This window comes from Streptomyces sp. NPDC026417 (genome assembly GCF_055567695.1).
In genome coordinates this window covers 1-111,758 of the sequence record NZ_JBVHPY010000005.1, presented here as the reverse complement: position 1 = coordinate 111,758, position 111,758 = coordinate 1, and the positions used below count along the sequence as shown (strand labels likewise).

Annotated in this window: 102 protein-coding genes, 2 tRNA genes, 1 pseudogene and 1 riboswitch (1 of these 106 running past the window's edge); of the genes and pseudogenes, 42 read left to right on the top strand and 63 right to left on the bottom strand. The window is 71.6% G+C overall.

What is annotated here, in order from left to right; all coding sequences use genetic code 11:
• Positions 1–57, top strand: the 3' end of a protein-coding gene (locus ACZ4NT_RS10105; protein WP_121405932.1) for a PadR family transcriptional regulator. 1,029 nt of this gene lie to the left of the window's left edge; only the last 57 of its 1,086 coding nucleotides appear in the window; the start codon falls outside the window, past its left edge; the stop codon is at positions 55–57.
• A gap of 222 nt (positions 58–279) precedes the next feature.
• Here ACZ4NT_RS10105 and ACZ4NT_RS10100 read toward each other — a convergent pair whose 3' ends face one another.
• From ACZ4NT_RS10100 to ACZ4NT_RS10085, 4 genes are all read right to left on the bottom strand, one after another.
• Complete coding sequence (locus ACZ4NT_RS10100) at positions 280–843, bottom strand: Clp protease N-terminal domain-containing protein (RefSeq protein ID WP_121405931.1); 564 nt, start codon at positions 841–843, stop codon at positions 280–282.
• Positions 843–1,052 carry a helix-turn-helix domain-containing protein gene (locus ACZ4NT_RS10095; RefSeq protein WP_121405930.1) on the bottom strand — a complete coding sequence of 70 codons (210 nt, stop codon included), beginning with the start codon at positions 1,050–1,052 and terminating at the stop codon, positions 843–845. Before ACZ4NT_RS10095 ends, ACZ4NT_RS10100 begins: the two co-directional genes overlap by 1 nt.
• A 149-nt stretch (positions 1,053–1,201) precedes the next feature.
• A complete protein-coding gene (locus tag ACZ4NT_RS10090) occupies positions 1,202–2,167 on the bottom strand; it encodes a zinc-binding dehydrogenase (protein WP_121406434.1) in 966 nt (321 codons plus the stop codon).
• Between the two features lie 289 nt (positions 2,168–2,456).
• Complete coding sequence (locus tag ACZ4NT_RS10085; protein ID WP_121405929.1) at positions 2,457–3,680, bottom strand: NAD(P)-dependent malic enzyme; 1,224 nt, start codon at positions 3,678–3,680, stop codon at positions 2,457–2,459.
• A gap of 540 nt (positions 3,681–4,220) precedes the next feature.
• On the opposite strand from ACZ4NT_RS10085, the gene ACZ4NT_RS10080 reads away from it, so the two are divergent.
• The 3 genes from ACZ4NT_RS10080 to ACZ4NT_RS10070 are packed head-to-tail and all read left to right on the top strand — an operon-like array spanning position 4,221 to position 6,934.
• On the top strand, positions 4,221–5,174 hold the full coding sequence (locus ACZ4NT_RS10080; protein ID WP_121405928.1) for an ABC transporter substrate-binding protein: 954 nt from the start codon (positions 4,221–4,223) through the stop codon (positions 5,172–5,174).
• 33 nt (positions 5,175–5,207) lie between these two features.
• Positions 5,208–6,146, top strand: a complete 939-nt coding sequence (locus ACZ4NT_RS10075) for an amino acid ABC transporter permease (RefSeq protein ID WP_121405927.1) — start codon at positions 5,208–5,210, stop codon at positions 6,144–6,146.
• Positions 6,143–6,934 (top strand): amino acid ABC transporter ATP-binding protein, encoded by a 792-nt coding sequence (locus ACZ4NT_RS10070; protein ID WP_467724606.1) that lies wholly within the window; start codon positions 6,143–6,145, stop codon positions 6,932–6,934. The genes ACZ4NT_RS10075 and ACZ4NT_RS10070 overlap by 4 nt, the downstream gene beginning before the upstream one ends.
• A 95-nt stretch (positions 6,935–7,029) precedes the next feature.
• Here ACZ4NT_RS10070 and ACZ4NT_RS10065 read toward each other — a convergent pair whose 3' ends face one another.
• Positions 7,030–7,809, bottom strand: coding sequence for a class I SAM-dependent methyltransferase (locus tag ACZ4NT_RS10065; RefSeq protein ID WP_467724604.1), 780 nt, complete (start codon positions 7,807–7,809; stop codon positions 7,030–7,032).
• 100 nt (positions 7,810–7,909) lie between these two features.
• Here ACZ4NT_RS10065 and ACZ4NT_RS10060 point away from each other — a divergent pair, with 100 nt between their 5' ends.
• Positions 7,910–8,539 (top strand): CGNR zinc finger domain-containing protein, encoded by a 630-nt coding sequence (locus ACZ4NT_RS10060; protein ID WP_121405925.1) that lies wholly within the window; start codon positions 7,910–7,912, stop codon positions 8,537–8,539.
• Here the strand turns inward: ACZ4NT_RS10060 and sodX are convergent.
• The gene (sodX, locus tag ACZ4NT_RS10055) at positions 8,443–8,877 is read right to left on the bottom strand and encodes a nickel-type superoxide dismutase maturation protease (protein ID WP_467724834.1); all 435 of its coding nucleotides are present in this window, start codon (positions 8,875–8,877) and stop codon (positions 8,443–8,445) included. The genes ACZ4NT_RS10060 and sodX overlap by 97 nt on opposite strands.
• 145 nt (positions 8,878–9,022) lie before the next feature.
• Here sodX and sodN point away from each other — a divergent pair, with 145 nt between their 5' ends.
• The 4 genes from sodN (at position 9,023) to ACZ4NT_RS10035 (ending at position 11,307) form a co-directional block, all read left to right on the top strand.
• A complete protein-coding gene (gene sodN / locus ACZ4NT_RS10050) occupies positions 9,023–9,418 on the top strand; it encodes a superoxide dismutase, Ni (protein WP_121405924.1) in 396 nt (131 codons plus the stop codon).
• A gap of 194 nt (positions 9,419–9,612) precedes the next feature.
• A complete protein-coding gene (locus tag ACZ4NT_RS10045; protein WP_467724832.1) occupies positions 9,613–10,035 on the top strand; it encodes a helix-turn-helix transcriptional regulator in 423 nt (140 codons plus the stop codon).
• Positions 10,036–10,044: 9 nt separating this feature from the next.
• A complete protein-coding gene (locus ACZ4NT_RS10040; protein ID WP_467724602.1) occupies positions 10,045–10,461 on the top strand; it encodes a VOC family protein in 417 nt (138 codons plus the stop codon).
• Between the two features lie 90 nt (positions 10,462–10,551).
• Positions 10,552–11,307 carry a VOC family protein gene (locus ACZ4NT_RS10035; protein WP_467724601.1) on the top strand — a complete coding sequence of 252 codons (756 nt, stop codon included), beginning with the start codon at positions 10,552–10,554 and terminating at the stop codon, positions 11,305–11,307.
• Here the strand turns inward: ACZ4NT_RS10035 and ACZ4NT_RS10030 are convergent.
• The 6 genes and pseudogenes from ACZ4NT_RS10030 to ACZ4NT_RS10005 all read right to left on the bottom strand — a co-directional run bounded on the left by ACZ4NT_RS10030 (position 11,247) and on the right by ACZ4NT_RS10005 (position 15,187).
• Positions 11,247–11,750 carry a GNAT family N-acetyltransferase gene (locus ACZ4NT_RS10030; RefSeq protein WP_467724599.1) on the bottom strand — a complete coding sequence of 168 codons (504 nt, stop codon included), beginning with the start codon at positions 11,748–11,750 and terminating at the stop codon, positions 11,247–11,249. The genes ACZ4NT_RS10035 and ACZ4NT_RS10030 overlap by 61 nt on opposite strands.
• 524 nt (positions 11,751–12,274) lie before the next feature.
• Positions 12,275–12,595 (bottom strand): annotated as a pseudogene (locus ACZ4NT_RS10025) (DUF952 domain-containing protein); the annotation flags it as partial.
• A 9-nt stretch (positions 12,596–12,604) separates the two neighbouring features.
• On the bottom strand, positions 12,605–13,843 hold the full coding sequence (locus ACZ4NT_RS10020) for an RNA polymerase sigma factor (protein WP_467724597.1): 1,239 nt from the start codon (positions 13,841–13,843) through the stop codon (positions 12,605–12,607).
• Positions 13,840–14,253 (bottom strand): YciI family protein, encoded by a 414-nt coding sequence (locus ACZ4NT_RS10015; RefSeq protein ID WP_121405917.1) that lies wholly within the window; start codon positions 14,251–14,253, stop codon positions 13,840–13,842. The genes ACZ4NT_RS10020 and ACZ4NT_RS10015 overlap by 4 nt, the downstream gene beginning before the upstream one ends.
• Before the next feature lie 110 nt (positions 14,254–14,363).
• Positions 14,364–14,573 (bottom strand): hypothetical protein, encoded by a 210-nt coding sequence (locus ACZ4NT_RS10010; protein ID WP_467724595.1) that lies wholly within the window; start codon positions 14,571–14,573, stop codon positions 14,364–14,366.
• Positions 14,574–14,599: 26 nt separating this feature from the next.
• The gene (locus tag ACZ4NT_RS10005; RefSeq protein ID WP_467724594.1) at positions 14,600–15,187 is read right to left on the bottom strand and encodes a dihydrofolate reductase family protein; all 588 of its coding nucleotides are present in this window, start codon (positions 15,185–15,187) and stop codon (positions 14,600–14,602) included.
• 133 nt (positions 15,188–15,320) lie between these two features.
• Here ACZ4NT_RS10005 and ACZ4NT_RS10000 point away from each other — a divergent pair, with 133 nt between their 5' ends.
• Complete coding sequence (locus tag ACZ4NT_RS10000; RefSeq protein ID WP_467724592.1) at positions 15,321–15,911, top strand: TetR/AcrR family transcriptional regulator; 591 nt, start codon at positions 15,321–15,323, stop codon at positions 15,909–15,911.
• Between the two features lie 162 nt (positions 15,912–16,073).
• Here the strand turns inward: ACZ4NT_RS10000 and ACZ4NT_RS09995 are convergent, their stop codons facing one another.
• The 3 genes from ACZ4NT_RS09995 to ACZ4NT_RS09985 all read right to left on the bottom strand — a co-directional run bounded on the left by ACZ4NT_RS09995 (position 16,074) and on the right by ACZ4NT_RS09985 (position 19,684).
• On the bottom strand, positions 16,074–16,670 hold the full coding sequence (locus tag ACZ4NT_RS09995) for a GNAT family N-acetyltransferase (RefSeq protein ID WP_467724590.1): 597 nt from the start codon (positions 16,668–16,670) through the stop codon (positions 16,074–16,076).
• A gap of 352 nt (positions 16,671–17,022) precedes the next feature.
• A complete protein-coding gene (locus tag ACZ4NT_RS09990) occupies positions 17,023–18,162 on the bottom strand; it encodes a family 2 encapsulin nanocompartment cargo protein polyprenyl transferase (RefSeq protein WP_467724588.1) in 1,140 nt (379 codons plus the stop codon).
• A 115-nt stretch (positions 18,163–18,277) separates the two neighbouring features.
• The gene (locus ACZ4NT_RS09985; protein ID WP_121405911.1) at positions 18,278–19,684 is read right to left on the bottom strand and encodes a family 2B encapsulin nanocompartment shell protein; all 1,407 of its coding nucleotides are present in this window, start codon (positions 19,682–19,684) and stop codon (positions 18,278–18,280) included.
• A gap of 462 nt (positions 19,685–20,146) precedes the next feature.
• Here ACZ4NT_RS09985 and ACZ4NT_RS09980 point away from each other — a divergent pair, with 462 nt between their 5' ends.
• Both ACZ4NT_RS09980 and ACZ4NT_RS09975 read left to right on the top strand, forming a co-directional pair.
• Positions 20,147–20,737: a peptidoglycan recognition protein family protein gene (locus tag ACZ4NT_RS09980; protein ID WP_183117002.1), complete on the top strand. Its 591-nt coding sequence runs from the start codon at positions 20,147–20,149 to the stop codon at positions 20,735–20,737.
• Between the two features lie 54 nt (positions 20,738–20,791).
• Entirely contained in the window at positions 20,792–21,736 is a 945-nt protein-coding gene (locus ACZ4NT_RS09975) for a 1-aminocyclopropane-1-carboxylate deaminase/D-cysteine desulfhydrase (protein ID WP_467724585.1), read from the top strand.
• Between the two features lie 27 nt (positions 21,737–21,763).
• Here ACZ4NT_RS09975 and ACZ4NT_RS09970 read toward each other — a convergent pair whose 3' ends face one another.
• Positions 21,764–23,359 (bottom strand): Na+/H+ antiporter, encoded by a 1,596-nt coding sequence (locus ACZ4NT_RS09970; protein WP_121405908.1) that lies wholly within the window; start codon positions 23,357–23,359, stop codon positions 21,764–21,766.
• A gap of 62 nt (positions 23,360–23,421) precedes the next feature.
• On the opposite strand from ACZ4NT_RS09970, the gene ACZ4NT_RS09965 reads away from it, so the two are divergent.
• From ACZ4NT_RS09965 to ACZ4NT_RS09955, 3 genes are all read left to right on the top strand, one after another.
• Positions 23,422–23,682, top strand: coding sequence for a UBP-type zinc finger domain-containing protein (locus ACZ4NT_RS09965; RefSeq protein WP_121405907.1), 261 nt, complete (start codon positions 23,422–23,424; stop codon positions 23,680–23,682).
• A 258-nt stretch (positions 23,683–23,940) separates the two neighbouring features.
• Positions 23,941–24,354, top strand: coding sequence for an ATP-binding protein (locus ACZ4NT_RS09960; RefSeq protein ID WP_121405906.1), 414 nt, complete (start codon positions 23,941–23,943; stop codon positions 24,352–24,354).
• Positions 24,351–25,448 carry an RNA polymerase sigma factor SigF gene (locus ACZ4NT_RS09955; RefSeq protein WP_121405905.1) on the top strand — a complete coding sequence of 366 codons (1,098 nt, stop codon included), beginning with the start codon at positions 24,351–24,353 and terminating at the stop codon, positions 25,446–25,448. The genes ACZ4NT_RS09960 and ACZ4NT_RS09955 overlap by 4 nt, the downstream gene beginning before the upstream one ends.
• A gap of 38 nt (positions 25,449–25,486) precedes the next feature.
• Here the strand turns inward: ACZ4NT_RS09955 and ACZ4NT_RS09950 are convergent, their stop codons facing one another.
• On the bottom strand, positions 25,487–25,936 hold the full coding sequence (locus ACZ4NT_RS09950; RefSeq protein ID WP_121405904.1) for a hypothetical protein: 450 nt from the start codon (positions 25,934–25,936) through the stop codon (positions 25,487–25,489).
• Positions 25,937–26,107: 171 nt separating this feature from the next.
• Between ACZ4NT_RS09950 and ACZ4NT_RS09945 the strand changes: the two genes are divergently transcribed.
• Positions 26,108–27,076 carry a diacylglycerol kinase family protein gene (locus ACZ4NT_RS09945; protein ID WP_121405903.1) on the top strand — a complete coding sequence of 323 codons (969 nt, stop codon included), beginning with the start codon at positions 26,108–26,110 and terminating at the stop codon, positions 27,074–27,076.
• Positions 27,077–27,395: 319 nt separating this feature from the next.
• Complete coding sequence (locus ACZ4NT_RS09940; RefSeq protein ID WP_003992873.1) at positions 27,396–27,653, top strand: WhiB family transcriptional regulator; 258 nt, start codon at positions 27,396–27,398, stop codon at positions 27,651–27,653.
• Between the two features lie 273 nt (positions 27,654–27,926).
• Here ACZ4NT_RS09940 and ACZ4NT_RS09935 read toward each other — a convergent pair whose 3' ends face one another.
• Complete coding sequence (locus tag ACZ4NT_RS09935; protein WP_121406431.1) at positions 27,927–29,393, bottom strand: PAS domain-containing sensor histidine kinase; 1,467 nt, start codon at positions 29,391–29,393, stop codon at positions 27,927–27,929.
• A gap of 478 nt (positions 29,394–29,871) precedes the next feature.
• On the bottom strand, positions 29,872–30,546 hold the full coding sequence (locus ACZ4NT_RS09930) for a TetR/AcrR family transcriptional regulator (protein WP_467724581.1): 675 nt from the start codon (positions 30,544–30,546) through the stop codon (positions 29,872–29,874).
• Positions 30,547–30,644: 98 nt separating this feature from the next.
• On the opposite strand from ACZ4NT_RS09930, the gene ACZ4NT_RS09925 reads away from it, so the two are divergent.
• Positions 30,645–31,397 carry an SDR family oxidoreductase gene (locus tag ACZ4NT_RS09925; RefSeq protein WP_467724579.1) on the top strand — a complete coding sequence of 251 codons (753 nt, stop codon included), beginning with the start codon at positions 30,645–30,647 and terminating at the stop codon, positions 31,395–31,397.
• A gap of 250 nt (positions 31,398–31,647) precedes the next feature.
• The gene (gene nagB, locus ACZ4NT_RS09920; protein ID WP_121405900.1) at positions 31,648–32,433 is read left to right on the top strand and encodes a glucosamine-6-phosphate deaminase; all 786 of its coding nucleotides are present in this window, start codon (positions 31,648–31,650) and stop codon (positions 32,431–32,433) included.
• Between the two features lie 204 nt (positions 32,434–32,637).
• On the opposite strand, the gene ACZ4NT_RS09915 is transcribed toward nagB, so the two are convergent.
• The 4 genes from ACZ4NT_RS09915 to ACZ4NT_RS09900 form a co-directional block, all read right to left on the bottom strand.
• Positions 32,638–34,182: a glycoside hydrolase family 3 protein gene (locus tag ACZ4NT_RS09915; protein ID WP_467724577.1), complete on the bottom strand. Its 1,545-nt coding sequence runs from the start codon at positions 34,180–34,182 to the stop codon at positions 32,638–32,640.
• 9 nt (positions 34,183–34,191) lie between these two features.
• The gene (locus ACZ4NT_RS09910) at positions 34,192–34,974 is read right to left on the bottom strand and encodes a carbohydrate ABC transporter permease (RefSeq protein ID WP_121406430.1); all 783 of its coding nucleotides are present in this window, start codon (positions 34,972–34,974) and stop codon (positions 34,192–34,194) included.
• Positions 34,975–35,072: 98 nt separating this feature from the next.
• A complete protein-coding gene (locus ACZ4NT_RS09905) occupies positions 35,073–36,059 on the bottom strand; it encodes a carbohydrate ABC transporter permease (RefSeq protein WP_121405898.1) in 987 nt (328 codons plus the stop codon).
• 189 nt (positions 36,060–36,248) lie between these two features.
• Entirely contained in the window at positions 36,249–37,535 is a 1,287-nt protein-coding gene (locus tag ACZ4NT_RS09900; protein ID WP_121405897.1) for an extracellular solute-binding protein, read from the bottom strand.
• A 429-nt stretch (positions 37,536–37,964) separates the two neighbouring features.
• Here ACZ4NT_RS09900 and ACZ4NT_RS09895 point away from each other — a divergent pair, with 429 nt between their 5' ends.
• The 6 genes from ACZ4NT_RS09895 (at position 37,965) to ACZ4NT_RS09870 (ending at position 45,117) form a co-directional block, all read left to right on the top strand.
• Positions 37,965–38,729, top strand: coding sequence for a GntR family transcriptional regulator (locus ACZ4NT_RS09895; protein ID WP_121405896.1), 765 nt, complete (start codon positions 37,965–37,967; stop codon positions 38,727–38,729).
• 209 nt (positions 38,730–38,938) lie between these two features.
• Entirely contained in the window at positions 38,939–39,202 is a 264-nt protein-coding gene (locus ACZ4NT_RS09890) for a DUF3311 domain-containing protein (RefSeq protein ID WP_121405895.1), read from the top strand.
• Positions 39,199–40,809, top strand: a complete 1,611-nt coding sequence (gene mctP, locus ACZ4NT_RS09885; RefSeq protein ID WP_467724573.1) for a monocarboxylate uptake permease MctP — start codon at positions 39,199–39,201, stop codon at positions 40,807–40,809. The genes ACZ4NT_RS09890 and mctP overlap by 4 nt, the downstream gene beginning before the upstream one ends.
• Positions 40,810–40,884: 75 nt before the next feature.
• Positions 40,885–41,397 carry a GNAT family N-acetyltransferase gene (locus tag ACZ4NT_RS09880; RefSeq protein ID WP_121405893.1) on the top strand — a complete coding sequence of 171 codons (513 nt, stop codon included), beginning with the start codon at positions 40,885–40,887 and terminating at the stop codon, positions 41,395–41,397.
• A 53-nt stretch (positions 41,398–41,450) separates the two neighbouring features.
• A riboswitch (cobalamin riboswitch) is annotated at positions 41,451–41,609 on the top strand.
• Between the two features lie 128 nt (positions 41,610–41,737).
• Complete coding sequence (locus tag ACZ4NT_RS09875) at positions 41,738–44,107, top strand: ribonucleoside-diphosphate reductase subunit alpha (protein WP_467724571.1); 2,370 nt, start codon at positions 41,738–41,740, stop codon at positions 44,105–44,107.
• Complete coding sequence (locus ACZ4NT_RS09870) at positions 44,107–45,117, top strand: ribonucleotide-diphosphate reductase subunit beta (RefSeq protein ID WP_121405891.1); 1,011 nt, start codon at positions 44,107–44,109, stop codon at positions 45,115–45,117. Before ACZ4NT_RS09875 ends, ACZ4NT_RS09870 begins: the two co-directional genes overlap by 1 nt.
• Here the strand turns inward: ACZ4NT_RS09870 and ACZ4NT_RS09865 are convergent.
• Complete coding sequence (locus tag ACZ4NT_RS09865; protein WP_121406429.1) at positions 45,030–45,251, bottom strand: hypothetical protein; 222 nt, start codon at positions 45,249–45,251, stop codon at positions 45,030–45,032. The genes ACZ4NT_RS09870 and ACZ4NT_RS09865 overlap by 88 nt on opposite strands.
• 93 nt (positions 45,252–45,344) lie before the next feature.
• Here ACZ4NT_RS09865 and ACZ4NT_RS09860 point away from each other — a divergent pair, with 93 nt between their 5' ends.
• On the top strand, positions 45,345–46,307 hold the full coding sequence (locus tag ACZ4NT_RS09860) for a GlxA family transcriptional regulator (protein ID WP_467724569.1): 963 nt from the start codon (positions 45,345–45,347) through the stop codon (positions 46,305–46,307).
• Positions 46,308–46,353: 46 nt separating this feature from the next.
• Here ACZ4NT_RS09860 and ACZ4NT_RS09855 read toward each other — a convergent pair whose 3' ends face one another.
• The 10 genes from ACZ4NT_RS09855 to ACZ4NT_RS09810 all read right to left on the bottom strand — a co-directional run bounded on the left by ACZ4NT_RS09855 (position 46,354) and on the right by ACZ4NT_RS09810 (position 56,607).
• A complete protein-coding gene (locus ACZ4NT_RS09855; RefSeq protein ID WP_121405889.1) occupies positions 46,354–47,724 on the bottom strand; it encodes a bifunctional albaflavenone monooxygenase/terpene synthase in 1,371 nt (456 codons plus the stop codon).
• On the bottom strand, positions 47,721–48,806 hold the full coding sequence (gene cyc1 / locus ACZ4NT_RS09850; RefSeq protein WP_121406428.1) for an epi-isozizaene synthase: 1,086 nt from the start codon (positions 48,804–48,806) through the stop codon (positions 47,721–47,723). The genes ACZ4NT_RS09855 and cyc1 overlap by 4 nt, the downstream gene beginning before the upstream one ends.
• 371 nt (positions 48,807–49,177) lie before the next feature.
• Entirely contained in the window at positions 49,178–49,828 is a 651-nt protein-coding gene (def, locus tag ACZ4NT_RS09845; RefSeq protein ID WP_121405888.1) for a peptide deformylase, read from the bottom strand.
• A 79-nt stretch (positions 49,829–49,907) separates the two neighbouring features.
• Positions 49,908–50,888, bottom strand: coding sequence for a hypothetical protein (locus ACZ4NT_RS09840; protein WP_121405887.1), 981 nt, complete (start codon positions 50,886–50,888; stop codon positions 49,908–49,910).
• Positions 50,889–51,041: 153 nt separating this feature from the next.
• Positions 51,042–52,313, bottom strand: coding sequence for an HD domain-containing protein (locus ACZ4NT_RS09835; protein WP_121405886.1), 1,272 nt, complete (start codon positions 52,311–52,313; stop codon positions 51,042–51,044).
• Positions 52,310–53,689: an HD-GYP domain-containing protein gene (locus ACZ4NT_RS09830; protein ID WP_121405885.1), complete on the bottom strand. Its 1,380-nt coding sequence runs from the start codon at positions 53,687–53,689 to the stop codon at positions 52,310–52,312. Before ACZ4NT_RS09830 ends, ACZ4NT_RS09835 begins: the two co-directional genes overlap by 4 nt.
• Positions 53,690–53,851: 162 nt before the next feature.
• Positions 53,852–54,154 carry a mycothiol system anti-sigma-R factor gene (gene rsrA, locus ACZ4NT_RS09825; RefSeq protein WP_121405884.1) on the bottom strand — a complete coding sequence of 101 codons (303 nt, stop codon included), beginning with the start codon at positions 54,152–54,154 and terminating at the stop codon, positions 53,852–53,854.
• Positions 54,151–54,843: an RNA polymerase sigma factor SigR gene (gene sigR, locus ACZ4NT_RS09820; RefSeq protein ID WP_220784178.1), complete on the bottom strand. Its 693-nt coding sequence runs from the start codon at positions 54,841–54,843 to the stop codon at positions 54,151–54,153. The genes rsrA and sigR overlap by 4 nt, the downstream gene beginning before the upstream one ends.
• A gap of 278 nt (positions 54,844–55,121) precedes the next feature.
• Positions 55,122–55,766: an alpha/beta hydrolase family protein gene (locus ACZ4NT_RS09815; RefSeq protein WP_467724564.1), complete on the bottom strand. Its 645-nt coding sequence runs from the start codon at positions 55,764–55,766 to the stop codon at positions 55,122–55,124.
• Position 55,767: 1 nt separating this feature from the next.
• A complete protein-coding gene (locus ACZ4NT_RS09810) occupies positions 55,768–56,607 on the bottom strand; it encodes an SOS response-associated peptidase (RefSeq protein WP_121405882.1) in 840 nt (279 codons plus the stop codon).
• 50 nt (positions 56,608–56,657) lie between these two features.
• Here ACZ4NT_RS09810 and ACZ4NT_RS09805 point away from each other — a divergent pair, with 50 nt between their 5' ends.
• From ACZ4NT_RS09805 to ACZ4NT_RS09790, 4 genes are all read left to right on the top strand, one after another.
• Positions 56,658–57,380, top strand: coding sequence for a M50 family metallopeptidase (locus tag ACZ4NT_RS09805; protein ID WP_121405881.1), 723 nt, complete (start codon positions 56,658–56,660; stop codon positions 57,378–57,380).
• Between the two features lie 135 nt (positions 57,381–57,515).
• Positions 57,516–58,856, top strand: a complete 1,341-nt coding sequence (aroA, locus tag ACZ4NT_RS09800) for a 3-phosphoshikimate 1-carboxyvinyltransferase (RefSeq protein ID WP_467724562.1) — start codon at positions 57,516–57,518, stop codon at positions 58,854–58,856.
• A gap of 16 nt (positions 58,857–58,872) precedes the next feature.
• Positions 58,873–59,883, top strand: a complete 1,011-nt coding sequence (gene rsgA / locus ACZ4NT_RS09795) for a ribosome small subunit-dependent GTPase A (RefSeq protein ID WP_121405879.1) — start codon at positions 58,873–58,875, stop codon at positions 59,881–59,883.
• Positions 59,884–60,099: 216 nt separating this feature from the next.
• The gene (locus ACZ4NT_RS09790) at positions 60,100–60,423 is read left to right on the top strand and encodes a DMT family transporter (RefSeq protein WP_121405878.1); all 324 of its coding nucleotides are present in this window, start codon (positions 60,100–60,102) and stop codon (positions 60,421–60,423) included.
• A gap of 58 nt (positions 60,424–60,481) precedes the next feature.
• On the opposite strand, the gene ACZ4NT_RS09785 is transcribed toward ACZ4NT_RS09790, so the two are convergent.
• The gene (locus ACZ4NT_RS09785; RefSeq protein ID WP_121405877.1) at positions 60,482–61,105 is read right to left on the bottom strand and encodes a TetR/AcrR family transcriptional regulator; all 624 of its coding nucleotides are present in this window, start codon (positions 61,103–61,105) and stop codon (positions 60,482–60,484) included.
• A gap of 271 nt (positions 61,106–61,376) precedes the next feature.
• Here ACZ4NT_RS09785 and hisN point away from each other — a divergent pair, with 271 nt between their 5' ends.
• Both hisN and ACZ4NT_RS09775 read left to right on the top strand, forming a co-directional pair.
• Positions 61,377–62,177, top strand: a complete 801-nt coding sequence (gene hisN, locus ACZ4NT_RS09780) for a histidinol-phosphatase (RefSeq protein ID WP_467724559.1) — start codon at positions 61,377–61,379, stop codon at positions 62,175–62,177.
• 203 nt (positions 62,178–62,380) lie between these two features.
• The gene (locus tag ACZ4NT_RS09775) at positions 62,381–62,773 is read left to right on the top strand and encodes a CBS domain-containing protein (protein ID WP_121405875.1); all 393 of its coding nucleotides are present in this window, start codon (positions 62,381–62,383) and stop codon (positions 62,771–62,773) included.
• Between the two features lie 82 nt (positions 62,774–62,855).
• Here ACZ4NT_RS09775 and ACZ4NT_RS09770 read toward each other — a convergent pair whose 3' ends face one another.
• Entirely contained in the window at positions 62,856–64,322 is a 1,467-nt protein-coding gene (locus ACZ4NT_RS09770; RefSeq protein ID WP_121405874.1) for a catalase, read from the bottom strand.
• A gap of 127 nt (positions 64,323–64,449) precedes the next feature.
• Here ACZ4NT_RS09770 and ACZ4NT_RS09765 point away from each other — a divergent pair, with 127 nt between their 5' ends.
• Positions 64,450–64,866, top strand: a complete 417-nt coding sequence (locus tag ACZ4NT_RS09765; protein ID WP_467724556.1) for a Fur family transcriptional regulator — start codon at positions 64,450–64,452, stop codon at positions 64,864–64,866.
• A gap of 135 nt (positions 64,867–65,001) precedes the next feature.
• Here ACZ4NT_RS09765 and ACZ4NT_RS09760 read toward each other — a convergent pair.
• The 4 genes from ACZ4NT_RS09760 to ACZ4NT_RS09745 all read right to left on the bottom strand — a co-directional run bounded on the left by ACZ4NT_RS09760 (position 65,002) and on the right by ACZ4NT_RS09745 (position 70,934).
• A tRNA-Met gene (locus ACZ4NT_RS09760) sits at positions 65,002–65,075 on the bottom strand.
• Positions 65,076–65,695: 620 nt separating this feature from the next.
• Positions 65,696–67,510, bottom strand: a complete 1,815-nt coding sequence (locus ACZ4NT_RS09755; RefSeq protein ID WP_467724554.1) for a tetratricopeptide repeat protein — start codon at positions 67,508–67,510, stop codon at positions 65,696–65,698.
• 370 nt (positions 67,511–67,880) lie between these two features.
• Positions 67,881–67,954, bottom strand: a tRNA-Met gene (locus tag ACZ4NT_RS09750).
• 43 nt (positions 67,955–67,997) lie between these two features.
• Entirely contained in the window at positions 67,998–70,934 is a 2,937-nt protein-coding gene (locus tag ACZ4NT_RS09745) for a UPF0182 family membrane protein (RefSeq protein WP_467724829.1), read from the bottom strand.
• Positions 70,935–71,071: 137 nt separating this feature from the next.
• On the opposite strand from ACZ4NT_RS09745, the gene ACZ4NT_RS09740 reads away from it, so the two are divergent.
• Positions 71,072–71,614: a PPA1309 family protein gene (locus tag ACZ4NT_RS09740; protein WP_121405870.1), complete on the top strand. Its 543-nt coding sequence runs from the start codon at positions 71,072–71,074 to the stop codon at positions 71,612–71,614.
• A gap of 129 nt (positions 71,615–71,743) precedes the next feature.
• Here ACZ4NT_RS09740 and ACZ4NT_RS09735 read toward each other — a convergent pair whose 3' ends face one another.
• From ACZ4NT_RS09735 to ACZ4NT_RS09720, 4 genes are all read right to left on the bottom strand, one after another.
• Positions 71,744–72,841 carry a YlbL family protein gene (locus tag ACZ4NT_RS09735; protein WP_467724553.1) on the bottom strand — a complete coding sequence of 366 codons (1,098 nt, stop codon included), beginning with the start codon at positions 72,839–72,841 and terminating at the stop codon, positions 71,744–71,746.
• A 68-nt stretch (positions 72,842–72,909) separates the two neighbouring features.
• Positions 72,910–73,074, bottom strand: a complete 165-nt coding sequence (locus ACZ4NT_RS09730; RefSeq protein WP_183117000.1) for a hypothetical protein — start codon at positions 73,072–73,074, stop codon at positions 72,910–72,912.
• Between the two features lie 194 nt (positions 73,075–73,268).
• The gene (locus ACZ4NT_RS09725) at positions 73,269–73,730 is read right to left on the bottom strand and encodes a molybdenum cofactor biosynthesis protein MoaE (RefSeq protein ID WP_467724551.1); all 462 of its coding nucleotides are present in this window, start codon (positions 73,728–73,730) and stop codon (positions 73,269–73,271) included.
• A 274-nt stretch (positions 73,731–74,004) separates the two neighbouring features.
• Positions 74,005–75,117 carry an SDR family oxidoreductase gene (locus ACZ4NT_RS09720; protein ID WP_467724549.1) on the bottom strand — a complete coding sequence of 371 codons (1,113 nt, stop codon included), beginning with the start codon at positions 75,115–75,117 and terminating at the stop codon, positions 74,005–74,007.
• Positions 75,118–75,308: 191 nt separating this feature from the next.
• On the opposite strand from ACZ4NT_RS09720, the gene ACZ4NT_RS09715 reads away from it, so the two are divergent.
• On the top strand, positions 75,309–76,775 hold the full coding sequence (locus ACZ4NT_RS09715; RefSeq protein ID WP_121405866.1) for a zinc-dependent metalloprotease: 1,467 nt from the start codon (positions 75,309–75,311) through the stop codon (positions 76,773–76,775).
• Positions 76,772–77,293, top strand: coding sequence for an NUDIX hydrolase (locus tag ACZ4NT_RS09710; RefSeq protein ID WP_121405865.1), 522 nt, complete (start codon positions 76,772–76,774; stop codon positions 77,291–77,293). Before ACZ4NT_RS09715 ends, ACZ4NT_RS09710 begins: the two co-directional genes overlap by 4 nt.
• An 84-nt stretch (positions 77,294–77,377) precedes the next feature.
• Here ACZ4NT_RS09710 and ACZ4NT_RS09705 read toward each other — a convergent pair whose 3' ends face one another.
• From ACZ4NT_RS09705 to ACZ4NT_RS09690, 4 genes are all read right to left on the bottom strand, one after another.
• Entirely contained in the window at positions 77,378–78,133 is a 756-nt protein-coding gene (locus ACZ4NT_RS09705; protein ID WP_121405864.1) for an AIM24 family protein, read from the bottom strand.
• A gap of 16 nt (positions 78,134–78,149) precedes the next feature.
• Positions 78,150–78,830 carry an AIM24 family protein gene (locus tag ACZ4NT_RS09700; RefSeq protein WP_121405863.1) on the bottom strand — a complete coding sequence of 227 codons (681 nt, stop codon included), beginning with the start codon at positions 78,828–78,830 and terminating at the stop codon, positions 78,150–78,152.
• Positions 78,831–78,841: 11 nt separating this feature from the next.
• Positions 78,842–80,488, bottom strand: coding sequence for a TerD family protein (locus tag ACZ4NT_RS09695; protein WP_467724547.1), 1,647 nt, complete (start codon positions 80,486–80,488; stop codon positions 78,842–78,844).
• A gap of 144 nt (positions 80,489–80,632) precedes the next feature.
• Positions 80,633–81,232: a M48 metallopeptidase family protein gene (locus ACZ4NT_RS09690; RefSeq protein ID WP_121405861.1), complete on the bottom strand. Its 600-nt coding sequence runs from the start codon at positions 81,230–81,232 to the stop codon at positions 80,633–80,635.
• Between the two features lie 219 nt (positions 81,233–81,451).
• Between ACZ4NT_RS09690 and ACZ4NT_RS09685 the strand changes: the two genes are divergently transcribed.
• The gene (locus ACZ4NT_RS09685) at positions 81,452–82,747 is read left to right on the top strand and encodes a TOMM precursor leader peptide-binding protein (protein WP_467724544.1); all 1,296 of its coding nucleotides are present in this window, start codon (positions 81,452–81,454) and stop codon (positions 82,745–82,747) included.
• On the top strand, positions 82,740–84,107 hold the full coding sequence (locus ACZ4NT_RS09680; RefSeq protein WP_467724542.1) for an ABC1 kinase family protein: 1,368 nt from the start codon (positions 82,740–82,742) through the stop codon (positions 84,105–84,107). The genes ACZ4NT_RS09685 and ACZ4NT_RS09680 overlap by 8 nt, the downstream gene beginning before the upstream one ends.
• A gap of 6 nt (positions 84,108–84,113) precedes the next feature.
• Here the strand turns inward: ACZ4NT_RS09680 and ACZ4NT_RS09675 are convergent, their stop codons facing one another.
• From ACZ4NT_RS09675 to ACZ4NT_RS09655, 5 genes are all read right to left on the bottom strand, one after another.
• A complete protein-coding gene (locus ACZ4NT_RS09675) occupies positions 84,114–84,338 on the bottom strand; it encodes a hypothetical protein (RefSeq protein ID WP_121405858.1) in 225 nt (74 codons plus the stop codon).
• 117 nt (positions 84,339–84,455) lie between these two features.
• Positions 84,456–84,779, bottom strand: a complete 324-nt coding sequence (locus ACZ4NT_RS09670; RefSeq protein ID WP_121405857.1) for a hypothetical protein — start codon at positions 84,777–84,779, stop codon at positions 84,456–84,458.
• Positions 84,776–85,144: a WhiB family transcriptional regulator gene (locus ACZ4NT_RS09665; protein ID WP_019072119.1), complete on the bottom strand. Its 369-nt coding sequence runs from the start codon at positions 85,142–85,144 to the stop codon at positions 84,776–84,778. The genes ACZ4NT_RS09670 and ACZ4NT_RS09665 overlap by 4 nt, the downstream gene beginning before the upstream one ends.
• Positions 85,145–85,317: 173 nt before the next feature.
• Entirely contained in the window at positions 85,318–85,638 is a 321-nt protein-coding gene (locus ACZ4NT_RS09660) for a hypothetical protein (RefSeq protein ID WP_121405856.1), read from the bottom strand.
• A gap of 163 nt (positions 85,639–85,801) precedes the next feature.
• Entirely contained in the window at positions 85,802–88,084 is a 2,283-nt protein-coding gene (locus ACZ4NT_RS09655; protein WP_467724539.1) for an ATP-dependent DNA helicase UvrD2, read from the bottom strand.
• A 171-nt stretch (positions 88,085–88,255) separates the two neighbouring features.
• Between ACZ4NT_RS09655 and ACZ4NT_RS09650 the strand changes: the two genes are divergently transcribed.
• Positions 88,256–88,498: a mycoredoxin gene (locus ACZ4NT_RS09650; RefSeq protein ID WP_045559070.1), complete on the top strand. Its 243-nt coding sequence runs from the start codon at positions 88,256–88,258 to the stop codon at positions 88,496–88,498.
• A 66-nt stretch (positions 88,499–88,564) separates the two neighbouring features.
• Here ACZ4NT_RS09650 and nudC read toward each other — a convergent pair whose 3' ends face one another.
• The 5 genes from nudC to ACZ4NT_RS09625 form a co-directional block, all read right to left on the bottom strand.
• Positions 88,565–89,515 carry an NAD(+) diphosphatase gene (gene nudC, locus ACZ4NT_RS09645; protein WP_183116998.1) on the bottom strand — a complete coding sequence of 317 codons (951 nt, stop codon included), beginning with the start codon at positions 89,513–89,515 and terminating at the stop codon, positions 88,565–88,567.
• Between the two features lie 107 nt (positions 89,516–89,622).
• Positions 89,623–91,035 carry a dipeptidase gene (locus tag ACZ4NT_RS09640; RefSeq protein WP_121405853.1) on the bottom strand — a complete coding sequence of 471 codons (1,413 nt, stop codon included), beginning with the start codon at positions 91,033–91,035 and terminating at the stop codon, positions 89,623–89,625.
• A 10-nt stretch (positions 91,036–91,045) separates the two neighbouring features.
• On the bottom strand, positions 91,046–94,696 hold the full coding sequence (locus ACZ4NT_RS09635) for a UvrD-helicase domain-containing protein (RefSeq protein WP_467724535.1): 3,651 nt from the start codon (positions 94,694–94,696) through the stop codon (positions 91,046–91,048).
• A gap of 151 nt (positions 94,697–94,847) precedes the next feature.
• The gene (locus tag ACZ4NT_RS09630) at positions 94,848–98,219 is read right to left on the bottom strand and encodes an ATP-dependent helicase (protein ID WP_467724533.1); all 3,372 of its coding nucleotides are present in this window, start codon (positions 98,217–98,219) and stop codon (positions 94,848–94,850) included.
• Between the two features lie 329 nt (positions 98,220–98,548).
• The gene (locus ACZ4NT_RS09625) at positions 98,549–98,914 is read right to left on the bottom strand and encodes an MGMT family protein (protein WP_467724531.1); all 366 of its coding nucleotides are present in this window, start codon (positions 98,912–98,914) and stop codon (positions 98,549–98,551) included.
• A gap of 185 nt (positions 98,915–99,099) precedes the next feature.
• On the opposite strand from ACZ4NT_RS09625, the gene ACZ4NT_RS09620 reads away from it, so the two are divergent.
• The 3 genes from ACZ4NT_RS09620 to ACZ4NT_RS09610 all read left to right on the top strand — a co-directional run bounded on the left by ACZ4NT_RS09620 (position 99,100) and on the right by ACZ4NT_RS09610 (position 105,151).
• Positions 99,100–101,844, top strand: a complete 2,745-nt coding sequence (locus ACZ4NT_RS09620; RefSeq protein ID WP_467724530.1) for a lysylphosphatidylglycerol synthase transmembrane domain-containing protein — start codon at positions 99,100–99,102, stop codon at positions 101,842–101,844.
• An 84-nt stretch (positions 101,845–101,928) separates the two neighbouring features.
• Complete coding sequence (locus ACZ4NT_RS09615) at positions 101,929–103,479, top strand: alpha/beta hydrolase (protein WP_121405848.1); 1,551 nt, start codon at positions 101,929–101,931, stop codon at positions 103,477–103,479.
• Positions 103,480–103,594: 115 nt separating this feature from the next.
• Positions 103,595–105,151 (top strand): alpha/beta hydrolase, encoded by a 1,557-nt coding sequence (locus ACZ4NT_RS09610; RefSeq protein ID WP_121406426.1) that lies wholly within the window; start codon positions 103,595–103,597, stop codon positions 105,149–105,151.
• Between the two features lie 101 nt (positions 105,152–105,252).
• Here the strand turns inward: ACZ4NT_RS09610 and moeZ are convergent, their stop codons facing one another.
• The 5 genes from moeZ to ACZ4NT_RS09585 form a co-directional block, all read right to left on the bottom strand.
• Positions 105,253–106,431, bottom strand: a complete 1,179-nt coding sequence (moeZ, locus tag ACZ4NT_RS09605) for an adenylyltransferase/sulfurtransferase MoeZ (RefSeq protein ID WP_121405847.1) — start codon at positions 106,429–106,431, stop codon at positions 105,253–105,255.
• A gap of 99 nt (positions 106,432–106,530) precedes the next feature.
• Positions 106,531–107,280 (bottom strand): spherulation-specific family 4 protein, encoded by a 750-nt coding sequence (locus ACZ4NT_RS09600; protein WP_467724527.1) that lies wholly within the window; start codon positions 107,278–107,280, stop codon positions 106,531–106,533.
• Complete coding sequence (locus ACZ4NT_RS09595) at positions 107,268–108,224, bottom strand: NAD-dependent epimerase/dehydratase (protein WP_121405845.1); 957 nt, start codon at positions 108,222–108,224, stop codon at positions 107,268–107,270. The genes ACZ4NT_RS09600 and ACZ4NT_RS09595 overlap by 13 nt, the downstream gene beginning before the upstream one ends.
• Before the next feature lie 144 nt (positions 108,225–108,368).
• Complete coding sequence (locus ACZ4NT_RS09590; protein ID WP_467724525.1) at positions 108,369–109,784, bottom strand: hypothetical protein; 1,416 nt, start codon at positions 109,782–109,784, stop codon at positions 108,369–108,371.
• Positions 109,781–111,583, bottom strand: a complete 1,803-nt coding sequence (locus ACZ4NT_RS09585; RefSeq protein ID WP_467724523.1) for a DUF3492 domain-containing protein — start codon at positions 111,581–111,583, stop codon at positions 109,781–109,783. Before ACZ4NT_RS09585 ends, ACZ4NT_RS09590 begins: the two co-directional genes overlap by 4 nt.
• Between the last annotated feature and the right edge of the window lie 175 nt (positions 111,584–111,758).

Below are 111,758 nucleotides of genomic sequence, written 5' to 3'. Positions count from 1 at the left end.
CACCTGTCGTCGGCGGCAGCACACATCGGCGCGGCACTCCGCATCCCGAAGCCCTGACCGGGCCTCGGGCCCGAGGTGGGGCGGGGGCCCGACCCACGGGGCCCGGCACGGCGGGGGTTGATGCGGGGCGAGGGCCCGGTGCGGGGCGCGGCCCGGTGCCGGGTTCTGCGCCGGCCGGAGGCGGGGCCGGGCGCTGGACGGCCGCCCCGCGCCGGACGACGCCCCCGCTGCCGGACGGCCGCCCCGGGCGTCCGTACCTCCGCGGTCCGGGCCGGGCGTTCACCCCGCTTCCGCAGCACTGCCTCCCCAGAGCACGCGCCGTACGCCCTCGTAGGTCACTCCGTGGTCGGCGAGCACCTCGGCGGGGACGCCGGGGCGTGCCGTCAGGGCGAGGAGCAGGTGCTCGTCACCGATGTGCCGGTCCCGATGCGCGACCGCGACGCGCAGGGACTCGGTGAGCAGATCCTTGGCGCCGCGGGCGAAGGGGCGCCGCCCGGACCGGCGACCGCTCGTGTCCCCGCCGCCCGCCAGGGCGCCGGTGCCGTGCGTCTCCTCGACCCGGGAGACGATCTCGGTGAGGTCGATGCCGAGCCCGGAGAGGGCGTCGGCGTCGGCGCGGGACAGTCCCCCGCGGCGGCGGGCCTCGGCGAGGTCGCGGGCCACCGAGGCGCGACCCCCGGCCGGCCCGAGCGACGACAGGGCGAACGAACCGCGGCTGCCTTCCCGGTCGAGCAGGGCGAGCAGCATGTGCGCCTCCTCGACCCGTGCGTCCCCCGTCCGTTCGCAGTGCTCGACGGCCCCCGTGACCACGGCGCGGGCGTCCTTGGTGAATCGCTCGAACATCACTGCCTCCCGTACTTCTTGTGCACGGCCTGCCTGCTCACGCCGAGTTCCGCGGCGATCTCCTGCCACGACCAGCCCTGATTGCGCGCACTGCGCACCTGCACGGCCTCCAGTTGCTCCAGCAGCCTCCGCAGCGCGGAGACGGCCCGCAGGCCGACCCGCGGATCGCGGTCGCCCGCGCGCTCGGCGAGATCCGTTGCTTCGGTCATGACGTCAACTTACGTTGACAGGATCGACTCTGTCAACCATGGTTGACGACAGCCGCCGGGGGTGGCCCGGCCCCCTCGGACACGACGACGGCGGGCCCGGAGAGTCCGGACCCGCCGTGCGGCGAAGCGGTGGCAGTGCGAGGCGGCGGTCAGCCGGTGGTCAGGACGACCTTGCCGAACTGGTCGCCCGACGCGATGCGTTCGAAGCCCTCGCGGGCCCGGTCGAGCGGCAGGACGTCGTCGATGACGGGCCGTACACCGGTCGCGGCGCAGAAGGACAGCAGGTCCTCCAGCTCGTCCTTGGTCCCCATGGTGGAACCGACGACCTTGAGTTCGAGGAAGAAGATCCGGGTCAGCTCGGCATGGGAGGGACGGTCCCCGCTGGTGGCGCCGGAGATGACGAGCGTGCCGCCGGGACGCAGGGACTTGACGGAGTGGGACCAGGTGGCCGCCCCCACCGTCTCGATGACGGCGTCGACCCGCTGCGGCAGCCGCGCACCGGACTCCAGGGCCTCGACGGCGCCCAGCTCGACGGCACGCTTGCGCTTGGCCTCATCGCGGCTGGTGGCGAAGACACGCAGGCCGGCGGCCTTGCCCAGCACGATCGCGGCGGTGGCGACACCCCCGCCGGCGCCCTGGACGAGAACCGAGTCGCCGGGCCGTACACCCGCGTTGGTGAAGAGCATGCGGTAGGCCGTCAGCCAGGCCGTCGGCAGGCAGGCGGCCTCCTCGAAGGAGAGCTCCTCGGGCTTGGGCAGCACGTTCCACGTGGGGACGGAGACCTGCTCGGCGAACGTGCCCTGATAGCGCTCGGTGAGGATGGAGCGGGGCTCGTCCGGTCCGACGCCGTGGCCGCTCTGCCCGATGACGGAGTGCAGGACGACCTCGTTGCCGTCCTGGTCGACGCCGGCGGCGTCGCAGCCGAGGATCATCGGCAGCTTGTCCTCGGAGAGGCCGACTCCGCGCAGCGACCACAGGTCGTGATGGTTGAGGGAGGCGGCCCTGACGTTCACGGTCGTCCAGCCGGGCCTCTGCTCGGGGGCCGGGCGCTCCCCCAACTCCAGGCCGGAGAGCGGCTGGTCACGGTCGATTCGGGCGGCGTAGGCAGCGAACATGACCATGACGATAGGCTCCGCCCCTCCCCGACGGAACCAGGTCCCTCTGTGACACGCGTCCCGTCCCCCGGCCACCGGCACGGGTTTCCGGCCCGTCCGGCGCTCGAGACGAGCGCGCAGCGCGACGGGGGTCCGGGGCGGAGTCCCCGGGGACGGGACGGGCAGGGGCGCAGGGGACGGGACACCACCCGCTCGGCCCACTGCCCAGGTAAAAACTTTGACCACAGTGCGGGAAAACAGGCCGGCCCCGCCGGGACGCATCCCGACGGGGCCGTATGAAGCCCGCGACTCAGCGGCGAGCCACACCCTCCGCCCGAGCGGCAGCGGCCACCGCGGCCGTCACCGCCGGCGCCACCCGCTCGTCGAACGGCGAGGGGATCACGTAGTCCGCTGCGAGGTCGTCCCCGACGACCGCGGCCAGCGCCTCGGCCGCCGCGATCTTCATCGTCTCCGTGATCCGGGACGCCCGGACCTGGAGCGCACCGGCGAAGATGCCCGGGAAGGCCAGCACGTTGTTGATCTGGTTCGGGAAGTCGGACCGGCCGGTCGCCACGACGGCCGCGTACTTGTGCGCGACCTCCGGGTGCACCTCGGGATCCGGGTTGGCCATGGCGAAGACGAACGCGCCCTCGGCCATCGACGCCACCGCCGGCTCCGGCACCGTACCGCCGGAGACGCCGATGAAGACGTCCGCGCCCGCGAGCGCGGTCTCCAGCGAACCGGAGATGCCCGCCTTGTTGGTGATCTCGGCGAGCTCCCGCTTGACCGGCGTGAGGTCGTCCCGGTCCCGCGACACGATGCCCTTGCGGTCCGCGACCGCGACGTCGCCGAGCCCCGCCTCCAGCAGGAACTTGGCGATGGCGACCCCGGCCGCACCGGCGCCCGAGATCACCGCGCGCAGCTCGCCGAGCGAGCGCCCGGTCAGCCGGGCGGCGTTGCGCAGCGCGGCGAGCGTGACGACCGCCGTGCCGTGCTGGTCGTCGTGGAAGACCGGGATGTCCAGGCGCTCCTGGAGCTGCCGCTCGATCTCGAAGCACCGCGGTGCCGAGATGTCCTCCAGGTTGATGCCGCCGAACGAGGGCGCGAGCCGGACGACGGTCTCGACGATCTCGTCGACGCCCGTGCAGTCGAGCGCGATCGGCACCGCGTCGACGCCGCCGAACTGCTTGAAGAGGATGGCCTTGCCCTCCATGACGGGGAGCGAGGCCTCCGGACCGATGTCGCCGAGTCCGAGCACGGCCGTGCCGTCGGTCACGACGGCGACGACGGACGACTTCCATGTGTAGTCGTGGACCAGTTCCGGCTGCTCGGCGATGGCGCTGCACACTTTCGCCACGCCGGGCGTGTAAGCCAGGGACAGGTCGTCCTTGTCACGGACGGGCACGGTGGCCTGCACGGCCATCTTGCCGCCACGGTGCAGCGCGAATGCCGGGTCGAAGGAATCGAGGGGCTCCGCCCCTCCTTCCTGATCCGTACTGCTGTCGCTGCGAGGATTGACGATCTCCGCTGCCACTTTGTTTTACCCCTTAAGTCTTCAAGGTTTGAGGGTGACCACTCCTGGTTGAGGCGTGGGCGGGCACCGCGTATGCCCTGCCGCCGTGGTTGCGTACGGGCGGATACGCGACGGGCGCGCCGCACACGCGCCCTGAGCCCCGGATGAGGGGTGTAAGGAACCTTCTTACCCGACGGACCAGGTCGCGGACGAGTCCATAGTGCGAAGGTCACACGCGCGTGACATGACTCATGCCCGCATGTGTGGACAAGTCCTCGATTGGTCCTCAAGCCGCACAAGTGCGCAGAAGCGGTCGCTCGCAGCCTTCGATGCGCCGAAGATCTTCCGGCCGGAACAGGGGATTCCCGCACAAGATCCGGCCCTGAGGGACCGGCAGGGTGAGGTTCGGGTGTGACCCGTTATCCGATTTTGACATAGCGAGTCCCCTGAATGCGCAAGTCCGAATGGCAAGATGCCGTCATCACACGAGGTCGCGACACTCGAAGGTGTGTGTTCTCGTCGACCCATCGGCAACTCCCTCATCCGCCGGAGGAACCCACCATGACCGCAAGCTCCACCCGTCGTACCCCCGCCGCCCGGTCCCGGATAGCAGCGGTCGGTGCGATCGCGGTCGCCGGCGCCCTGCTGCTCACCGGCTGCGGTGACCAGACCAAGGACAAGGGGTCGGAAAGCACGAACACCAGCACCGCCCCGCTGGCTGACAAGCTCCCCAAGGCCATCCGCGACAAGGGCGAGATCAAGGTCGGCTCGGACATCGCGTACGCGCCGGTCGAGTTCAAGGACGACTCCGGCAAGACCGTGGGCATCGACCCCGACCTCGCCGACGCTCTGGGCAAGCAGCTCGGCGTGAAGTTCGTGTTCGAGAACGGCACGTTCGACACCCTGCTCACCGGTCTGCGCTCCAAGCGCTACGACATGGCGATGTCGGCCATGACGGACACCAAGGACCGTCAGGAGGGCATCGACTCCGACACCGGCAAGAAGGTCGGCGAGGGCGTCGACTTCATCGACTACTTCACCGCCGGTGTCTCCATCTACACGCCCAAGGGCAAGACCCAGGGCATCAAGACCTGGTCCGACCTGTGCGGCAAGAAGATCGCCCTGCAGCGCGGCACGGTCTCCGAGGACCTCGCCAAGGCCGAGTCCAAGAAGTGCACCGGTGGCAAGAAGATCACCATCGAGGCCTACGACAACGACCAGCAGGCCCAGACCCGGCTGCGCGCCGGCGGTGCCGACGCCGGTTCCTCCGACTTCCCGGTGGCCGCGTACGCGGTGAAGACCTCGGGCGGCGGCAAGGACTTCGAGATCGTCGGCGACCAGGTCGAGGCCGCTCCGTACGGCATTGCGGTGGCCAAGGGCAACACGCAGCTGCGGGACGCTCTCCAGGCCGCGCTCGACGCGATCATCAAGGACGGCTCGTACGACAAGGTCATCTCCAAGTGGGGCGTCGACGCCGGAGCGGTGAAGTCGGCCGAGATCAACGGCGGCAAGTGACCGCGACTCCAGCGGCGCTGAAAGGCAACATCCGTGACTGTTGACATCGACAAAACGACGGGCCCCGAGGACACTCCCCCGGCCGGACCGGAAGCCATCAAGGCCATCCCGGTCCGGCACTACGGGCGGTACGTCTCGGCCGTCATCGCGATCGCGATCTTCGTCTCGATCATCTACGCGTTCGGTCAAGGCAAGATCAACTGGAACGCCGTACCGGACTACTTCTTCGACGACCGCATCCTCACGGGCGTCGGCAAGACGCTCCTGCTGACGGTGCTGTCCATGGTGATCGGCATCGTCGGCGGCATCATGCTGGCCGTGATGCGGCTGTCGAAGAACCCGGTGACGTCGTCCATCGCGTGGTTCTACATCTGGTTCTTCCGCGGCACCCCGGTCCTGGTCCAGCTCATCATCTGGTTCAACCTGGGCCTGGTCTTCGAGTACATCAACCTCGGTCCGATCTACAAGGACTACTGGTCCAGCTTCATGACGCCGCTGCTGACGGCGCTCCTGGGCCTGGGCCTGAACGAGGCCGCGTACATGGCGGAGATCTGCCGCGCCGGTCTGCTCTCGGTCGACGAGGGCCAGACCGAGGCCTCGCACGCACTCGGCATGAGCCACAACAAGACGCTGCGCCGGATCGTGATCCCGCAGGCGATGCGCGTGATCGTGCCGCCGACGGGCAACGAGGTCATCAACATGCTGAAGACCACCTCGCTGGTGTCGGTGGTCCAGTATCCGGAGCTCTTCCGGTACGCCCAGGACATCGGCCAGACCTCGGGCGCCCCGGTGGAGATGCTCTTCCTGGCCGCCGCCTGGTACCTGATCATGACCTCGGTCCTCAGCATCGGGCAGTACTACGTCGAGCGGTACTACGCACGCGGCTCCAGCCGCAGCCTGCCCGACACACCGTTCCAGAAGATCAAGGCCAACATCTCGTCGCTGGGCCGCCCGAAGGGAGGCGCGGCATGACCGCCAACGTGACCAAGACGGACGCCACCACGCCGATGGTGAAGTCCGAGGGTGTCCACAAGTCCTTCGGCCCGGTGGAAGTCCTCAAGGGCATCGACCTGGAGGTGAAGTCCGGCGAGGTCTTCTGCCTCATCGGTCCCTCCGGCTCCGGCAAGTCGACCTTCCTGCGGTGCATCAACCACCTGGAGAAGGTCAACGCCGGGCGGTTGTACGTCGACGGGGAGCTGGTCGGCTACCGCCAGAAGGGCGACAAGCTGTACGAGCTGAAGGACAGCGAGGTCGCACTGAAGCGCCGGGACATCGGCATGGTCTTCCAGCGCTTCAACCTGTTCCCGCACATGACGGCGCTGGAGAACGTCATGGAGGCGCCGGTCCAGGTCAAGGGCGTCAGCAGGGCCCAGGCGCGGGAACGCGCGGGCCAGCTGCTGGAGCGCGTCGGGCTCGCGGACAAGGCGGGCAACTACCCGTCGCAGCTGTCCGGCGGCCAGCAGCAGCGTGTCGCCATCGCCCGTGCGCTGGCGATGGACCCGAAGCTGATGCTCTTCGACGAGCCGACGTCGGCGCTCGACCCGGAGCTGGTCGGCGACGTCCTCGACGTCATGCGCGACCTGGCCGAGTCCGGCATGACCATGGTCGTCGTCACGCACGAGATGGGCTTCGCCCGGGAGGTCGGCGACTCGCTGGTCTTCATGGACGGCGGTGTGGTGGTCGAGTCCGGCAACCCGCGCGACGTCCTGACGAACCCGCAGCAGGAGCGGACGCAGTCCTTCCTGTCGAAGGTGCTCTGACCGCTCCACGCGGACCGGTCGACCGGTGAAAGGGGCGGTACGGAACTCTCCGTACCGCCCCTTCCGCGCGCCCTGAGGGCGGCCCCGCCGGGGGCCTACTTCAGCGCGAGGACCAGCGCGTCGGACGGCGAACGCCACACCGGTCGCGCCTCCGCGAAGCCCTTCTCCCGCAGCACGCGCGCATGCCAGTCGGCGGACGGTGTCTCCCCGTCGGCGTGCTCGCCGTAGATCTCGAAGCGGCGGGCGGTCGGTCCGGCGAGGACGGGGTCCCCGGCCGCCAGCTCCCACCACTGCGCCCAGTCGAGGGCGCCGTCCCGCCTGGCCCGGTCCATGCGGGCGTGCCGCCGGGCGCGGTCCGCCGCGTTGATCCGCGGCGTCGTCTCGTCGATCATGTGGTCGGCGTTCATGAAGACACCGCCGTCGCGGACGAGTTCCGCGATCTGGCCGTAGAGGACCGCGAGGGGCTCGCAGTGCAGCCAGTGCAGGGCCGTCGCGGTCAGGACGGCGTCGTACGACCCGTCCGGCAGGGCCGCCGTCCAGGCGGGGTCCTTCAGGTCCGCCTCGACGAAGGCGACCCGCTCGTCCCCGCCGAACGTGCCCCGGGCGATGGTGAGCAGGGCGGGGTCCAGGTCGACGCCGGTACTGCGGGCGTCCGGGAACCGGTCCAGCAGCCGGGCGGTGACGGTGCCCGTGCCGCAGGCGAGGTCGAGGACGCGGGGCGCTGTGCCGACGAGGGCCTCCACCATGTCGAGCATCACGCGGAAGCGCTCCTCCCGGTCCGGCATGTACCACTCCTGCTGCCGGTCCCAGCTCCGCTGCCAGGCCTGCCAGTCCGTTCCGGCCGTCGTGCCGTCCGTTCCGGTCGCGCTCGTCATGGCAGCTCCCTCTCCGCTCCACTGCGTAATACCCTGTAACCACCGTCATCTGTTACCCGACCGCAGCCACGACGATAGAGCGCCCCAGTAAGGACTACAAGTGGAACTGGCCTATTACTCGGACTACGCGGTACGCCTCGTCAACAGCGAGGAGCCGGCCCGGGGCAAGGACGCGCTCACCTCGGTCGAGGCCATCCGCGACCTCTTCGCCGGCAACGCGTCGGCCGCCCGGCGCGCCACGGACGCGGACGTCACCCGCTTCCGGTCGGTCCGCGGCCGGCTGCGCGCGGTCTTCGAGGCGGCGGACACCGGTGACGAGACCCTCGCCGTGGACCTGCTGAACTCGCTGCTCCTGGAGTTCCCGGTGAGCCCGCAGATCTCGGGCCACGACTACCGCGACGACAACGGACGCCCGCTGTGGCACATGCACCTCGCGGACCACCCGTCGAACGTGACCGCGGGCTACGCGGCGATCGCCGCGATGGGGCTGGCGTTCCACCTCACCGAGTACGGCGTCGACCGCCTCGGCCTCTGCGAGGCCGCACCCTGCCGCAACGCCTACCTGGACACCTCGACCAACCGCTCCCGGCGCTACTGCTCCGACCGCTGCGCCACCCGGGCCAACGTCGCCGCCTACCGCGCCCGCAAGCGCCTGGAGGCGGACCGGCCGGAGAGCACGGGCCTGGCGGCGGAGAGCGCCCAGCGGACGAGCGCGAACGGCGACCGCTGACCGTCGCGGAGCGGCCGGTAGCGCGCCCGCACCCGCCCCAGCACGAGGTCCTCGGGCACGGTGCCGTAGTCGGTGCTGTCCCCGCCGGCGAAGGCGTTGTCGCCGAGCACCCACCAGCCGCCCTCGCGCCGCTCGACCGCGCGCTTGACGACGAGCAGGTCCTGCTGGAACGGATGGCGCAGCACGACGACGTCTCCGTGCCGCACGCGCGCCCCGTACTGCACGACGAGGCGGTCGCCGTGGTGGAGCGTGGGCACCATCGACGGACCCGTCACCTCGGCCACCCCGAAGGGCAGCAGAGCCCTCCCGTGCTCGCTCTCCTGCGACAGTTCCGGCATCACCGGCACCTCCCCGGTCCGATCCTCCACCAGTCTCAGTCTCACCCCGGACTTTTGTCGTAAGCCCATGGGGGCACTCGCGAAATCCCGTCTCCTACGGAGTAATGTCCCACCTGAGAAGACGATCACGAGGAAGGACAGCTCAATGCTTTCCCGCCTGTTTGCCCCCAAGGTCAAGGTCAGCGCGCACTGCGACCTGCCCTGCGGCGTGTACGACCCGGCCCAGGCCCGCATCGAGGCGGAGTCGGTGAAGGCCGTCCAGGAGAAGATGGCCGGCAACGACGACCCGCACTTCCAGGCTCGCGCCACCGTCATCAAGGAGCAGCGCGCCGAGCTCGCGAAGCACCACGTGTCGGTGCTCTGGAGCGACTACTTCAAGCCCCCGCACTTCGAGAAGTACCCGGAGCTGCACCAGCTGGTCAACGACGCCCTGAAGGCCCTCTCGGCCGCCAAGGCGTCGACCGACCCGGCCACCGGCCAGAAGGCGCTGGACTTCATCGCCCAGATCGACAAGATCTTCTGGGAGACCAAGAAGGCCTGATCCAGGGCCGCGCTCCTCGACCCTGCGACCTCTTCGTCGCCCGGTCTGCTTCGACCGCACCCGGTCCGCACGCCGCCCACCCGGCGGCCAGGCGGGCCGGGTGCGGTCTTTCGACGGCATCGCAGCGAGCCCGTGCAGCGGGCTTGTGCAGCGACGGGCCGCCGCGGCCGGTGCCGTGCCATCCTGAGGGCGTGATGCTGGAGGATCTGGTGCGGCTGCGGCGGGCACGTGACCGCATGGACCGCGAATACACGCAACCGCTGGACGTGGCCGAGCTCGCACGCACGGCGCTGATGTCGCCGGGCCATTTCCAGCGCAGCTTCCGCGCCGCCTTCGGCGAGACTCCGTACACCTACCTCATGACCCGCCGCATCGAGCGGGCCAAGGCGCTGCTGCGGCGCGGCGACCTGAGCGTCACGGAGGTGTGCTTCGCGGTGGGCTGCACCTCGCTCGGCTCCTTCAGCTCCCGCTTCACCGAACTGGTCGGCGAGACCCCGAGCGCGTACCGGGCCAGGCCGCACGACCACGGGGCGCCGATCCCGTCGTGCGTGGCGCAGCGGCTGACCCGCCCGGCGCGGCACCGCAATCCCGAGGCGGAACCGGGCTCCCGGCTCTAGCGTGACGCCATGGACCTGAAACTCTCACAGTGCTTCATCGCCGTCGACGACCACGACAAGGCGCTCGCGTTCTACCGCGACGTCCTGGGTCTGGAGGTGCGCAACGACGTCGGCTTCGAGGGAATGCGCTGGGTGACCGTCGGCTCCCCGCTCCAGCCGGATGTGGAGATCGTCCTGGAGCCGCCGGCCGCGGACCCGAGCACCTCCCCCGCCGACAAGCAGGCGATGGCCGAACTCCTCGCCAAGGGCGTGCTGCGCGGGGTCATCTTCCGCACCGGTGACTGCGACGCGCTGTTCGAGCGCGTCCGTGCCTCCGGCGCCGACGTGATCCAGGAGCCGATGGACCAGCCCTACGGCGTGCGGGACTGCGCCTTCCGCGATCCGGCCGGCAACCTGCTGCGCTTCAACGAGCCCCGCAAGGGCTGAGCCGGGCCGCGGGCGGAAACACCGTTGCGCGGCCGGATTTCCCCGGGAGACGGTACGAGCTTACGAACCGTCCGAGAGGGAGCGCACGCCATGACGGAACCAATCCGGTGGATCTACGCCTTCGTCGACCGGCCCGAGGGGCGGGCCGATGCCGGCCGCGACTTCTGGGCGGCGGTCACCGCCACGCGCCCGTCCGCGCCCCGGGGCGAGTTCCTCACCCTGCTGCCGGACGGGGCCGACGCCTGCGTGAAGGTGCAGGGCGTCGACGCGGGCGACGGCGGCGCGCATCTCGACCTCGCCGTCGAGGACGTACCCGCGCTGGTGGCGACGGCGCGGGAGCTGGGCGCCGAGGTGGTCGCGGACCACGGCGAGTGGACCGTACTGCGCTCGCCGGGCGGGCAGTTGTGGTGCGCGGTGCCCTGGCTCGGGGAGTCGAAGCGGCCGCCGGTCGTCGAGGGCCCGGACGGTGCGGGCAGCCGGCTGGACCAGGTGTGCCTGGACCTCGCACCGTCCGTGTACGCGGCCGAGACCGCCTTCTGGAGTGCCCTCACCGGGTGGACCTCCCGCCCGGGCACGCTTCCGGAGTTCCACGTCGTGGAGCCGCCCGCGGAGCTGCCCGTGCGCATCCTGCTGCAGCGTCTCGGTACCGAGCGCCCCACCTCCGCCCACCTCGACGTCGCCTGCTCGGACGTCGAGGCGGTCCGGGTCCGGCACGAACGGCTCGGTGCCGTCGCGGTCGGCCGCGGGACGGGCTGGACGGTCATGCGGGACCCGGCGGGCGGCACCTACTGCCTGACGGGCCGTGACCCGGAGACGGGAGGACGGCGGCCGGTGGGCAGCGAGTAGCGCCGCTTCTCCGAGGAGCCGGCGCCCAGCCGGTCGTAGAAGCGGATCGCCCCCTCGTTCCAGGCGGGGGTCTGCCACTGGACCTCGTCCAGACCGAGCGCCCGCGCCTGCGCGAGCACCGCCTCCATCAGCAGCGCTCCGAGTCCCTGGCCCCGCCGGCCCGCACGCAGGAACAGGCAGTCCATGAGCAGGTACTCGGCGCCGTCCCAGGTGGACAACTCGGGGGCGCAGGTGGCGTATCCGACGATCTCGCCGTCGCCCGACTCGGCCACCAGGCACCGCAGCCGCGGCGAGGCGGTGCCGAAGAGGAGCCCTTCTAGCCGTCCGGCCAGACCGGGGGCCGGCGGCGCCGCCCGCTCGTAGACGGCGTGCTCGGCAGCCAGCAGGGCCACCTGCGCCAGGTCCTCGCGGACGGCGGGGCGCACCCGTGGTGTGCCGGTCATCGCACGGCCCCCGTCAGGACGTCGGCGCGCCACGCGGTCAGCCGCTCCCCGACCGGCCCCTCGCCGTCGAGGACGTGACGGCGGAACGCCTCCCGTTCGTGCGCCAGCACCGCCGCCTCCCACACGCACGGGGCGAGCCCCTGTCTGCCGGGCCGCAGGAGGGCGGGCTCGCCCACCGGTCCCGTGAAGACGGCGAGGTCGGACATGTACCCCTCGATCCAGGTGTGCACGAGGACGTAGTCCCCGTCGCCTCCGGCGTGCACCAGCAGCACGGCGAGTCCCAGCGAGCCGCGGGTCCCGCCGAGCGCCAGGTGCTCCTCCGCGATCCGCAGCGCGGCCGACTCGTCATCGGCGCCGACCACCCGCCCGGGCGCCTCCACGGCGTACGCCTTCACGAGGTGCCCCGCGGCCTCCCGGATCCCCAACGCCCTTACGGCACGGGCGTGGTGGCCGTCGGCGAGCGCGCCGAGCGCGATGACGTCCACGGCCGCCGGCGGCCCGGCGGAGCGCGCCGCGTCCGCGTCCCAGGTCTCGACGTCCACGACGGCGCCGACCGGGATCGGCCCGTAGACGTGCGGGAACTGCTCGCCGCCGGGCTCGGGGGCCTCGTGCCGCACCTCGGCGCCGAGCCGGGCGGGGTCGATCACCAGGACCACCAGCTCGTCGGGCCCGGTGTAGGAGCCGTACAGGAAGGAGGCCACCGTGGGGAGTTGGTGCCGCAGCGAGCAGTGGATGAAGCCCTCCTCCCGGAGGGTGCGGCCGCGGGTGGAGATCTCGTACGTGCCGCGGGCGCGGGCCGCGTCCCACAGGGGGCGCTCGGTGAGGTGCAACAGGGGTTCGGGCATGGCGCAACGCTACGGCTTCAGGCGCGCGGCCCGCCTGCGCAGGTAGCTCTGCTCCGGCAGGCTGAGCGTCTTGCGGGCGGCCGCTTCGTAAGCGGCCCGGGCGCCCGCCGGGTCACCGGCACGCTCCAGCAGATGCCCGCGCACCGCGTCGAGACGGTGCCCGTCCGCCGGATCCCCGCTGAGCAGGTCCAGTTCGGCCAGGCCCGCGCGCGGCCCGTGCACCATGGCCACGGCCACCGCGCGGTTGAGGCGTTCGACGGGGCCCGGGACCAGCCGGACCAGAAGGTCGTAGAGGCCGAGGATCTCGGTCCAGTCCGTCGTCCGCGACGACGACGCCTCGTCGTGCACGGCGGCGATGGCGGCACGCAACTGGTAGGGCCCCGCCGGGCCCCGTGCCAGCGCCGCCGTCACCAGGGCGACGCCTTCCTCGATCTCCGCCCGGTCCCACAGGGCGCGGTCCTGTTCGTCCAGCGGGACCAGTTCGCCGTGCGGCCCGGTCCGCGCGGCCCGCCGGGCGTCGGTGAGCAGCATCAGCGCCAGCAGGCCGGCCACCTCGCCGTGCTCGGGGAGCAGCCGGTGCACCCGGCGCGTCAACCGGATCGCCTCGCCCGCGAGTTCGGACCGCTGGAGGGCCGCCCCGGAGGTCGCCGTGTAGCCCTCGTTGAAGATGAGGTAGAGGATGTGCAGGACCGCGGGGAGCCGCTCCGCCCAGTTGTCGGGGCGGTCGAAGCGGACTCCCCGCACCTGCTGCTTCGCCCGGCTGATCCGCTGCGCCATGGTGGCCTCGGGGACGAGGTGGGCCCGGGCGATCTCCGCCGTGGTGAGTCCGCCGACGGCCCGCAGGGTGAGCGCGATCCGGGCGGGCGGAGTCAGGTCCGGGTGACAGCAGAGGAAGAGGAGTGTGAGGGTGTCGTCCTCGCTCGGCGCCCGGCCGGTCCCCGGCCCCGGCGCGGTGAACGCGTCGCGCGGGGTCAGCGCCGCCGCCTTCTCCTCGCGCAGCCGCCGGGCCTCCTCGGTGCGCAGGATGTCGGTCAGGCGGCGCGACGCCACCTTGATCAGCCAGCCGCGGGGATTGTCGGGGAGGCCGGACTCCGGCCACTGCCGGGCCGCCGCGAGCAGCGCCTCCTGGACGGCGTCCTCGGCGCTGCCGAAGTGCCCGTAGCGGCGGACGAGCGCGCCGAGGACCTGCGGCGCGTGCCGGCGCAGCAGGTCCTCGACCTCGGTCCGTCCGCTCGCCGGTCGGTTCACACGTCGCCGCCGCCGCTGTCGACGGGCCGGATCACCACCGGGTACTCGGTGACGCCCTCGGGTCCCGGGCACCGGGTGACGCGGGCGGCGATCTCGGTGACGCGGTCGAGGCTCGCGCAGTCCACGAGCCAGTAGCCGGCCATCACTTCCTTGGTCTCGCCGTACGGTCCGTCGGTGATCACCGGCTCGCCGTCCTTGCCCGCGGTGACCAGCCGGGTCCGGGCCGGCTCGACCAGTCCCTGGGCGTCGACCAGCTCACCGGACTCCGACAGGTCGTCGCTGATCGCTCCCATGTACGCGTACATGGCCTGCAGTTCCTGCTCGGTCCAGGCCGGGGACCCCTCGGAGGCCTTGCCCTGCATCGCCTCGTAGTCCGCCTGCGTGCCCTGCACCATCACCAGGTACTTCATGAGTCCGCTCCTTCTGCGTCCCGTTCGGGGCCGCCGCCCGGATGGGGGCGGCCTCTCACAGGGGACGTCGGGGCCGGGACCGGGATCTCTACACGGCGGCGCGCGGTTCTTCAGGATTTCCCGGAAACGGGCTCCTCCGGTGCCGGTCCGGGCTCCTGCTCGGACTCGGACTCGGACTCGTCGAGGTACGTCTCGCACTTGGGATTCCGGCAGGGACCGGCCACCCAGGTGGGGACCCAGGCTCCCAGGGTCTTGTGGCGCCGCACGATCGTGGCGACCGGCTGCCCGCAGGCGGAGCAGACATGTCCATCGGTGCCCATGCCTTCAGCCTAGGACGAAAGGAGGGTCAGCGCTTCCTGCTGTACGTCCGCACCAGCACCCCGTTGCCGAACGTGCGCACCTCGTCCAGGGTGAACTCGGTGATCCCGAACCCGGACCGGAACATCGGCATGCCCGAGCCCAGCACCACCGGATAGGTCTTGATCACGAGTTCGTCCACCTCGCCGAGGAGTTCCCCGGCGAGCTGCGCGCCGCCGCACAGATAGATCCCGAACTCGCCGTCCTCCGCCTTGAGCGCGCGGACCCTGCCGACGACGTCTTCCGCGACGATCTCGACGTGCGGGTCGGGTGACGTGCCGAGGCTGCGCGAGGCGACGTACTCGCGCAGGTGGGCGTAGGGGCTGGTGACGCCCAGGTCGAGCGCCAGGTCGTAGCTGGCCCGGCCCTGCACGACCGTGTCGAACCTGCGGTTCGCGAGGTCGTCGACGCCGAGCGCCCGGCGGCCGTGGGTGGGGAGGGTCTCCGGGTACTCCGCCTTCAGGAAGTCCTCCAGGAACTCCTCGTCGACGAACGGGACGAAGAACTGGGCGTCGCCGTCGGGGGCTCCGATGAAGCCGTCGATCGAGCAGGCGATGAAGTACGTGAGCTTGCGCAAGCGGGTGCCTTTCCGTAGGCGGGGTCCGTGACGGCCGCGGCGGGCGGCCTCGCCGGGCGGGGTGCCCGACTTAACCACTGCAGTTATAGTGCTTCATCTGTAGTGGTTGCAAGGGATTTCCGGAGGAACCCGTATGGCAAGGAACCCGGAGCGCAGAGCCGCCCTGGTCGACGCGGCCGTCGAGGTACTGGCCCGCGAGGGCGCGCGCGGGCTGACGTTCCGCGCGGTGGACGCCGAGGCCGCCGTCCCGACCGGCACCTCGTCGAACTACTTCACCGACCGCGACGACCTGCTGAACCAGGTCGACGCCCGCATCCACCAGCGCCTCGCACCCGACCCGGTGAAGCTGGCCGAGCTGCTGACCGGGCCGAAGGACCGGGCTCTGGTCCTGGCATTCATGCGCGACCTGATGGCCCGGGCGACCGGCGACCGCACGGGGTACCTCGCCCTTTTCGAGATGCGGCTGGAGGCCACCCGCCGTCCGGCGCTGCGCGACTCGTTCACCCGGTCGGTGCGCGCAGACCTCATGGAGGGCATGCGGTTCCACAAGGAGGCCGGGCTGCCCGGCGGCGACGAGACGGTCACGGTGCTCTACCTCGCCATGATCGGGCTGCTCCTGGAGCATCTGACGCTGCCCGGAGTGCTGGACGGCGTCCTGCCCGATGTGAGTGTCCCGGACGCCCTCGTCGAGCGGATCGTGGCGACCATCGTGCCCACGGAGTGAGGGGGCCGGCGCCCGCGGAGTGAGGGGGCCGGCGCCCGGGGGGCCGCGGTCGGGCCGGAGCCCGGGAGGCCGCGGTCGGGCCGGCGCCCCGGGGGGGGGGCCGCGGTCGGGCCGGCGCCCGGGGCCGGGTCCGACGGGCGGGGCCCTCTCCGTACCGCGTCGTCAGCTCTGCGGCTCCCGCCACATCGGCCACATGAGGGGGCCGTCCGGCAGCTCGACCGCACGGCCGCTGAAGGCGAACCCGAGCCGCTCGTACAGGGCGCGGCTGCGGGCGCTGCTCGCCTCCAGGTAGGCGGGCAGGCCCTCCCGGTCACAGCGGTCCAGCACCGGCTGCATCAGCGCGGAGCCCAGCCCCTCGCCCTGCCGCCCGGGCGCCACGGCGATCATCCACAGATACGCGTGGGCACGGTCGGCCGGGTGTGCCTCGTTCGTCAGACGGCCCACGAGTTCGACGCGTTCGTTGGCCGGATCGACGGCCTCGCGCAGCCGGGCGGCACCGTCGCCCTCGTCCGCGTGCTGCTCGCCGGCGGGCACGGACAGCCACAGCGCGCACGCCGTGCCGTCCTCGGTGACGTCCACCCGGCCCTCGGCGAGCACGATGTCGAGGAAGGCCGCCATCAGCGCGGGGTGCGTACGGCGGCGATGCTCCTCGTCCGGGAATATCCAGCCGCTCACCGGGTCGTCCCGGAACGCCTCGTCGAGCAGCCGTACGACCAGCTCCCGGTCGCCTTCGTCCGCCGTCCTGATGGCCACGCCCATGCCCCGCCCCTTTGCCTCAACAACCGCCGACCGTAAGGCGGTTCAGCCTAGAGCCCGCGTGCGCGCGGCATGGCGCGGGCCCCGCGCACCCCGGGATGCGCGGGGCCCGTCCCGGCCGGGCCCCGGGCCCGTACGGGGGTCAGGTGCCATACGGGCCCGGTGACTCCGGGGTCCTGATCGCGGGTCGGCCGCGGCGCCGCCGGGGCGGTTCCCGGTCGGTCGACTCACCGCCGGGGAGCCGGCGGCCTGTGAAGGTCGACCACGTCACCGCCGGGGGCGACCGGCAAAGGTCGACCGAATCACCGCCGGAGCGGCCCGCGGAAGGCGGTCGTTCCGAGGGCGGCCGGGGCTCTCAGGTGGTCCGCCGGGTGACGAACTCGGCCAGAGCCAGCAGTCCTCCCGCCGCCTCCGGCTCCGGCACCGCCCGGGACAGCTCCTGCATCGCCCGGGCCATCCGGTCCGCCGCCTCCTCCTGTGCCCAGTCGCGGCCCCCCGCCCGCTCGACGGCCAGTACCGTGCGCTCCAGATCCCCTTCCGTGTACGGAGCGGAGTACAGCGCGGCCAGCTCGGCCGCGGCCGGGGTGCCCGAGGTCAGCGCGGCCACCACCGGCAGCGACTTCTTGCGGGCGACGAGGTCCGCACCGGCCGGCTTGCCGGTGCGGCTCGGATCCCCCCAGATCCCGATCACGTCGTCGATCAGCTGGAACGCGAGCCCGGCCTCGCGGCCGAACGCGTCCAGTGCCTCGACGTCCTCCTCGTCCGCGCCCGCGTACAGCCCGCCCAGCGCACAGGCGCAGCCGAGCAGCGCGCCGGTCTTGGCCTCGGCCATGGCGAGGCACTCCTCCAGGGAGATCTCGGCGGGCCCGCGCCGCTCCATGGCCGTGTCGGCGTGCTGCCCCTCGCACAGTTCGATCACGCAGTCCGCGAGCCGGGCGGCGGCCGCCGAGGACGCGGGATGCGGATCCTCGGCGAGCAGCCGCAGCGCCAGCGCCTGGAGCGCGTCCCCGGCGAGGATCGCGTCCGCGTCGCCGAACACCGTCCACGCGGTGGGCCGGTGCCTGCGCGTGGTGTCCCGGTCCATGACGTCGTCGTGCAGCAGCGAGAAGTTGTGGATCAGCTCCACGGCGGCGGCCGCCCGTACCGCCGCCGTGTCCTTGCCGCCGAGCGCCCGGGCCGCGGTCAGCACGAGCGCCGGCCGGATGGCCTTGCCCGCGTTGCCCGCCGCCGGAGTGCCGTCCGCGTGTTCCCAGCCGAAGTGGTAGAGCGCGGTCCTGCGCATGGCGCCGGGCAGCGACTCGATCGCGTTGCGCAGCTCGGGGTCGACCGACGCCCGGGCGCGCTCCAGAATGCCGGCCGCCTCCTGGCCGTCGAGCGGGCCCGGCGGCTCCGTGCTCGCGGCGGGTGGAGCGGGAGGCGGCCCTTGCCTGTCGATGGGGCGGTGCCTTTCGAGGGTCTCGGTCGGACTCTGCGTCTCCGTCATCAACTCACCCATGGGATCGCCTCGGAGATTCGGCGGCCGGCGGCCGTTCCGCACTGCCACGGGGCGCGTACCCCCTGGGTGTACCCGCCCGGCGGGGCGGGGACACGGCGTCCCGTGCGCGCCGAGGTCACCGCCAGCGGCCGATCTCGACGTTCTCCAGGATGCCGAGGGCGTCGGGCACGAGTACCGCCGCCGAGTAGTAGGCGGTCACCAGGTAGGAGATGATCGCCTGGTCGTTGATGCCCATGAAGCGCACCGACAGGCTCGGCTCGATCTCGTCCGGGATGCCGGACTGCTGGAGTCCGATGACGCCCTGCTCGGCCTCGCCGGTACGCATGGCGATGATCGAGGTCGTGCGGGCGTCGCTGACGGGGATCTTGTTGCACGGGAAGATCGGGACTCCGCGCCAGGTCGGGATGCGGTTGCCCGCCATCTCCACGGTCTCCGGGACGAGTCCCCGCTTGTTGAGCTCACGGCCGATCGCGGAGATCGCGCGCGGATGGGCGAGCAGCAGCTTGGTGCCGCGCCGGCGGCTGAGCAGCTCGTCGAGGTCGTCGGGGCCGGGGACGCCGTCGTGCGGCTGGAGCCGCTGGTCGTACTCGCAGTTGTTGAGCAGTCCGAACTCGCGGTTGTTGATGAGCTCGTGCTCCTGGCGCTCCTTCAACGCCTCGACGGTCAGCCTCAGTTGCTGTTCCGTCTGGTTCATCGGCTGGTTGTACAGGTCGGCCACGCGCGAATGCAGGCGCAGCACGGTCTGGGCGATGCTCAGTTCGTACTCGCGGGGTGCGGACTCGTAGTCCACGAAGGTGCCGGGGATCTCCGGCTCTCCGGTGTGGCCGGCCGAGAGGTCGATCTCCTTCTCGCCGTACTTGTTGGTCCGCTGGGCGGGGATGGAGCGCATCTCCTGGAGGTGCCCGCTGAGCGACTCGGAGCGCTCCGCCACCTGCTCGAGGTCCGAGCGCGACAGGAAGAGCACGGTGCAGGCGGTGACGGCGCGTGCCGTGTACTCCCAGATGGCGTCCGGGTCGACGAGCGCCTGCTCCCCGAAGTACGCGCCGTCCGCCAGGTTCCCGAGGACGGCGTCGTCGCCGTACGGTCCGGTGCCGATCTTCTCCACCCTGCCGTGCGCGAGGAGGAACACCCCGTCGGCCGGACTGCCGAACTCGGTGAGGACCGCACCCGGCTCGAACTCCCGCTGCCGGCACCGGGTGGCGAGCTCGCCGAGGACCTCCTCGTCCGTGAACGTCCGCAGGATGGGCAGTTCGCCCAGCTCCGCCGGGATGACCCGCACCTGGTCCCCGGTCTTGACGAACGTCACGCGGCCGTCGCCCACCGAGTAGCTCAGGCGGCGGTTCACCCGGTACGTACCGCCCTGGACGTTCACCCACGGCAGCATGCGCAGCAGCCACCGTGAGCTGATCTCCTGCATCTGCGGTGCGGACTTGGTGGTGGTGGCCAGGTTCCGCGCGGCCGATGTGCCGAGACTCTGCTGCGGCCTGTCCTGACCTGCGCGGACCTCTTCGCCTACCGACATGAAAATTGCCCTCCCAGTCGTGCACTGATCTGCGAGGACAACCCTTCCATCACGGAACGTGTTGGTGCTATTACACGAATGAGCGGGAATGGACCTTGCTCCGGTGGGGCATACGGCGCATCGCGCGGCAGGGGAACTCTTGGATTCGGCCAACCGCCGGTGCCCGGCCGGTCCGCTCCCGCCCGGAGCGGCGCAAGGGCGGTTCCCGGGGCTCAGCGACCGCCACCGTGGCTCGCGGGGCATCGGGAAAGCGTCAGCCGAGGACGCGTTCCGGCCGAGTCGGTTCGCCGGACGGTCGACGGCGTTCAGGGCCGATCACACCTGGTCCTCACCGCCGCGCACCGCTGACCGGTTCGGCTCGCACGCTGTGCGAACGGCTGGTCCCGGCCAACCGGTTGTGGGTAAAAGCACCCGTATGAGGCGGTCGCGACGGGCGGTCGTCGCGCAGCGAAGGGGGCAGCCGTGGCCCCACCCATGTCCGCCGGGAGCCTGCTGAACCGGCTCAGGGCGGAAGGCGTGACCGTCGTCGAGGTCGGCGACTGGAGGCACCACAACCGCAACCACAAGGGCCCGTGGGGGCCCGTCCACGGCGTGATGATCCATCACACCGTGACGTCGGGCAGCGCGCGCACGGTGGACATCTGCCGCGTCGGCCACCCGGATCTGCCGGGGCCCCTGTGCCACGGGGTCATCACCAAGGACGGCGTCGTCCACCTCGTCGGATACGGACGCGCCAACCACGCGGGGCTCGGCGACGACGACGTCCTGCGTGCCGTGATCGCCGAGAAGGCCCTGCCGCCGGACAACGAGGCGAACACCGACGGCAACCGCCACTTCTACGGCTTCGAGTGCGAGAACCTCGGCGACGGCGAGGATCCCTGGCCGGAGGCGCAGCTCGACGCCATCGAACGGGTCGCGGCCGCCGTCTGCCGTCACCACGGCTGGACGGAGCGCTCCGTCGTCGGCCATCGGGAGTGGCAGCCGGGCAAGGTGGATCCGCGCGGGTTCACCATGGCGTCGATGCGCGAACGGGTCCGCGACCGGCTGAAGTGACGCCTGCGCCGGATGTCCGCGGACGGTCCGGCCCACGGGCGCCACCCCGGACACATGTCCGACAATGACGGGGTGACCAGCTCCGACCGACCCGACAGCACCGAGGCGTCCGCCCCCGCCGGGCTGCGGCCGCGGCTGCCGTCGCCTCTGCAGGAGGTCCGGGACGGGCGCTTCGAGCGGCACGGCGTACGGCTGCTGCTGAAGCGGGACGATCTGATCCACCCGGAGCTGATCGGCAACAAGTGGCGCAAGCTCGCCCCGAACCTGTCGGCCGCCGCGGGCCGCACGGTGCTCACCTTCGGCGGCGCGTACTCGAACCATCTGCGCGCGACCGCCGCGGCGGGGCGCCTCCTGGGCCTGCCCACCCGCGGGGTGGTCCGCGGCCAGGAACTGGCCGGGCGCCCCCTCAACCCCTCGCTCGCCCGGTGCGCCGCCGACGGGATGCGACTGCACTTCGTCGACAGATCGACGTACCGCCGCAAGGCCGAGCCGGAGACGCTCGCCCGGATACTGCGGGAGGCCGGCGCCCGGGACGCGTACGTCGTGCCCGAGGGAGGCAGCAACTCCCCCGCCGTACGCGGCTGCCGGCAGCTCGGGACGGAACTCGGAGACCGGGCCGACGTGGTCGCCGTCGCCTGCGGCACCGGCGGCACGCTGGCCGGCCTGACCGCGGGACTGGCCCCGGGCGTACGCGCCCTGGGCATACCGGTCCTCAAAGGCGGGTTCCTGGGCGACGACATACGGGCCCTCCAGCAGCAGGCCTTCGGCGGCCCCCGCGGCGAGTGGTCCCTGGACGACCGCTTCCACTGCGGCGGATACGCCCGCACCACCCCCGGCCTCGACCGTTTCGCGGAGGACTTCGAGCAGCGCCACGGCCTGCCCGTGGAGCGTCTCTATGTCGCCAAGATGCTGTACGGACTTGTCGCCCTCGCGGACGAGGGCGCCTTCCCGCGCGGGACGACCGTGGCCGCCGTGATCACGGGCACCCCGCTCGGCTGACCGCCGCGGGAACCTCCCCGGCACTCCTCACTGCGTCTCCCGGTAGGCGGCGGCCTCCTCCAGGTCCAGCCGCCGCAGCAGCGTCCGCAGCATCTCGTCGTCGATGTAGCGCAGGTCCCGCAGCTTCACGAAGACCTCGCGTTCGGCGCCGATCATCTCCCGGGAGAGACGGCGGTAGGTGTCGTCGTGGGTCTCCCCGGTCACCGGGTTGACCGCCCCGAGCCGCTCCCAGACGGCGTTGCGGCGCCGTTCGAGGACGGTGCGCAGCCGGTCGGCGAGCGGGCCGGGAAGGGCGTTGCGCTCGTCGGTGAGGAGGTCGTCGAGCCGCTTCTCGGCGGCCCGCGACGCCTGCGCCTGGGCGTTGGCCTCGGCGAGCGTCTCGGCCTGCTGGTCCCGTCCCGGCAGCTTCAGCACCCGGATCAGCGGGGGCAGCGTGAGCCCCTGGACGACCAGCGTCCCGATGACCGTGGTGAAGGTGAGGAAGAGGATGAGGTTGCGCTCGGGGAAGTCCTCGCCGTCGTGCAGGGTCAGCGGGATCGAGAAGGCGATGGCGAGCGAGACCACGCCGCGCATCCCGGCCCAGGCGATCACGAACGGCCCCTTCCAGGTGGGGTTCTCCTCGCGTCCCCGGATGCGCGCGGAGATCACCCGCGGCAGGAAGGTCGCCGGATACACCCACACGAACCGGGCGACGACCACCACCAGGAAGAGGGCCACGGCGTACCAGGCGGCGCTGCCCCCCTCGTACGCGCCGAGTCCCTTCAGCACGACGGGCAGCTGCAGGCCGATGAGGGCGAACACGGCCGACTCCAGGACGAAGGCGACCATCTTCCACACGGCCTCCTCCTGGAGCCGGGTGGCGAAGTCGACCTCCCAGGAGCGGTGCCCCAGATAGAGCGCGACGACCACCACGGCGAGCACTCCGGAGGCGTGCACCTGCTCGGCGACCCCGTACGCGACGAAGGGGATCAGCAGGGAGAGGGTGTTCTGGAGCAGCGCCTCCTTGAGGTGCGTGCGCAGCCAGTGCAGCGGCACCATCAGGACGAGCCCGACCACCACACCGCCGACCGCGGCCACCAGGAACTCGCGCAGCCCGCCCGCCCAGGTCGCGCCCTCCCCGACCGCGGCGGCGAGCGCCACCTTGTAGGCGGTGATCGCGGTGGCGTCGTTCACCAGGGACTCGCCCTGCAGGATCGTGGTGATCCGGGAGGGCAGCCCCACGCGGCGGGCCACCGCGGTGGCCGCGACGGCGTCCGGCGGAGCCACCACCGCGCCCAGCACCAGCGCCGCGGTGAGCGGCAGGTCCGGCACGATCAGGTAGGCGGCGTAGCCGACGACGATCGTCGCGAAGAGGACGTAGCCGACCGACAGCAGCGCGACGGGCCGCATCTGTGCCCGCAGGTCGAGGTAGGAGCTGTCCGCGGCGGCCGTGTACAGCAGCGGAGGCAGCAGCAGCGGCAGCACCACCTCGGGGTCGAGGGTGTAGTCGGGCACCCCGGGCACATACGAGATCAGGAGGCCCGCCGCGACCAGCAGGAGCGGTGCGGGCACCGGGGTGCGCCGGGCCGCCCCGGCCACCGCCGCACTGCACGCCACCAGCAACAGCAGTGGCAAAACGTCCATCGTCCTCAGCCCGCCCTCGGAATCCGCGCGGCTTCCCGCACACCCGTCGTAACCTGGCAATCATGAAACAGTGCACGCACGCCGACGCGCTGCCGCACCCCGAGCCCGCGGCCCTGAGCGACACCTGTCCGGAGTGCCTGGCCGCCGGCACGCACCCGGTACAGCTGCGCCAGTGCCTGATCTGCGGCCATGTGGGCTGCTGCGACTCCTCCCCGCTGCAGCACGCCACGCAGCATTTCAAGGAGAGCGGCCACCCGGTGATGCGTACGCTCGAAGCCGGCGAGGACTGGCGTTGGTGCTTCGTCGACCACGTACTCGTGTGACCCTGGACCCGGACGGTTCGACGGTCTGAGGCCTGGGTACGTCAACCCGGCGCGCGCTCTTCCTATTTGGGGCCGCAGACCCCTAGCCACTGTCCGTACTCATAGGCTTACTATGAGTGACAGCACGGGGGCGGGGTCCCCGGGACAAGGGACTTGGGAGCGCGATAGCGTCACCGCTGAACCACGTATCGGTCATCGCGTTACTCCGGGGGGTCACCCTCGGCCCCTGAAAGAGCTTGTACCACCTTGGAGGTGAGGGTGTCCCAGATCGCAGGCGAGCCCGCGACCCAGGACTTCGTCGAAGTCCGGCTGCCGGCTGCGGGTGCCTACCTGTCGGTGCTGCGTACGGCCACGGCCGGCCTCGCGGCGCGTTTGGACTTCACCCTCGACGAGATCGAGGACCTGCGCATCGCGGTCGACGAGGCCTGCGCCATTCTGCTGCAGCAGGCCGTCCCCGGTTCGGTTCTCAGTTGTGTCTTCCGTCTTGTCGACGACTCCCTGGAGGTCACCGTCTCGGCCCCGACCACGGACGGTCACGCCCCGTCGCGCGACACCTTCGCCTGGACCGTCCTCTCGGCCCTGGCGGGCCAGGTCGACTCCTCCGTCGCCGAGGACAAGACCGTTTCGATCAGTCTCTACAAGAAGCGCGGCGCCGGACCCGGGCCGGCGTGAGGAACGGGGACGGGCCGGTGCGGGACGAGAAGCGCGGCACACGGGAACTTCCCACCGAGGGCACCCGTGGCCCCGGCGGGCTGCGGCCCCTGGCGGACGGCGTCGACGGCATCCCCGAGCAGGCCCGGCCACATCCGGAGGACGAGTCCTCCCCGGCTGCGGCCCCGGCGTCCCAGACCGGGGTGCCGCCCGGTTCGGACGCAGCCGAGACCTTGGGGGAAGAGCCGAGAGCTCGGGGAATGGTGACGGGCGGGACTATGAGCGAGCACGAGCGAAACGCGGAGCAGAGCGTGCAGGGCGCGCAGCACGGGCCGAGCGCCCAGCACACGCGGCACGACCCCCAGGACCGCAGCGGGGCGCGCTTGATGTTCATCGAGCTGCGCAAGCTGAGCGACAGCAGCGCCGAGTACGCGGAGCTGCGCAATCAGCTGGTCCGCATGCATCTGCCGCTCGTCGAGCACCTCGCGCGCCGCTTCCGCAACCGCGGTGAGCCGCTGGACGACCTGACCCAGGTCGCCACCATCGGCCTGATCAAGTCGGTCGACCGCTTCGACCCGGAGCGCGGCGTCGAGTTCTCGACGTACGCGACCCCGACGGTCGTCGGGGAGATCAAGCGCCACTTCCGTGACAAGGGCTGGGCGGTGCGGGTGCCGCGCCGCCTGCAGGAGCTGCGCCTCGCGCTCACCACGGCGACCGCCGAGCTCTCGCAGCAGCACGGCCGCTCCCCCACGGTCCACGAGCTGGCCGAGAAGCTGGCCATCTCGGAGGAGGAGGTCCTGGAGGGTCTGGAGTCCGCCAACGCGTACTCCACGCTGTCGCTCGACGTCCCGGACACGGACGACGAGTCGCCGGCCGTCGCGGACACCCTCGGCGCGGAGGACGAGGCCCTGGAGGGCGTCGAGTACCGCGAATCCCTCAAGCCGCTGCTGGAGGACCTCCCGCCCCGGGAGAAGCGAATTCTGCTCCTCCGCTTCTTCGGCAACATGACCCAGTCGCAGATCGCGCAGGAGGTCGGCATCTCCCAGATGCACGTCTCGCGGCTGCTGGCCCGCACCCTCGCCCAGCTCCGGGAGAAGCTCCTCGTCGAGGAGTAGCCGAGAAGCGGTGGGTCAGCGGCGCCCGGCGCCGCCGGTCACTTCTCGTCCCCGGCGTGGCCCGGGCCCCGGATTCCGAGCGCGCGGGTCGTCGCGGAGTTCACGAGCAGCACCAGCGCCGTGACCGCGACGACCGCCAGGGCGATTCCGGCGGGGATGGCGATGCTGTCCGCCTGGAGCAGGTTGTAGGCCACCGGCAGCGCCATGATCTGGGTGATCACCGCGGGGCCCCGGCTCCACCCGCGGCGCAGCAGCAGCCCGCGCGCGGCGAGCAGTGGCAGCAGCGCGAGGACGATCAGCGTGACGCCTCCGGTGACGGCCTGTCGGCGGTCGTCGGTGTCGCCGGTGAAGCCCAGGACGAGGATGTAGACGCCGCCCACGAGGAGCGCGAGACCCTCCAGCGCGGCCAGCGCCGCGGCGGCGGTCAGCCGCCCGGGGCGGGGTCCGGCGGTGGAGGCGTCGACGGTGGGCTTCTGCTCAGGACTCACCCCTGAAGAGTAGCCCGCGGCCCTCTGCCGCCCCCCGGTCCGGGTGCCCGCTCGGGCGCCCCGGCGCACGCCTGCCGGGGTCCGCCCCCGGCACGCGCCGCCGTCCCGGACTCTCACCGGATCCCCACCTCGGTCTGGGGCGAGTACCACCCAGTAGGTACGCTGCATCGCATGCGTGCACTTCTCGTGGTCAATCCGGCGGCAACCACTACAAGTGCGCGCACACGCGACGTACTGATCCATGCACTGGCCAGCGAGATGAAGCTCGACGCGGTCACCACCGAGTACCGCGGGCATGCCCGGGACCTCGGCCGGCAGGCGGCGGAGAGCAAGGACATCGAGCTGGTCGTGGCCCTCGGCGGCGACGGCACGGTCAACGAGGTCGTGAACGGGCTGCTCCATCACGGCCCCGATCCGGACCGGCTCCCCCTCCTCGCGGTGGTGCCGGGCGGGTCCACCAACGTCTTCGCCCGCGCCTTGGGACTGCCGAACGACGCGGTCGAGGCGACCGGCGCCCTGCTGGACGCCCTGCGCGAGAACCGGGAACGCACGGTCGGGCTGGGCCTGGCCGCCGGCACCCCGGGCACCGAGGACGAGGCGGCACCGCCCCGCTGGTTCACCTTCTGCGCGGGACTCGGCTTCGACGCGGGAGTGGTCGGACGCGTCGAGCAGCAGCGCGAGCGGGGCCGGCGCTCCACTCACGCGCTGTATCTGCGCCAGGTGCTACGGCAGTTTCTGGACGAACCTCACCGCAGGCACGGGACGATCACACTGGAGCGCCCCGGGCACGACCCGGTGACCGATCTCGTGCTGTCCATCATCTGCAATACCTCGCCGTGGACTTTTCTCGGCAATCGTCCGGTGTACGCGTCGCCTAAGGCCTCGTTCGATACCGGGCTCGACGTACTCGGCCTCAGCCGCATGTCCACGGCCTCGGTTGCCCGGTATGCCACCCAGTTGCTCACTTCGTCCCCCGAGCGCGGCCCCCGGGGAAAGCACGCCGTGTCCCTGCACGACTTGACGGACTTCACCTTGCATTCGAAGGTGCCGCTACCCCTGCAGATGGACGGCGACCACCTGGGGCTGCGAACCAGCGTGACGTTCACAGGCGTACGCCGTGCACTGCGTGTGATTGTGTGAGTGGAAGGGGCCAAAGTCCTTTCACTCGAACGTTTAGACCAGGGTCCACCCCATGGAAGTACGGCTGTGACCTAGTCGACACCGAGGAATCAAAAAAAACTTTCCAGAAGGGGTTGTATCCGCCGCTGAGGTTTGCGAGTCTCTACGTGGCGCTCGGGGCGGCCCGCAACATCGGCCCCCACAGAGAGTCCGAACCCCTCCTCAACCCACAGGACCACGTCAGTCCGTCTGACGCTCGGCCCTTCACTTGTTGAGGGATTCGTGAAAGCGTTCACATTCACAAGCAATCTGCATGTAATACCAAGGAGAGGTAGCAGCCATGGACTGGCGTCACAACGCCGTTTGCCGCGAGGAAGACCCCGAGCTCTTCTTCCCCATCGGCAACACCGGTCCTGCGCTGCTGCAGATCGAGGAAGCCAAGGCCGTCTGCCGTCGCTGCCCGGTTATCGAGCAGTGCCTGCAGTGGGCGCTTGAGTCCGGCCAGGACTCCGGCGTCTGGGGTGGTCTCAGCGAGGACGAGCGCCGTGCCATGAAGCGCCGCGCCGCCCGCAACCGGGCCCGTCAGGCCTCCGCCTGACACCCACCCCGCGACGAGCCTGAGCTTGGCGGCGCGTACAGCGAGTACGCATCTCCCGCTATCGAGCCGCAGCGCGCAGTACCCCCGATGCGCATAGCAACGAGCTTTAGCCCCGGACCGGTTCCACGGTCCGGGGCTCACTGCTGTGCCGGCCACGCGGACCGGGGCCGTCTGCGGAACCGAGGGGCCGCGCCGGTCGCTCACGCTCCGCGCCCGGAGCCCTCGTACGCGTGTGCTCTTCGCGTAAGCGACGGGTGAAGATGCCGTACGGGCCTACTTGTTGGCCTGCACCGGCACATCCAGGATCACCTGCGTGCCGCGCTCCGGGGCCGGGACCATGTCGAAGGTGCCGCCCAACTCCCCCTCCACCAGCGTCCGTACGATCTGCAGGCCCAGATTGCCCGAGCTGTGCGGGTCGAAGCCGTCCGGGAGGCCGACGCCGTCGTCCTGCACGGTGACCAGCAGGCGGGCCTCCTTGCTGGTGCCCCCGCGGACCGCCGAGACCTCGACGGTGCCCCGGTCGCCCTCGCGGAAGCCGTGCTCCAGGGCGTTCTGGAGGATTTCGGTCAGCACCATGGACAGCGGCGTCGCGACCTCGGCGTCCAGGATCCCGAAGCGGCCGGTGCGCCGGCCGACCACCTTGCCGGGCGAGATCTCCGCGACCATCGCCAGCACCCGGTCGGCGATCTCGTCGAACTCCACCCGCTCGTCCAGGTTCTGCGAGAGCGTCTCGTGCACGATCGCAATCGATCCGACCCGGCGGACGGCTTCCTCGAGCGCTTCGCGGCCCTCCTCGGAGCCGATGCGGCGGGCCTGGAGCCGCAACAGCGCCGCCACCGTCTGCAGATTGTTCTTCACCCGGTGGTGGATCTCCCGGATGGTGGCGTCCTTGGTGATCAACTCGCGCTCGCGGCGACGCAGTTCGGTGACGTCGCGCAGGAGGACGAGCGAACCGACGCGGGTGCCCTTGGGCTTGAGCGGGATCGCGCGCAGCTGGATGACGCCGTCGGTGCTCTCGATCTCGAACTCACGGGGCGCCCAGCCGCTGGCGACCTTGGCCAGCGCCTCGTCCACCGGGCCGCGGGACGGGGCGAGTTCCGCGGTCGTCACGCCGAGGTTGTGACCCACCAGGTCGGAGGCCAGGCCCAGCCGGTGGTACGCGGACAGGGCGTTCGGGGACGCGTACTGGACGATGCCGTCCGCGTCCAGGCGGATCAGTCCGTCGCCCACCCGCGGCGAGGCGTCCATGTCGACCTGCTGGTTCGGGAACGGGAAGGAACCGGCGGCGATCATCTGGGCGAGGTCGGAGGCGCTCTGCAGATAGGTGAGCTCCAGCCGGCTGGGCGTACGCACGGTGAGGAGGTTGGTGTTGCGGGCGATCACTCCCAGTACGCGGCCCTCCCTGCGCACGGGGATGGACTCCACCCGCACCGGGACCTCCTCGCGCCACTCGGGGTCGCCCTCCCGCACGATCCGGCCCTCGTCGAGCGCGGCGTCCAGCATGGGGCGGCGGCCGCGCGGCACGAGGTGGCCGACCATGTCGTCCTGGTACGACGTCGGGCCGGTGTTGGGCCGCATCTGGGCGACCGAGACGTACCGCGTGCCGTCGCGGGTGGGGACCCACAGGACGAGGTCGGCGAAGGAGAGGTCGGAGAGCAGCTGCCACTCCGAGACCAGCAGGTGCAGCCACTCGAGGTCGGAGTCGCCGAGGGCCGTGTGCTGGCGTACGAGGTCGTTCATGGAGGGCACGTGTGCGAGCGTACCCGGCGTATACGACAGGTCCCGAAAACGCATACCCGTGCGGGCCCGCTCACGCGGCGCCCGGTGCCCCGGCCCGAGGCGCTCCGGCCCCGGAAACACCCGCGGGCCGCGGCGCCTGGGAGGGACCCTCAACCCTCCCGGCACCGCAGCCCGGAGCAACAACGGCCACGGGGTGTGCGGTCCCGATCGGCCGAAGGAGAGGAGCCGGAGCAGTCAGGGCAGAGAGCACCGGTTCCTCGGTCCGTCTTCCTGTGCGGGGAAGACGGAGGCTTCGCGTTCACATGCTGTCACGTCGGCGGCGGCATGCTCGACCCACGCATTGTGGACTAGACCATGCTCCTGCGTCCATGCGCCGCTGTCCATGCGTTGGCGGATGTTCGCCGCAGTGCCCTCGCCGCCACCCGCCGACGGTCTACACGCAGAGTAGCCCGCCCGGGTTCACCCGCGGGGCCGGATCTCAGGAGGTCGGCCAGATCGCCATGGCGAGTTCGGCCAGGGCCTCCAGCTCCGCCCGCGTCGCGCCGTCCCGGGCCTGCTGGGACATGCCCTGGATCACCGCACCGGTGTGCCGGGCCAGGGCGGCGGCGTCGGTGTCCGCGGGGAGCTCGCCGGCCGCCATGCCCGCCCTGATCCGGCTCTCGAACGCGGCGATGTTCGCGTTGCGCCGGTCCCGCAGCGACCGCTCCACCTCGGGCGACGTGCAGTTGGTGGCCGCGTGGATCACCAGGCAGCCGTGCGGGTGGCCCGGGTCGGTGTACTCCGCCGCGGCCTCGCGCAGCATGCGCTCGACGGCGCCGCGGACGGTGGGCTCCTCGGCGAGAGCGCGTTCGGTGAACGACCCGTACCTCGTCCCGTACTCCTGCACGACCTCCTCGAACAGCGACCTCTTGTCGCCGAACGCCGCGTACAGGCTCGGCGCACCGATGCCCATGACGCGGGTCAGGTCGGAGACCGAGGTGCCCTCGTAACCGTGCTCCCAGAAGGCCAGGACGGCCTTCTCCAGCGCGGTCGCACGGTCGAAGGACCGGGGGCGGCCCCGCTGCTTCCCCGGGGCTCCGCGCCCCGCCTGCGCCGTCGCCGCCGCCCCGTCCTCGGGCCCGACCCGCGGCTCGGCCTGCTGCCTGCTCACCATGGAGTGGATTTTATAGCGGGTACTAGAGAAATGTCGGCGGGTCGTTGTACGGTTTTTTTCTGTAGCGACCGCTAGATAAATGAGAAGGGGGCGCCGACATGGGTGTGCTCAGCGGCAGGACGGCACTCGTCACGGGCGGCAGCAGGGGCATCGGGCGAGGGATCGCCGAGCGGCTCGGGCGGGACGGCGCGCGGGTCGGCGTGCACTACGGCAGCAACGCCGCGGCGGCGAGGGAGACGGTGGCCGCCGTCGAGGCGGCGGGCGGGTCGGCGTTCGCCCTGGGCGTGGAGCTGGGCACACCGGGGGACGCGGAGGCCCTCTGGGCCGCCTTCGACCGGCAGGCCGAGGGCCTGGACATCCTGGTGAACAACGCGGGGATCGGCACCACCAGCCCCTTCGACCGGATGGCGGAGGCGGAGTACGACCGGATCTTCGCGGTCAACGTGAAGGCGCCGCACTTCATCACGCAGCTGGGGGCGTCGCGGCTGCGGGACGGCGGCCGGGTCGTCAACATCTCCTCGGGCCTCGCCCGTACCGCGGTGATGCCGGACCAGGTGACCTATGCGATGACGAAGGCCGCCCTGGACGTCCTCACGCGCGACCTGTCCAAGCTGCTCGGCCCCCGTGGCATCACGGTGAACACGGTCGCGCCGGGGATCATCGACACCGACCACACGTCCGACTGGCTGCGGTCGAGCGACGAGGCGTGGCGCCAGGCGGCGTCGATGTCCGCGCTGGGACGGGTCGGCACGCCGGCGGACGTCGCCGCCGTGGTGGCGTTCCTCGCCTCGGACGAGGGGCGGTGGGTGACGGGGCACTGGCTGGACGCGACAGGGGGTTCGCTCGTCTAGGAGCTCGGGGGTCCGGCGGGCGGGGCGACCGTGGCCCGCCCCCGGAGGCTCGGAAGCCGGACGCGGCACACCGGAGGGCGCGGGGAAGGCGGGGGCGCCGGGCACGGTTCGAGTGGCGGCGCCCGGACGGCGTGTACGGGTGGCGCGTTCGGCGCGACTCGGACAGGGGTACTCTGCTAGATTGGTCTATACCACATGCGTCCCCTTTCGGGTTCCAGTTGAGTCCCCTCTCCAGATCGGCAGGCCCAGCGTGGAAGTTGTCATCGTCCCGGACGCCAAGGCGGGCGGCGAGCTCATCGCCGAGGCCATGGCGGAGCTGCTCCGGCGCAAGCCCGACGCCCTGCTCGGCGTGGCCACCGGCTCGACCCCGCTGCCCATCTACGAGGCGCTCGCGGCCAAGGTGGGTTCGGGTGCCGTGGACGCCTCGCGCGCGCGGATCGCCCAGCTCGACGAGTACGTGGGGCTGCCGGCCGAGCATCCCGAGTCCTACCGGTCGGTCCTTCGGCGCGAGGTCCTGGAGCCGCTCGGTCTGGCCATGGACGCGTTCATGGGGCCGGACGGCACCGCCGAGGACGTCCAGGCCGCGTGCGAGGCGTACGACCGTGCGCTGGCCTCGGCCGGCGGGGTCGACCTCCAGCTGCTCGGGATCGGGACGGACGGGCACATCGGGTTCAACGAGCCGTGCTCCTCGCTCGCCTCACGGACCCGGATCAAGACGCTGACCGAACAGACCCGGGTCGACAACGCCCGCTTCTTCGACGGGGACATCGAGCAGGTCCCGCACCACGTCATCACCCAGGGCATCGGCACGATCCTGGAGGCACGGCACCTGGTGCTGCTCGCGACGGGTGAGGGCAAGGCCGACGCGGTCGCGGCGACGGTGGAGGGACCGGTGGCCGCGGTGTGCCCGGCATCGGCGCTCCAACTGCACCCGCATGCGACGGTCGTGGTGGACGACGCGGCGGCCTCCAAGCTGAAGCTCGCGGACTACTTCCGCCACACGTTCGCCAACAAGCCGGACTGGCAGGGCATCTGAGGCCCGGAGCGCCGGCCCGGGGCCCCTTGCGGAGGGCACGGGCCGGCGCCGCCGTAACGGGCACCCGAGCCGACGCCCGGTCCGGGGCACGGGCCGTCGCCCTTGCGGAGGGCGTTGGCCTACCGACATGCAGAAGCGCCGGACCCCTGCGACAGGGGCCCGGCGCTTCTCGCGCGTACGGGCTCGGGCATCCGGGGCCCGCGGTCACGCTCCGGCGATGACCTCCGCGGCCGCCCGGCCGCACACCCGCGCCGCCCCGTGGGTCGCGATGTGCAGGGCACCGCGGGGAACGGCCTGGGGGACGCCCATCTCGACGACGATCGTGTCGGGGCGGGCGGCGAGGAGGGCGTCGAGCGTGGCGGCCATCCACGGGTGCCGGTGCTCGTCGCGCACGACGGCGACGATCCGGCGCGGGCCCGCCGCGGTGAGGGCGGCGGCCTCCGCGTCCTCACCCGAGAAGCTGCCCGTCTCCGTGCCGGGCAGCAGCCGGGCGAGCTCCGCCGCGACGCCCCACGGGGTCTCGTCCCCGACGGCGATGTTCGCGACGGGGGTCAGCGCGGCGACGAACGGCGGCTCCGTGAGCGGGGCGTACGTGTCGGAGTGCGTCACCGTGAGCGCACGCCGGGCGGCGACCAGCCCCACCTCGGCGGCGGCGCCGGACACGCCCCCCGGGCGCCCGGTGCCGAATCCGGCGGCGTCCGCGGAATCCGCCGGAGCCGCCGGGTCCACGCTCGCCGCGGCGGCCGTCCAGCGCGCGAGCGCCCGGACCCGGGCCGCCGCGTCGGCGAGGCGTTCCTCGGGGAGCTCTCCGGTGCGGACCGCGGTGACCAGGGCGTCGCGCAGCCGGCGTACCGTCTCGTCGTCCGCCAGACCGCCGCCCACGCAGATCGCGTCGGCGCCGGAGGCGATGGCGAGGACGCTGCCCTGCTCGATGCCGTAGGTCGCGGCGATGGCCTGCATCTCCATGCCGTCGGTGACGATCAGCCCGTCGTACCCCAGTTCCTCGCGGAGGAGGCCGGTGAGGATGCGGCGGGAGAGCGTGGCGGGACGGTCGGGATCCAGCGCCGGGACCAGGATGTGCGCGCTCATCACGGCCCGGGTGCCCGCGGCGATCGCGGCCCGGAACGGGACGAGTTCACGCGCCTGGAGCACCGACAGGTCGGCGTCGATCCGGGGCAGCGCGTGGTGCGAGTCGACGGCGGTGTCGCCGTGGCCCGGGAAGTGCTTCGTGCAGGCCGCCACCCCCGCGGCCTGGAGGCCGGTGACGTACGCGGCGGTGTGCCGGGCCACCAGGTCGGTGTCGGCGCCGAAGGACCGCACGCCGATGACCGGGTTGTCGGGGTTGGAGTTCACGTCGGCGGACGGGGCCCAGTTGAGGTTGACGCCGCAGGCGGCCAGGCGGTGGCCGAGGGCGAGGGCCACCTCCCGCGTCAGCTCGACGTCGTCCACCGCGCCCAGGGCGTGGTTCCCGGGGTAGGAGGACCCGGTCCGCACCTCCAGCCGGGTGACGTCGCCGCCCTCCTCGTCGATCGCGACGAGCACGTCGTCGCATTCGGCGCGCAACTGGGCGGTGAGGGCGGAGAGTTGTCCGGGTGAGGTGATGTTGCGGCCGAACAGGCCGACCGACGTGAGGCCTTCACCGAGCCGCCGGAGCAGCCAGTCGGGCGCGCTGGTCCCGGTGAAGCCGGGCTGGAGCACGGCGAGTGCGTCCCGCGTGAGCGTGTCGGTACCACTGGCGAGTGTCGTCATCGGGTGGCGTTATCCCTTCACGGCGCCCGCGGTCAGCCCCGCGGCCATCTTGCGCTGGACGATGAGGAAGAGAACGACGATCGGCACGGCCATCATCGTGGAACCGGCCATCATCGGGGCGTACTCGGTGCCGTGCTTGGTGGTGAAGTTGCCGAGCCAGACCGTGGCGGTCTGGTTCTTCTGGCTCATGAGCATCAAGGCGTAGAGGTACTCGTTCCAGGCCTGGATGAAGCCGTAGACCGAGGTGGCGACCATGCCGGGCGCCAGCAGCGGGAAGACCACGCGGATGAAGGCGCTCGTGCGGGAGCAGCCGTCGACCATGGCGGCCTCCTCCAGCTCCTTCGGGATGTTGACGATGAAGCCGCGCAGCGTCCACACCGTGAAGGGCAGGATGAAGGTCAGATAGGTGATGATCAGGCCGGTGAGCTTGTCGTACTGGCCGAGGTCGTTCAGCAGCAGGAAGACCGGGATGATCATGGCGACGAGCGGGACCATCTGGACCGCCAGGATGCCGACGATCACGATCTTGCGGCCGCGGAAGGCGAACCGGGAGATGGCGAGCGCGGCCAGCATGCCGACCACGATGCCGATCAGGACCACCGCGAGCGAGACGATCAGGCTGCGGCCCACCGGGCCCCAGAAGTCGGCGATGTCGAGCGCCCGGCGGAAGTTGTCGAGCGTGAGCGCGGTGGGCAGCAGGCTCGGGTCCGGGTCGATGGCGTCCTTCGCCGGCTTGAACGCCGTGTTCAGCATCCAGTAGACGGGGAAGCCCGCGGTGACGAAGACGAACAGGCCGAGGAGGTTCCAGCCGAGCCTGGACCGGCGCGGCCGGGTGGCGGCGGGGGCCGGGGCCGTCTTGCGGGGCCGGGCGGCGGGAGCGGTGGTCGTGGTCACTCGACCTCTCCGATCTTGAGCATCTGGCGCATGTAGACGGCGACCACACCGAGCAGCAGGAGCACGGTGAGCAGGGCGATCGCCGATCCCTGCGCGTAGTCGTTGACCACGAACGCGCGGTCGTACGAGTACGTGGTGAGCAGCTGGAACTCGGCCTCGGGATGACCGCCGCGCATCACGAAGACCTGCGGGAAGACGCCCATGTCCCAGATGACGGAGAGCGTCGTCAGCATCACGATGATCGGCTTGAGGATCGGCAGGGTGACGTAACGGAAGACGCCCCACGCGCCCGCGCCGTCGAGCCGCGCCGCCTCCTCCAGTTCCTTGGGCACCTGGGTGAGTCCGGCGCTGAGCGTGATGACGACGAACGGCACCGCGCCCCACACCACGAGCAGCATGATCACGGCCAGGCCCTGGGGGCCGCTGGCGAACCAGTTGTGGCCGATCATGTCGACGCCGGGGAGCCTGCTGAGCACCGCGTTGAAGACGCCGTAGTCGGAGTCGAAGAGCCACTTGAAGACGGTGGTGGCCACGATGATGGGCATGCCCCAGCTGGCCACCAGCGCGATGTTGATGAGCGTCTTCACCCAGCCCGACACCCGCTGCAGGAGCAGCGCGATCAGCATGCCGATGACCATCGTGAAGACGACGGAACCGCCGGCGAACACGATCGTGCGCACGACCACGGCCCAGAACTCACCGTCTCCGAGCACCTTGGTGAAGTTGTCGAAGCCGACCGACTCGGCGGGCTTGAAGCCCCACAGCTGGGACTGCCCGAACTCCTGGAAGGACAGGGTGACCAGGCGGACGAGCGGGTAGCCGAGGACCAGCGCGAGGATCAGCAGACAGGGGGCGAGCAGCGCCCAGGGTGCGGCCGTCCCCTCGGAGGTCCGCTTACGGCGTGGTCGTTCCGCGGGTGCGGGTGGTGGTGGCGACTGCCGCGTCGGCGGCACTTTGGCAGTGGTCGTATCAGCGGCACTCATCCGCGCGCTCCTCAGCGGTCCCTCGGGTCGTACGGGCGGCAGGCCCCGTCCCCGACCGGGTCGTACAGGTCGTACGGGAGGCGCGCCCCGTCCCTCTCCGGCTCACGGGCGTACGGGGAGCAGGCCCCGCCTCCCGGCAGGGTCGTACGGAAGGCAGGGCCCCGCCGACAACGGGGCCCTGCCTGACGGTCACTTGTTGTTGATGACCTTGTCGATCGCGGCGTCCGCGTCCTTCGCGGCGTCCTCGACCGACTTCTTGCCGGTGCCGATGTTCTGCAGCATGGTCTGCAGGACCTGGGCCTTCTCGACCTGGCCCCAGCCGGGCGCCATCGGGACGAACCAGTTGCTCTCGGCCGCGGTGGCCGGGACCGCCGTCTTCGGGTCGCTCTTCAGCGTCGCGAGGTCGGTCTTGTTGTTCGGCAGGTTGCCCTTGCCGATCAGGCCCTTCTGGCCCTCGGCGCCGGTGAGTGCGTTGATCCACTCGGCGGCGAGCTCCTGGGCGTCGGACTTCACCGGGACGGCGAGGTCGGAACCGCCGAGGAAGACCGGGAGGTTCTTGCCGGACGGGCCGGGGACCACGAAGTTCTCGAGGTTGCCCTTGAGCTTGCCGGTCTTGTCGTTCTTCGGGTCCTCGGAGGTCGCGCCCTCCCAGGCGGCACCGAAGATCATGCCGGACTTGCCCTGGCCGTACACGATGTAGCGGTCCGACTCGTCCTTGGTCTTGTCGCCGTGCATGTACTTGTCGACGACCGACTTGAAGGCCTTGAGTCCCTTGACCGACTCGGGCGAGGAGAGGTTGCCCTTCCACTGACCGCCCGACTCGACGGCGATGGAGCCGCCGGCGTCGTAGACGAAGGACATCGCGGCGTACCAGTCACGGGTCGGCTGGTACCAGGCGCTGAACTTGTCGCCCTGCTTCTTCTGGATCTTGTCCAGGTCGGCGGTGAGCTCCTTGTACGTCTTCGGCGTGGACTTGACGCCGGAGGCGGCGGCGATGTCCTTGCGCCAGTTGCCGACGCGGCCACCGGCGTAGTACGGCACGCCGTAGGTCTTGCCGTCGTACGTGACGGAGGCCTTGAGGCCGTCCAGCCACTGGTCCGCGTTGTCGAACTTCGACGCGTCGACGGGAGCGAAGGCGCCCTTGACCATGTAGCCGAGCATCTCGGTGTTGCCCATCTCGACCACGTCGGGGGCCTTGTCGGTGGCGAGCACCGCGTCGAGCTTGGCGTTCTTGTCCGGCCAGCCGTAGTACTCGTGGTTGATCTTGACGCCGGGGTGCTTCTTCTTCACCGCCGCGTCGGCGGCCTTGACCAGCTCGGGCCAGTTGTTCTGCGCGTCCACCGTCAGCCAGACGGTGAGTTCCTTGGCCTCCGCGCCGCCCTTGCCGCCCCCGGAGTCCTTGTCACTGTCCCCGCACGCCGCGATGGAAACCATCATGCCCGCGATACCGATCGCGGCTATCAGCTTGCGCTTCACGCCACCCTCCTCAGGGATGCCATAAACCCCCCTGCCCACCGCGGTGACCTGTGACGAGTACTGCCCGTGGGGCCGGGACCTGGACCAATGGTGTAGACCAGTACCGGGAGCTTGGCCTAGACCTAGAGGGGTGTCAAGGGTGAGGAAGACCCTTCAGGTGAGCGTTACGGGACCGACATATGCAGGGACCTTTCATTGCGCAAGTGACAGAACGGACAGGGGTGTTCCGGCGGCACGAACAGGGCACGTCGCGGGGCATGAGAGGCACCCGTCCGGCGCGATGGACTAGACCAACGGGAACCCCGACGGTATATAGAGGGGATCACGGAGCGTGCGGAGGCCACTCGCGCGCGAAGCCGTGCCACGATGTGAGCCGTGGCCGATCGGACAGGTCGGTCGCTTCGGCATCCGGAGCCGGGAAGGCAGAGCATGAGCACCGACGTCAGCAGTGCGGAGAACGAGGGTGGGGCACCCATCCGTACCGCGCGCGTGCCCAAGTACTACCGCCTGAAGAAGCACCTGCTCGACATGACGGAGACGCAGTCGCCCGGCACGCCGGTGCCTCCCGAGCGCACCCTCGCCGCCGAGTTCGACACCTCCCGCACCACCGTGCGACAGGCGCTCCAGGAGCTGGTCGTCGAAGGGCGCCTCGAACGCATCCAGGGCAAGGGCACCTTCGTGGCGAAACCGAAGGTCTCCCAGGCGCTCCAACTCACCTCGTACACCGAGGACATGCGCGCCCAGGGCCTCGAACCCACCTCGCAGCTGCTGGACATCGGCTACATCACCGCGGACGAGACGCTCGCGCAGCTGCTCGACATCTCGGCCGGCGGGCGCGTGCTGCGGATCGAGCGGCTGCGGCTGGCGAGCGGCGAGCCGATGGCGATCGAGACGACCCACCTCTCCGCCAAGCGATTCCCCGCCCTGCGCAGGTCGCTGGTCAAGTACACGTCTCTCTACACCGCGCTCGCCGAGGTGTACGACGTCCATCTCGCCGAGGCCGAGGAGACCATCGAGACCTCGCTGGCCACGCCCCGCGAGGCCGGGCTGCTCGGCACCGACGTCGGTCTGCCGATGCTGATGCTCTCCCGCCACTCGCTGGACAAGACCGGCCAGCCGGTGGAGTGGGTGCGCTCGGTGTACCGGGGTGACCGGTACAAGTTCGTGGCCCGCCTCAAGCGCCCGGTGGACTAGGGCCGGCCCGGCGTCCCCCGGGCGCGAGCCCCCGTGGTCCCGCACGGACGCCGGGGCCGGTCCGTCCCGGCCCCCTCTGTGTGCATTCGCCGCAGTGAAAACCCGCTGGTGGGGACCGATATGCGGACGGGGGGTTCCGCATGCTCGACGCCGTCGCCTAGATTGCCTGCGCGTTACACAGGTGATCAGCGAGGGGACGGAGCCGCCGAATGTCCGATGTGCCCGAAGTGAAGCCACCGGTGGTGACACCGGTCCGCGTGGTGATCGCCCTCTGCCTCGTCGCACCCTTCGTGGCGATGCTGTGGGTCGGCTCCTACGCGAAGACGGACCCGACCTTCATCGGGATCCCCTTCTTCTACTGGTACCAGATGCTCTGGGTGGTCGTCTCCACGCTGCTCACGATGACCGCGTACCAGCTCTGGCGGCGTGACCAGCGCGCCCGTACGACGCAGGACGGGGGTGCGTCGAAGTGAAGGACGGCGTGAACGGAGTCGCCCTGGGCGTCTTCATCTTCTTCTTCCTGGCCGTCACGGTCATGGGGTTCCTGGCCGCGCGCTGGCGCAAGGCCGACAACGAGCACAGCCTCGACGAATGGGGCCTGGGCGGCCGGTCGTTCGGCACCTGGGTGACCTGGTTCCTGCTCGGCGGCGACCTCTACACGGCGTACACCTTCGTGGCCGTACCCGCGGCGATCTACGCGGCGGGCGCGGCCGGCTTCTTCGCCGTGCCGTACACCATCCTCGTCTACCCGCTGATCTTCACGTTCCTGCCGCGGCTGTGGTCGGTCTCGCACAAGCACGGCTATGTGACGACCTCGGACTTCGTGCGCGGACGCTTCGGCTCCAAGGGCCTGTCCCTGGCGGTGGCCGTGACCGGCATCCTCGCCACGATGCCGTACATCGCGCTCCAGCTCGTGGGCATCCAGGCGGTGCTGGACGTGATGGGCGTCGGCGGCGGCGAGAACACCAACTGGTTCGTGAAGGACCTGCCGCTGCTGATCGCCTTCGGCGTGCTGGCCGCCTACACGTACTCCTCGGGTCTGCGGGCGCCCGCCCTGATCGCGTTCGTGAAGGACACCCTGATCTACATCGTGATCGCGGTGGCCATCATCTACATCCCGATCAAGCTCGGCGGGTTCGACGAGATCTTCAAGGCGGCCGGCGACAAGTACACCGCCGCCGGAGCGGGCGGGGTCGTGCCCGCCGAGGCCGGACAGTGGACGTACGCCACGCTCGCGCTCGGTTCGGCGCTCGCGCTGTTCATGTACCCGCACTCGATCACGGCGACGCTGTCCAGCCGCAGCCGCGAGGTGATCCGGCGCAACACCACGATCCTGCCGCTGTACTCCCTGATGCTGGGCCTGCTCGCCCTGCTCGGGTTCATGGCGATCGCGGCCGGGGTGAAGGTGCAGAACGGGCAGCTGGCGATCCCGCAGCTGTTCGAGACGATGTTCCCCGACTGGTTCGCGGGCGTGGCCTTCGCGGCCATCGGCATCGGCGCGCTGGTGCCGGCGGCGATCATGTCGATCGCCGCGGCGAACCTGTTCACCCGCAACATCTACAAGGACTTCATCAAGCCGGACGCGACCCCCAAGGAGGAGACGCGTGTCTCCAAACTGGTCTCGCTGCTGGTGAAGGTGGGGGCGCTGGCCTTCGTCCTCACCATGGACAAGACCGTCGCCATCAACTTCCAGCTGCTGGGCGGCATCTGGATCCTGCAGACGTTCCCGGCGCTGGTCGGCGGTCTGTTCACCCGCTGGTTCCACCGCTGGGCGCTGCTCGCGGGCTGGGCGGTCGGCATGGTGTACGGCACCCTCGCCGCGTACGGGGTCGCCTCCCCGACCCAGGCGCACTTCGGCGGCAGCTCGAAGGAGATCCCCGGCATCGGGGAGATCGGCTACATCGGTCTGACGGCCTTCGTGCTGAACGTCGTCGTGACGGTCGTGCTCACCTTCGTGCTGCGGGCCGTCAAGGCCCCCGACGGCGTGGACGAGACCTCGCCGCAGGACTACACGGCGGACGCCGGTGACCCGGGTGTCCAGGTGGAACTGCCGCCGGCCACGGCGGGTGCCACCCCCTGACCGAGTCGCGTACGACGGAGGGCCGCCGGGAAATCCGGCGGCCCTTCGTCGTGCCCGTCCGGCAGACTCGCCCGCATGGACATCCTCATCAGGAAGGCCCGGCCCGAGGAGTACGAGACGCTCGGGGAGATCACCGCGCAGGCCTATCTCGGCGACGGCCTGCTCGACTTCGGGGCGAGCGACGGCTATCTGGTGCACCTGCGGGACGTCGCGCGGCGCGCCGCCGCGGCCGAGGTCCTGGTCGCCGCGGACCGGGACGGCCGGGTGCTCGGCGGCGTGACCCACGTGCCGTCGGCCGACAGCGCCCTCGCCGAACTCGCGCGCCCCGGCGAGGCCGAGATCCGGATGCTCGCCGTCGCCCGCGAGGCGCGCGGACGAGGGGCGGGCGAGGCCCTGGTGCGCGCCTGCGTCGACCGGGCGCGGGCCACCGAGGGGTGCGTCGGCGTCGTGCTCTCCACCCAGCGCACCATGCACGCCGCGCACCGCATCTACGAACGGCTCGGCTTCACCCGGGCCCCCGCACGCGACTGGAACCCGGTCCCGGAACTCGACGACATCCTGCTGCTGACTTACGAACTGACGCTCTGACAGCTGCTGTTCCGGGCACCGGCTGACACCCTCCGAAGCCGACACGACACAACATGTGGGGGTGCGTCGGCGGCCCGGCACAAGATGTATGCTCATGCTCGCTGTCGCCGCAGGGGAATCCGGTGCGAATCCGGAACTGTCCCGCAACGGTGTACCTGTGCGCGACCCCGCACACGGTCAGTCCGAGGACCTGCCGACAGTGCGCCCGGTCCGTCCGGTCCGGGTGCCCAGACGTCCGGGCCTCGTGGAGTGGGCCGGTGGACGCACGCGTGCCCGTGCGGGGTGACGTGTGCCCCGCTGCCCTCCCGAAGGCCCCGTGCCGAGCGAGGGAGAGCCCCACGTGACCATCGCGCCAGCCGATCCGGCAGCAGCGACACCGTCCGCCACTCAGGCGGAGCCGGACGGTCCCGGTGCCGCGTTGCTGCGGACCCTGACCGACCTCACCGCGGACCTCCCCGACGCCGACCCCGGCCGGGTAGCCGCCGCCGCGCTGCGGGGCCGGTCCGCGCACGCGGACGAGGCGGAGCTGCGCGAGCTGGCCACGGAGGCCGCGGCCGGGCTCATCTCCGAGGACCCCGCCTACTCACGGCTGGCCGCCCGGCTGCTGACGCTCGCCATCGCCGCCGAGGCCGCCTCCCAGGGCGTCACGTCCTTCTCGGGATCGGTCGCCGTCGGGCACCGGGAGGGGCTGATCGCGGACCGCACCGCCGAGTTCGTCCGCCTGCACGCACCGCGCCTCGACGCGCTCGTCGACGTCGCGGGCGACGACCGCTTCGGCTACTTCGGCCTGCGCACGCTGCACAGCCGCTACCTGCTGCGGCACCCGATCACCCGGCGCGTGATCGAGACCCCCCAGCACTTCATGCTGCGCGTCGCCTCCGGTCTCGCCGAGGACGACACCTCCCGCGCCGTCGACGAAGTGGCCGCGCTCTACGGGCTGATGAGCCGGCTCGACTACCTGCCCTCCTCCCCCACGCTCTTCAACTCCGGCACCCGCCACCCGCAGATGTCGTCCTGCTACCTCCTCGACTCCCCGCTGGACGAGCTGGACTCGATCTACGACCGCTACCACCAGGTGGCCCGCCTCTCCAAGCACGCCGGCGGCATCGGCCTCTCCTACTCCCGCATCCGCTCCCGCGGTTCGCTGATCCGGGGCACGAACGGGCACTCCAACGGCATCGTCCCGTTCCTCAAGACGCTGGACGCCTCCGTCGCCGCCGTGAACCAGGGCGGCCGGCGCAAGGGCGCCGCGGCGGTCTACCTGGAGACCTGGCACTCCGACATCGAGGAGTTCCTGGAGCTGCGCGACAACACCGGTGAGGACGCCCGCCGTACGCACAACCTGAACCTCGCGCACTGGATCCCGGACGAGTTCATGCGGCGGGTCGACGCGGGCGGTACGTGGTCGCTGTTCTCGCCGGCGGACGTGCCCGAGCTGGTCGACCTGTGGGGCGAGGAGTTCGACGCCGCGTACCGCAGGGCCGAGGAGGCCGGCCTCGCGAGGAAGACGATCCCGGCGCGCGACCTGTACGGCCGGATGATGCGCACCTTGGCGCAGACCGGCAACGGCTGGATGACCTTCAAGGACGCCGCCAACCGCACCGCCAACCAGACGGCGGAGCCGGGCCACACCGTGCACTCGTCGAACCTGTGCACGGAGATCCTGGAGGTCACGGACGACGGGGAGACCGCCGTCTGCAACCTCGGCTCGGTGAACCTCGGCGCGTTCGTGGCCGACGGGGGCATCGACTGGGAACGGCTGGACGAGACCGTCCGCACGGCCGTGACCTTCCTCGACCGGGTCGTGGACATCAACTTCTACCCGACCGAGCAGGCGGGCCGCTCCAACGCCCGCTGGCGCCCGGTCGGCCTGGGCGCGATGGGCCTGCAGGACGTCTTCTTCAAGCTGCGGCTGCCCTTCGACTCCCCGGAGGCCGAGCAGCTCTCCACCCGGATCGCCGAGCGCATCATGCTGGCCGCCTACGAGGCCTCCGCGGACCTCGCCGAGCGCAACGGCCCGCTCCCCGCCTGGCAGAAGACCCGCACGGCCCGCGGTGTCCTGCACCCCGACCACTACGACACCGAGCCGGCCTGGCCGGAGCGCTGGGCGGCCCTGCGCGAGCGCATCGCGGCCGTCGGCATGCGCAATTCCCTGCTCCTCGCCATCGCCCCGACCGCGACCATCGCCTCCATCGCGGGCGTCTACGAGTGCATCGAGCCGCAGGTCTCCAACCTGTTCAAGCGCGAGACGCTGTCGGGCGAGTTCCTCCAGGTCAATTCCTACCTGGTGGACGAGCTGAAGCGGCTCGGCGTGTGGGACGCGCAGACCCGGGAGGCGCTGCGCGAGTCGGGCGGCTCGGTGCAGGGCTTCACCTGGGTGCCGCAGGACGTCCGCGACCTGTACCGCACCGCGTGGGAGCTGCCGCAGCGCGGCCTCATCGACATGGCCGCGGCCCGGACGCCGTACCTGGACCAGGCCCAGTCGCTGAACCTGTTCCTGGAGACGCCGACCATCGGCAAGCTCTCCTCGATGTACGCGTACGCCTGGAAGTCGGGACTGAAGACGACGTACTACCTGCGGTCCCGTCCGGCGACCCGCATCGCCCGCGCCGCCCGGGCGCAGACCCCCGTCCCCGTGCAGGCGGCCCCCGACGAGGACGCCGTCGCCTGCTCCCTTGAGAACCCCGAGTCCTGCGAGGCCTGCCAGTAATGTCCAGCACCCAGAATCTGCTCGACCCCGGCTTCGAGCTGACGCTCCGCCCGATGCGCTACCCGGACTTCTACGAGCGCTACCGGGACGCGATCAAGAACACCTGGACCGTGGAGGAGGTCGACCTCCACTCGGACGTCGCCGACCTGGCGAAGCTGTCCCGCGGCGAGCAGCACATGATCGGCCGCCTGGTCGCGTTCTTCGCGACCGGTGACTCGATCGTCGCGAACAACCTGGTGCTGACGCTGTACAAGCACATCAACTCCCCTGAGGCGCGGCTGTATCTCTCGCGCCAGCTGTTCGAGGAGGCCGTGCACGTCCAGTTCTATCTGACGCTGCTCGACACCTATCTGCCGGACCCGGAGGACCGCGCGGCCGCCTTCGACGCCGTGGAGAGCATCCCGTCGATCCGGGAGAAGGCCGCGTTCTGCTTCAAGTGGATGGACTCGGTGGAGAAGCTGGACCGGCTGGAGTCGAAGGCCGACCGGCGCCGCTTCCTGCTGAACCTGATCTGCTTCGCGGCGTGCATCGAGGGGCTCTTCTTCTACGGCGCGTTCGCGTACGTCTACTGGTTCCGCAGCCGCGGCCTGCTGCACGGCCTGGCGACCGGCACCAACTGGGTGTTCCGGGACGAGACGATGCACATGTCGTTCGCGTTCGAGGTGGTCGACACGGTCCGCAAGGAGGAGCCGGAGCTCTTCGACGACCGCCTCCAGGAGCAGGTCACCGACATGCTGCGGGAGGCCGTCGAGGCCGAGCTGCAGTTCGCGCGCGACCTGTGCGGTGACGGCCTCCCGGGGATGAACACGGACTCCATGCGGCAGTACCTGGAGTGCGTCGCCGACCAGCGTCTGACGCGGCTGGGCTTCGCTCCGGTCTACGGCTCGGAGAACCCGTTCTCCTTCATGGAGCTCCAGGGGGTTCAGGAGCTGACCAACTTCTTCGAGCGGCGGCCCTCCGCGTACCAGGTCGCGGTGGAGGGCTCGGTCGGCTTCGACGAGGACTTCTGAGTTCCGCCGGCAGCGCTCAGCTCCCGGTCGATGCGCCATTCCCGGCGCAGGCCGGCCAGTGAGGGCAGGGCCAGGACCAGGAAGACCGCGAGGACGGTGAGAAGGGCGACGGTGGTGTTCACGAGTGTCTCCATGAACACCACTGTCGCGCCGATCGCACCGCGGGGGCAGTGGCAGGACTGCCGCAGACCCTCGAATTACTGCCACAGTGCGGGCACACTGGCAGCATGCTGAAAAACGTGGCCGTGGTCCTGCTGGACGGTGTGCACCCCTTCGAACTCGGCGTGGTCTGCGAGGTGTTCGGGCTCGACCGCAGCGACGAGGGCCTCCCCGTGTACGACTTCGCGGTCGCCTCGGCGGAGGGCGCCACGCTGGACACCCACGCCGGGTTCACGCTGCGGACCGAGCACGGCCTGGAGCGGCTGGAGGAGGCCGACCTCGTCGTGGTGCCGGCCGGCGACTCCTACGCCGCCCGCTCCTACCCGGAGGACCTGCTCGCCGCGCTGCGCCGGGCCGTCGACCGGGGCGCCCGGGTGCTCAGCGTGTGCTCCGGCGTCTTCGTGCTCGGAGCGGCCGGGCTGCTGGACGGCCGGCGCTGCGCCGTGCACTGGCACCACGCGGACGCCCTGGCCCGCCAGTACCCGCGGGCACTCGTGGAGCCGGACGTGCTGTACGTCGACGAGGGGTCGGTGATCACCTCGGCGGGCACCGCGGCCGGTATCGACGCCTGCCTGCACCTCGTGCGCCAGGAGCACGGCCCGGAGGTCGCCAACGCCATCGCGCGCCGCATGGTGGTGCCCCCGCACCGGGACGGCGGACAGGCCCAATTCATCGAGCGGCCGCTCCCCCGCTCGCAGTGCGACACGGTCGGCGACGTGCTCGTCTGGATGGAGCGCCACCTCGACAAGGAGGTGACGGTCGAACAACTCGCGGCCCGCGCGCACATGTCCCCGCGCACCTTCGCGCGCCGTTTCCAGCAGGAGACCGGCACCACGCCGTACCGCTGGCTGCTGCGCCAACGCGTTTTGCTGGCACAGGAGTTGCTGGAGGCGACAGACGAGACGATGGACGCGATCGCCGGCCGGACCGGCTTCGGCAACGCGGCGGCGCTGCGCCATCAGTTCATGCGGAGTCTCGGCACCACCCCGGGCGCCTACCGCCGGGCGTTCCGCGGCCCGCGGGCTGCCTGAGACCGAGGGGTGCGCCCTCCCCCGAGGGCGCACCCGGAGCCTCGGCTCAGCGCGGTACGGCCTTCAGCACCAGCCCGTGCGGCCGCAGGGTGATGCCGACGCGCGTCGCATCGTTGGACTCGGCGACCTGCTCGAACCGCCACCTGGACGCCACCGTCGCCGTGATGATGCTGAGCTGGGCCATCGAGAGGTGGTCGCTCGGGCACTTCCGGTTGCCCACGCTGAACGGGCGCATCGCGTACTTCGGCAGGTCCTTGGAGCGCTCGGGAAGCCAGCGGTCGGGGTCGAAATCCAGGTGCCGCTCGTACGAGAGGGGGTCGCGCTGGATCGCGTACGGGCTGTACACGATGTCGGCACCGGCCGGAATGCGATAGCCGCCGAGCTCGGTTTCGGTCACCGCCCGCCGCGTCAATATCCATACGGCGGGACGCAGCCGCATCGTCTCGACGACGACATTGTTGGTGTGCGTCAGCTTTCGGACGTCCTCGAATGCGACGGGCCGGTCCCCTGCGACGGATTTGACCTCCGCACTCACCTTGGCCGCCTGTTCCGGGTGTGCCGTGAGGACGTGCAGGAGCCACATGATCGTGGATGCGATGGTTTCGCTTCCGGGGGTGAGTATCGCGACGACTTGGTCGTGGACCTCCTGCTCGCTGATGGGCTCCCCGTTGTCGTCCTTCGCTTCCAGCAATGCCGTCAGCAAATCGTCCGGCTTTTGACCAGATGCACGGCGTTCGGCGATGATCTCGTCGACCAGAAGGTGCAAATCAGCCAAGGCCCGGTCGAATTTTCGATTGGCCGGAAGGGGCAGCCGATAGAGGGGCCCCGCCGGGATGACCATGCGCTGGTACATACCGCGGAACACCGTCGTGAGCGCGATGCTCAGCCGCTCGGCACGCTCGTCCATGAACTGCCCGCGCAGCAGGCAGCGGGCCGCGATGCGCACGGCCACCCGGAAGGATTCGGAGGTGCAGTCGACCGGTCGGCCGGACGCCCAGCGGTCCGCGAACGCGCGCGCCTCCTCCTCCATCACCGACGCGTACTCGTGGATGATGTCCGCCCGGAACGCGGGCTGGATCGTCCGGCGTTGCCGCCGGTGCAGCGGGCCGTTGGCGGTCGCGACCCCGTTCTTGCCCAGCAGCCCTTCGAGGGACTCCCAGAGCGGGCCGCCTATCTCGTAGTCGGGGCTGAGCGCCAGTTCCCCGGTGAGGGCCGGCGTGGTGACCGCGTACACCGTCTTGGGGCCCAGCTTGAGCCGGACGACGTCGCCGTGGTCGCGCAGCCGGGCCAGGAAGCCCAGTGGGTCGCGGGCCAGTTTCCAGCCGTGACCGAGACCCGGAATGCCCCCGCCGGCCAGAGGCGGGATGGACAGCTCCGGCACCCGGGGTGCCGCGGGCCGTACGGACTCGACGGTCATTTCTCACCTGCCGCTTCGTTGTTGACGTACGGGGGCGTGGCGCGGTCGTCCCAGCTGTCGACCATGTACCGGCCGGACTCGTGGTGGAACCAGTACACGGAGCTGAACCAGTTCCGCATATTGGAGAGACAGGCCTTCACGGCGACGCTCAGTTCCTTTCCCCGCACGGTCCCGTCCGCGAGGGAGTCGGCGAGCCGTTCCACGTCCTTTTCGACGGCAAGGAATTCTGAAATGCATTCCTCCACCCGTCGGCGAACTTCCGTGACCGCCTCTTCGAGGGTCAGCCCCTCGTGCTGGATGAGGCTTATTCCAAGATTGTGGACTTCATCACCCGCTATCTCCTTGGGCAGTGAACAGAGGTCGTTGTACCAGGCCGCGAATTCTTGGCAGAGCAGGGCTGCCCGCGCAAATGCCGGGTTTTCCCGCACAGCGGCGGGAAGTTCACATCCCGCGCTCGGCTCCAGCAGATCCGTCCAGATCCAGTGGGCGAAGGTGAGCCGCCGGAGTTCAAGATATTCCTCGACCGTCGGCACCCTTCCCGACGTACGGTTGCGGAATTCCCTGTCGTACGCCTCGATGACCGCGTGGAAGTGTCCGGCGAAGCGGGCGTTCCACTGGTCGCCCAGGAACGCGTACAGGCGGACCATGCTGTCGGCGAACGCCGCGACCAACGGGTCCTGATGGTGCAGGTGGTCCCGCGGGGAGTCGAGTGCCGCGTGCAGCCGGAACCTGAGCCGGCGCCAGGCCGCCGGGCGGCCGTGGACGATGTCGCGGTCGTGACGGTCGTCCCAGACGAAGAACCACGCGCTGTAGTCCGCTATCGCCTGGAGCACCTCGTCCGGCGCGCCTATGTAGAAGCCCGCCATGAGGTCCGTGTAGCACAGTCCGTCGGCATATTCTGCGACCTTGTCCGCCGGCATGAGCCGCTTTTCGAGGAGCCAGGCCCGGGTCTTCTCCTGCAGACGGGGCCAATACGGGTGCAGTTGACGGGGAAACGCGGCCTCGATCACCGGAAGAGAGAGCGCCGGTGGCACCGCGACCGCGGTCGGTGTCGATGAAGTGCCGTGTGAGAAAGCATGCACGAACAAACCCCTCTCAGCCGCCTGTTGGCGCTACGCCTCTCCCCGCTGTGCCGGGCGCGCGCCGTTGCGTATCCCCGCACTTCCTATTCAGCACCACAACTGACCGTTCTGGGAACGGATTTGCTCCACTCACTCCCCCAAGGTGCCGAGAATCTCCCCTTGTGTGACTGGTTTCGGATCGCAGGAGGAGCACAAGGGATCGAACGTGCGACGCACACACGAACGGCGCCTGGCCGGGCGGGTGCCCGGCCGGACGCCGTCCGGCGGAGCTCACGAGAGACCGTGAACCCCTTCTGTCATTTTCAGTCCCAGCCGTTCACCGACCCGTCCCGGCCAGGCGCCGGAACGTCGGGGACCGCCACCGGGGCCGCTCAGTCGTTCGCCACGACCGGGTAGCGGGGCTCGTTCTCGGCCATCTGCCGCAGCGCGTCCTTGCGCTCGCGCTTGGAGAGCCGGTCGATGTAGAGGTAGCCGTAGAGGTGGTCCGTCTCGTGCTGGAGGCAGCGGGCGAAGTAGCCCGTACCGCGCACCCGGATCGGGTTGCCCTTCTCGTCCTGCCCGGTGACCTCGGCGTAGTCGGGGCGGGCGAGCGGTGCGTACGCGGTCGGCACCGAGAGGCAGCCCTCGTTGCTGTCGTCCAGCCGGCGCAGCTCGGCGGGCAGCTCGACGATCTCGGGATTGCAGACGACGCCGACGTGCCGCCGGCCCTCGTCGTCCATGCAGTCGTACACGAAGACCTTCAGGTCCACACCGATCTGGTTGGCGGCCAGGCCCACGCCCTCGGCGGTGCGCTGGCTGGCGAACATGTCGGAGACCAGCTGCTGCAGCTCGGCCCCGAACTCGGTGACGTCCTTGCACTCCTTGTGCAGCACCGGGTTGCCGACGACCGTGATCGGCCGCGAGGTGCCGGGCTCGCGGTAGGCGGTCTCACGCTCCTCGCAGTCCTCGGTGTCGATGACGAAGCCCTCGTCGTCCACGGGGAGCACGCCCGCGTGCTGCTGATCGGTGTCCTGCTGCGCCATGACCGACGTACGCCTTTCCTGCAACCGGGAGAGAAATTCTGCGGGTACAGCCTAAAGGGGCGCGTCGCGGGCCTTTGCGCTAACAGACCTCTTCGAGGTCCCGCCAGTCCCGGGAGTCCGGGCTGTCCGCGACCCAGCCGTCGAGCAGCCCCCGGACGAGCGAGGCGGGCGCCGCGAGTCCGCACTCGCGTTCGGGAACCCACAGCTGCCCGTCGGTGACGTGCCCCAGCGGCCCCGGATGCCCCGGTTCGCTGTGGTCGTGCGGGTCCAGGTGCTCGCCGTCGCCCTCGTCGGAGGGCATCCGTGACTCGGAGCACATCCGGCACAGCAGCCGGACGGACGACGACCAGTCCTCGGCGGCGAAGCCCGCGTCGGCGGCGAGCCGCTCCAGTGCGTCCCGGTCGTCCTCGGTGGCCGCCTCCAGCAGCACGACCCAGGTCGGCACGGGCGAGGGCGCCCACAGCTCGATCTCGTCGAAGACGGGGTAGGAGTGCCCGGCCGCCGTCGTCCGCTCGCCGTGCGGCACCCCGTCGTGCAGCACGACCTCGCCCCAGCGCCGCCCGGAGGACGGCAGCGGAATGGACAGCACCTCGATCCGGGCGGGGTCCAGCCTCCGCCCCCACACCACCTCGGCCTCGCCCTCCGGCGACAGCCGTACGGCGGCACTGCCCAGGTCCATGCCCACCGGCTCGCCGGAGACGGCGGCACCGCCGGGCACCCGCAGGCCGTACGCCTGCCAGGCACGCCGGGCCAGCGGCCAGTCCTGGAGCGCGGTGGCCGCGATGCCCACGTTCCACCAGTCAGGTGCGCCCGCCTCGCGGTCGAGCAGCGCGACGGCGCGCAGTCCGGCCGCCCGCGCCTGCTCCCAGTCGTGGCGGAACTTGTGCAGCAGCGCCAGGTTGAACCAGGACTCCGACAGCCAGGGCTCCAGGTCCGCGGCGCGCGTCAGCAGCGCTCCCGCGTCCTCGTAACGGCCGTCGCCGATCAGCGTGAACGCGCGGTCGGTGGCCTGCCGCCATGAGGCGGAGGGCCGGTGTCGTCCCTTGCCGAAGATCCTCACGATTCCCGCCTGCCAGTTCCTTGCGATTCCCGCCTGCTGGTCACTTGAAGAGTCCCTTGAGGACCATGCGGCCCAGGGCCGGCCGGTGCCCCCGAACACCCTCTTCCTCGCATCCAACCACGTACCGTCGGACGGCCGCTCATTACCCATGGGTTACCCAGCCCGGGGCAAGGTCAGACCGGGCCGGGACAGGACCCGGGCCAGCGACTCCACGACCTCCGGCTGGTAGTCCCGGGCGGTGCCCAGGCGCAGTTTCTCCAGCGCGGTGAGGGGCCCACCCGGCCCTGCTTCCCGGGCCATCTCCTCGTATGCGTTCACCGCGCGGACGATCCGTGCGGTGACCGGCTGGTCCCGGTAGGGGTCGGCCTGCCGCTCCACGACCACCGCGACCTCGGCGTCCACACCGGTCTGGCGCACCACGGCGCCGCCCAGCAGCGCTATCCGCCGCTGCTCGTCACGCGGGAGGACGGCGGTGGCGCCCGCGGGCACCGGGTCGACGAGGCTGAGCTGTCCGATGTCGTGCATCAGGGCCGCGTACTCCAACACGGTCAGGTCGGGCTCGGAGAGGCCCAGCTCCCGCCCCACGGCACGGCTGAGCGCGGCCACGCGGCGCGCGTGCCCGGCGGGCGTGTACCCGGCGATCTCGGTGGCGCGCGCGAGGGAGGCGATGGTCTGCCGGTAGGTCGTCCGCACCGCCGCGTAGCGCCGGAAGGACAGCTGGGTGAGCAGCAGCGGCAGGGAGAAGACGGGCAGCGCCCAGAGGCCGACGACCGCGACGGCGAGGGACATCACCGCGCCGGTGGCGCAGACGGCCGACCCGATGCCGAGCGTGGCCCGCAGCTCGTCCCGCAGCAGGGGCCCGAACGGCCAGCCCGTGCGCGCGTGCGCCATGGCCGCCGCCAGCACGGCGTCGCACAGGGCGGTCAGCACCAGCAGGGCCACCAGCAGCAGGGCGTAGGCCGGGCCGTTCCACTCGCTCAGCCTGCCCTCGTTGTAGAGCGGCTGGAAGCAGACGGCGGCGAACCCGACCGTGAGCACCCGCCGGGTGAGGTGGTCGAGGGTCGGCCCCCGGCCCCGCGCGACGTGCGGGACGCAGCCGACGAGTGCGGCCGCGACCACGACGGCGACGATCTGCTGGGGGTCGTGGTGGGTGGGGCCGCCGCCGTTCTCGCCCAGCAGCGCGTACGCGAGCGCGCCGGCGGCCCCCAGCGGCGCGGACTCCCGCTCCTCGGCCCCGCTCCACCGGGACAGTTCACCGACGGCGACGAGCACGCCGAAGGCCAGGGCGACGCCCCGCTCGTCGAGGCCGTGCCAGAGCGTGTCGGCGAGGCATCCCAGGGCGAGCAGGACGGCGCAGGCGTGCACGGACGTGAGGGCGAGCGGGGGCCGCGCCGCACGGGCGGCGCCCTGCCCCACGGCACTCACGAGGCCCTCCCGCCGGCCGGGTCCCGGCGCTCTCGCGCCGCGCCGGGCACGGGTGCCGCGGGCGGGCGGGCCCCGCCGCGCGGCTGCGGCACGGTGGTGCCGGCGGCGTCCGCGGTGACCACCGGGTGCCAGCCGTGCCGGCGCAGGGCCCGTACCAGGGCGGTCACCATCTGCGGGTCGAACTGTGCCCCGGCGCAGTTCTCCAGCTCCGCCAGCGCGGCCGGCACCGGCCGGGCCCGCCGGTAGGACCGGGTCGACGTCATCGCGTCGAAGGCGTCGGCCACGGCCACCACCCGCGCGAACTCCGGGATCTGCCGGCCCGCCAGCCCGTACGGGTAGCCGCTCCCGTCCAGTCGCTCGTGGTGGTGCAGGATGGCCGACCGCGCCTCGCCGAGGAACCCGATCCCGCGCACCATCTCGTGCCCGTACTCGGGGTGCAGCTCGATGATCCGGCGCTCCTCCGGGGTCAGCGGCCCGTCCTTGCGCAACAGCCGGGTGGGCACGCCGAGTTTGCCGACGTCGTGCAGGATTCCCGCGAACCGCAGGCACTCGACGCGTTCGTCGTCCATGCCCAGTTCACGGGCGATCATCATGGACGCCTGCCCGACCCGCTCGCTGTGCCCGCGGGTGTAGCCGTCCTTGATGTCGACGGCCTGCACGAGCGCCCGGATGGTGGCCTGGTGGGCGGCCTGCTCGCGGTGGTACTGGGCGAACACCCAGCAGGAGATGTACATCGGCAGCAGCACGAGCAGCGCGGCGACCGGTCCGTAGGGGCTGCGCCACAGAACCGCCATCATCAGTCCGGCGAGTCCGTGCACGGTGACCGGGGCGAGGGAGCGCAGGAAGAGCCCGCGCCAGGCGGTGCGCGCCGGCACCCGCTCGGCGGTGGCCAGGATCCCGCCGTCCAGGACGGTCAGGACCAGGCAGAAGGCCAGGACCGCCGCGGAGGCGGGCACGAGCGCGTAGGGGAAGTCGGGCGCCACGACCGCATCCCGTCCGCCGAGCGACCAGTGCACCCGGGCCGCCGCCCAGATCCCGACGACGAGCCGGGCCGCGCGCCAGATCCGGCGCAGCCGGCGCGGGCGCTGTTCGACGCGGGAGAGGAGCGCGCCCGGCAGGGCGACGAGCGCGGCTGCCGCGGGCGGCAGCAGAAAGGCCCCGGCCAGCAGGACGGGGAAGAAGGTGCCCATCCCCCGGGGCGCGCGGTGGCCGACGAAGCGGCAGCGCGTGAGCTGCTCGCAGGCGGCGTACAGCCCGGCGAGCAGGGCGACCTCCCACCAGGGCGTGCGGAGGTCCGGGAGCGGAGCGAGGCAGAGCGCGGCACCGACGACGACACAGGACACGTGGACCCGGGCCCGCGCCGGAATCGACCCCATCCCCTGCCCCCTCCCCTGCTCAGGCTTCCGGAGCCTAGAGCGGAGGAGTCGGCGCGTGGGGGGCAATGGCCCAATCCGCGGGCCCGGAGCCCGCGGATTAGCACGTTCGGGTGACGGAGTGACCGACGGGCGCCTCCCGGCGGGGAGTTCGCGCGAGCCGGGTCAGGACTCCGGGGCGGTCGCGGTCACGTCGTGCTCGGGGACCGTCTGACCGGAGCGGATCAGGTCGATGCGGCCCATGACCTTGGCCCGCAGGTCGGTCGGCACGTCGTCCTGCCCGCAGCACCGCTTGACCAGCTTCTTCACGGCCTGTTCGAGGCCGTACTTCTCCAGGCAGGGGGAGCACTCCTCGAAGTGCACCTCGAACTTGGTGCAGTCCGCGTCCGGCATCTCGTGGTCGAGGAACTCGTAGAGATGGTCGAGGACCTCACTGCAATCCGTCTCGTGCGGCTCTCCGCAGCTCATGAGCCCGAGCCTTTCGCTTCGTTCGACTCTCCGGCGCCGGCCGGGACCAGTCCGCGGTCACGCGCGTAGTCCTCGAGCATGCCGCGCAGTTGGCGACGGCCCCGGTGCAGCCGGGACATCACCGTTCCGATGGGTGTCCCCATGATGTCCGCGATCTCCTTGTACGCAAAGCCCTCGACGTCCGCGAGATAGACGGCGATGCGGAACTCCTCGGGGATCGCCTGCAGTGCCGACTTCACGTCCGAGTCGGGCAGGTGGTCGAGCGCCTGCGACTCGGCGGAGCGCAGACCCGTCGACATGTGCGACTCCGCACGCGCCAGCTGCCAGTCCTCGATCTCCTCGGCCGCGCTGCGCTGGGGTTCGCGCTGCTTCTTGCGGTACGAGTTGATGAAGGTGTTCGTCAGGATGCGGTAGAGCCACGCCTTGAGGTTGGTGCCCTCGCGGAACTGGTGGAAGGACGCGTACGCCTTCGCGTAGGTCTCCTGCACCAGGTCTTCCGCGTCGGCCGGGTTGCGCGTCATGCGCAGCGCCGCCGAGTACATCTGGTCGAGGAATTCGAGCGCGTCCCGCTCGAAGCGCGCGGTGCGCTCGGCGGACGTTTCCGCCGACGCGTCGCTCGTGCCCTGGCCCTCGGGCTGCTCCGCCTGGCCGTGTTCGGTCCCTGCGTCGGTCCCAGTGACCGGACCCACCTCCTCCAGCGACGTGGCGGAACCGAAACCGGTCCCACTCGAATCGGAGGATAGACGACGATCCGGTCCGCCCGCCGCCCGAATAGGGGCGGTCTTTGCCGCATGCAGAACCGACCAGTCCAGGTCAGCGGCGCTGCGACGGCTCGGGCAGATGGTCGAACCCATGCGGCGGACTTCCTCTCGTACGAACGGCGAGCACTGCTGCGTGCTGTCTGATCCGGACAACAGCGCTCCGCCGGTCGGCATTCCCGCGGGCGTGCCGGATGCGTCACGTCCGTTCACCCGAGTGACGAGAGCCACTTCGCCGTCCCGTCGGTGAGGATCCCGAGCGCCTCGTCCTGGCCGAGCGGCGCGCGCTTGGGTACGGCGAAGCCGTGATCGCCGTGCGGCACCTCGACGAGGTCGTACGGCCCGTCCGGGAACTCCGCGGGTCTGCCGAACGGGTCGTTGCCGCCCTGCACGACGAGGGTGGGCACGCCGGCGGCGAGCAGTTCGTCGGCGCGGGACTTCTCGGGCCTGCCCGGCGGGTGCAGCGGGAAACTCAGCCCGAGCACGGCGTGGGCGCCCAGTTCGCGCGCCGTACGGCAGGCGACCCGGGCCCCGGCGCTGCGGCCGCCCGCGACCACCGGCACGCCCGGCACGAGCAGTGCCGGCCACAGTCCGCGCCATCCCGCGTCCAGCGTCTTCGGCGCGGGAGCCAGCTTCTTGCCGGCCACCCGCCAGGGCTGCTCCACGAGGGCCACGCCGACTCCGTGCCCGGGCAGTACCCGTGCCAGCGCCTGCAGGTCCCGCGCCTCGATCCCGCCGCCCGCGCCGTGGCTCAGGGCGAGCACGAGCCGGGGCCGCGGCGGGAGGTGCCAGGTCACCCGGGCCGTGCCGGTGTCCGTCTCGACCGTCTCGGTCACATGTGTCGCGTCCGTCACATCAGAAGAGTGTGCCCTCTTCGGGGCCGTCCAGTTCCTTCAGCAGCTCCGGGCCGTTGTTGCGCACGTTGCTGACGGCGGTGGAGACGGGGTAGGCGCGCATCAGTCCGGAGGGCGGCGGCGCGAGCAGGGCGCGGACGTCCTCGGCGTCGGTGCGCGCCGGGTCGAGCCAGGCGTCCCAGCGGTCCGGGGTGAGCATCAGGGGCATCCGAGGGTGGATGTCGGCCAGGGCGTGCGGGCCCTCGGGGGGCGCGACGGCGAGCGGGGCCGTCTCCGCCTCCGTGGTGATGACGGAGCACGTCACCCACCAGGCGCCCGGATGGTCGTCGGGGAGCGTCCGGTCGCGCCAGAACTCGTACAGGCCGGCCATCGCGAAGACGGAGCCGTCCGCGGGCGTCACGAAGTACGGCTGCTTGCGCGGGCGCTTCTTCCTGCCCTCGACCTCCAGCTCCCGCTCGGCGGACCCGGTCACCCACTCGTAATAGCCGTCCGCGGGGATGATGCAGCGCCGGGCGGCGAAGGCCCGGCGGAAGGACGGCTTCTCGTGCACGGTCTCGGCGCGGGCGTTGATCATCCGCGCGCCGCCCTCGGGCGTCCTGGCCCAGGACGGGACCAGACCCCACTTCAGCCTCCGCAGCTGGCGGACGGGCCGGCCCGGCGCGGCGGAACTGGCGGCGGCCGCGTCGGCGTCCTTAACCGGACGGTCGAGGACGGCATAGACCTCCTTGGTCGGGGCCACGTTGAAGTCGGGTGCGAGTGCCTCCTCGGGCTCCCACTTCTCGATCTCGAAGACTCCTGCGAGATCCTCGGGCCCACGACTCGCTGCATACCGTCCGCACATACGTGCCACACTGCCAGATTCCGCGACACCAGAGGGAGCCATCGCCGACCATGGACAGCACCGCATCCGCCTCGTTGGCCGGGCTCTGGGACCAGGTGTTCGGCAGCCAGCCGGACCCGGACGTCTGGGTGGTGATCGCCACCCTGGCCGCCGCCGTCGCCGTGGTCGTCCCGCACGTCCTCTGGCGGCTCTCGCGCAACGCGATCACCATCGCCCACGAGGGCGGACACGGCCTGGTCGCGCTGCTCACCGGCCGCAGCCTGAGCGGCATACGCCTGCACTCGGACACCAGCGGCCTCACCGTCAGCCGCGGCAAGCCGACCGGACTCGGCATGATCCTGACGGCGGCCGCCGGCTACACCGCGCCGCCGCTGCTCGGGCTCGGCGGCGCCGCGCTGCTGGCCGCCGGGCACATCACCGCGCTGCTGTGGCTGGCCACCGTCCTGCTGGTGGCGATGCTGGTGATGATCCGCAACGCCTACGGCGCCCTCACGGTGCTGCTCACCGGCGGCACGTTCCTGGTGGTGTCCTGGCTGGCCGGGCCCCAGGTGCAGGCGGCGTTCGCGTACGCGGTGGTCTGGTTCCTGCTGCTGGGCGGGGTCCGGCCGGCCTTCGAACTCCAGGCCAAGCGCCGGCGCGGCAACGCGGGCGACTCCGACGCGGACCAGCTGTCCCGGCTCACGCACGTGCCGGCCGGACTGTGGCTGTTCCTGTTCCACGCGGTGTCCCTGTGCTCCCTGATCGGCGGCGGACGCTGGCTCCTCGACGTGTGAGCCCACCCCGCACGACGGCCCGCCGCGCCGGCGGGCGGCACAGGCGCGACCGGTTCTTACCACCGCTCTGTTTCGCTCGGATTTCGCCGCTTTTGATCAAGATCTCCGCCCATCGGAAACCACTAAAGTGGGGGCATGACCGTTAACCCCGCGCACACCGCCCTCTGGCCCGCCCCGCACGCGAGCGGAGCCGTCGACGCGACGGTCCACGTACCGGGGTCGAAGTCGGTCACCAACCGGGCTCTCGTGCTGGCCGCCCTCGCCTCCGAGCCCGGCTGGCTGCGCCGCCCGCTGCGCTCGCGGGACACCCTGCTGATGGCCGGGGCACTGCGCGCGATGGGCGTCGGCATCGAGGAAACGGTCTCCTCCAGCTCCACCGTCGCCGTCGGCTCCGACGGCACGGGCGAGGCCTGGCGGATCATCCCCTCCGGCCTGCGCGGCCCGGCCACGGTCGACGTCGGCAACGCGGGCACGGTCATGCGCTTCCTGCCGCCGGTCGCCGCGCTGGCCGACGGTCCCATCCGCTTCGACGGCGACCCGCGGTCCTACGAGCGCCCGCTGAACGGCGTGATCGACGCCCTGCGCGTGCTCGGCGCCCGGATCGACGACGACGGCCGCGGCGCGCTGCCGCTGACCGTGCACGGCGGCGGCGCCCTGGACGGCGGCCCGGTGGAGATCGACGCGTCGTCCTCGTCGCAGTTCGTCTCCGCCCTGCTGCTGTCGGGCCCGCGCTTCAACCAGGGCGTGGAGGTCCGGCACACCGGCTCGCGGCTCCCCTCGATGCCGCACATCCGGATGACGGTCGACATGCTGCGCACGGTCGGCGCCCAGGTGGACACCCCCGAGTCGGGCGGCGAGCCGAACGTCTGGCGGGTCACGCCGGGCGCCCTGCTCGGCCGCGACCTGACCGTCGAGCCCGACCTCTCCAACGCCCAGCCGTTCCTCGCGGCGGCCCTGGTGACCGGCGGCAAGGTCCTCATCCCCGACTGGCCCGAGCACACCACCCAGCCCGGCGACCGGCTGCGGGAGATCTTCACCGAGATGGGCGGTTCCTGCGAACTGACCGACCGGGGTCTGGAATTCACCGGATCGGGTGCGATTCACGGCATCGACGTGGACCTCGGCGAGGTCGGCGAGCTGACCCCCGGCATCGCCGCGGTCGCCGCCCTCGCGGACTCCCCCTCCACCCTGCGCGGCGTGGCGCACCTGCGCCTGCACGAGACGGACCGGCTGGCCGCGCTCACCAAGGAGATCAACGAACTCGGCGGTGACGTCACGGAGACCGCCGACGGCCTCCACATCCGCCCGTGCCCGCTGCACGGCGGTGTCTTCCACACCTACGACGACCACCGCATGGCCACCGCGGGCGCGATCATCGGCCTCGCCGTGGAGGGGGTCGCCATCGAGAACGTGGGGACGACGGCGAAGACCCTCCCGGACTTCCCCGACCTGTGGACCGGAATGCTCGGGAACTGACGGGCGGACTGGGATCATGCGCCGCTACGGCAAGCACACCGACGAGGACGACATCCGCAGCCGCCCCAACCGCAAGGGCAACCGGCCGCGTACGAACATCCGGCCCAAGCACGAGGAAGCGGTCGAGGGCATGGTCGTCACGGTCGACCGGGGCCGGCTCACCTGCCTCGTCGAGGACCGCCTGGTCACCGCGATGAAGGCCCGCGAACTGGGGCGCAAGGCCGCCGTCGTGGGCGACCGGGTGGCGATCGTGGGGGACCTCTCCGGGGAGAAGGACACCCTCGCCCGCATCGTCCGCATCGAGCCGCGCGGCTCCGTGCTGCGCCGGACCGCCGACGACGACGATCCCTACGAGCGCGTGGTCGTCGCCAACGCCGACCAGCTCGCGATCGTCACGGCCCTGGCCGACCCCGAGCCCCGCCCACGACTGATCGACCGCTGCCTGGTGGCGGCGTACGACGGCGGTCTGGAGCCGCTGCTCGTCCTCACCAAGTCGGACCTCGCCTCGCCCGACGAACTCCTGGAGCTCTACGGGACGTTGGGTGTCCCCTACGTCGTGACCAGCCGTACGGAACTGGAGAACGGCGAGGCCGTGGAGCGGGTGCGCAAACAGCTCGACGGCAAGATCACGGCATTCGTCGGGCACTCGGGCGTCGGCAAGACGACCCTGGTCAACGCCCTGGTCTCCCTCGACCGGCGGCGCAGCACCGGGGTGGTCAACGCCGTCACCGGGCGCGGCCGGCACACCACCACCTCGGCGCGCGCGATCCCGCTGCCCGGGTCGGCCGGATGGGTCGTCGACACCCCGGGGGTGCGGTCCTTCGGACTGCACCACGTGGACCCGTCCCGGGTGATCAAGGCCTTCCCCGACCTGGAGCCCGGCACCGAGGGCTGCCCGCGGGCGTGCAGCCACGACGAGCCGGACTGCGCGCTGGACCAGTGGGTCGCCGACGGTCACGCGGACCCGGCCCGCCTCTACTCGCTGCGCCGGCTGCTCGCCACCCGGGAACGGCACGAGGGCGACTGACCGGCGTGCGGTGCGGCACGCGGGCGGGCGACCGTGTGCCGGGGGGCGGCCGGCCGGGGCGCCGCCGGGGTCGCGCCGCTCCTCCCGAGCGCTTGCGGCGGAACGCCGCTGACCTCCGCGTTGTTTGCGTCCACGGCACGTCGGTAAGGGCATAATCGCACCGAGCCCGATCCGAGCCAGGCTGAGCAGTCGACGTGGTACGCGGGAGGACAAGACATGGCGTGGCTGCTGGTCGTAGTGGCGGGCCTTCTGGAGACGGGCTTCGCCGTCTGCCTGAAGCTCTCGCACGGCTTCACCCGGCTCTGGCCGACGGTCGCGTTCTCCATCTTCGCGCTCGGCAGTTTCGGTCTGCTGACGCTCTCCCTGAAGAAGCTCGACGTCGGTCCGGCGTACGCGGTGTGGACCGGCATCGGCGCCGCCGGCACCGCCATCTACGGGATGATCTTCCTCGACGACCTGGTGTCCACCCTGAAGATCGTCTCGATCAGCTTCGTGATCATCGGCGTGATCGGACTCCAGCTGTCGGGTTCCACGCACTGACCCCCCCGTACGGTGCCGGCCCGCAACCGGGGCCGGGCCGCCGGAGGTTCACGGGCACTCAGGACGTGGCCCCCAGGACCCGGTGCGGTGGTGCCAGCGCGGCCTTCACCAGGTCGGCGACTCCCCCGGCGCCCGGCGGCGCCGCCACGCAGGACAAGGTGAGCCGCACGACCAGCTCGCAGGAACGGGCCAGTTCGGAGACGTCCGCCCGGCTGGTGCCGGGCCCGGAGAGGGCGGCGACGGCCCGGTCCCGCACCAGGCCCACCAGATCGGCGGGCGAGGGCAGCGGACCGTCCGCTCGGCGCTGCGCCGGCACCGCGGACGACGAGGGCACCGCAGAGAGCGTCGGCGACGGCAGCCGTTCGCTCCAGCAGCCGGTCAGCATGGCCCGTACCAGCGCGTTGCCGCGGGCCGTGGCGGCGGTCCATTCGGCGGTCGCGACCAGCCGCTCGCGCGGGTCGGCATGGCCGGCCAGGGCACGTTCGACGCCCGCGAGATAGCCGTCGGCCTCCCGGCGGACCAGGGCGCGCGCCAGCCCCTCCTTGCTGCCGAACTCGTTGTAGAGCGTCTGACGGGACACCCCCGCCACGGCCGCGACGTCCACCATGCGCACGGTGGACCACGGACGGCGTGCGAGCGCCGTGTAGGCGGCTTCCAGTAGGGATTCCCGCGCTGCAGGCATCTTCGCCTCCCAGGGGCGACCGGCTCTGCGACTCACATTTGACGCGCGCGAGAGCACTGTCAAGGGTTCGCGGCGGTGCCGAGGGGGCGTGCGCGTCCGCCGCGCGCGCCACGTCCACGGCGGCCCGCCGGGGCGGGGCGGCGGCGCGGACCCGGCGTCCGCGGGGGCGTCGGGGTGATCCCGGCGAGGTGCTGTGGCGGTACGGAGCCGGGTGCCGGGACGGGCCGGGCCCGTGTGGCCCCGGGACGACCCGGGCAGATACGGTTCTGTCATGCCCGACTATCGCGATGACCTGCGCCTCGCCCATGTCCTGGCGGACGCCGCCGACGCGGCGACCATGGGCCGGTTCAAGGCACTCGACCTCAAGGTGGAGACCAAGCCGGACATGACGCCGGTGAGCGAGGCGGACAAGGCCGCCGAGGAGGTCATCCGCGGCCAGCTCCAGCGCGCCCGGCCGCGCGACGCGATCCTCGGCGAGGAGTACGGCATCGAGGGCACCGGTCCCCGCCGCTGGGTGATCGACCCGATCGACGGCACCAAGAACTACGTGCGCGGCGTGCCCGTCTGGGCCACGCTCATCTCCCTGATGGAGGCCGGCGAGGGCGGTTACCAGCCCGTCGTCGGCGTGGTCTCCGCGCCCGCGCTCGGCCGCCGCTGGTGGGCCGCGAAGGGACACGGCGCGTTCTCCGGCCGCAGCCTCTCCGCCGCGACCCGGCTGCACGTCTCCGGCGTCTCGCGCATGGCCGACGCCTCGTTCGCGTACTCGTCGCTGTCCGGCTGGGAGGACCAGGGCCGCCTCGACGGGTTCCTCGACCTCACGAAGGCCGTCTGGCGCACCCGTGGTTACGGCGACTTCTGGCCGTACATGATGGTCGCCGAGGGTTCGGTCGACATCTGCGCCGAACCCGAGCTGTCGCTCTGGGACATGGCGGCCAACGCCATCGTCGTCACCGAGGCGGGCGGCTCCTTCACCGGTCTCGACGGTCGCCCCGGCCCGCACAGCGGCAACGCCGCCGCCTCGAACGGCATCCTGCACGACGAGATGCTGGGCTATCTCAACCAGCGCTACTGACGGACGCCCGCACCCGCGTTGCCCCAGGGTTCAGGGGGCTTCCCTGCGATACCGGAGCGCCACTGTGATCCGTGAGCGCCCCTGAACTCGCCTCCCGCGCCCTCTTGTTGACCCTCCCTTTAACTGCGACTCTGAGAGTCCCCCACTTGTGAACTTGTGAATCGCTTCTCGTTGGCGGTTCACCAAGGAGGTGGCTCCATCCCATGCTCGTCCGCGACGCCATGAGCACGGTGGTCCTCACCATCGGCCCGACCCACACCCTGCGCCAGGCGGCCCGGCTGATGTCGGCGCGCCGCGTCGGCGCTGCCGTCGTCCTCGACGAGGAGGCCAGTGGCCTCGGCATCCTGACCGAACGCGACATCCTCAACTCGGTGGCCCTCGGCCAGGACCCGGACACCGAGACCGCCGGCACCCACACCACGAACGACGTCGTCTTCGCCGCTCCCGCCTGGACCCTGGAGGACGCCGCGGCCGCCATGTCACACGGCGGCTTCCGCCATCTGATCGTGCTCGACGCCACCGGACCGGTGGGGATCGTCTCGGTCCGCGACATCATCCGCTGCTGGGCCCCGGCCAGGCAGCACGCCCCGGCCTGAGGCCTTCCGTGACGCGAGCGGGCCGGACCCCCGTACAGGGGCCCGGCCCGTTCCCTACGACAAGCGTTCCAGCGCTGGTGATTCAGCGCAGGGCCTGGACCGCGGCCTCCAGCCGCTTGCCGAAGTCTCCGTCGGCCTGACGGAAGTTGTTGATCGCGCGCTCGGCGATGTCGTCGCGCGAGACCTTGGCGATGAAGCCCGCCAGATTGTCGACCAGGCGGCCCTTCTCGTCCTCGGACATCAGGCGGTAGAGGTTGCCCGCCTGCACGAAATCGTTGTCCTCGGCGTGGACGGGCGCCTCACTGTTGCCCGTCACACCGGTGACCGCCACCGGCTGCCACAGCGGACGGTCCGTCTGGAACGGGCCGCCGAAGCTGTTCGGCTCGTAGTTCTTCGCGCCCTTGTGGCGGCCGTCGTACAGGAAGCCGTCACGGGAGTTGGTGCGCGCCTCGGTGGCGTGCGGGCGGTTCACCGGCAGGTGGTCGGCGTTGATGCCGACGCGGTAGCGGTGGGCGTCGCCGTACGCGAAGAGCCGGCCCTGGAGCATCTTGTCCGGGGACGGACCGATGCCGGGCACGAAGTGGGCCGGGCTGAAGACCGACTGCTCCACCTCGGCGAAGACGTTCTCCGGGTTGCGGTTGAGCTCCAGCCTGCCGATCTCGATCGGCGGGTAGTCCTCGTGCGGCCACACCTTGGTGAGGTCGAACGGGTTGAAGCGGTAGGCGGCCGCCTCGGCCGCGGGCATGATCTGCACCTGCACGGTCCAGGACGGGAACTCACCGCGCTCGATCGCCTCACGCAGATCGCGCTGGTGCGAGTCGGGGTCCAGACCGGAGACCTGCACGGCCTCCTCGGTCGTCAGGTTCTTGATGCCCTGGTCGGTCTTGAAGTGGTACTTGACCCAGAAGGCCTCGCCGGCCTCGTTGTTCCACTGGTACGTGTGCGAGCCGTACCCGTTCATGTGGCGGTACGACGCCGGGATGCCGCGGTCGCCGAACAGCCAGGTCACCTGGTGGGTGCTCTCGGGGCTGAGCCCCCAGAAGTCCCAGACGTTGTCCGCCTCCTGCGAGCCCGTGTACGGGTCGCGCTTCTGGGTGTGGATGAAGTCCGGGAACTTGATGGCGTCCTTGATGAAGAACACCGGGGTGTTGTTGCCGACGAGGTCGTAGTTGCCCTCCTCGGTGTAGAACTTCAGCGCCCAGCCACGCGGGTCGCGCACCGCGTCGGCGGAGCCGAGGTTGCCGGCGACCGTGGAGAAGCGCAGGAAGGTCTCGGTCTGCTTGCCGACCTCGGAGAGGAACTTCGCCCGCGTCCACTGCGAGACGTCCCGGGTGAGCGTGAAGGTGCCGTAGGCGCCGGCGCCGCGGGCGTGCACGACACGCTCCGGAATGCGCTCGCGGTTGAAGTGCGCGAGCTTCTCCAGCAGCAGCTGGTCCTGGACGAGGACGGGCCCGCCGACGCCCGCGGTCTCGCTGTTCTGGTTGTCGGCGACCGGCGCGCCGGCCTCCGTCGTAAGCGGTCCCTGCGTCACGTGCGCCTCCTGCGTCATACCTGTCCGGTCCTGCCCCTCGGCCAATGCCGGGCTCGATCCTACAATGGACATTGTCTAAGTCAAGCAAGCTTCCAAAGTCACACCTGTTCGCGATCTGGTTCCGGCTGCTGTTAGGCTGGTCCGCATGAGTGACCTACTGGAACGACTGCGCGGACGCGGCTGGCGTATGACCGCGCAGCGACGTGTCGTCGCCGAGGTCCTCGACGGCGACCACGTCCATCTGACGGCCGACGAGGTGCACGCGCGGGCCGTCGCGAAGCTGCCCGAGATCTCCCGGGCCACCGTGTACAACACGCTGGGTGAGCTGGTCTCGCTCGGCGAGGTGCTGGAAGTGGCCACGGACAAGCGCGCCAAGCGGTACGACCCGAACGCCCACCGGCCGCACCACCACCTGGTGTGCGCCCAGTGCGGCGCGATCAAGGACGTCCACCCGGGCGGCAACCCGCTCGCCGACCTCCCCGACTCGGAGCGCTTCGGCTTCACGGTCTCGGACGTCGAGGTGACGTACCGCGGCGTCTGCCCGAACTGCGTGGCCGCCTGACCCGGCCCTCGCGGAAAAGCCCCGGCACCGATGGTGCCGGGGCTTTTCCGCGAACGGGATCCGCTCCCCGCCTGCGGCGGGACCGCGCACACGCCGAAGGCCCGGAACCATTGGTTCCGGGCCTTCGGCCTTCAGTAGCGGGGACAGGATTTGAACCTGCGACCTCTGGGTTATGAGCCCAGCGAGCTACCGAGCTGCTCCACCCCGCGTTGGTGAGATGAACACTACGTCAAGCACGCGGACGCATGCAAATCGCTTCTTCACGCCGGCCCGCTCCGACCCGTTCCGGCCCGTCCGGCGTCCGAGGACGCGGCCCGAGGCCGACCTGTTCCGGCCCGTCCGGCGTCCGAGGACGCGGCCGCGAGGCCGGAACGGCGGGTCCGGCACGGGGGTACGGCACGGGGTGCGGGACCTCCCGGGCCGGGGACGGGGTCGGAGACGAGACCGCCAGCCCGGGCACCGGGGTCAGGGACGCGACCGAGCCCTGGACACGAGAGCCGGGGTCGGCCGCCAGCCCGGGCACCGGGACCGCCAGGTCGGCACAGAGGCGGGGGACGGGACCGCCAGCCCGGGCACCGGGCGGGGACGGGACCGCGATCCCGGGCACCGGAGCGGAGACGGGACCGCCAGCCCGGGCACCGGAGCGGAGACGGGACCGCCAGCCCGGGCACCGGGCGGGGACGGGACCGCGATCCCGGGCAGTGGGGTCGGAGTCGGGACCGCCAGGGCCCGGCATGGGCCGGGGACCGAGACCCCGCGAGGTCCGTCCAGGGGGTGGCCCTTCAGGGAACGGGACACGCAGGGGCGGTGGGGCCGACCGGACCGGGCCTCACGCCGTCAGCTCCTGCCGCAACGCGTCCCGCAGCCGGGCCGCCCGCTCGGACACCTCCACCGGCCCCAGCGACACCGCCCGGTCCGCCCACCGCTGGCCCTCCGCAAGCTCCCCACGACGCGCGTAGACGAGCGCAAGCCGCAACGCGGCCCGCCCGTGCCCCGCATCGGCCGCCCGCTTCCACCACAATGCGGCCTCGGGCTCGCTGCCCTCCCGGGCCAGCAGCAGCCCGAGATTGAACGCGCCGTTCCGCGACCCGGCCTCCGCCGCCTCGCGGTACCAGCGGGCCGCCTCCACGACGTCCCCCCGTGCCGCGGCCAGCATCCCGACCCGCACCTGCGCCCGCCGGTGCCCCTGGGAGGCCGCCCGCTCGTACCACTCCTCGCACTCGGTCTTCTCGTGCGCCGGCTCCCCCAGCTCGTGCGCGGGCGCGGGCGGGCGCCGTGCGTCCAGCACGGCGGCGAGCCGGTACGCGGCCTCCGCGCTGCCGCCCCCCGCGGCGCACCGCAGATGCCGCTCGGCGGCCGACTCGTCCCCTTCGCGCAGACGGGCGATGGCGACCTGGAGCGCCGCCTCGGTGTGCCCGGCCGCGGCCGCCCGCTCGTACCACCGCAGCGCGGCGGCGTCCTCCTCGGCACCGCCCCGCCCCGCGTGCAGGATGCCGAGGTTGAACGCGGCGTCCACACTGCCGGCCTCCGCGGCCTTGGAGAACCAGGGCTCGGCCCCGGCCGCGTCGCCGACCTGGAGCAGCAGGATGGCCAGCGCGTTGGCCGCCTCCCGGTGCCCGGCGTAGGCGGCCCGCCGATACCACTGCTCGGCCTGCGCCGTACGCCCCTGCTCGGCGCAGAGCAGGCCCAGGTTGTACGCGCCGTTCACGTCACCGGCATCCATGGCCGCCCGGTACCAGCGCTCGGCGGTCTGGTGCTCGCCGCGCTCGGCGTGCAGCGCGCCCAGGGCGTTGGCCGCGTTGCCGTCGCCGTCCTGGGCGGCCCGCAGCCACCATACGGCGGCGCTCTCGGTGTCCCCCGCGTCGCGCAGCAGGAAGCCGAGCGCGCACGCGGCACGCGCCTCGCCGTCCTTGGCGGACGTCAGATACCAGCGTCCGGCCTCCTTGAGGTCGCCGCGCTTCTCCAGGATCGCCCCGAGGTGCAGCGCGGCCCGGCGGTGCCCGCGCGCGGCGGCCTGCCGGTACCACTGCGCGGCCTCCTCGCCGCCGGCCCCGATGACACCGTTGTCCGCGCCGGCCTCGCCCGCGTCCGCGGCCTTGCGGTCGAGGGTGCGCGCCAGCCGGTACGCGGCCTCGCGGTGCCCGCGCTCGGCGGCGGCCCGCATCCAGCGCTCCGCGTCGGCGTCGCTGCGGTGCTCCAGGAGATCCGCGAGCGCGTACGCGCCGAGGGCGTGGCCCTGCTCGGCGGCCTGGCGCAGCCAGTACTCGGCGGCGGGCTCGTCGCCCCGCTCCCGGTGGTGCCGTCCGAGCGCGTGCGCGGCGGCCGCGGATCCCGCGACGGCGGCGATCCGCCACCAGCCCGCGGCCTCGTCGGCGTACCCGCGCTGATGCAGGAGGACACCCAGGTTGTTGGCGGCGGCGCGGTCACCGGCGGCGGTGGCGGCGCGCAGCTGAGGCTCGGCTCCGTCGAGGTCGCCACGGCGCAGCAGCATGGCTCCGAGGACGCTCATCGCCTCGACGTCGCCGGCTTCGGCGGCGAGCCGTTGACGTGCCTCCTCGACAGCCTCGCCGGTTTCGTCCCGGTCGGAGGGCTGCACAAAACGCCCTGTCTCCAACAGAGTTGCCTTGTCCCCCATAACGTCCATCGTCGCACCACCTGCAACCTGGGTACACCTGGTATACCGCAGTCAGTGAGGTCACTTCAGCGTTTTGTCGACATGCCCACAGAGAGACAAGTCAAACACAGATCGGCCAACTCACCGCGCAGGCAACGGTCTTCGCGCGCGTCGTTTTCCAACTCCGCACGCACGTCCGCGTCTTCCGCACGCGCGTCCACCGGGTACCCGCACAAGCCCGCGATGATCGTCCACACGTCCAGGCGAGTCCGCCCCGCGGTCCACCGGGCACGCGTACGTCCGCGCATCCGGCCATACGCCCACTTCCCCCGCCTCCCGCGACCCCCACGCACACACAGCGAAGGCCCGGATCCATAGGATCCGGGCCTTCGCCTTTCAGTAGCGGGGACAGGATTTGAACCTGCGACCTCTGGGTTATGAGCCCAGCGAGCTACCGAGCTGCTCCACCCCGCGCCGTTGTGTTGCAACCGTACCACGGCGCGGGGAGGGCTCCTGGTCAGCCGCCTCCGGAGCCCTTGTCGCTGCTCTTGTCGGTGTCCTCGGAGCTGCTCTTGTCGGCCTCGCCGCCGCCGGCCTTGTCGGCCTTGGCCTGGGCGTCCTCGGCCCGCTGCAAGGCGTCCTCGAGGTCGGACTGCGCCCTGCCGTAAGCCTCCCAGTCGCCCTTCTTGAGAGCTGCCTGGCCGTCGTCGAAGGCCTTCTGGGCATCGTCGAGCGCCTGCTGCACCGTCGGGTCCTTCGACGTGGGCGGCTTGGTCTGGTCGCCCTCCTCCGGTGGCTCCTGGGTCGCGCCCTCGGATCCGAAGACCTTGTTGAGGGCCTCGCCCAGCGTGTCCTCGAAGGCCGTCGCACCGCCGTAGGTGACCAACACCTTGCGCAGCAGCGGGTACTTGAGGCCACCACCGCGTACGTAGACCGGCTCCACGTACAGCAGTCCTCCGTCGAGCGGCACCGTCAGCAGGTTGCCGTACTCGACCTCCGAGTCACCGCCCCTGAGGAGCCTGATCGACTCGGCGATGGAGGGTTCGGAATTGAACTGGCTCTGCACCCGCTTCGGTCCGTCGACCGTTCTGCCCGTGGGCAGCTTCAGGATGCTGATCTTGCCGTAATCGGCCGTGTCCGCCTCGGCGTTGACCGACATGAAGGCGCTCAGGTTGTCCCGGCCGTTCGGTGTCAGCGTCGTCGTCAGCGAGAACGCCTGGGAGTCGTCGCCGGGCAGCTTCATGCTGAGGTAGTACGGCGGGACGGCGTTGCCCGACTTGTTGGTCGGGTCGTCCGGCACCTGCCACACCTCGCTGCCGCTCAGGAACGTCTGCGCGTCCTTCACGTGGTACCGCGTCAGCAGCTCACGCTGCACCTTGAACAGGTCCTGCGGGTACCGGAGATGGTCCATCAGCGACTGGGGGATGTCGTTCTTCGCCTTGACCGTCCCGGGGAAGGCCTTCTTCCAGGTCTTCAGGACCGGGTCCTTGGTGTCCCACTCGTAGAGCGTGACCTTTCCGGTGTACGCGTCGACGGTCGCCTTCACCGAGTTGCGGATGTAGTTGACCTGGTTCTGCTGGGCCACCACCGCCCGCTGGTTGTTGGCGGCGGTCAGCGAGTCGGCCGTCGTGTCGCCCAGCGTGGTGCGCGAGGCGTACGGATAGCCGTTGGTGGTCGTGTAGGCGTCGACGATCCACTGGATCTTGTGGTCGACGACGGCCGGGTAGGCGTCGCCGTCGATGGTCAGCCAGGGGGCGACCGCCTCGACGCGCTCCTTGGGCGTGCGGTTGTACAGGATCCGCGAGCCCTCCCCGATCGCGCCGGAGTACAGGATCTGCGGCTCGCTGAACGCGACCGCGTAGGCGGCCCGGTTGACCGGGCTGGAGAGATTGACCCCGCTGTCGCCCTTGTAGCTGGTCGTCTTCTCGCCGCTGTCGTCGGAGTAGTCGATCTCCTTCTGCGGTCCTCCGACGATCGAGTACTGGGTGGTCTTCTCGCCGTAGTAGACCCGCTGCTGGTACTCGCCGAGGTTGCCCTTGGACGGCAGGTCGTACTCGGTGAACTCCGGGCGGCCCTCGGCGTCGGCCGCCGTTCCCTTGGCCGCGACCACGCCGTACCCGTGGGTGTAACGGAAGTGGTCGTTGATCCAGTTGTTCTTCGGGATGCCCTGGAGGTTCAGCTCGCGCAGACCGATGACCGTGTCCTGGTCCTTGCCGTCCTTGCTGTAGCGGTCGACGTCCAGGTTCGACGGGAACGCGTAGTAGTTGCGCACCTGCTGGAGCTGCTGGAACGTCGGCGAGACGACGTTCGGGTCCAGCAGACGGATGCTCGCGGCGCCGTCGGCGTCCTTGCGCAGCTTGGTCTTGTCGTCCGTGTCGCTGCGGCCCGCGTACTCCGTGACCTCGGCGCCGTCGATGCCGTAGGCCTCGCGGGTGGCCTCCAGGTTCTTCTCGACGTACGGCGCTTCCTTGGCCTGCTCGTTCGGCTGGACCTGGAACTTCTGGACGATCGCCGGGTACAGGCCGCCGATGAGGATCGCCGAGAGCACCATCAGGCCGAAGCCGATGACGGGCAGCTGCCAGGTGCGCCGCCACAGGGTGGCGAAGAACAGCACGGCGCAGATGACGGCGATGCAGAACAGGATCGTCTTGGCCGGCAGGTACGCGTTCGCGTCGACGTACCGCAGGCCCGTCCAGTTGCCCGTGGCCTTGAAGTCACTGGACTTCACCGCGAGCCCGTACCGGTCCAGCCAGTACGCGACCGCCTTCAGCGCGACGAAGATGCCGAGGAGCACCGAGAGGTGCCCGGTGGCCGCGGCCGTGGCGCGCGCTCCGGGGCTGGTGATCCGCAGCCCTCCGTAGAGGTAGTGCGTGAGCGCGGCGGCGATCAGCGAGAGCACCGCGGCCGCGAAGCCGAAGCCCAGGAGGAAGCGGTACCACGGCAGATCGAAGGCGTAGAAGGAGACGTCGAGGTGGAACTGGGGGTCCTTCTGGTGGAAGGGCACGCCGTTCACCCACATCAGCCACGTGCGCCACTGGCCGGCGGCGGACGCGCCCGCGATCAGCCCGACGAGGGAGGTGACCCCGAGGAGCAGCCACTTCTTGTAGGGCGCGATCCCCATGCGGTACCGGTCGAGGCTCTGCTGCTCCATCGACATGGCGCTCAGCGGCGGGCGCAGCCGGTGGGCCAGCCAGACGTTCACCCCGACCGCGGCGGCCATCAGCAGGCCGAAGACGAAGAACAGTCCGATCTTGGTCCACAGCGTGGTCGTGAAGACGGACGAATAATTGACCGACCGGTACCAGAGCCAGTCCGTCCAGAACCCCGCGAACATCGTGAACGCCATGGCCAGCACGGCCAGGACGCCCAGCGTCATCAGCAGGGTCCGGACACGCCGGGACGGGCGGCCCACTCTGATCCGTGGCCCCGTCGGGCCTCCGCCGCGGTCCGGCATCTGGAAAGCCAAGGTGCGCACCTCGAAGTTCGCTGTTGATACGTCAGGCCCCCGTGATCGTGGGCCCACACCTATGCAACTTACTCACGCTTTACTCGGTTCCCGCTTCCGGGTACTTCCGAGGCAGGATTGTGACCATGTCCAACACTCCCATGGCAGCGAACCCGCTCACCCGGGCCGTACTCGAAATCGACGAGTACGCCTCCGGCCTCGGCTGGGACCAGCCCGCTCGCCTCTTCGCCCTCGTAGACACCGCGCGACTGCGGGCCCAGGAACCCAATCTCGCGGCCCAGCTCGGTCTGGAGGACGAGCAGGAGACCATCGGTCTCACCCCCATCGAGCAGGACGAGGTGCCCGCCGACAAGCCGCTCGACGAGTTCCTCGGCACCATCGCCTGGCCGGACGCCGTCGTCGGCTGCGCGCTCACCGTGGAACGGCTGATGCTGCCGCCGTCTGCGGAGGCCTCGGTTCCGGAGGGCCTCGGCGACAAGAAGCTCGCCCGGTGGGTGGCCGAGCACCCGGACCGCGAGGAGGTCCGGATGACGGTCGCGGTGCTGCGCGACGGTTCGCGCGACTCGGCGCTGCGGCTGCGGTCGAAGGACGCGCCCACGGAGGTGCTCACCGGCTCCGACCTGGTTCCCGGTCTCGCGGAGGCCCTGTCGGCCACCTTCGCGGACTGATCGCCTTCCGCACACCGCTCCACGAGGTTCCCCGTACGGCGATGGGGGCGCGCCCGGTTCAGGGCGCGCCCCCATCTGTGTGCGTGTGCCTGCCGTGCACCCTGCGGGCGCGGGACCGGGCCGAGGGGGTCAGCCCTTGGCCGTACACTTCGGCAGGCTGGCGGTGTCGCCGGAGCGGATGTCCTCCAGGGCGTCCATCGCGTCGTCGATGGTGTTCACCTTGACCAGCGTGAGGCCGTCGGGGGTGTCCTTGGCGGCGGCCGCGCAGTTGTCCTTCGGCGTCAGGAAGTACCGGGCGCCCTTGTCGCGCGCGCCCACCGTCTTCATCTCGATGCCGCCGATCGGGCCGACCTTGCCTTCGTCGTCGATGGTGCCCGTGCCGGCGACGAACTTGCCGCCCGTGAGGTTCCCCGGGGTGAGCTTGTCGACGATGCCGAGGGCGAACATCAGACCCGCGCTGGGCCCGCCGACGTCGGCGAGCTTGATGTCGATGGTGAACGGGAAGGTGTGATCCGTCCCGGCGGAGATGCCGACGATGGCGCGGTCCTGGCCGGTGTCGGCGGACTTCTCGGTGGTGATCGTGATGTCCTCGGTCCGGGTCGCCGTCCGGTTGGCCTTCTCGGCGGCGGCCTGTTCCTTGGCGGGCACGATCGTGAAGTCGACCTTCTCGCCCGGCTTGTGCTTGGTGACCAGCTTCGCCACGTCCTCGGGTGCCTTCACCACCGTGCCGTCGACGGCCTTGATGACGTCACCCGCGTGCAGCTTCCCCTCGGCGGGGGTGCCCTTGACGACCGTGGAGACGATCACCCAGGACTTCACCGGGATGTCCAGCTCCTTGAGGGCCGCGACCTTGGCGCTCTCCTGGGACTGGCTGAACTCCTCGGCGTTCTCCTGCGTCGACTGCTCCTCGGTCTTCCCGTCGGGATAGAGCGTGTCGTGCGGCACGATCTTGTTGTCGTGCGCCAGCCAGCCGTAGACCGCCTCCACAAGGTTCATCTTGTAGTCGGCGCTGGTGACCCTGACCGTCGTCATGTTGAGGTGACCGGTCGTCGGGTACGTCTTCCGGCCGGAGATCTGCAGCACCGGTTCGCCCGCGTGCTCGCCAAGGGTGTTCACCGTCGGTCCCGGTGACATCTCCGAGTACGGCACGTCGATGAACACTCCCGCGCACAGGAGTGCGATCAGCATCAGGGTGGAGGCGAGCATCGTCGCGGTGCGGCGTGGCATGGAACGACAGTACGGGACCACGCCGACAGCGCACTGCGGGGGCCGCCCGTACGGGGCTCGGCCCCGGTTCACGTCCCGGAGTGGGACTTCTCCATGGCCTCACGGAAGCGCGTGTAGCCCGCGAGTTCGCTGCCGTCTCCCGCGGTCTTGCGATTGCGGCCGACCCAACTGCCCCACAGACCGGCACCGATCCCCGCGAAAAGCGGAATCAGCAACCAGGCGAGCGCCGCCATGCCGACCTCCCAACCCCATGAGCGACCGAACTGAGTGATCAGCAGATTAACCATCCGCTTGCCTAACGCTCACGCCAGGGGTGCGGTTACGCAACCGGAAGACCGGGTGGGGGTGAGGAGTTCGGGCCGCGGCCCGCCCACGGCGGCGGTGCCGCCGGTCACCCGGGGTCCGTGGACCGCGCCGGGTGCCCGGCTCAGCAGGCCCCGACCCATTCCTCCGTGCCGTCGGAGAACGTCTGGTGCTTCCAGATCGGCACCTCGTGCTTGAGGTCGTCGATCAGCTTGCGGCAGGCTTCGAAGGCCTCGCCCCGGTGCGGGCAGGACACGGCGACGACGACCGCGAGGTCGCCGACGGTCAGGTCGCCCACCCGGTGGACGGCGGCCAGCGCACGCACCGGATACTCGGCCGCCACCTTCTCGGCGATCCGGCGCATCTCCGCCTCGGCGCTCGGATGGCAGGAGTAGCCGAGCCGGTCGACGTCGGCGCCTCCGTCGTGGTTGCGCACGGTCCCCACGAACAGCGCGGTACCGCCCGCCGCGTCGTCCCCGACGGCCCGGAAGACCTCGTCCAGGGAGAGCGGCGTCTCACGGACGGCGAGCAGCCTGATGGGGTCCTGCGCCGCCTGCTCGCCCGGGTGGTCAAACGTAGGTGCCATACGCCCATCGTGCCGCACGGCGGTGGCAGCGCCCAATAGCGCTTTCACCCGTCACCCGGGCGGGCCTGCTTGGAGCCTCCTACAGAACCGGATTGGAGCCTCCTACAGAAGCGGTCCGGTTGCCCGCCCGTCGGTCACGGACCTCGGACGGCCCACGGCGCACACCCACACGGCCCAGCGCTCCGGTGCGTATTCGGGCGACGGTTCCGGCCGTCGGGTCGGGAGCCGGGCCGGGCCCGCCGAGCACGGCCGCAGCCGGGAGCGGCGGGCGCCGTCAGATCCGGCGCCGCGCCTTGCGGGCCCGGCGGACCAGGGCGGCCGTACCCAGCAGGGCCACGGTCGCACCCGCGGCTCCTGCGGCGGTCGCGTCCTTGCGTCCGAGTCGCCGGCCGGCCACCGTGTGCCGGCCCGCGACCTCCTCCAGCAGCTCGGCCAGGACCTCCTCGTTGGTCCACTGCGGCCGCCACCCCGCGTCGTGCAGCCGGTTCCCGCTCACCACCCAGGGATGCATCGTGTACGCCAGGTCCCCGGCGGGGGACGGTGTGAGCCCGATCCGGTGCAGCCGGGCGGCCGCTCCGAGCGCCACCGCGGACGGCAGTTCCATGCGCCGGATGCCGCTGAGCTCCTCGACCTCCTCCTGCTCCAGCCATCCGTCGCACCCCACGACCAGCTCACCGTCGACCTTCTCCAGGACGGCGTACTCCAGGGCACTGCACAGATCCTCGACGTGACAGAACTGCCAGGCGGGCCGCGACCCGGCCACCACCAGCAGTCTCGGCGACTCGAAGTACCTGGTCAGCGCCGTGTCGGTGCCACCGACCAGCACCGCGGGCCGGGCGACGGTGACATTGAGGCCCGGGTGGGCCCGTGGTGCCCGCCGCGCGAGCCGCTCGATCTCCAGGAGGTCCCCGACACCGGTGGCCTCGGCGGTCGCCCGCAGTTCGGCGTCCTCCGAGAGGGGCAGTTCGTTGTCGGGCAGCGCCCCGTAGACCATCGACGAGGTGCAGAGCACCACCCGGTGGACCCCGGCGGCCGCGGCCGCCGTCAGCACCGTCTGCGTCCCGCGGACGTTGTACGCGGTGCGGGCCGCGGGATCGCTCTCCAGGTCCAGGTCGAGCGCCAGATGCACGACGACGTCGGCACCGCGCAGCTTCTCGGCGATGGCCGGGTCCCGCACGTCGAGGATGTGCCACTGCGCCCCGGCGCACTCGCCGCGCCGCTCGTCGATGGCGATGACCTGCTTGATCTCCTCGCTGGTGGCCAGCCGCTCCGTGAGCAGCGCGCCCACGCCCGAAGCGGCGCCGGTGACGGCGACGACGGGCCCGCGTGCGGCGGGGCCGGTTGAAGGGTTTCGCGCTGCGCGAACCTGCGGATCTGGGGAACTCACCGGGCGTCTCCAGCGGTTGTCTTCAGTAATGAACGCGCGTGACGCGTGCGTACCAGGTGGCATCCATCCTGCCGCAGGCAGAGAGTCGGCGAAGCACCGAGGCCCGATCGGCCCATGGTGTCTACGCTGGGTGGTGTTGTCGGGCAGCCGCCGTCGGAAAGAACCGGCGGCCTTACCAGCCGAGGAATCCCGTGAGTGACACCCCATTCGGATTCGGCCTTCCGCCGGAGGAGCCGGAGAACGGCGACGAGGGCAAGAAGAAGGACCAGGAGAGCGGCGGTGGTCAGGGACCGGCCAACCCGTTCGGCTTCGGGTTTCCCGGCGCCGGCGGCCCCGGCGCCGACAATCCGCTCGCCGCGATGTTCGGTTCCCTGAACCCCAACGACCTGGGCGCCGCGTTCCAGCAGCTGGGCCAGATGCTCTCGTACGAGGGCGGGCCGGTGAACTGGGACATGGCCAAGCAGATCGCCCGCCAGACGGTCTCGCAGGGCACCGCGGAGGGCACCAAGGACGCGAGCGTCGGCCCCGCCGAGCGCTCCGCGGTCCAGGAGGCCGTCCGTCTCGCCGACCTCTGGCTGGACGACGCGACGTCGCTGCCGTCCGGCGCGGGCTCCGCCGTGGCCTGGAGCCGCGCCGAGTGGGTCGAGGCGACCCTTCCGGTCTGGAAGGAGCTCGTCGATCCGGTCGCCGAGCGCGTCGGCGCGGCCATGGGCGACGTGCTGCCCGAGGAGATGCAGGCCATGGCGGGCCCGCTGATCGGCATGATGCGGTCCATGGGCGGCGCCATGTTCGGCACACAGATCGGGCAGGCCGTGGGCGTGCTCGCGGGCGAGGTCGTCGGCTCCACCGACATCGGACTGCCGCTCGGCCCGGCCGGCAAGGCCGCGCTGCTCCCGCTGAACATCGAGGTGTTCGGCAAGGACCTGGGCGTCCCCCAGGAGGAGGTCCGGCTGTATCTCGCCCTGCGCGAAGCCGCCCACCAGCGTCTCTTCACGCACGTGCCGTGGCTGCGCTCGCACCTGTTCGGCGCCGTCGAGGGCTACGCGCGCGGGATCAAGGTCGACACCGCCAAGCTGGAGGACGTGGTCGGGCAGTTCGACCCGCAGAACCCGGAGCAGCTGCAGGACGCCCTTCAGCAGGGCATGTTCCAGCCGGAGGACACCCCGGAGCAGAAGGCCGCCCTCGCCCGGCTGGAGACGGCGCTCGCGCTCGTCGAGGGCTGGGTCGACGCGGTCGTGCACGCGGCGGCCAAGCCCCGGCTGTCCTCCGCCGACGCGCTGCGCGAGACGCTGCGCCGCCGCCGGGCCTCGGGCGGCCCCGCCGAGCAGACGTTCGCGACCCTGATCGGCCTGGAGCTGCGGCCGCGCCGGCTGCGGGACGCCTCCCGCCTGTGGGCCTCGCTCACGGACGCGCGCGGCGTCGACGGCCGGGACGGCCTGTGGGCCCACCCGGACATGCTCCCCACCTCGTCCGACCTGGACGACCCGGACGGCTTCGTGCACCGCGAGCAGCTGGACTTCTCCGAGCTCGACAAGATGCTCGGCGAGGCGGCGGGCGGCCCCGGCGGCCGGCAGGACCTGAAGAAGGACGAGTCGGGCGAGGCGCCCACCAAGGACGACGAGCCCAAGGACCAGGGCAGGGGCGACGGCGCCGAGTGACCCTCCACGACGACGCGGTCCTCGTACTGAAGGGGTACGAGGACCAGGAAGAGCTGCGCCAGGCCTACCTGGACCACCTGGCAGCGCACCCGGACGGCCTGTGGAAGGCGTGCACGGCCGGACATCTCACGGCGAGCGCCCTGGTCGTCGACCCCGAGCAGGGCCGGGTGCTGCTCACCCTGCACCGCAAGCTGCGCATGTGGCTCCAGATGGGCGGCCACTGCGAGCCCGGCGACGCCACACTCGCGGCCGCCGCCCTGCGCGAGGCCACGGAGGAGTCGGGCATCACCGGCCTGACCCTGCTGCCGGGCGGTCCGGTGCGCCTCGACCGGCATCCGATCCCGCCCCCGTGCCACTGGCACCTCGACGTCCAGTACGCGGCCGTCGCAGCTCCGGGAGCGGTGCAGGAGATCAGCGACGAGTCCCTGGACCTGCGCTGGTTCCCCTACGACGAGGTCTCGGACGTCGCCGACGCGTCGGTCGTCCGCCTGGTGGAGGCCACCCGCGCGCGGCTCTGAACGGCACGGACCCGACAACGGGTAAGGGGCGGTCGCCATGGCGACCGCCCCTTACCCGTACCTCCGGAGAGGCTTCCCGCGCGGCTAGCTCCAGGCGTTGCCCTGGTTCTGTCCGTGGGCGCCGTGCTGGCCCATGCCGTACTGCGCGCGCACGCCCTGGCCGATCTGGGCGTTCTGCGGCGGCAGCAGCTCGCTCGGCTGGACCAGGATGTAGCCCTGGCCCATGAAGCTGAGCTCCCAGCCCTCGCCGGTGCTGCCGCGGCGCCGCCACACTCCGGAGGAGTGCGTCTGGGCCTGCATCTGCACCCGCAGGGCGGTCGACCAGGCGACGATCGCGTCGGCGTCGCAGTTGACGTACTTGTCCGGCGTGACCTGCATCATCAACGGCATCCCGGACGTCATCAGGGCGACCTTGCCCCGGCCCGTGATGTTGAGCTGGTACTTGCCGGAACCCGAGATGCCGTACTGGCTGTCCACGGCGATCACCTCGTGGTGCAGCGCCGAGTCCATGGCGAGGACATAGCTGCTGTCCACGGTGAGACCGTCCTGGTCGACGTCGACCACGTGCACGTGCTGGGCGAGGTTCGCGAGGTAGACCGTGCCCTGCCCGTGGCAGCGCATCAGGTCCAGGCCCTCGCCGGTCATCGCGCGCGACCGGCGCTGGCCGTTGTTCTGGTACTCGGCGTCGAACTCGACCAGACCCTGGTAGGCGACCATGGTGCCCTTGCGGGCCAGGATGTCGTCGTGCCCCTCCAGCGAGACCCGCAGCATCTGCGAGTTCTGCAGGCTGTAGCGGTCCTGGGTCTGCTGTTCGTTGTAGCCGAAAAGCGGGCTCTGCATGGTGTCCTGTTCCCCCTCAGCCCCGGATCCGGAGGCGGTCGGTGCTGTCCTCGCTGGGCTGGACGACGACGATGCCCTGCCCGGAGAAGGCCATCTGGTAGGCCTCGCCGCTGCCCCGCCCGATCAGCGACTGCGCCTTGAAGCTGCGCTTGCCCTTGACCTTGAGGTTCGGGGACCAGGCGACGAGCGCGTCCGGGTCCACGTAGGTCTCGTCGTCACCGCCGCCGCAGTCGACGACGATCGGCTTGCCCCGGGAGGTCAGCGCCACCCAGCCCTGACCGGAGATCTTGGTGTTCCACAGGCCCTGGCCTGCGAACTTGGCGAGCCCCTTGACCCGCTCGACGCCCCAGGTGAGGTGCGCGTCGAAGGCGAGCAGGTTGGTGGCGTTGACGGAGATCGCATCCCCGTTGAGGTTGATGACGACCACGTTCGCGCCGTAGTCGGCGAGGTAGAGCAGGCCGTCACCGGAGCACTTCATGAGGGGCGCGCCCTCGCCGGTCATCCAGTCGCGCGCGATCTGGCGCACGGCCGGCGGGTTGGGCTCGTACTGGACGAACCCCTCGTAGGCGACCATCGAGCCCACGCGCGCGAGGAGGTCGTTTCCGGTCTGCATGGCGACCTTCAGCATGTGGTTGCCGTGGTTCTCCATGCGGGCGGTGACGGGTGCCGGGGCGAAGCCCGCGAATGGCTGGTTCATGACGGGCTCCCTCAGACCTCGTACGGCTGGACGACGATGAAATTTCCGGGCGCTCCGCGGAACTGCAGGTTCACGCTCTCGCCGGTGTCGCCCGGATAGGCGTTGCGGCGCATCCGCACCTGGCTGGAGACGATCACCTGGGAGGCCGCGGACCACGCCACCACCGCGTTGCAGTCGGCGAACGTGGTGGGGGTGACCGGCAGCACGACGGGCGCACCGTGGGTCTTCACCACGATCGTGCCGGTCCCCTGGAACTGCATCGTGAACAGCGCTCCACCGGGGATGCCGTGTCCTTCGATGCGGCGCACCTCGTACTGGAGCGTCTCGTCGAAGGCGAGGACGTTCTCCGCTGAGACACAGATCCCGTCGCCCTGGAGCTCGATGGGGTGCAGCATCGTCGAGTTCTCGGCGAGGAAGACCTGGCCCCGGCCGGAGCAGCGCATCAGCTGCATCTCCTGGCCGGTCGCGTTGCCGACGATCCGCCCGGCGAAGCCCGCGCCCTTGTAGCTGAAGTCGACCTTGCCCTGGTAGAGCACCATGCTGCCCTGCCGGGCGAGGACGGCCTGGTCGCCGCCGGCGCCGAGGTCGACCCGGATGAGCTTCTTGTTCTGCTGGGTCCACCGCTGGCCGGTGGGCGTCTCCTTGAAGGCCTGGAGCGCCGCGGCCACACCGGCACCCGTCTGCGGAGCGCCCAGGGGAGCACCGTAGGGCGAGGGGGCTCCGGCCTGTCCGGGCACCTGTCCGTACGGAGGCTGCTGCCCGTAGCCCGGAGGCGGGGTCGGCTGGCCGTAGCCGGACGGGGCGCCCGGGGGCTGGCCGTATCCCGGCGGCATGGGGGCGCTCTGGCCGGGAGGCTGCTGCCCGTAGCCGGGCGGCGGACCGGGCTGACCGGGCGGCTGCGCGTACGGTGCCGGTCCCGGCGGCGGCACGGCCCCGCCCGGCGGCGTGAGCGGCGCGACGATGGTCGGCGCGGCGTGCACCGGGGGCGCCGCCGCGGGCGGCGGAGTGGCTCCCGGCGGCGGTGCGAAGCCCTGCGCGGCGGGCTGCGGCGCAGCGGCCGGGGCACCGAAGGCGGGCGGCGCGAAGGACGGGGAGGCACCCGGCTGCGGCTGCTGCGGTGCGGGCTCCTCCTCGGCGACCTCGCCGCCGAAGTTCTTCAGCAGGGCGTCGAGCCCGCCGTCGAAGCCCTGGCCGACGGCGGCGAACCGCCATACGTCCTTGAGGTAGAAGTCGCCCAGCATGACGGCACGTTCCGTGGAGAACTCCGTGCCGTTGAAGGCGTACCGGGCCACCTCCTCGCCGCCCGCGACGATGCGGAGGTATCCGGGAGCGATCTGCGACATCTGCCCGGCGCCGTCGAGCGTCGCCGTGAAGGAGAGCTTGTGGATCTGCGGCGGGATCTTGTCGAGCGTGACGCGGAAGGACTCCGTGTCGCCCGCCTGCGCGCCGAGGAGCTGGACGGACTCCTCGGGGGACTTCGGCTGGTTGAAGAAGACGAAGTACCGGTCGTCCGACAGCCGCTCGTCGGCGTCCAGACCGAAGCAGCTGATGTCGAAGGTCAGCCCGGGGCCGGTGATCTGCACGCCTACGTACAGATCGGTGCCCGCGGTGAGGTCACTGATCTTGGCCTTGTGGCCGCGTTGGAATTCCCTGGCCATGCGTAACGACCGTCCCCCATCCCGAATGCGAGTGCGTCGCGTCAGGCTAACGGCAAATTCCGGGAGCGGACGAAGCCGGTACAGACCCGGTACACAATCCCTGCTCCGGGCTTGGCACGGGACGACGACGGGGGCGGGCCGCCCTCAGTCCTCTGCCGCGGCCGGCTGGTGGTGGGGCAACCGGTCGGCGGCGACCACGCCTTCGAGATAGCCCCGGGCGCGCTCGGTACGCGGGTAGGCCTCGAGGAGGCGCCAGAAGCGGGGGCCGTGGCCGGGCACGAGAAGGTGCGCGAGCTCATGGACCAGGACGTAGTCGACGACGTACTCCGGCATGCCCTGCAGCCGGTGCGACAGCCGGATGCTGCCCTCGGACGGGGTGCAGGAGCCCCATCGGGTGTTCTGGTTGGTGACCCAGCGGACCGAGGTGGGACGGGCCCGGCCGTCGAAGTACAGGCCGGACAGCCTGGCCGCGCGCTCGGCCAGCTCCCGGTCGCCGAGCATCCGCTTGCTCTCCTGCGCGGCCAGCTTGTCGAGCATGACGCTCACCCAGCGCTGCTCCTCCGCCTCGGACATCCGGGCGGGGATGAGCACGACAGTGCGATCGCCCTCGCGGTACGCGGAGACCGTTCTGCGTCGGCGGGCGCTCCTGCGGACCTCGATCGCGCTCGCCCCCGAGCCGCTTGGCGGCAGGCTCGTCGTGCTGCGCTGTGGCTTTCCGGCGCGGTGCAGTGGGTCGGCGGGCACGCCCCGACGTTACCCGTTGCACATGGTGAAAGTCCCGCCTCCGGGACGGTTCCGTGGCGATCCGCACTCCGCGCGCTGGATTTGTACGACTAATGCGGCAGCCTGTGGACAACTTTCGGCACGGCGGCGGACGCGGCGGGCATGCTGGCAGTCGTCGGCGGGGCAGGACAGCCGTCCACCGACACACCGGGGACATTCCGAGGGCTACGGGGGCCGGTCATGCATCCGATGGTGAAACCCGCGCTGCGGCGCGGCTGGCGGGATCTCAACACCGTGCAGTTCGGCATGGCACCGGCGCACGCGATAGTGCTGGGCCCGATGGACACGGCGACGGGCAGCTTCCTGACGCTGCTCGACGGGACGCGGAGCCTGCCGCTGCTGCGCGACGAGGGACGCCGGATGGGTCTGCCGGACGGCCACGTCGACGGCCTGGTCGACCGACTGGCCGGCGCCGGCCTGCTGGACGACGCGACGGGCGGCGGCCCGGCCGCCGACACCCTGCGGGGAAAGCAGGCCGTCCTCGACCGGTTGCGACCGGACCTCGCCTCCCTGTCCCTGGTCACTCGCGGGCCGGGCGAGGCGATGGAGCGCCTGGCCGCCCGCCGCTCCCTGCGGGTGCAAGTACGGGGTGCGGGCCGGGTGGGCGTCGTCCTCGCCGCACTGCTGGCGGGCGCCGGGGTCGGCGAGGTGGACGTCCGTGACGGCGGCCGGGTGGAGCCGGGCGACGTCGCCCCCGGCGGGCTGCCCGCCGAGTCCGTGGGCGAGCGCCGCGAGGAGGCCGCCCCGCGGGCGGTGCGGCGAGCAGCCCCGGACCGACCACCCGGCCGCCGCCGAGCGCCCTCACCGTCCCTCTCAGCGGGGAACCGGGGGCCCCTCGATCCGGATGCGCCCGGGCACAGCCCCGCATCGGACGAGCGGACCCGCATCCCGGCGGCGGAAGCCGGCTGGTCCCTCGTGGTCCTCGCGCCCCGGGACGGACTGGCGGTCCACGCCCCCGACCCCGTCACCGCCGAGCCGCTCCTCGCCTCCGGCACACCCCATCTCTATACCGGGGTGGTGGAAGGGACCGGTGTGGTCGGCCCCCTCGTCCTCCCCGGCGAGACCGGCTGCGCGGGCTGTCTGGAGCGCGCCCGCACCGACCGGGACGAGACATGGCCCCGGCTGATCGCCCAGTGGCGGTCGGGCGGTCACCGGCGGGTCCAGGCCTGTGATCTCGCTCTGGCGTCCGCGGTCGCCGGTCTGGCCGCCACCCATGCGCTCGCCTTCCTCGACGGGCTGTCGCCATCCGGCGCGGGCACACGCTGGGAGGCCTCCCTGCCGACACCGACCTGGCCCGCCCGTCCGCTGTGGCCCCATCCCGCGTGCCCGTGCGGGGCCGCGGAGAGAGGTAAGGAAGAACACACCTCCAAGGACGGGGAGCCGCACGCGACAATGGCTGAGCACCAGCCGCCGGCGAGGTCTCGCCACGAGACACACGCCGCGCGGTTGTCTGGGACTTGGAGGGCGCATGTCTGATCTTCCCCGCAAGGCGGTCACCCGGACCGCCAAGCTCGCCGCGCTCCCGCTCGGCTTCGCCGGGCGGGCCACCTGGGGGCTCGGCAGACGGATCGGCGGGAAGTCGGCGGAGATCGTGGGCCGCGAGCTCCAGCAGCGCACGGCGGAGCAGCTTTTCAAGGTGCTCGGCGAGCTCAAGGGCGGGGCGATGAAGTTCGGGCAGGCCCTGTCCGTCTTCGAGTCCGCGCTGCCCGAGGAGGTGGCGGGTCCCTACCGCGCCGCGCTGACCAAGCTGCAGGAGGCCGCCCCTCCGATGCCGACCCGGACCGTGCACACCGTGCTGGAGGAGCGGCTCGGCGAGGACTGGCAGGAACTCTTCCAGGAATTCGAGGAAAGGCCTTCCGCGGCGGCCTCGATCGGCCAGGTGCACCGTGCCGTGTGGCACGACGGACGCGAGGTCGCGGTCAAGGTCCAGTACCCCGGCGCGGGCGAGGCGCTGCTCTCGGACCTGAACCAGCTCAGCCGCTTCGCCCGCCTGCTGGGGCCGCTCATTCCCGGGATGGACATCAAGCCGCTGATCACGGAGATGCGCGACCGGGTGTCGGAGGAGCTCGACTACGGCCTGGAGGCCCGGGCCCAGGCGACCCACGCGGACGAGTTCGCGGCCGACCCGGACGTGGTCGTGCCCGCCGTGGTCCACCAGTGCGAGCAGGTGCTGGTGACGGAGTGGATCGAGGGAACACCGCTCTCGGAGGTGATCGCCGAGGGCACCCGGGAGCAGCGGGACCGGGCCGGCCAGTTGCTCGCCCGCTTCCTGTTCTCGGGCCCCGCCCGCACGGGCCTGCTGCACGCCGACCCGCACCCGGGCAACTTCCGTCTGCTGCCGGACGACAAGGGCGGCTGGCGGCTGGGCGTGCTGGACTTCGGCACGGTCGACCGCCTGCCGGGCGGGCTGCCCGCGACCATCGGAAGCTCCTTGCGCATGACCCTCGAAGGAGAGGCGGAGGCGGTCTACGGACTCCTCTGCGCGGAGGGCTTCGTGAAGGAGTCGATAGAGCTGGACCCCGAGGCGGTCCTCGACTATCTGCTCCCGATCATCGAACCGGCCGAGGCCGAGGAGTTCACCTTCACCCGCAGCTGGATGCGCAGCCAGGCCGCTCGCATCGCCGACCCCCGCTCCCCCGCCCACCAGCTCGGCAGGCAGCTGAATCTGCCCCCGTCGTACCTCCTGATCCACCGGGTCACCCTCAGCACGATCGGCGTCCTGTGCCAGTTGGGCGCGACGGTGCGGCTGAGAGACGAACTGGAGGCCTGGCTTCCCGGCTTCCTCTCCGCGGAGGAAGCGCCGGACGACCTGCTGGAGGAGGCAGCGGAGGCGTGAACGGGCCTACCACCAGGCCGAGTCCAGGCGTCCCTCGATCGCCCTGAGGTTGGCCCGCGCGCACTCCTCGCAGATGTACTGACGGGTGCCGTTCTCCACGGAGCAGGTCCAGGTGAGCGGTGGTCCCTCGGCGAGGGCGCCGCAGCGGGCGCACGCGACGCGCAGGGGCTCGGTCGTCTCCGGCCGCTGCGCGGAGCCGCTGTCGTCACTGTCCCCGGGAAGACTCGTCACCCGGCGACGATATCCCCGTGGCGAGCGGTTGACGGTTCACAACGCACCGCGGGGGCCGGTCCGTTCGGACCGGCCCCCGCTCTGTCGTTCTGCCGTGCTAACCGCGACCGCTCTCGGTCACTGCATGACGGCCATGGCCAGCGCCCGGCGAGCGCGCATCGAGGCGCGCTCGGCACGGCGCTGCATCCGCCGGGCGGCGGCCAGGCGCACGGCCTGTCGATCCCGCTCGGCTTCGTGCAGCCGGTCGTGCATATGCGCACGAGCCAGGGCTTCTGGAATGAGTTGCATCTCTCGGGTCCTGTTCTGGCGCGAGTCGTTCGCACCGGTGGTGGAGAAGTCTGGGGTCGCGGAGCGGGCGGGCTCGTTGGCGGACGGCTTCATCGGGGCCTGCTTCTTGGGGTCGTTCGTGAGGGGGCGATCGATCGTTCCTGTGGTGTTCATGCCGTGACCGGGTTCTTGCGCGGACGGCCACGCGGCCGCTTGCGGGCCACGACGACACCCTGGACGAAGAGCTCGCCACCCCAGACGCCCCAGGGCTCACGCCGCTCCTTGGCGCCGGCGAGGCAGGCCTCGATCAGCGGGCAGGTGCGGCAGAGGGACTTGGCGTACTCGACATCGGCCGGCGACTCGGCGAAGAAGACCTCCGGGTCGTAGGAGCGGCAGGGGACGGGTACGCCGAGGTTCTCGATGGCGTCGTCGAGCGCGGTGAGCGCAGTGAGCGGAGTCAAGGTGGAGTCCTCCGTGAGGCCGGGCGGGGGGATCGTCTCGGAAGGCGGTACGGACGGGGCGTGCGCTTCGAGTTGCACGGTTTGTTTTCCTCGTCTGGTCGTGCCGGCCGGTTGGCCGGTTGGCGGCTGGTACCGGGTTCTTTTCGTCCCGAGGCCCCTTCGCTCTGGCCGTCCCCGGTCGGGGACAAACAGAAGGGCCGCGGATCCCGGGTGGGGTTCCGCGGCCCTGAAGGCGCCGGCCTGATCGAGGATCAGGCTGGATCGCTCCAGGGTTCAGGCCCACGGAAGGCCCACATCGTGTGGTGCTGCTTGGTCTGCTTCAGGGATCCGGCACCGGCGGCCGCAAAGGCATAGGTCCGCGCCTGTGCCGTTACTGCTTCCAGTGCCTGGATCGGTCGCTCATTGCGCTCACGGATGGGAAGACCCGTGAGAGACACGACGGACGCCGGACGGACGGCAGAGATGCCGGACAGACCGGTGCCCAGGTTCGAGACGCCGAGCGAGCAGGTGGAGACGACCGAGGGATCGGTCATTTTGACGGAGCTGGTGGAGCTGACGTTGATGCTGATCACTGGAATCGCCTCCTCTCGGCGTCTATGGGGACCGGGATGAACCGGTCCGACGGTTGTTAAGTACAGCACGAAACCAGGGCCTCGGAGAAGGCCGCCGTTTCCGTGTTAAGAACCTATGGGGATCGCTGGGGCATGCGCAAACTATTTTCTCGACGAGTTTGAATCAATCAACTTCCTCGTCCCCTCCGGGTTCGCGACCTGCACAGATGGCCAGAACGTCGGCTCCGAACCGGTTGAGCTTGCGCACTCCGACCCCGGGGATCCGCGCCAGCTCTCCCTCGTCGTCGGGCACGGACTCGGCGATCGCCATCAGCGTCTTGTCCGTGAAGACGCAGAAGGCCGGCTGCCCGCTGCGCTGCGCCTGCTCCGCCCGCCACTCCCGCAACCGCTCGTAGAGCCCCTCGTCCATGTCGGAGGGACAGTCCTCGCAGCGCATCAGCTTCATCTCACCGGCGTCCGTGAGCGTGCGACCGCAGACCCGGCATCTGGCCGGGGTCCGGCTGGTGCGCCGCACCGCGCTGCCGCCCGTGCTCCCGATGCCGCGCTCGACGCCTCCGGCGCCCGCCGCACCACTGCGGCCGGCGGTGGCGACGGAGCCCGGGCGCAGCCCGTCGAGGAAGCGACTGGGCCGCCGGTTCGCCCGGCCGCCGGGCGAACGGGACAGCGCCCAGGAGACGAACAGGTGCTCTCTGGACCGGGTGACACCGACATAGAGGAGACGGCGCTCCTCCTCGATCTGCTCCTCGGTCTTTGCGTAGGTGATCGGCATCATCCCCTCGGCGACGCCGACCAGGAAGACGACGTCCCACTCCAGGCCCTTCGCCGAGTGCAGCGAGGCGAGCGTGACGCCCTGCACGGTGGGGGCGTGCTGGGAACCGGCGCGTTCGTCGAGCTCCGCCACCAGATCGCTCAGGGTGGCGTCGGGTTTGGCCGCCGCGAAGTCCTGCGCCAGGTTCACCAGGGCGGCCAGCGATTCCCAGCGCTCCCTGACCGCTCCCGATCCGGCGGGCGGCTGATTCGACCAGCCCTCGCCGGACAGCACCGCGCGCACCTGCGAGGGGAGGTCGACCACGTCGTCCAGCAGGGAGTCGTTGCCGCCGAAGCGGGCCGCGCCGCGCAGGGCGACGCCCGCCTTGCGCACCTCGGGGCGGTCGAAGAAGCGCTCCGCACCGCGCAGTTGGTAGGGCACTCCGGCATCGGCCAGGGCCTGCTCGTAGGTCTCCGACTGGGAGTTCGTGCGGAACAGGATCGCGATCTCCGCCGCGGGGACCCCGGAGGCGATGAGCTCGCGGATGCGGCGGGCCGCGCCCTCGGCCTCGGCGGGCTCGTCCGTGTATTCGGCGTAGACGGGTTCCGGGCCGGGGCCGCGCTGGGAGACGAGCTCCAGGCGGTGGTCGGCCGCACGGCCGCGGGCCTGCGCGAGCAGTCCGTTCGCCAGATGGACGACCTGGGGCGAGGAGCGGTAGTCACGGACGAGCTTGACGACCGTGGCTCCGGGGTGGCGGGTGCGGAAGTCGAGAAGGTGGTCGGGGGTTGCACCGGTGAACGAGTAGATCGTCTGGCTGGCGTCGCCCACCACACAGAGGCTGTCGCGCTCGCCGAGCCACAGCTCCAGGAGGCGCTGCTGGAGGGGGCTGACGTCCTGGTACTCGTCGACGACGAAGTGCTGGTACTGGGAGCGGACCTGCTCGGCGATGTCGTGCCGGTCCTGCAGGATGGCGACGGTCAGCAGCAGGACGTCCTCGAAGTCGATGACCGCGCGGTCGCGCTTGAGGTCCTCGTACGTCGAGTAGAGCTGGGCGATCTCGGCCGGGTCGCGCGGGGTCTCGCGGCCGGTCTTGGCGGCCGCGGCCGCGTAGTCACCGGGGACGGTCTGGGTGACCTTGGACCACTCGATCTCGGCGGTCACGTCCCGCAGCTCGCCCCGGTCGAGCCGGATGCGGCAGGCGGCCGCCGCGTCCGCGACGAGCTGGACCTTGCGGTCGATGATCCGGGGCATGCTGCCGCCGACGGCTTTCGGCCAGAAGTACTGGAGCTGGCGCAGGGCGGCCGAGTGGAAGGTGCGGGCCTGGACACCGGAGGCGCCGAGCTGACGAAGACGGCCGCGCATCTCTCCCGCGGCGCGGTTGGTGAACGTGACGGCGAGCACGCTGGAGGGCTGGAGGATCCCGGCACGCACTCCGTAGGCGATGCGGTGGGTGATCGCCCGCGTCTTGCCCGTACCGGCCCCGGCCAGCACGCACACCGGACCGTGCAGGGCGGTCGCGACCTCGCGCTGCTCGGGGTCGAGCCCGTCGAGCACCGCGTCGGCCGTGTCCGGTACCCGAGGGAAAAGGGTGGAGTGCGTTGCTGCTGTCACACCGCCATGCTGCCAGGTCGCCGGAGACGGGAGAGCCGGTTGTCCACAGGGGGGCGCATGCAGTCGTACGAATGCGGCAGGCGTCACAGCCGTGGTGCGGCGGCCGTGCGGCGGGGATCACATCCGCCGGCGCCGGGCGGTGGCCCGATCCCGGCGCTCGCCCGGAGTCGCACTGGGGCGCCGGCGGGAATGGCGGCCCGGTCACGTACGTTCCACTCACTGCCAACCGCACCCCTGCCGTGAAGGAGCACAACAGACATGCCGGGCACTGTGACGATGTACAGCACCACGTGGTGCGGCTACTGCCGCCGGCTCAAGAGCCAGATGGACCGGGAGGGCATCACGTACAACGAGATCAACATCGAGCAGGACCCGGAGTCCGCCGCGTTCGTGGAGAAGGCGAACGGCGGGAACCAGACGGTTCCGACCGTCCTCTTCCCGGACGGGTCGACGCTCACGAACCCTTCGCTGGCGCAGGTCAAGCAGAAGATCGGCGCGTAGGCGCGGCGCCGTCGGCACGCGGCCTGACGGCCGCGGCCGACGCGGGCGCACTGCCCGGGGCGGGGGTCAGAGTGCCGGACCGCCCGGACGGGGCAGGGGCTTTCCGTACCAGAGCTCGATCAGTCGCGCCGCGATGGAGATGCCGTACGGCGGCAGCACCTCACCGGACTCGAAGGCGGTGCGCAGGTCCTCACGGGAGAACCAGCGCGCCTCCTCGATCTCGTCGCCGTCGACGTTGATCTCCGACGACGTGGCACGGGCCATGAACCCCAGCATCAGGCTGGAGGGGAAGGGCCAGGGCTGGCTGGCGACGTACTCGACCTCGCCGACCGTGACGCCGGCCTCCTCGAAGACCTCGCGGCGCACCGACGTCTCGATGGACTCCCCGGGCTCGACGAAGCCCGCGAGCGTCGAGAAGCGCCCTTCGGGCCAGTGCACCTGACGGCCGAGGAGGATGCGGTCGTCGTCGTCCGTGACCGCCATGATCACGGCCGGGTCGGTGCGCGGATAGTGCTCGGCGCCGCAGGCCGGGCAGCGGCGGATGTGACCGGCCGCCGCAATGACCGTGCGCTCGCCGCAGCGCGAGCAGAAGCGGTGCAGCCGCTGCCAGTTCTCCAGGGCGACGGCGTGCACCATCAGGCCCGCGTCCCGCGGTGACAGGAGCAGCCCCGCCTCGCGCAGCCCCGCCGGCCGCGCTGACTGGTCGATCCGCCCCGGCAGCGCGTCCTTCTGGAGGGCGAAGTAGCTCACGCCGTCGTCGTCGGTGCCCAGGAAGTAGCGGTGCGCCTCGGTGAGCGGGGCCTCGAAGGACGGCGTCATGACGAGCTCGGTGCTGCCGTCCGCCGTCTCGTCGATGAGGACCTGACCGCCGGAGACCACGAAGACGCGGGTGGTGGGGTGGCTCCATGCCGCCGCCAGCCAGGCCTCGTCGAGCCGGTGGTGGGCGGCGCGGTCGATGCCGCTCGGAGCGGTGAGCGAGATGGGACGGTCGGCGGTGTGGTCGGTCCAGGTGGTCACGGGTGCTTCCAACTCCCCCGAAGGAACGGATATGTCGACGGGCGGTGCGGCAGGGGCTGCGGCGGGACGGGTGCGGAGCTCGGTCTTCAGCGCGTGGCCGGCCCTGTTCAGTGTGCCTCGCCCCAGTTCTCGGCCAGGTCGCCCCAGAGGTGTGCGGTGGTCTCGACGCCCTTCAGCAGCAGATCGAGTTCCACTTTCTCGTTCGGGGCGTGCCATCCGTCCGACGGGACCGAGATGCCCAGGAAGAGCACGGGTGTCGCCAGGACTTCCTGGAGGTCGGCGGCGGGGCCGGAGCCGCCCTCGCGGGTGAAGCGGACGGGCTGCTCGAAGGCGAGGCCCATGGCGCGTACGACGGACTGCAGAGCCGGGTGGTCGAGCGGGGTCAGACAGGGGCGGGTCGCCGAACCGAACGTGATCTCGTGCCGGATCCCGGCGGGCAGCTGATCGGCCGCCCAGGCGCGCACGGCCTTCTCGACATGGTCCGGGTCCTGTCCCGCGACCAGGCGGAAGGAGAGCTTCACCATGGCGGAGGACGGGATGATCGTCTTGCTGCCGGGGCCCTGGTAGCCGCCGCCGATGCCGTTGACCTCGGCGGTCGGACGGGCCCAGATGCGCTCCAGGGTGGTGTGCCCGGCCTCTCCGTGGGTCGCTGCGGACTTCGCCGTGCTCAGCCACCGCTGCTCGTCGAAGGGCAGCTCGGCGAAGAGCTCGCGCTCGCGGTCGGTGAGTTCGACGATGCCGTCGTAGAAGCCGGGCACCGCCACGCGCGCGTGCTCGTCGTGGAGCGCGGCGACCAGGCGGGCGGCTGCGGTGGCCGGGTTCGGCACGGCGCCGCCGAAGGAGCCGGAGTGGATGTCCTGCTCGGGCCCGTACAGCGCGATCTCGCACTCGGCCAGACCTCGCATGCCCGTACACACCGTGGGGGTGTCCTCGGACCACATGCCGGTGTCGGAGACGATCACCGCGTCCGCGGCGAGCCGCTCCGCGTGCTGCTCCACGAGGGCGCGGAAGTGCGGCGAGCCGGACTCCTCCTCGCCCTCGACGAGCATCTTGAGGTGCACCGCCGGGGCGCTGCGTCCGGTGGCGGCGAGGTGGGCACGGACGCCGAGTGTGTGGAAGAACACCTGCCCCTTGTCGTCGGCCGCCCCGCGCGCGTAAAGCCGGTTGCCGCGGATCACCGGCTCGAACGGCTCGGTGTCCCAGCCGTCCTCGCGGGCGGCGGGCTGCACGTCGTGGTGCCCGTAGACGAGGACGGTGGGTGCCTGCGGGTCGTCCGAGGGCCACTCGGCGAACACGGCCGGAGCGCCCGGCGTCTCCCAGACCTCGCTGGTGGGGAAGCCGGTCTCCCTGAGTTTGGCGGCGAGCCAGTCGGCGCTGCGGGCCACGTCCGCGGCGTGGTCGGGCTGTGCCGACACCGAGGGGATGCGCAGCCACTCCGCGAGGTCGTCGAGGAAGGGCGCGCGGTGCGCAGCGATGTACGTGCGGACGGCGCTGACAGCGCTGTCAACGGGCTTGCTCATGCTCACGAGCCTATCGGCCCGCACCGACATGCTCGTCCGGCGGATCCTCCGGGGCCCCTTCGGCGGGCTCCTCGGCCGACTCCTCCAGGAGCAGCCGCTCCAGCGCCGCCCGGTCGGGGAGCCCGTCCAGGTGGACGACCTCTCCGCTGCGCACATACAGGAACGTGGCCCTGACCGACTCCAGGGGCACGCCCTGCTGCTCGGCCCAGGCCACCCGGTACACGGCGAGCTGGAGGGGATCCGCGGTGCGCGTGCGGCTCGTCTTCCAGTCGACGATCTCGTACGTGGTTCCGTCGCCGTCGTCCTCCCGGTAGACGGCGTCGATGCGGCCGCGCACGACGCGTCCGGCGACGGCCAGTTGGAAGGGGCACTCGACGCGGTACGGGGTGCGGTGGGCGTACGGGCTGCGTTCGAAGGCCTCCTTGAGGGCCTCCAGGTCACGTTCGTCGGCGATCTCGGCCTCGCTGCCGGGCAGCTCGTCCGGCTCCAGCATCGGCAGCCGCAGCGCTTCGAAGCGGGACTCGACCCAGGCGTGGAAGCGGGTGCCGCGACGGGCGGCGGGCTGGGGCGGGCGCGGCATCGGGCGGGCGAGTTCCTGGGCGAACCCGTCCGGATCGGCGGCCAGGCGCAGCAGCTGTGAGGCGGTGAGCGAGGCGGGCAGGGGTACGTCGGTGACGCCCGCGCGCGCCCGCAGGAGCTCGCCGGTGAGCGCGTCGAGGTCGCGGTCCCAGGAGGCGAGGATCCGGGCTTCCTCCGGGGTGAGGGGCATGCTTCCGGGCCCCGCGCCGTGGTCGGAGTCCTCGTCAGGGTCGGGGTCGGCCGGGTGGGAACGGGCATGGGGGATGGCGGGCCGGCGGGCGTCGGAACGCCCGTCCACCTGCTCCTGGTCCCGCTCCGGGGTGAGCGGGGCACGGGCGTGAGGCGTCCCCGGGGGCCGTTCGGTCGTCCAGGAGTCCCAGTCGGAGGCGCCTTCTCCGAAGGGGTCCTCCCCGGGGTCGCCGTCCATGCCGAGGAGCTCGTCCTCCTCCGGCGGAGGCGGCCAGTCCGGATCGTCGTGCGAGGAGGGGTCGTGGACGGCTTCGGGCCGCGCGGCTCCCGGATGGGCCTCGTCATGGGACGCGATGCGTTCCAGGTGCGCCAGCACGGTCTCCGCGGCCGCGCGCCGCCGAGCGAGGGCGGCGTCGTCCAGCGGGAGGGGCCACGCGTGGTCGGCGGCGGCCTCGTGCAGGGCCGGGTTCTCCTCGCCCTCCGCGGGTTCGTCCGCCCAGACCTCGGTCTCGCCGTACCCGGACGCGCAGTGGTCCTGCAGGGCCTGCAGGAAGTCCGACGGGCCCCGCGGGCGCTTCTGCGAGGGGCCCCACCAGTGGCCGGAGCCGAGCAGCAGGGAGCGGGGGCGGGTGAACGTGACGTAGCCGAGGCGGAGTTCCTCGGTGTGCTGGTGGTCCTTCATGGCCTCGTGGAAGGCCTTCATGGCCCTGGCGTCCCAGGCGTCGACGTCGGGCAGCGTGTCGGCGTCGCCGCGCAGTGCGTGCGGCAGGACCTTGCCCTGGGCGGTCCACTTCTCACGGCCCTGGGTGCTGGGAAAGGTCCCGGTGACCAGGCCCGGCACGGCGACGACGTCCCACTCCAGTCCCTTGGACTTGTGGGCGGTGAGCACCTTGACGGTGTTCTCGCCGCCGGGGAGGGCGTTGTCGAGGCCCTTCTCGTACTGCGCGGCCGTTCGCAGGAAGCCGAGGAAGGCCAGCAGGGTCGCCTCGCCGTCGCCGGCCGCGAAGGACGCGGCCACGTCCAGGAAGTTGGAGAGGGTCTCGCGGCGGCGGGCGGCCAGGGCGTGCGGGGACGCCGACAGTTCGACCTCCAGGCCGGTGACGGCGAGCACGCGGTGCAGGACGTCCATCAGGGGGTCGGACAGCGAGCGCCGCAGGTCGCGCAGTTCGGCGGCCAGGCGCGCGAACCGCACCCGGGCGTCCGGCGAGAACGGCAGCCCGTCGTCCGCCGCCTCGGCCCCGAGCGGCGTCTCCAGGAACGTGTCGAGGGCATCCGCCAGCGATATCACCTCGGCGGGGTCGACCCCTTCCACGGCGGCGGCGAGCCGGCGGTCGCGGTCCTCGTCGTCCCCGCGCGCGTGGGACACCAGCAGGCGGGCGCGCCGCCCCAGGAGTGCGAGATCGCGCGGGCCGATCCGCCAGCGCGGTCCGGTGAGCAGGCGCACGAGAGAGGCATTGGCGCCGGGGTCCTGGAGCACTTCGCAGACCGCGACCAGGTCGGCCACCTCGGGCAGGTGCAGCAGTCCGGAGAGGCCCACCACCTCGACCGGGACGTCCCGCGCGACGAGCGCGCCCTGGATCTCGGCGAAGTCGGCCGCCGTGCGGCACAGCACGGCGATCTCCCCGGGCGCCTTCCCGGTGCGTACGAGATGGGCGATCGAGTCGGCGAGCCAGTCCAGCTCCTCGGCGTGAGTGCGCAGCAGTGCGCAGCGGACCATGCCGTCGCGCTCGGCCCCGGGGGCGGGCCGGAGCGCTTCCACGCCCGCGTGCATCGCCCGCAGGGGCTCCGCGAGGCCGTTGGCGAGGTCCAGGAGGCGACCGCCGCTGCGGCGGTTCTCGCTCAGGGACTGACGCACGGCGGTACGGCCGTCGGCGTGCGCGAAGTGTTCGGGGAAGTCGTCCAGGTTGGCGACGGAGGCGCCGCGCCAGCCGTAGATCGCCTGGCAGGGGTCGCCGACGGCGGTCACCGGGTGGCCGGTGCCGCCCCCGAACAGGCCGGCCAGGAGGACGCGCTGGGCCACCGAGGTGTCCTGGTACTCGTCGAGCAGGACCACACGGAACTCGTCCCGCAGGATCTCGCCGACTTCCGGACGCGTGCGGGCGAGGGTCGCCGAGAGGGCGATCTGGTCGCCGAAGTCGAGCAGGTCGCGCTCGCGCTTGGCGGCGCGGTACCGGGTGACCAGTTCGGTGAGCTCGCGCCGCGCCGCGGCCGCTTCGGGGACCTTGCGCAGGTCGGCGTTGGTGAGGGCGGCGCCCTCCAGCGAATGCAGCAGCCCGGCGTCGTACGCCCGCAGCTCCTCGGGCTGTACGAGATGTTCGGCGAGCTCGGAGTCGAGCGTGAGGAGATCGCTGACCAGGTCGGGGAAGGAGCGCGTCAGGGCCGGGTAGGGGCCGGGGGCCTCCCGGAGCACCCGCGCGGCGAGCTGGTAGCGCGTGGCGTCGGCCAGGAGGCGGGCGGTGGGTTCGAGCCCGATGCGCAGACCGTGGTCGGTCAGCAGACGGCCCGCGAAGGCGTGGTAGGTCGAGATGACCGGCTCGCCCGGCGGGTTGTCCGGGTCGATGACGTCGGGGTCGGTGACGCCCGCCTTGATCAGTGCCTTGCGGACGCGCTCGGCGAGTTCACCGGCCGCCTTGTTGGTGAACGTGAGGCCGAGGACCTGTTCCGGGGCGACCTGTCCGGTGCCGACCAGCCAGACGACGCGGGCGGCCATCACCGTGGTCTTGCCCGAGCCGGCTCCGGCCACGATCACCTGCGGGGCGGGCGGTGCGGTGATGCACGCCGTCTGCTCCGGGGTGAAGGGGATGCCCAGGAGCTCCTTGAGCTGCTCGGGATCGGTGATACGGGCTGGCACGTCAGAGAGGCTAGCGGCGCCCACTGACAGCGGAGACCGCATCGCCCGACGGGACGGAAGAAGCGCTGGTCAGCTCGGGAGGTGCGGTATGTCACTCGGGCCGCGTGCGTCGCCGGGCGCCGGGCAGCCCGTCACCGGGTGGCCACCGCCGGCAGCGGGGAGACCGCTCGGGGCCCCGGGTTGCGCGGCCCCGTCACTCGATCACCTGCCGCCCCTCCGGCCGGGCGCTGCACGACGCCCGGAACGCGCAGTGCGTGCAGTGCTGCCCCGTGGACGGCGTGAAGCGTTCGTCGAGGACCTTGCCCGCGGCCGTCGCGAGGAGATCGCCGACCCACTCCCCCGTGAGCGGCTCCTGCGCCTGCACCTTGGGGAAGGCCTCCCCGCCGTTCTTCTTGGCGGCGCCCTGCCGCAGCTGGACGAGTTCCGCACCGCCGGGCTCCGGACGCTCGCCGTCGAAGACCTCGTCGACGGCGCCCTGGTTCACGGCCAGCTGATAGACGGCGAGCTGCGGGTGCCGGGCGACGTCGGCGGCGCTCGGAGCCTGCTTGCCGGTCTTGAAGTCGACCACGTAGGCGCGGCCCTCGGTGTCCGTCTCGACGCGGTCCATGGAGCCCCGGATGCGCACTTCGTAGGAGCCGGCCTCCAGGGTCACGTCGAAGTCGTGCTCGCTGGCGACCGGCGTCCGGCCCGCCCGGTCCATGACGTGCCACTTGAGGAAGCGTTCGAGCGCCACGCGCGCGTGCTCCTTCTCCTGCGACGACTTCCAGGGCGCGTCGAAGGCGAGCGCGTTCCACACCGAGTCGAGCCGCTCCATGAGCACGTCGAGGTCGGCGGGGGTGTGTCCGGACGCCACCTCGTCGGCGAGGACGTGCACCACGTTGCCGAATCCCTGGGCGGCCGTCGCGGGCGCGTCCGCCTTCACCTCGCGGCCCAGGAACCACTGCAGGGCGCAGGTGTTGGCGAGTTGGTCCAGGGCGCTTCCGGAGAGCACGACGGGATGGTCGCGGTCGCGCAGCGGCACCTTGCTCTCGGTCGGCTCGTACATGCCCCACCATCGGTAGGGATGCGCGGACGGCACCAGCGGACGGCCGTCCTCGTCGCCGAGCGCGGCGAGTTTCGCCAGGCGGCGGGCCGCGGCCTCCCGGAGGGTGTCGGAGACGCGCGGGTCGACGGTGGTCGCCCGCAGTTCGGCCACCAGGGCGGCCACGGACAGGGGACGGCGCGGGCGGCCCGTCACGTCCTTGGGCTCGACGCCGAGCTCGGTGAGGAAGCGGGACGGCTGGTCCCCGTCGTCGGCCGGGGCCTTCACGGCGGTGACGACGAGGCGTTCCCGCGCGCGGGTGGCGGCCACGTAGAACAACCGGCGTTCCTCGGAGAGGAGCGCTCCCGGCGTCAGCGGCTCGGCGAGGCCGTCGCGTCCGATGCGGTCGGCCTCCAGCAGGGAGCCCCGGCGGCGCAGGTCGGGCCACAGGCCTTCCTGGACGCCGGCGACGACGACGAGCCGCCACTCCAGCCCCTTGGAACGGTGCGCGGTCATCAGGCGTACGGCGTCGGCGCGTACGGCCCGGCGGGTGAGGGTGTCGGCGGCGATGTCCTGGGCCTCGATCTCCTCGAGGAAGTTGAGGGCGCCGCGGCCTCCGATCCGTTCCTCGGCGCGGGCCGCGGTCGCGAACAGCGCGCAGACGGCGTCGAGGTCGCGGTCGGCGTTGCGCCCCGCGGCGCCGCCGCGCCGGGCGGACCGCTCCAGCCGCTGCGGCCACGGAGTGCCCTCCCACAGATCCCAGAGGGCCTCCTCCGCCGTCCCGCCGCCGGCGAGCCGTTCCCTGGCCTTGCGCAGCAGCGCGCCCAGCCGCTGGGCCCCTCGGGCGTACGCCGGGTCGTGCGCCACCAGCCGTTCCGGCTCGGCCAGCGCACGCGTCAGCAGTTCGTCGGAGGGCGGCGGCACGTGGTTGCCGCCGGCGCGTTCCTCCTCGCGCAGCGCCCGGCCCAGCCGTCGGAGGTCGGCGGCGTCCATGCCGGCGAGGGGCGAGGCGAGCAGGGTGAGCGCCGTCTCGGCGTCGAGCCAGCACCCGCCGGGACGGGGTGCGGACGGGTCGGGCTCGGCGGTGACGTCCGTATCCGTCCCGGATTCCGCGGAATCCGCGGATCCGTCGCCGCCCCCGACGGACTCCGCCTCCGCTGCCGCCACCGCCTTGAGTGCCGTGAGCAGCGGGGCCACCGCCGGTTCGTGGCGCAGCGGCAGGTCGTCACCGTCGATGTCCAGGGGAACGCCGGCGGCCGTGAGGGCGCGTCGGACCGCGGGGATGGTGCGCGCGCCCGCGCGCACCAGGACGGCCATCTCGCCCCAGGGGACCCCGTCCTCCAAGTGGGCCCTGCGGAGGATGTCCGCGATGTTGTCCAGCTCCGTGCCCGCCGTCGGATACGTGTAGACCTCGACCCGCCCGCCGCCGCGCACCGGGGTGAGCTCGCGGTGGGCACGGACCTTCTCCGCCGGCAGCCGGGTCAGCGGCATGCGCTGGGTGACCAGGCGGGTGGCCCCGAGCAGGTCGGCACCCGAGCGGCGGGACGTCCGGAGGACCTCCACCGGTGCCGGACGACCGTCCACGCGCGGGAAGGCGTGCGGGAACTCGAGGATGCCGTTCACGTCGGCGCCCCGGAACGCGTAGATCGACTGGTCCGGGTCTCCGAGGGCCACCAGGGTGCGGCCGCCTCCGGCGAGGGCGTGCAGCAGCCGGACCTGCGCGGGGTCGGTGTCCTGGTACTCGTCCACGTAGACCGCGTCGTACTGGGTGGCCAGCCGTTCGGCGATCTCCGTCCGTCCGGCGAGCAGCACCGCGCGGTGGACGAGTTCGGCGTAGTCGAGCACTCCCTGCATGTCGAGGACGTCGAGGTACTCGGCGAGGAAGGCGGCGGCCGCGCGCCAGTCCGGGCGGCCGATGCGGTGGGCGAAGGCGTCCAGGGCGTCGGGGCCGAGGCCCAGCTCGCGGCTGCGGGCGAGCACCGCGCGGACCTCGTCCGCGAACCCGCGGGTGGTCAGACAGGCGCGCAGTTCGTCCGGCCAGCGCACATGCGCGAGGCCGAGCCGCTCGAGGCCGGGCTGGCCCGCGAGCAGCTCGCGCACCGCCACGTCCTGTTCCGGACCGGAGAGCAGCCGCAGGGGCTCGACGAACAGGTCGCTGTCCTGGTGGGCCCGGACGAGGGCGTAGCAGTACGAGTGGAAGGTGGTCGCCCGGGGGGCGCGCGCGGCTCCGATGCGCAGCGCCATGCGGTCGCGCAGCTCCACGGCGGCCTTGCGGCTGAAGGTCAGCACCAGGATGCGCTGCGGGTCGCCGCCGCGGGCGATGCGGGCGGCCACGGACTCGACGAGCGTCGTCGTCTTGCCCGTGCCGGGACCCGCCAGGACGAGGAGCGGGCCGCCCCTGTGGTCAACCACCGAACGCTGTGCTGCGTCCAGACGAGGGGGGTCGGGACGGGCCGGCGGGGTACGCACCAGTCGGTAAGCGCCACGGGTCCCCTGGCGCACCTGGTGGTGCGACAGGCGCCTGAGGGAAGAAGAGGAGCTCACGTGGTTCGCCGGTCCTGGTGGTTGTGCGATCGGTCACTGCCGGCGCCGGGCGCCGTCGTTCGGAGGTGGTGGTCGGGCGTCGGGTGCGCGGACCGCCGGGTGCGGCGGGCGGTGGCCGCGGGGTGAGGGAGAGACGCCTCGTCGACGCCACGTCCGTGGACACCGGGGAAGACGCTACGCCCGTGCACCCCGTGGAAGGAGGGCTTCCCCTTCTTCCCGTGGGCCCCGTGCGTCCCTCGCTGCTCGAACGTACGGCATGCCGCGCAGGTGCCCGGCTTACCCCGTACGGGCCACCGGTGCCCCCTTCGCCCCTCGGATGCCGGAAGCTGTCAGGTGTGACCCTCCGCGCGCTCGGCCCCGTCCCATCTCGCCCGTCTCATGTCGACGCGCGGCAGATGGCCCTCGGCGGCCCGGCCGGCCTCCTTCAGGGGCGTGCCCTCCGCGCGGTAGTGGCCGAGCGCCTCCAGCTCGTGGCCCGGGAGCAGCACCCCGTCCGCGCGTATGACGCGCCACCAGGGCGCGACTCCCCCGTAGAGGGACATCACCCGGCCCACCTGACGGGGGCCGCCCTCGTCCAGCCATTCGGCGACGTCCCCGTACGTCATGACGCGCCCCGCCGGGATCAGCTCGGCGACGTCGAGCACCCGCTCCGCGTACTCCGGCAGGGCGTCCGCCGGAAGGCTCTCCTCGCTCATCCGTCCCATCCTGCCGCACGGCACCGACAATGGGACATGGCAACCGCGGTGCGGCCGGCTCGCCCCCGAGCCCCGCTTCCGGCAGACTGTGCGGCCCCGTATTGCACCCTCCTGCCCCCGTGTACCGGCAGGGCATGCCACCATCGTGCGGGCGGTGACAGGTGATACGAGATCAAGAAGAGACGATGAAGCAGCAGGGTGTGCACCCCGAAGACGCGGAGGGCACCTCTGAGGCTCCGTCGCGCCCGGACACCGGTGGAGCGGACGCCCGGGGCGCCGAGAACGCGTCCGACGGCGTGACCGCGCGGGACGCCGACTGCGCCGAGGACGCCCACAACGACGAGGTCGAGGGCGACGAACCGCTGCTCCCCGCGCGCGTGCACCGCCCTTCGGACCTGATGCGCCTCCTGGTGGGCATCCTCGCGATCGTGGTGCTCCTCGCCATCGCCGCGTTCGCCCACGGCACGACCTCGGGACTCGAACAGGACATCAACAAGGGCACCGGCCAGGCGCCCGATCTGCTGATCAAGATCGCAGGTCTGGCGTCGAGCATCGCGATCCTGCTGGTGCCGGTCGCCTTCGCCATCGAGCGGCTGATCAAGCGGGACGGCCTGCGCATCGCCGACGGTGTGCTCGCCGCGGTCCTCGCGCACGGTGTGACACTCGCCACCGACCTGTGGGTCGCCAAGGCCGCCCCGAGTTCCATCCAGGAAGCGCTCACCCAGCCGTCCCCCGGTGACATCCACGCCCTCACCGACCCGGTGCACGGCTATCTCGCGCCCGTCATCGCCTACATGACCGCCGTCGGCATGTCGCGCCGCCCGCGCTGGCGTGCCGTGCTGTGGGTGGTGCTGCTCCTCGACGCCTTCTCGATGCTGGTCACCGGGTACACGACACCGTTCTCGATCATCCTGACGGTGCTGATCGGATGGACGGTCGCCTACGGAACGCTGTACGCGGTCGGCTCGCCGAACGTGCGGCCGACCGGCCGGACACTGATGGCAGGCCTGCGGCACGTCGGCTTCCACCCCGTGAGCGCCGCCCGCGACGAGGCGCCGGACACCACCGACAACGGAGACCGCGGCCGTCGCTACTTCGTCACCCTGGAGGACGGCGCACCCCTGGACGTCACGGTCGTCGACCGGGAACAGCAGGCGCAGGGCTTCTTCTACCGCGTGTGGCGCCGGCTGACGCTGCGCGGCATCACCACGCGCCGCAGCCTGCAGTCCCTGCGCCAGGCACTGGAGCAGGAAGCGCTCCTCGCGTACGCGGCGATCGCGGCCGGTGCCAACGCCCCGAAGCTGATCGCCACCTCGGAACTCGGCCCCGACGCCGTGATGCTCGTCTACGAGCACACGGGCGGCCGGACCCTCGACTCGCTGTCCGACGACATGATCACCGACGATCTCCTGCGGGACACCTGGCACCAGGTCCAGGCGCTCCAGTCGCGGCGCATCGCGCACCGCAGGCTCGCGGGCGACGCCATTCTGGTGGATCGTTCCGGCACGGTGATCCTCACCGACCTGCGCGGCGGTGAGATCGCCGCCGGCGACCTGGTGCTGCGCATGGACATCGCGCAGCTCGTGACCACACTCGGACTGCGGGTGGGCGCCGAGCGTGCGGTCGCCTCGGCGGTCGGCGTACTGGGCCCGGACGCGGTCGCCGACTGTCTCCCGCTGCTGCAGCCGATCGCCCTGACCCGCTCCACGCGCGCGACCCTGCGGAAACTGGCCCGGGAGCGCGCCCAGCGCGAGCGCGAGGCGGTGCTGGAGGCCTCCCGGCAGGACAAGATCGCCCGCACCGAGGAGCACCAGGAGCACACCGAGGCCGTTCCGGAGAAGCCCGGCAAGAAGGCCGTACGCGCCGAGCAGCGGGCCGAGAAGCGGGCGATCGACGACGCTCTGGAAGAGGCACGCGAGGAGGATCTGCTCACCCAGATCCGCCACCAGGTGCTGCTGATCAGACCGCAGGCGCCGGTCGAACCGGCCCGTCTGGAGCGCATCCGGCCGCGCACGCTGATCAGTTTCATCGCGGGCGCCATCGGCGCGTACTTCCTGCTGACGCAGCTGACCCACACGCCGTTCGGCACCCTCTTCGACACTGCCGAGTGGGGCTGGGTCGCCGCGGCCGTGCTGTTCTCGGCGCTGAGCTACTTCGCGGCGGCGATGAGCCTGCTGGGCTTCGTACCGGAGCGGGTGCCGTTCCTGCGGACCGTGGCCGCGCAGGTCGCCGGTTCGTTCGTGAAGATCGTGGCGCCCGCCGCGGTCGGCGGCGTCGCCCTCAACACCCGCTTCCTGCAGCGGGCCGGCGTCCGCCCCGGGCTCGCGGTGGCCAGCGTCGGCGCGTCCCAGCTGTTCGGGCTCGGCTGCCACATCCTGATGCTGCTGTCGTTCGGCTACCTGACCGGCACCGAGAAGACGCCCTCCCTGTCGCCGTCCCGCACCGTCATCGCCGGTCTGCTGACGGTCGCGGTCCTGGTGCTCGTGGTGACCTCGGTGCCCTTCCTGCGCAAGTTCGTCGTCACGCGCGTGAGGTCCCTGTTCGCCGGCGTCGTGCCGCGCATGCTGGACGTACTGCAGCGGCCGCAGAAGCTGATCACCGGCATCGGGGGCATGCTCCTCCTCACCGCCTGTTTCGTGATGTGCCTGGACGCGTCGATCAGGGCCTTCGGGCACGACGAGGCGACCACGCTCAGTCTCGCCAGCGTCGCAGTCGTCTTCCTCGCGGGCAACGCGCTCGGCTCGGCGGCGCCGACCCCGGGCGGCATCGGCGCGGTCGAGGCGACGCTGACCGTCGGCCTGATCGCCGTCGGCCTCCCCAAGGAGGTCGCGGCTCCCGCGGTGCTCCTCTACCGGCTCCTGACGCTGTGGCTCCCGGTGCTTCCAGGCTGGCTGTACTTCAACCACCTGACCCGCAAGGGCGCCCTCTAGGCGGGCTCGTACGAGTCGCCGGCCTCCTCACCCGCACGGCCCGCGCCCCGAGCGTCCCGTCCGGCGCGACCTCAGGATGGGATCATGCCGAACCCTCCCCGACTGCGCGCCGCTGCCCTGACCGCTGCCGCCGTACTGCTGTCGTCCCTGATGGCGGGCTGCAGCGACGACGACTCCTCCAAGGACGAGGATCTGACGGCTCAGAAGCTGAGCTGGAAGGAGTGCCCCGCGCCGTCCGAGTCGGAGGGCGGCGGCAACGCCCCGTCGCCGCTGCCGGGCGGCACGGAGTGGCAGTGCGCCACCATGAAGGCGCCGCTCGACTGGGACAAGCCCCAGGGCGACACGATCGGCATTGCCCTGATCCGGGCGCAGAGCAGTGGCGAGAAGAGCAGGCGCATCGGCTCGCTCATCTTCAACTTCGGCGGCCCCGGCGGCTCGGGCGTCACCACGCTGCCCGCGTTCGGCGAGGACTACGCGAAGCTGCGCACCCGCTACGACCTGGTGAGCTTCGACCCGCGCGGAGTCGGCCGCAGTGCGGGCGTGCTGTGCGAGGACGATCAGCAGCTCGACGAGTACTTCCAGCAGGACGCGACGCCGGACGACGCGGCCGAGCGCACCGAGCTGCTCGACAACACCAAGCAGTTCAACGCCGCCTGCGAGAAGAACTCGGGCAGGACGCTCCCGCACGTGCGGACCACCGACGCGGCCCGCGACATGGACCTGATGCGGCAGGTGCTGGGCGACGACAAGCTGTACTACTTCGGGGTGTCCTACGGCACCGAGCTGGGCGGTGTGTACGCGCACCTGTTCCCCGGGAAGGTGGGCCGGGCCCTCTTCGACGCGGTCGTCGATCCGACGCAGACCCCGGAACAGGGCTCGCTCGGACAGGCCGAGGGCTTCCAGCTCGCGCTCGACAACTACGCCGAGGACTGCACCTCGAAGCTGGAGGACTGCCCGGTCGGCGACTCCCCGCAGGACGTCAAGGACCGCATCGCGAAGCTGCTCGCGGACCTGGACCGCAAGCCGATCCCCGGCGTCTTCCCCCGCGAACTGACCCAGACCGCGGCGACCAGCGGCATCGCACAGGCCCTGTACTCCAAGGACTTCTGGGAGTACCTCACCCAGGGCCTGGAGCAGGCGTACGACGGTGACGGCAAGGTGCTGATGCTGCTGTCCGACTCGATGAACGGGCGCAACGAGGACGGCCAGTACAGCAACATCACCGCGGCGAACGTCTCCATCAACTGCGCGGACGACAAGCCGCGTTACACGACCGGCGACGTGGAGGCGAAGCTGCCGGAGTTCCGGGCCGCCTCTCCCCTGTTCGGCGACTTCCTGGCCTGGGGCATGATCAGCTGCAGCGACTGGCCGGTGGCGGGCGCGGCCGACCACCCCGACGTGAGCGCGCCCGGCTCGGCACCGATCCTGGTCGTCGGCAACACCGGCGACCCGGCCACCCCGTACGAGGGCGCGAGGAAGATGGCGGACGCGCTGGGTGCGAAGGTCGGCGTCGAGCTGACGTACAAGGGCCAGGGGCACGGCGCCTACGACAGCGGGAACAAGTGCGTCCACAACGCGGTCGACGGCTATCTGCTCCAGGGCAAGGTGCCTCCGGCCAACACGATCTGCTCCTAGAAATCCCCAGGTCAGAGCGTTATCCACAGGGCCAATCGGGCGTCGGGCGCAGCCGCCTACTATGGCGTGCATGTGATCCGCGACTTCGGGCGGACCACTGGCGAGGGGGATGCACATGACACGTTTCGCACGATGGACGGCGGCGGCCGTCGCCGCACTGCTGGTGGCCGGATGCAGCAGCGGCACCTCCGGCGAGGACAAGGGCAGGGCCGGCGGGAAGGACCGCACCGACTCGTCGGCCACCGCGTCCTCCGGCGAGCGGGCCCCGCTGCCCTCCTCGCTGACCTCGCAGCGCCTGGACTGGGGCCGCTGCAAGGGCAGGTCGGACCTGCCCGCCCCGGGCAGCGCCTGGCAGTGCACGACGCTCAAGGTTCCCCTGGACTACGCCGAGCCGTCCGGCCGGACCATCGACCTCGCACTGATCCGGGCGACCGCGACCGGCGGCCGGAGCAAGCGCCTCGGCTCGCTCGTCTTCAACTTCGGCGGCCCCGGCGCCTCGGGCGTCGCCACGATGCCGTCGTACGCCGGCGCGGTCTCGAAGCTTCACCAGCGCTACGACCTGGTGAGCTGGGACCCGCGCGGAGTGGCCGCCAGCGAGGGCGTGCGCTGCCGCGGCGACAAGGAGATGCAGGCCGCCGAGTCGGTGGACGCGACTCCGGACGACGCGACCGAGCAGCAGGCGTACCTGAAGGACGCGACGGACTTCGGCCAGGGCTGCCGGAAGAACGCCGGGCAGCTGATGTCGCACGTCTCCACGACCGACACCGCCCGTGACCTCGACCTCATGCGCCAGGTCCTCGGCGACCGGAAGATGCACTACTTCGGCATCTCCTACGGCACCGAGCTCGGCGGTGTGTACGCCCACCTCTTCCCCGGGAACGTGGGGCGCGTGGTGCTGGACGCCGTGGTCGACCCGAGCGCCGACACGGTGGGCCACGCGAAGAACCAGACCCGCGGCTTCCAGCGCGCCCTGGACGCCTATCTGAACTGGGCCGGGCAGGACCCGAAGCGGGGTTCCCGGAAGATCGTGGACCTGCTGAAGCGGATCGACGCCGAGCCGCTCCCGACGTCGACGGACCGCAAGCTCACGCAGACGCTGGCACTCACCGGAATCGTCCTGCCGCTCTACAGCAAGCAGTCCTGGCCCACCCTGTCCAGTGCCCTCAAGGCCGCCGAGAGCGGGGACGGTTCCCAGTTGCTCACGCTCGCCGACGGCTACAACGAGCGCGACGCCTCCGGGCACTACGGCACCACGACCCACGCCCAACGGGTCATATCGTGCCTGGACGACAAGCAGCGGCTGACGCCCGAGGAGTCGAAGAAGCTGCTGCCGGAGTTCGAGAAGATCTCGCCCGTCTTCGGGGCCTTCATGGGCTGGGACACGGCGGGCTGGTGCCACGACTGGCCGGTGGCCGGTCAGTACGACAACCCGGAGGTCGACGCGCCCGGGTCCGCCCCCGTCCTGCTCGTGGGAAACACCGGCGACCCGGCGACGCCCTACGAGGGTGCCCGCAAGATGGCCGACGAGCTGGGCAAGGACGTGGGCGTGCTCCTCACCTGGAAGGGCGAGGGCCATGGCGCGTACGGGAGTGGCAGCGACTGCGTCGACTCCACGGTGAACGGCTACCTGCTGGACGGGGCCGTGCCGAAGGACGGCAAGGTCTGCTCGTAGCGGGAGGGCACAGCGCCGTTCGGGCAACGGGAAGGGGCCCGGCACACGCGGTGCCGAGCCCCTTCCGGAAAGCCGGACGCCCGATGGACAGGCGGGGACGTCTAGTAGACCGGCTTGTCGGGCTCGATCTGGTTCACCCAGCCGATCACGCCGCCGCCGACGTGCACCGCGTCGGAGAAGCCCGCGGACTTCAGCACCGCGAGGACCTCCGCACTGCGGACACCCGTCTTGCAGTGCAGGACGATCTTCTTGTCCTGCGGAAGGCTCTCGAGGGCGGAGCCCATGAGGAACTCGTTCTTCGGGATCAGCCGGGCGCCGGGGATCGAGACGATCTCGTACTCGTTGATCTCGCGGACGTCGATGATGTCGATGTTCTCGCCGTCGTCGATCCACTCCTTGAGCTGCTTCGGAGTGATCGTCGAGCCGGCGGCCGCCTCCTGGGCCTCCTCGGACACGACGCCGCAGAAGGCCTCGTAGTCGATGAGCTCGGTGACGGTCGGGTTCTCGCCGCAGACCGCGCAGTTCGGGTCCTTGCGGACCTTGACCTGGCGGTACTGCATCTCCAGGGCGTCGTAGATCATCAGTCGGCCGACGAGCGGCTCGCCGATGCCCGCGAGGAGCTTGATCGCCTCGTTGACCTGGATGGAGCCGATGGACGCGCACAGCACACCCAGGACACCGCCCTCCGCGCAGGAGGGGACCATGCCGGGCGGCGGGGGCTCCGGGTAGAGGCAGCGGTAGCAGGGGCCGTGTTCGGACCAGAAGACCGAGGCCTGCCCGTCGAAGCGGTAGATGGAGCCCCACACGTACGGCTTGTCGAGCAGCACGCACGCGTCGTTGACCAGGTACCGGGTGGCGAAGTTGTCCGTGCCGTCCACGATCAGGTCGTACTGGCTGAAGATGTCCATCACGTTGTCGGCTTCCAGCCGCTCCTCGTGAAGGACCACGTTCACGTACGGGTTGATGCCCAGTACCGAGTCGCGCGCCGACTCGGCCTTCGAGCGGCCGATGTCGGCCTGGCTGTGGATGATCTGGCGCTGCAGGTTCGACTCGTCGACCTCGTCGAACTCCACGATGCCGAGCGTGCCCACGCCCGCGGCGGCCAGGTACATCAGGGCCGGCGATCCGAGGCCGCCGGCGCCCACACAGAGCACCTTGGCGTTCTTCAGCCGCTTCTGCCCGTCCATCCCGACGTCCGGGATGATCAGGTGGCGGGAGTACCTGCGGACCTCGTCTACGGTGAGCTCGGCAGCCGGCTCGACCAGGGGTGGCAGCGACACGGTTACTCCGTTAATCGGTCAATCAATGGGTGTCCCCCCGCTCGGGCGCAGCCGAGACCGGGGGAGGTCGTTCTCCCCGTAACACTGCCACGCCCTTCTTCATTCCGAGACACCCGTTCCGACTCGCGAGACGATCTCGTCCCAGTAGCCGGGCATGCTCTCCCAGGGGTCGACGCGGCCGCCGTGGTCCGTGCGGTCGGTGAAGTAGATCGTCGAGGCGCCCTGCCAGCGGGCGATGCGCAGGGCCTCTTCGAGGTGGCCGCGGGGCACGCCGTGCACGAAGTGGCAGAACCGCTCGGGCGGATAGTCGGCGGTCCACTCGGCGACCTGCGACCAGCGGTAGTCGCTCCAGGGGCCGGCGAAGGTCACCAACTGGTCTGCGTTCTCGGCGTATCCGGCATGGGGATGGGTGCCGTGGCCGAACACGATGTGAGCTTTGTCGCGCAGTGCCCGCAGCGTGGTCACCGTGCGGCGGACCTCGGGGAGCGCGGCACGCTCGGTGGGGCAGCGGTCCAGATAGAAGCCGTCGGTCCGGTACCAGTCGAGGTGGCGGTGCGCGTCGGAGACGAGTTCGCCGTGGCTGCGGGCGCCGTAGGCGGTGTCCAGGTGGCCGAGGACGCGGACACCGGCGTTGCGCAGCCGTCCCACCGCTTCGAGGCAGCGCGGGTCGGGGCGGGTGCCGGGGCCGTGGGCGACGTTCAGGACGACCCAGTGCAGGGGGGTGCCGGGGCGGGTCAGTTCGCCCCATTCCAGTGGGGCGACCAGGGGGTGCGCATAGCCCGGGATTCCGAAGCCGAGCCCCAGGCCGGTGCTCGCGGTGCCCGCCGCGGAGCGGGTCAGATACGGCATGCCGCCTCCATCCAGATGTCGGCGAGGGATTCCTCGAGATTGATGCGGGGCCGCCAGCCGAGCCGGTCGCGTGCGGTGCGGACATCTGCCTGCTGCCAACTGCCGCAGCCGTCCGGGTAGGGGAAGGCCGCGGGCACGTGGTCGGGTTCGCTGCGGGGGTGGACGACCGAGGGCCGCAGCGGTCCGGGCGGCCCGTCGAGTTCGTGCAGCGCACCGCCGTAGCCGGCCACCCGCGCGAGGACGGCGGCGGCGTCACGGAGGCGTACCGCACGGCCCGAGCCGATGTTGATGACACCCTGGGCGGCGGAGAGCGAGGCGGCGTGGACGGCGCGGGCCACATCGCGGACGTCGATGAAGTCCCGCTGGACACCCAGGCCGCCGAGCTTGAGTTCGCCGTCGCCGGACTGCATGGCGCGGCGCATGGCCTCGGCGAGGCGGCCGAGCGGGGATCCGGCGGGGGTACCCGGTCCCGCGGGCGAGAAGACGCGGAGCACGACGGCGTCGAGGCCCGAGCCGAGGACCAGTTCGGTGGCGGCCAGTTTGCTGACGCCGTAGGGGCCGCCGGGGCGCGGTACGGCGTCCTCCGCCGTGGAGGAGCCGGGCTGGCTCGGTCCGTACTCGGCGCCGCAGCCGATCTGCACGAGCCGCGCCCCGCAGCCGCTGCGGCGCAGGGCCTCGCAGACGGTGGCGACGGCGACGGTGTTGTGCCGGGTCAGTTCGCGGGCGCCGCCGCGGGTGGCGCCCGCGCAGTTGACGACGACCCCGGGGTGCACCGCGTCCAGGAAGCGGGTGAGCGCACCGGGGCTGCCCGAGGCGAGGTCGAACCGGACGTCGGCGTCGTCGCCGCGGCCGAGCGCGGTGAGCTGGACGGCCGGGTCGGCGAGCAGCCGGTCGGCGACGAAGCGGCCCAGGTATCCGTTGGCTCCGATCAGCAGGACCCTCATCGGGCGGCTCCCGGGGCGGACTCTCCGGTTCGGGAGGTGATCATCTGGCGTTCTCCTTCAGGGGTGGTGCCGTGGATCTGGAGTGGGTCCCGCGGTGTCGGCCCCGCGGGGGACAGGGGGTGTGCGGTCGGCCGGCGGCCGGCCTCACGGTGTCGCTCCGACCGGTGTGGCGTGGGCCGAGGCCCGGGTCAGAGTGCGGGTGGCGTGGATCAGCAGGACCAGGGCGGCCGTGCCGCAGACCGCGGCCGGGACGGCTCCGGGCCCCCCTGCCTCGACGAGGGTCTCGACCGGCGTGGCCACGAAGGAGCAGCCGGGGAGGCGGCCTGCGAAGACCGTGGACAGGGCGGTCGCCTCACCGGCTCCCGCGGCGGCGAGGACGACGGACGGGGCGTGGGTGAAGCCGTGCGCGGCGAGCAGCCGGGCGAGCAGGAGCAGGGCTCCGAGCGCCCCGGCTCCCCCATGGGCGGCGGGCTCGTCCAGCAGCGCCCCGCACAGGGCGAGCAGCGCGGCCAGGGAGCAGAGGAAGAGCCCGAACACGCCCAGGAGAAGGGGTTTCACGGAGGCCGCGAACTCCGCCAGGCCGCGGCTCGCGGTCAGCCTGCGGCGGGCGCGCACGGCGAAGAGGTGGGCGCACCAGGCCGCCGGGGCGCACGCCAGCGCGAGGGCCAGGACCGGTGCGGTGGCCGGGGGCCAGGTGGCGTCGGGGCCGCCCGCGATCCCGGCGCTCAGCAGGCCGTCGCCGAAGAGGGCGTACGCGAGAAGCCAGCAGATCCACGCGCGGGAGGAGCCGTGGTTCGGGGCGCCGAGGGGGCCGCGGCGCAGCGCCGCCCGCAGGCCGAGGGCGACGGCCAGGGCGCCGGCCGCGCCCACGGCCGGGCGCACCTGTCCGTCGGTGAGGCGCAGTCCGGCCACCGTGGCGGCGCAGAGGACACCCGGCACCAGGGCGAGCACGGCCCAACGGGCGGGCGCTGCGGTGGTGTCGGCCTGCTCGGGCGGCGCCGTCGGTTCGCCGTCGCGCGGTACACGGGCGTACATCTCCTCCGCCAGGGAGAACACGTCCCGGTGCCGGAAGCGCGCGGCCGTCCGGTCGGTGACGCCGTGCGCCTCCAGGCCCGCGGCGATCTCCAGCGGGTCCACGGCCCGCTCGCACAGGTCGCGATGCCGGTGCATCAAGGCCTTGACGGGGTCGACGGCGCCTCGGCGACCGGCCGCTTGGTGAGCGCCGCCGGTGCCGACCGCGCCCGCGGCCGCATCGCCACCGCTCAGCCCCACGCCACCGCTCAGCCCCACACCGCTGCTCGGTCTCACGCCCCCGTTCAGCCCCCTCCCGCTGCTCGACTCCACGCCACCGACGCCGCCGGCGTCCACACCCCGGCTTTCCGCACCCACGACGCGGCCACCGCCCAGTCCGGGGCCGACGCCGGTGCCCGCACCCCGACCCTCCGCACCCACCGCGGCGGCACCGCTCACGCCCACGGGGCGCACCTCGTCCACGCCGCCCGCACCCGAGCCGTCGGCGTCCGTGCTCCGGACGCCGTTCGCCCCGCCCGTCCCGGTCATCGCCCGCCCTCTCGCCCGGACACCGCGGACACCGCAGGGACCGCCGGGGCCGCGGGGACCGCGGGGATCACCGAGGCCACCGGCACGGCGGCTGCCGTCGGGACGGTCACCGTGGCGCGTACCGGAGCGCCCGCCGCCCAGCGCGGCCGGCCCGCGGCCATGAGCCGGGACTCGGTCCAGCGGCCGGGCACATGCGCCTCGGCCGGCACGCCGAACGGCAACGGCTCACCGGCCGCGTCGACGACGACACGGCGTACCGGGGAGTGCGAGACGATCTCCAGGTAAATGCCGTGAAATGCCATGATGTTCTGCTCGACGGTGAACAGTTCGAGGGCCCGGGCGCGAGCGGCGGCACCGAGGCGCTCACGGCGCTCGGGGTCGCGCAGCAATGTCACGCAGGCCTCGGCGAGCGCCCGCGGGTTGCGCGGGGGCACCACCAGTCCCGTACCGCCGATGACCTCGACGACCGCGCCCACGTCCGTGGAGACCGTGGCGCGCCCGCAGAACATGGCTTCGACCAGGCTGATCGGGAAGCCCTCCACGACGCTGGACAGGACGACCACGGCTCCCGCCGCGTACGCCTCCGCGAGGCTCGGGACCTCGGGGCCGCCGATCTCCTCGAAGGAGACGGGGTTGTCGCCGACCGCGTGCACGCCCTCCGCCTCGTCGGGGAAGAGCTGCGCGGCGAGCGCCCGGCAGTGGCCCAGGTAGGCCGTGCTCTCGGCACCGGCGGCGGCTCCGACGATCCGCAGCCGCGTCTTCGGCTCCTCCTTGCGGATCTCGGCGAAGGCGTGGAGCAGGGAGATCAGATCCTTGGCGGGCTCGATGCGGCCGACCCAGACCAGGGTGTCCGGGTCCGCGGCGCCGGCCGCGTCCTCACCGACGTCCGCGAAGCGGGAGGCGTCCATGCCGGGGTAGACCGTGCGCAGCTTGGCCCGGTCGGCGCCGCAGCGCTCCTGCCAGCGGCGGGCGTGCGTGTTGCCGGGCGTGATGAAGGCGGCCCGGCGGTAGACCTCGGCGGCCAGCCTGCCGTGGAAGGCGGCGAGCAGCGACCGGACCGCGGGCGGCGCCTGACCGGACGCCAGGTAGTGGGCCCGCAACGGGACTCCGTACTCGGTGACCAGCAGCGGCACGCCGTTGAAGTGCCGTGCGAGTAGTCCGGGGAGCGCGGCGGAGCCGCCGGCGGCGGCGTGGCACAGGTCGACCGAGCCGAGCCCGTCGTCCTCGTACCAGTCGAGGGAGAGGGGGCGCAGGGCGCGTTCGAAGTGCGCGGCGACGGCGAGCAGGTCGGGCACCCGGGCCGTGCGCGCCGCCCTGAGTGCACCCGGCGCACGGCAGGCGCTCTCCAGGGCGCGTACGGCGGCCTCCGAGCGCAGGGAGCCGACCAGGCCGCCCTCGTCGCGGGCGAGTTCCGCGAGGGCGTAGAGGGCCGTGCCGAAACGGTCCGCCTCAAGGCCGACGGACGTCTCCGGGGCATCGGGACCGCCCGTGCCGCCGGCGCCCGCCGGCTCCCCGCAGACGACCGCCGCCAACTCGCCGTACGCGTCGGCGAAGCGCCTGCGCGCCCGCCGTCCGTAGACCACGCCGTCGTCCTCGGCGGTCCAGAGCGGAGCCGTTCGCACGCGGCTGACCTGGGGCGGCAGTTCGATCCAGCCCTCGTCCTCCTGCTGCTCGCTGCGACTGAGCGCGTAGATGTCGAACTCGTGCTGCCCGAGCCCGCGTACGAGCCGGTCGCACCAGAGCCTGGCGTCACCGCTCACATACGGATAGCCACCCTCCGTAAGCAGTCCGATGCGCACGAGTGCACCCCCGATCTCCCGTATGGGGAGCCGCCGTTGGCTCGGCGGCTCGCAGCGGGACGAACGTATGCGGACATGGCGGTGGGGGGGGGGGGGGGGGGGGGGGGGGGGGGGGGGGGGGGGGGGGGGGGGGGGGGGGGGGGGGGGGGGGGGGGGGGGGGGGGGGGGGGGGGGG

Excerpts from the sequence above, each read along its gene's own strand:
- ACZ4NT_RS10095 (WP_121405930.1), bottom strand. The coding sequence starts at position 1,052 with ATGACCGAAGCAACGGATCTCGCCGAGCGCGCGGGCGACCGCGATCCG.
- ACZ4NT_RS09905 (WP_121405898.1), bottom strand. The coding sequence starts at position 36,059 with ATGAGTGCCGCTGATACGACCACTGCCAAAGTGCCGCCGACGCGGCAG.
- ACZ4NT_RS09595 (WP_121405845.1), bottom strand. The coding sequence starts at position 108,224 with ATGAGGGTCCTGCTGATCGGAGCCAACGGATACCTGGGCCGCTTCGTC.
- ACZ4NT_RS09935 (WP_121406431.1), bottom strand. The coding sequence starts at position 29,393 with ATGAACGACCTCGTACGCCAGCACACGGCCCTCGGCGACTCCGACCTC.
- ACZ4NT_RS09790 (WP_121405878.1), top strand. The coding sequence starts at position 60,100 with ATGGCGTGGCTGCTGGTCGTAGTGGCGGGCCTTCTGGAGACGGGCTTC.
- ACZ4NT_RS09925 (WP_467724579.1), top strand. The coding sequence starts at position 30,645 with ATGGGTGTGCTCAGCGGCAGGACGGCACTCGTCACGGGCGGCAGCAGG.
- aroA (WP_467724562.1), top strand. The coding sequence starts at position 57,516 with ATGACCGTTAACCCCGCGCACACCGCCCTCTGGCCCGCCCCGCACGCG.
- ACZ4NT_RS10015 (WP_121405917.1), bottom strand. The coding sequence starts at position 14,253 with ATGAAGTACCTGGTGATGGTGCAGGGCACGCAGGCGGACTACGAGGCG.
- ACZ4NT_RS09680 (WP_467724542.1), top strand. The coding sequence starts at position 82,740 with ATGTCTGATCTTCCCCGCAAGGCGGTCACCCGGACCGCCAAGCTCGCC.
- sodX (WP_467724834.1), bottom strand. The coding sequence starts at position 8,877 with ATGCCGGAACTGTCGCAGGAGAGCGAGCACGGGAGGGCTCTGCTGCCC.
- ACZ4NT_RS09890 (WP_121405895.1), top strand. The coding sequence starts at position 38,939 with ATGTCCGATGTGCCCGAAGTGAAGCCACCGGTGGTGACACCGGTCCGC.
- ACZ4NT_RS09855 (WP_121405889.1), bottom strand. The coding sequence starts at position 47,724 with ATGACCGTCGAGTCCGTACGGCCCGCGGCACCCCGGGTGCCGGAGCTG.
- ACZ4NT_RS09805 (WP_121405881.1), top strand. The coding sequence starts at position 56,658 with ATGGACAGCACCGCATCCGCCTCGTTGGCCGGGCTCTGGGACCAGGTG.
- ACZ4NT_RS09945 (WP_121405903.1), top strand. The coding sequence starts at position 26,108 with ATGCGTGCACTTCTCGTGGTCAATCCGGCGGCAACCACTACAAGTGCG.
- ACZ4NT_RS09640 (WP_121405853.1), bottom strand. The coding sequence starts at position 91,035 with ATGAGCAAGCCCGTTGACAGCGCTGTCAGCGCCGTCCGCACGTACATC.
- ACZ4NT_RS09770 (WP_121405874.1), bottom strand. The coding sequence starts at position 64,322 with ATGACGCAGGAGGCGCACGTGACGCAGGGACCGCTTACGACGGAGGCC.
- ACZ4NT_RS10010 (WP_467724595.1), bottom strand. The coding sequence starts at position 14,573 with ATGGGCACCGATGGACATGTCTGCTCCGCCTGCGGGCAGCCGGTCGCC.
- ACZ4NT_RS10040 (WP_467724602.1), top strand. The coding sequence starts at position 10,045 with ATGGACCTGAAACTCTCACAGTGCTTCATCGCCGTCGACGACCACGAC.
- ACZ4NT_RS09990 (WP_467724588.1), bottom strand. The coding sequence starts at position 18,162 with ATGGGTGAGTTGATGACGGAGACGCAGAGTCCGACCGAGACCCTCGAA.
- ACZ4NT_RS09740 (WP_121405870.1), top strand. The coding sequence starts at position 71,072 with ATGTCCAACACTCCCATGGCAGCGAACCCGCTCACCCGGGCCGTACTC.
- ACZ4NT_RS09785 (WP_121405877.1), bottom strand. The coding sequence starts at position 61,105 with ATGCCTGCAGCGCGGGAATCCCTACTGGAAGCCGCCTACACGGCGCTC.
- ACZ4NT_RS09995 (WP_467724590.1), bottom strand. The coding sequence starts at position 16,670 with ATGGGCGTGGCCATCAGGACGGCGGACGAAGGCGACCGGGAGCTGGTC.
- ACZ4NT_RS10035 (WP_467724601.1), top strand. The coding sequence starts at position 10,552 with ATGACGGAACCAATCCGGTGGATCTACGCCTTCGTCGACCGGCCCGAG.
- sodN (WP_121405924.1), top strand. The coding sequence starts at position 9,023 with ATGCTTTCCCGCCTGTTTGCCCCCAAGGTCAAGGTCAGCGCGCACTGC.
- ACZ4NT_RS09600 (WP_467724527.1), bottom strand. The coding sequence starts at position 107,280 with ATGCCGTATCTGACCCGCTCCGCGGCGGGCACCGCGAGCACCGGCCTG.
- ACZ4NT_RS09745 (WP_467724829.1), bottom strand. The coding sequence starts at position 70,934 with ATGCCGGACCGCGGCGGAGGCCCGACGGGGCCACGGATCAGAGTGGGC.
- ACZ4NT_RS09930 (WP_467724581.1), bottom strand. The coding sequence starts at position 30,546 with ATGGTGAGCAGGCAGCAGGCCGAGCCGCGGGTCGGGCCCGAGGACGGG.
- ACZ4NT_RS10000 (WP_467724592.1), top strand. The coding sequence starts at position 15,321 with ATGGCAAGGAACCCGGAGCGCAGAGCCGCCCTGGTCGACGCGGCCGTC.
- ACZ4NT_RS09895 (WP_121405896.1), top strand. The coding sequence starts at position 37,965 with ATGAGCACCGACGTCAGCAGTGCGGAGAACGAGGGTGGGGCACCCATC.
- ACZ4NT_RS10030 (WP_467724599.1), bottom strand. The coding sequence starts at position 11,750 with ATGACCGGCACACCACGGGTGCGCCCCGCCGTCCGCGAGGACCTGGCG.
- ACZ4NT_RS10065 (WP_467724604.1), bottom strand. The coding sequence starts at position 7,809 with ATGACGAGCGCGACCGGAACGGACGGCACGACGGCCGGAACGGACTGG.
- ACZ4NT_RS09915 (WP_467724577.1), bottom strand. The coding sequence starts at position 34,182 with ATGACGACACTCGCCAGTGGTACCGACACGCTCACGCGGGACGCACTC.
- ACZ4NT_RS09985 (WP_121405911.1), bottom strand. The coding sequence starts at position 19,684 with ATGTCGGTAGGCGAAGAGGTCCGCGCAGGTCAGGACAGGCCGCAGCAG.
- ACZ4NT_RS09810 (WP_121405882.1), bottom strand. The coding sequence starts at position 56,607 with ATGTGCGGACGGTATGCAGCGAGTCGTGGGCCCGAGGATCTCGCAGGA.
- ACZ4NT_RS09775 (WP_121405875.1), top strand. The coding sequence starts at position 62,381 with ATGCTCGTCCGCGACGCCATGAGCACGGTGGTCCTCACCATCGGCCCG.
- ACZ4NT_RS09735 (WP_467724553.1), bottom strand. The coding sequence starts at position 72,841 with ATGCCACGCCGCACCGCGACGATGCTCGCCTCCACCCTGATGCTGATC.
- ACZ4NT_RS09940 (WP_003992873.1), top strand. The coding sequence starts at position 27,396 with ATGGACTGGCGTCACAACGCCGTTTGCCGCGAGGAAGACCCCGAGCTC.
- ACZ4NT_RS09725 (WP_467724551.1), bottom strand. The coding sequence starts at position 73,730 with ATGGCACCTACGTTTGACCACCCGGGCGAGCAGGCGGCGCAGGACCCC.
- ACZ4NT_RS09880 (WP_121405893.1), top strand. The coding sequence starts at position 40,885 with ATGGACATCCTCATCAGGAAGGCCCGGCCCGAGGAGTACGAGACGCTC.
- ACZ4NT_RS09635 (WP_467724535.1), bottom strand. The coding sequence starts at position 94,696 with ATGCGGTCTCCGCTGTCAGTGGGCGCCGCTAGCCTCTCTGACGTGCCA.
- rsrA (WP_121405884.1), bottom strand. The coding sequence starts at position 54,154 with ATGAGCTGCGGAGAGCCGCACGAGACGGATTGCAGTGAGGTCCTCGAC.
- def (WP_121405888.1), bottom strand. The coding sequence starts at position 49,828 with ATGGCGCAGCAGGACACCGATCAGCAGCACGCGGGCGTGCTCCCCGTG.
- ACZ4NT_RS09970 (WP_121405908.1), bottom strand. The coding sequence starts at position 23,359 with ATGGACGTTTTGCCACTGCTGTTGCTGGTGGCGTGCAGTGCGGCGGTG.
- ACZ4NT_RS10045 (WP_467724832.1), top strand. The coding sequence starts at position 9,613 with ATGCTGGAGGATCTGGTGCGGCTGCGGCGGGCACGTGACCGCATGGAC.
- hisN (WP_467724559.1), top strand. The coding sequence starts at position 61,377 with ATGCCCGACTATCGCGATGACCTGCGCCTCGCCCATGTCCTGGCGGAC.
- ACZ4NT_RS09685 (WP_467724544.1), top strand. The coding sequence starts at position 81,452 with ATGCATCCGATGGTGAAACCCGCGCTGCGGCGCGGCTGGCGGGATCTC.
- ACZ4NT_RS09870 (WP_121405891.1), top strand. The coding sequence starts at position 44,107 with ATGTCCAGCACCCAGAATCTGCTCGACCCCGGCTTCGAGCTGACGCTC.
- ACZ4NT_RS09830 (WP_121405885.1), bottom strand. The coding sequence starts at position 53,689 with ATGGGGTCGATTCCGGCGCGGGCCCGGGTCCACGTGTCCTGTGTCGTC.
- ACZ4NT_RS09650 (WP_045559070.1), top strand. The coding sequence starts at position 88,256 with ATGCCGGGCACTGTGACGATGTACAGCACCACGTGGTGCGGCTACTGC.
- ACZ4NT_RS10090 (WP_121406434.1), bottom strand. The coding sequence starts at position 2,167 with ATGTTCGCTGCCTACGCCGCCCGAATCGACCGTGACCAGCCGCTCTCC.
- ACZ4NT_RS09865 (WP_121406429.1), bottom strand. The coding sequence starts at position 45,251 with ATGGAGACACTCGTGAACACCACCGTCGCCCTTCTCACCGTCCTCGCG.
- ACZ4NT_RS10070 (WP_467724606.1), top strand. The coding sequence starts at position 6,143 with ATGACCGCCAACGTGACCAAGACGGACGCCACCACGCCGATGGTGAAG.
- ACZ4NT_RS09700 (WP_121405863.1), bottom strand. The coding sequence starts at position 78,830 with ATGAACCAGCCATTCGCGGGCTTCGCCCCGGCACCCGTCACCGCCCGC.
- ACZ4NT_RS09615 (WP_121405848.1), top strand. The coding sequence starts at position 101,929 with ATGCCGAACCCTCCCCGACTGCGCGCCGCTGCCCTGACCGCTGCCGCC.
- ACZ4NT_RS09625 (WP_467724531.1), bottom strand. The coding sequence starts at position 98,914 with ATGAGCGAGGAGAGCCTTCCGGCGGACGCCCTGCCGGAGTACGCGGAG.
- ACZ4NT_RS09670 (WP_121405857.1), bottom strand. The coding sequence starts at position 84,779 with ATGAACACCACAGGAACGATCGATCGCCCCCTCACGAACGACCCCAAG.
- ACZ4NT_RS09975 (WP_467724585.1), top strand. The coding sequence starts at position 20,792 with ATGTCCGACAATGACGGGGTGACCAGCTCCGACCGACCCGACAGCACC.
- rsgA (WP_121405879.1), top strand. The coding sequence starts at position 58,873 with ATGCGCCGCTACGGCAAGCACACCGACGAGGACGACATCCGCAGCCGC.
- ACZ4NT_RS09610 (WP_121406426.1), top strand. The coding sequence starts at position 103,595 with ATGACACGTTTCGCACGATGGACGGCGGCGGCCGTCGCCGCACTGCTG.
- ACZ4NT_RS09705 (WP_121405864.1), bottom strand. The coding sequence starts at position 78,133 with ATGCAGAGCCCGCTTTTCGGCTACAACGAACAGCAGACCCAGGACCGC.
- ACZ4NT_RS09620 (WP_467724530.1), top strand. The coding sequence starts at position 99,100 with ATGAAGCAGCAGGGTGTGCACCCCGAAGACGCGGAGGGCACCTCTGAG.
- ACZ4NT_RS09730 (WP_183117000.1), bottom strand. The coding sequence starts at position 73,074 with ATGGCGGCGCTCGCCTGGTTGCTGATTCCGCTTTTCGCGGGGATCGGT.
- ACZ4NT_RS09765 (WP_467724556.1), top strand. The coding sequence starts at position 64,450 with ATGAGTGACCTACTGGAACGACTGCGCGGACGCGGCTGGCGTATGACC.
- ACZ4NT_RS09695 (WP_467724547.1), bottom strand. The coding sequence starts at position 80,488 with ATGGCCAGGGAATTCCAACGCGGCCACAAGGCCAAGATCAGTGACCTC.
- ACZ4NT_RS10080 (WP_121405928.1), top strand. The coding sequence starts at position 4,221 with ATGACCGCAAGCTCCACCCGTCGTACCCCCGCCGCCCGGTCCCGGATA.
- ACZ4NT_RS09755 (WP_467724554.1), bottom strand. The coding sequence starts at position 67,510 with ATGGACGTTATGGGGGACAAGGCAACTCTGTTGGAGACAGGGCGTTTT.
- ACZ4NT_RS10100 (WP_121405931.1), bottom strand. The coding sequence starts at position 843 with ATGTTCGAGCGATTCACCAAGGACGCCCGCGCCGTGGTCACGGGGGCC.
- ACZ4NT_RS09590 (WP_467724525.1), bottom strand. The coding sequence starts at position 109,784 with ATGACCGGGACGGGCGGGGCGAACGGCGTCCGGAGCACGGACGCCGAC.
- ACZ4NT_RS09860 (WP_467724569.1), top strand. The coding sequence starts at position 45,345 with ATGCTGAAAAACGTGGCCGTGGTCCTGCTGGACGGTGTGCACCCCTTC.
- ACZ4NT_RS09965 (WP_121405907.1), top strand. The coding sequence starts at position 23,422 with ATGAAACAGTGCACGCACGCCGACGCGCTGCCGCACCCCGAGCCCGCG.